Source organism: Streptomyces sp. NPDC006372, assembly GCF_040612515.1.
Lineage (GTDB): Bacteria > Actinomycetota > Actinomycetes > Streptomycetales > Streptomycetaceae > Streptomyces.
Genome location: NZ_JBEXQJ010000002.1, coordinates 227576 through 339947 on the forward strand (window position 1 = coordinate 227576; position 112372 = coordinate 339947).

Below are 112372 nucleotides of genomic sequence, written 5' to 3' on the forward strand. Positions count from 1 at the left end.
CAGCTCGGCGTCGTACGGGGCGTCCCACCAGGTGATGACGAGGACCCGGTCCTGGGGAGCGCGCAGGGTCTCGCGGCGCAGGGGCTCACGGGGGAGCTCCTGGGCGCGGGCCCAGTCCAGCAGGTCCTCGCCGCGGCCGGCCACGGCCCGGGCCTCCCACATCAGGGCGACCGTCATGAGTAGAGGTTCTCCTTGCTGACCTCGTGCACATGGTCGTGGCCGTGGTGGTGGCCCGGGACATGAGGTTCCGTCACCGGCAGCGAGGAGTCCGCCGGCAGGTCCCAGCTCGACGCGGCCCGGTTGCGGGCCACCATCTCGGCGCCGAGCGCGGCGACCATCGCGCCGTTGTCGGTGCACAGCTTGGGCCGCGGCACGCGCAGCCGGATCCCGGCCGCCTCGCAGCGTTCCTGGGCCAGGGCCCGCAGCCGGGAGTTGGCGGCCACCCCGCCGCCGATCATCAGGTGGTCGACGCCCTCGTCCTTGCACGCCCGGACGGCCTTGCGGGTCAGCACGTCCACGACCGCCTCCTGGAAGGAGGCCGAGACATCGCGCACCGGCACCTCCTCGCCGGCCGCCCGCTTCGCCTCGATCCAGCGCGCCACGGCCGTCTTCAGCCCCGAGAAGGAGAAGTCGTACGCCGGGTCGCGCGGGCCGGTCAGGCCGCGCGGGAAGGCGATGGCGTTCGGGTCGCCCTCGCGCGCGTACCGGTCGATGACCGGGCCGCCCGGGAAGCCCAGGTTCAGCACCCGGGCGATCTTGTCGAAGGCCTCACCGGCCGCGTCGTCGATGGTCGCGCCCATCGGGCGGACGTCGGAGGTGATGTCGCTCGACAGCAGCAGCGAGGAGTGGCCGCCGGACACCAGCAGCGCCATGGTCGGCTCGGGCAGCGGGCCGTGCTCCAACTGGTCGACGCAGATGTGCGAGGCGAGGTGGTTGACGCCGTAGAGGGGCTTGCCGAGAGCGTAGGCGTACGCCTTCGCCGCGGAGACGCCGACCAGCAGGGCGCCCGCGAGCCCGGGACCGGCGGTGACGGCGATGCCGTCCAGATCCCGTGCGCTCACCCCCGCTTCCTTCAGCGCGCGGTCGATGGTGGGCACCATCGCCTCCAAGTGCGCCCGGGAGGCGACCTCGGGCACGACACCGCCGAAGCGGGCGTGCTCGTCGACGCTGGAGGCCACGGCGTCGGCGAGCAGGGTGGTGCCGCGGACGATGCCGACGCCGGTCTCGTCGCAGGAGGTCTCGATGCCGAGGACGAGTGGTTCGTCAGCCATTGATCTCGGTTCCTTGTACGGAAGTCGAACCCGGGGCGGAGCCGCTGCCGGGTTTCGTGGTCAGTCGCATCACCAGGGCGTCCACGTTCCCCGGCTGGTAGTAGCCCCGCCTGAAGCCGATGGCCTCGAAGCCGAACCGCTCGTACAGCTTCTGCGCGCGGATGTTGTCCACGCGGCACTCCAGCATCACCTCGGCGCACTCGAAGGCGGTCGCGGCCCGCAGCAGTTCGGTGAGCAGACGGCCGCCCAGCCCCGTCCCCCACTGCTCCCGGGTGACGGCGATGGTCTGGATGTCGGCCTGATCGCCGGAGGAGGCGAGACCGGCGTAGCCGACGATCCGCTCCCCCGCCTCGGCCACCACGTACTTGCGGGTCGCCTCCGGTCCGCGCGCGTGGGCCAGCTCGGACCAGAACATGCCCCGCGACCAGGCGTCGTCGGGGAACAGGTTCCGCTCGATCTTCAGCACGGGGTCGATGTCCCACCAGCGCATCTCGCGCAGCACACTCGTCATGGGCTCGGTCACTTGGGGGTGACCACCTTGTAGTTCTTGGGGACCTGGGCGTCGGGGCGGCGCAGGTACAGCGGCCGGGGCGCGGGGAGTTCGGCACCCGCGGCGAGCCGCTCGGCGGCCAGCCGGGCGAGGGCGGCGGCGGACACGTGCTCGGGCTCGTGCGCCTTGGGGAAGGTGTCCGGGTAGAGCAGCGCGCCCGCGCCCACCGCGGGCAGGCCCTCGACCTGCTCGGCGATGTCGGCGGGCCGGTCGACCGCCGGGTCGCCGACGCGGGTGCGGGAGTCGGCGTAGCGCGCCCAGTACACCTCCTTGCGGCGGGCGTCGGTCGCCACGACGAACGGGCCCTGAAGGTCGGCGGCGTAGGCGAGCGCGTCCAGCGTGCACACGCCGTGCACGGGGACGCCGAGCGCCAGCCCGAAGGTCTCGGCGGTCATCAGCCCGACGCGCAGCCCGGTGTACGGGCCGGGGCCGATGCCGACGGCGATCCCGGTGACGGCGTCGAGCTTCAGGCCGGCCTCGGCGAGCACCCGGTCGATCGCCGGCAGCAGCAGTTCCCCGTGCCGCCGCGCGTCCACCTGGCTCGACGAGGCGATGACGTCGCGTCCGTCGTGCAGGGCGACGGTGACGGCGGGGGTGGCGGTATCCAGAGCGAGCAAGAGCACGCAAACAGCCTACGGCTCCGCGGGGCCCGTGTCGGACGGACCGTCGTCCGCCCGCCGGGGCGGGGCAGGCGGTACGTCCGACACGGGCCCCGAGCCCGGCACGGTCGCACCTGCCGGGTCGTCACCTGCTGCTACCGTCACCTACCGTCACGGCGCGGCGGACACGGCGTGCACGGCAGGTGGTACGACGCGGAGGTGGGCGACGGTGGCAGCAAGAAGCTCGGGGATCGTGGCCGGGCTCACCGCCGCTGCCCTGGTCACGGTCGGCTACCTCGCCCACGAGGCGTCGCAGACCGTCCCGGCCGGTCTGGGCAGGCCCCGGGCGGGCGCCTCACCGTCGGCCGGCGCCTCGAAGGCGCCCCAGGTGAAGAAGGACCCGGCCGCGCTGCCGGACGCTTCCGGCGCGGGCGCACGGGTCGTGTACTCCCTGAGCGGCGACCGGGTGTGGCTGGTCGGCTCCGACGAGGTGGTCACCCGTACGTTCGAGGTCGACCCGAGTCAGGTGGACCCGGTCCCGGGCAGCTACACGGTCACGTCCCGCTCGAACACGATCACCGGCTCCGACGGCGTCCCCGTCGAGCACGTCGTGCGCTTCACCAGCGTGCAGGGCGTGGTCATCGGCTTCAGCGCGGCCGTCGGCGACCCGACCGCCTCACCCGCACCCGTACCCGCACCCGCCGGGCAGGCGCGCACGGGCGGTATCCGCGAGTCACGCCTGGACGGCGCGGCGATGTGGACGTTCGCGACGATCGGCCGCAAGGTCGTGGTCGTCCGCTAGCAGGCCGTCCGCCGGCAGGCCGTCTCCCCGGCGGGCCCGCCCGCGGATGCTCTACGCGGCCTCGCGGTGGTCCTCGGCCGGCTCGGAGGAGAGCTCCGGCTCGGGAGCGCGCGGGGGTGTGGAGACCAGCACCGCCGCCTCGCCCGCCGCCAGCAGATCACGCATGGACACCCCTGCGACCGCGAAGGGCAGCGGCTGCCCCTTGCTCTGTGTAGCCGACATGGACGCCTCCTGAAGGGCGGGGGCGGACGTAGTTAGGTAGACCTAACTACGGACTGGATACCATGTGACCACGTCCGGGACGCCGGACGCAACATCTTGCCGACGCCTTGTCGGAACGTTCATCAAAACACCACGCGGCCGGGTCTACGCCGCGAGCACGCTCAGGTCGGCCGACACCCAGCGTTCTCCCAGACCGGTGATCGTCATCTGCCGGACCTCGTCGGTCGTGTCGCCCACCGCCCGGTGGATGACGACCTGGAGCCGGTCCTCGGTCAGCTCCTCGACCTTGCCCTCGCCCCACTCCACGACGACCACGGACTCGGGCAGCGAGACGTCGAGGTCGAGGTCCTCCATCTCGTCCAGCCCGCCGGAGAGCCGGTAGGCGTCGACATGGACCAGCGGCGGCCCGTCGCCCAGCGACGGGTGCACCCGGGCGATCACGAAGGTCGGCGAGGTGACGGCCCCGCGCACGCCGAGCCCCTCGCCCAGCCCACGGGTCAGCGTCGTCTTGCCCGCTCCGAGCTCACCGCTCAGCATCACCAGGTCACCCGCGCGCAGCAGTTTCGCGAGCCGGCGGCCCAGCTCCCGCATCTGCTCGGGGGAGGTGACGACGATCTGGACGGATCCGGGCTCAGCCGGGCTGTGCGGTGCTGGTGTTCCCATAGCCCTTCACGGTAGCCCCTGCGGGCACGGCACCCGTGCGGGTGAGCAGGTCGGCGAGGCGGTCGGTGACCACTTCCGGGTGTTCCAGCATCACCAGGTGCCCCGCGTCCGGCACCAGCACGAGCTCGGCGTCCGGCAGCAGATCGGCGATGGCCTCGCTGTGCTCACTGGGCGTGACCAGATCCTGCACCCCGGCCAGCACGAGGACCGGGAGGTCGGCGAAGTGGACGAGGGCCTCGGTCTTGTCGTGGTCGTTGAACGCCGGGTAGTACTCGGCCACCACGTCGATGGGCGTGCTCTCGATCATCCGCTCGGCGAACCGGGCGATGGCCGGGTCCACGTCCCGGGACGCGAACGAGTACCGCTTGATGATCCCGGCGAACAGGTCGGCGGTGGCCCGCCGCCCCTTCTCCACCAGCTCGGCCTGCTGCCCCAGCGCTTTCAGCACCCCGGGCAGCACCCGCCGCACCGCGTTGACGCCCGCGACCGGAAGCCCGTAGTTCACCTCGCCGAGCCGCCCCGACGACGTCCCCACGAAGGCGACCCCGACGACCCGCTCCCGGATCAGCTCGGGGTACTGGTCGGCCAGCGCCATCACCGTCATGCCGCCCATCGAGTGCCCGACCAGCACGATCGGCCCCTCGGGCGCGGCCGCGTCGATGACGGCCTTCAGGTCCCGGCCCAGCTGCTCGATGGTGACCGCCTCGTCCCGCGCCTGGGCCACGCCACGGCCGGAGCGGCCATGGCTGCGCTGGTCCCAGTGCACGGTCCGTACGACGCCCCTGAGCGCCGCCCGCTGGAAGTGCCAGGAGTCCTGGCTGAGGCAGTAACCGTGGCTGAAGACGACCGTGACGGGGGCCGGGGACTTGCGGCCGAAGAGCCTCCGGCGGCGCGGGCCGATGGCCGAGGCGGCCTCCGGGTCGACGTCGTCGACCTCGTAGTACAGCTCTGTGCCGTCGTCGGCGAACGCCTTGCCGGGCATGCCGCGCAGCGAGCCGTAGGGGCCCGCCGAGTCCAGCGCGAGCCGCGCCTTCTGGCGCATGCCGCGGCCGACGGTCATCCGTTCCAGGGCCACACCGGCGGCCGCGCCCGCGGCCACCACGCCTATCGCGACGCCCGCGATGCCGGTCGCCCGGCGCCAGCCTCCCGCCGCCCCCGCGGCGGAGGCCGCGACGGCCGCGGAGGCGGCGTGCGCGACGACCTCCGCACTGCTCTCGCTCACGTACCGCTCCTCTTCGCCGGGCTGCTCATCGCGATGCCGCTTCTGGTGTTGGTCTCGGTGCTGGTCTTGCTGCTGGTCTTGCTGCTGGTCTTGGTGCTGGTCTTGGTGCTGTTCGGTGCTGCTGTTGTGCGCGTGACTGTCGTGCTTCGGGTGACGAGTTCCCCGTCCGGGCTAGCTGTCCCGTCCCTCGTTCACATAGACGCGCGGAACGCGCGTTCCGATCCGGGTCACGATCTCGTAGGCGATGGTTCCGGCCGCCTGGGCCCAGTCCTCGGCGGTGGGCTCGCCACGGTCCCCGGGCCCGAAGAGCACCGCCTCGTCGCCCGCCGCGGGCTCGTCCCCGCCCAGGTCGACCACGAACTGGTCCATCGCGACCCGCCCGGCGATCGTGCGCCACTTGCCCTCGACCAGGACCGGGCCGGCGGACGAGGCGTGCCTCGGGATGCCGTCCGCGTAACCCAGCGGCACGAGGCCGAGGGTGGTCTCGCCGGACGTCACGTAATGGTGGCCGTAGCTCACGCCGTGTCCGCCCGGTACGTGCTTGACCAGGGCGAGCGAGGCGGACAGCGTCATCACCGGGCGCAGCCCGAAGTCGGCCGGGGTGCCGAGCTCGGGACTGGGCGAGATGCCGTAGAGGGAGATGCCGGTCCGGACGAGGTCGAAGTGGCTCTCGGGGACGGTGAGGGTGGCGGGCGAGTTGGCGATGTGCCGGACCTCGGGGCGGGCTCCCCGCTCCTCGGCGTAGCCGACCATCTCCCGGAAGAGGCCGATCTGGGCCGCGATGGAGGGGTGGCCGGGCTCGTCGGCACAGGCGAAGTGCGACCACAGCCCCGTGACGCGCAGCAGCCCCTCGGCCTCGGCGCGCAGCGCCTCCCGGACCAGCTCGGCCCAGTCGTCCCCGGGCTGGCAGCCGCCCCGCCCGAGCCCCGTGTCGGCCTTGAGCTGCACGCGGGCGGGCCGGCCCGCGAGCCGGGCGGCAGCGATGACCTCGTCGAGGGCCCACATCGCGCTGACGGACACGTCGAGATCCGCCTCGATCGCCTCGCGCCAGGGTCCGCCGGGCGTCCACAGCCAGCACATGATGCGGCCCGGCAGCCCGGCGGCCCGCAGGGCGAGGGCCTCCTCGGGCGTGGCCGTGCCCAGCCAGTCCGCCCCCGCGGCGACGGCCGCCCGGGCACACGGCACAGCCCCGTGGCCGTACGCCTCGGACTTCACGACGGCCATCAGGGCCGCACCCCGCGCATGGGCACGCAGGGCGCGCACATTGCCCCGCAGGGCGGCCAAGTCGATCTCCGCACGGGCCCGCAGGGGCGCCGTGGCCGGGACTGTTCTCTCGCTCATCGCGCCCAGTGTCTCAGAGCGCCCTGCCCCGGGCGGGAGGACCCGGCTCAGCCTTCTCAGCCCGTCCGGCGCTTGAGGACGAGGCCGTCCAGGCCGAAGCGGGGGCACGGGGGCGGCAGCCCCCGGACTCGGGACGGGAAGGGGCGGAGGGGGCGACCCACCTCCACAACAACCCCCACCCACCCGAGCACCCCCGACTCACTCAGCCGAGAACATTCCGCCAGGCCTCCGGAACCCCCTCGGCCACATCATGCGCCCCCACCGGCGCCCCGTCCGCCGCCAGCCGCCCGGCCAGCCCATGCACGTACGCCCCCACACTCGCCGCGTCCACCGCCGAAAGCCCCGCCGCCAGCAACGACCCCGTCAGCCCCGACAACACGTCCCCACTGCCCGCCGTCGCCAGCCATGACGTCCCCGTCGGATTGACCCGCACCGCCCCGCCCCCGGAGTCCGCCACCAACGTCGTGGACCCCTTCAGCAGCACGGTCGCCCCGTACCGCCCCGCCAGCTCCCGGGCCGCCGCCAGCCGGGCCCCCTCGACCTCCCCCCGGTCGACCCCGAGCAGCGCCGCCGCCTCCCCGGCGTGCGGCGTCATCACCGTCGGCGCCCGCCGCGCCCGTACGGCCGACGCGTCGGCCAGCCGCAACCCGTCCGCGTCGACCAGCACCGGCACGTCCGCCGCCAGCACCTCCGCCACCGTCGCCGCGTCGTCCCCGGCCCCGGGCCCGACGACCCAGGCCTGCACCCGCCCGGCGCGCTTCGGCCCCTGGTCCGACACGAGGGTCTCGGGAAACCGTGCGATGACGGCGTCCCCGGCCGGCCCGACGTACCGCACGGCCCCGGCCCCGCCCCGCAGCGCGCCCGCCACGGCGAGCACGGCGGCGCCCGGGTAGCGTGCCGACCCGGCGGCGATCCCGACGACACCCCGGCGGTACTTGTCGCTCTCGGCCCGGGGCACCGGCAGCAGCCGCGCCACGTCCGCGTGCTGCAACGCCTCCAGCTCCGGCTCGGCCGGCAGCTCCAGCCCGATGTCGACCAGCCGCACGGTTCCCGCGTACTCCCGCGCCGGGTCGATCAGCAGCCCCGGCTTGTGCGTCCCGAACGTCACCGTCAGATCCGCCCGTACGGCCGTCCCGCGGACCTCGCCCGTGTCGGCGTCGACCCCGCTCGGCAGATCGACGGCGACGACCGCGCCCCGCGACCGTTCGGCGGCGGCGGCCAGCGGCACCGCGTCCGGGCGCAGCCCGCCCTTCCCCCCGATCCCCACGATGCCGTCGACGACGAGATCCGCCCGCTCGACCAGTTCCTCGACGCCACCGCCCCCCACGGCCTCACCGGCCTCCACGGCACGCCCCCCGGCCCGCCGCAGCGCCGCGAGCCCACCGGCGTGAGCCCGCTCCGGCGCGAGCAGCACCGCCGTGACCCCGGCCCCGCGCCGGGCCAGCCGGGCACCGGCGTACAGCGCGTCACCGCCGTTGTCGCCGCTGCCGACCAGCAGCACGACCCGGCCGCCGTACACCCGCCCCAGCAGGTCGGCGCAGGCGGCGGCGAGTCCGGCGGCGGCGCGCTGCATCAGCGCCCCTTCCGGCAGCCGCGCCATCAGCTCCCGTTCGGCGGTCCTGACCGTTTCCACGCTGTACGCACTCCGCATGCGGTCGAGTTTCCCGTACGACCGCCGGGCCATTCCCCCCCGCATCTCGCGCGACTCCACCCCGTGTCGCAACTCCCGGCCGTGCCGCGTCCATTGACGCTTTGCCGTCCCTTTGCCAGAATCCCGCCCGCGCAGAAAGCGCTTGCACACCGGCGCACACCCCCCACGTCCGACGAAACCGAGGCCCCCATGGGACGCAGAGCCGCATTACTCGCCGCCGCCGGCGCCACCGCCCTCCTGACGGCCGCCGGGAACCTGACCGCTCCCGCCACCGCGGCCCCCGCACGAGCGGCGGCCTGCGGAGACGGCTCCTACCAGGCCGAGGCCGTGCAGAGCGGCGGCACCTGGACCGCCCGGCGCGGCGGCAGCACCGTCTACACCGGCACCGACATGCGCGCGGCCGTCCAGGCCGCCGTCAACAGCCTCACCCCGGGGCGCACGTCGAAGGAACGGGTCGTGGTCCGCGGCTCCGGCTCGATCTCGGCGGGCTCCCGCATCTCCCTGCCGAGCTACACCGTCCTCGACGTCTGCGGCACCATCGACGTCACGGGCAGCGGCTCGGGCGACCAGGCGCCCGTCTACTCCCGCGGCACCCGCGACATCGAGGTCCAGAACCTCAAGCTCACCGGCGCCCCGCTGTACGGCATCTTCCTGCGCAACGTCCAGAACGTGGTGCTCGGCCAAATAGACATGCGCCTCTCCCGCGGCCTCGGCGTCCGCATCGACAACCGCGGCGACACCAGCCAGTGGACGCGCAACGTCCGTATCGGCACCGTCTACGTCTCCGGCGCCTCCAGCCACGCGGTCGAGACCTACGGCGTCGACGGCCTCACCATCGGCACCGTCACCGCCCGCAACGTGGGCGAGTCCGGCCTGCTGCTCAACCAGACCATCAACGCGAGCGTCACCAAGGTGGACGCGGAGAACGCGGGCACGGGCACCGGCTACGCGGCCTTCCGCATGGCCAACCGCAACGGCCGGGTCGGCAGCGGCTACCCCACCAACATCCGGGTCGGCGAGGTCGTCGCCCGGGGCGGCGGACGCGGGGTGTTCTGCGTCTCGGAGAGCGGCGGAGCGACGATCGACAAGGTCACCCTCTCCAACACCGGCAACAACTCGGTCCTGATCGAGAACTGTTACAACGTCAATCTGGCGGCCCAGAGCGGCACGATCTCGGGCGGCGGCGAGCTGCGGCTGGCCGCCCGCTCGGAGTTCCCCAACAACAAGGACATCACGGTCCAGAACCTGACGGTCACCAACTCGGCCATCAGGGAGAGCCCGTGCGGCGAGAACACGACATTCCGCAACATCACGCGGGTGAACAGCAGCCAGTCCATCTGCTGACGCCCGCCGGCCGAGCCCTCGCCCTCACCCGGCGGGGGCTCAGTCGCGCAGGCGGATCAGCGCCCGCATGGCCTCGCGTTCGACGCGTGCGATGCCGGAGAGGACGGCACCGGCCCGGACGAGGCACTGCTTCTCGCCCGACTCACCGGCTTCGGTGATCAGTGCCGCGACGTCCGTCCACAGACCGGCCGCCTCGGCGTACAGCCGGTGCCCGGTACGCAGCGGACCGCTGTCGAGCAACTCGGCGCTCTCGGCGAGGAAGTCGCGGTAGAGGTTGCGGAACAGGGCCCCGCCGGTGCCGGCCTTCTCCATCAGGAGGGCGGCCTGCGGCAGGTCCCGCCGCGGGTCGTCGGTGCGCCCGAGCCAGGTGGGCACGAGCTTCCCGGCCTTCTCGATGCCCCGGTGGCCGAGATTGGCGATGGGCGGGTGCAGGAAGGCGTCCGCGCAGGCGGTGACGGCGGAGAGGATCCGGTCCCGCGGGGCGGGTGACGTCGCCGGAACGGTGAGGGTGAAGGACCGGTGCCGGGCGGTCATCGGCCCGCGTGCGGCCCTTGCGCGGGCGAGGCTGTCCAGACCGGTGGACACGGCGCCGCCCTGCTGCTCGGTGTCGACCAGGTAGGCGTGCCGCTCGTCGTAGCCGTACAGGGCGACGACATGACCGCCGAAGTGCACCTTCGAGGTGAAGTAGTCCAGGTGGTAGCTGTCGAGTTGCAGTCCGACGGGACGGCCGGCGTCGATGGCCGCCGCCACGTTCTCCCATCCCTTGCGGGCGGACCCGGTCTCCCGCACCACCAGATCCAGCCCGAGTCGGCCGGCGAGGTTCCTGGTGAGCTCGAAGGGCTTGACCCGCCCGCCGAGGAACGGGAACGGCATGTTCTTGCTGTCCCAGTAGACGAAGGACAGGCCGGCGCCGAGGCCGAAGAGCATGGGCTCGGACAGCTCGATTCCCTGGTGCCGGAGCAGCACTCCCAGTGCTGTCGTCTCGCAGTGCTGCGCGCCGCGGGTGTCGACGCCTTTCACCGTGGTCATGCCGTGCCCTCCCGGAAGTCGCTATGATCGACGTACGATTTGAACTCGTTCAAAAGTCGCTCGAACAAAATTCGCTCGAACAGGGGAGGCCAGACATGGCCGGATCCACCACCTCCACGGCAACCGACTCACCCGCCACCGCCCTCGGCCCCACGGCATTCGTCCTCGGCGCCTTCTCCGCGGTGGGCACGTGGGCGTTCCTGATCCCCTGGACGGTGCTGGCCGGGGCGCTGGCCGTCACGTTCGGCGCGATGGGCGTGCACTACGCCCGCAAGGGCATGGGCCGCATGTGGACGGCGGCGGCGGGCGCGGTGCTGGGCGCGGCGGGCTTCGTCGGCACGGTCACGCTCCTGTGGGCCATGTACTGACCCGTTCCGCCCCCTCGGGTCACCCCTCCGCGATCACGACGGCCGACGCCACGCCCGCGTCATGACTCAGCGACACGTGCCAGGACTTCACGCCGAGTTCGGAGGCCCGGGCGGCCACGGTCCCGGTCACCCGTAGCCGGGGCTGCCCACTGTCCTCGACGTACACCTCCGCGTCGGTCCAGAGCAGTCCGGCCGGGGCGCCGAGCGCCTTGGCCAGGGCTTCCTTGGCGGCGAACCGGGCAGCCAGCGAGGCGACACCCCGGCGCTCCCCGCTGGACAACAACAACTCCCGCTCCACGAACAGCCGCTCGGCCAGCGCGGGCGTACGCTCCAAAGACGCCGCGAAGCGCTCGATCTCGGCGACATCGATCCCGACCCCGATGATGCTCATGCGCAGCACCCTACGGTGACGCCACGGCGTTTCCACGCGATGACTAGCATGATCGGCATGGAATGGGACGGCCTCACCGACCGCGACCGCTACGGGGACTGGTACCTGAAGGGCCGGGACCGTTTCTCGGACTCGGCCCGGGACGCCGACTGGGACGGCGTTCTCGGGGAGCTGGAGGAGAACCCCGGGTGGGTCAACCTGCCCCGCCCCGGCAACCGCAGCGGATTCGCCCCGCTGCACCAGGCGGCCTGGCACGGCGCCGGTATCGCCGTCGTCTCCCGGCTGATCGCGCACGGCGCCTGGCGCACGCAGCGCACGAGGGACGGACGGCTCCCCGTGGACGTCGCGCGGGAGCGAGGACACACACATCTGCTGGAACTCCTGGAACCCGTCGCGGTACGGCGGCTCCCCTCCCCCGCCGACGCGCTGGAGCACCACTTCCACGCGATGCTGCGGGAGCGGACAGGGCGCTGCTTCGACGAGATCGAGCACCTGCTGCCGCCCCTGTCGCCCCTGACGGAGGGTCTGGACGTGCGGATCTTCTTCCGGGTGGTCGGCATGATGGGCGGCTTCCACTACCGCCTCCACGCGGACACCGTGCACGTGAACGGCAGCTCGCGGATGGACGGCGACAACGGCGACTTCTACCAGGTGACCCCCGAGGGCTGGACCAAGCTCCCCTACAGCCCCACACCGCCGCCGCCCTGGACCTTCCCGTACTGACGCCCCCCTCACGACGGCAAGGCCTACAAGGGCGGCTCGTACACGGCCTGCGGCAAGACCAGCAAGTGAGGGCGAACGGCGGTCGGCCGTTCGCCCCTTGCGCTCACTCCACCGTCACCGACTTCGCCAGATTCCGGGGCTGGTCCACCTCGTTCCCCCGGGCCGTGGCCAACTCGCAGGCGAACACCTGGAGCGGCACGGTCGCCACCAGCGGCTGCAACAGCGTCGGCGTGACCGGGATCCGGATCAGATGGTCGGCGTACGGCACCACCGCCTCGTCGCCCTCCTCCGCGATGACGATCGTCCGCGCCCCTCGCGCCCGGATCTCCTGGATGTTGGACACGATCTTGTCGTACAGCACGGACCGCCCGCGCGGCGACGGCACCACGACGACGACCGGCAGGTCCTCCTCGATCAGGGCGATCGGCCCGTGCTTCAGCTCCCCGGCCGCGAACCCCTCGGCGTGCATGTAGGCCAGCTCCTTGAGCTTCAGCGCGCCTTCGAGCGCCACGGGATACCCCACGTGCCGCCCGAGGAACAGCACCGTGTTCTTCGAAGCCAGCGTGCGCGCGAGCTCCCGCACCGGCTCCATCGTCCCGAGGACCTGCTCCACCGCACCGGCGATCGAGGACAGGTCGCGGATCACCGCCCGGATCTCGTCGCCCCACTTGGTGCCCCGCACCTGCCCCAGATACAGCGCGACCAGGTAGCACGCCACGAGCTGCGTCAGGAACGCCTTGGTGGACGCGACGGCCACTTCCGGCCCGGCGTGCGTGTACAGCACCGCGTCCGACTCGCGCGGGATCGTCGAGCCGTTGGTGTTGCAGATGGCCAGGACTTTCGAGCCCTGCTCCCGGGCGTGACGGAGCGCCATGAGGGTGTCCATGGTCTCGCCGGACTGTGAGATCGCGATGACCAGGGTCTGTGCGTCCAGGATCGGGTCCCGGTAGCGGAACTCACTGGCCAGTTCCACCTCGCACGGCAGGCGCGTCCAGTGCTCGATGGCGTACTTGGCGATCATCCCGGCGTGGAAGGCCGTACCGCACGCGACGATGACGACCTTGTCGATCTCGCGGAGCACCCGCGGCGGGATCCGCACCTCGTCCAGCGTCAGCGAACCGGAGCCGTCGATCCGGCCCAGCAGCGTGTCGGCGACCGCTTTGGGCTGCTCGGCGATCTCCTTGAGCATGAAGTAGTCGTAGCCGCCCTTCTCCGCGGCCGACGCGTCCCAGTCGACGTGGTACGAACGGACGTCGGCCGGGCGGCCGTCGAAGCCCGTCACCACCACGCCGTCCCGGCGCAGCTCCACCACCTGGTCCTGTCCCAGCTCGATGGCCGAGCGCGTGTGCGCGATGAACGCGGCGACGTCCGAGGCGAGAAAGGCCTCACCCTCTCCGACGCCCACCACCAGCGGCGAGTTGCGCCGCGCGCCCACCACCACGTCCGGCTCGTCGGCGTGCACCGCCACCAGCGTGAACGCGCCCTCCAGCCGCCGGCACACCAGCCGCATCGCCTCGGCGAGATCCGCGCACGACGAGAACTCCTCGGCGAGCAGATGCGCCACGACCTCGGTGTCCGTCTCGGACGCCAGCTCGTGGCCCCGCTCCTCCAACTCGGCGCGCAGAGAGGCGAAGTTCTCGATGATGCCGTTGTGCACGACGGCGACCCGGCCCGCGTTGTCGAGGTGCGGGTGGGCGTTGAGGTCCGTCGGTCCGCCGTGCGTGGCCCACCGGGTGTGCCCGATGCCGGTCGTGCCGGTCGGCAGCGGCCGGCCGTCCAGTTCCTTCTCCAGGTTGAGGAGCTTCCCGGCCTTCTTCGCCGCCGCCAGACCGCCGTCGGCCAGCACGGCGACACCCGCCGAGTCGTACCCCCGGTACTCCAGCCGCTTCAGCCCGGCCATCACGACCTCGAGCGCAGACTGCGGCCCCACGTATCCCACGATTCCGCACATGGGGCGCAGCCTACGACCCGACACCGCCCCGAAAGCCCTTCCGCGTGCCCGAAATCGGAAATTCCCACCAGGGAACGAAACGGTCGCCGGCCCGGAAGGGCGGGGCGGGATTCGTGTCAAGGGAGCCGGGTTCGAGGTCGACCTGACTCTCCTCGTACGTGCCCGTGGCGACGCCTCACCGCTGTACGCCACGGACGCCGGGGCCTTCGCCCGCGCCGAGGACTTCACCCGCGCCCTCCCGGTCGACGACCACGCACTCGGACTGCCACGCTGATGAACGACGGCAGCGACGACGGATGGCAGCAGCTGTTCGAGGACGGGGTCTGTCGGAGCGCCTCGCCCGGGAGATCGGCCCGGCCCGCACGGTGACGTACCAGGGCGTCGCCAACGGCGGTCTCGCCGCGATGACGTCGGTCACCTGGCAGGGCGACCGGCGACTGTAGCCGCAGACCGGTTCAGGTCGGTGGAGTGGAGGGAGAACCCCTCCACTCCACCCCACAGCTCACTCCCTCACACCTTCGCCCGATAAGCCCGCATGGCGAGGGGATAGAACACCACGGCGATCCCCGCCGCCCACACCAACGACCACATCACCGGCTCCGCCACAGGCCCGCCGAGCAGCAACCCCCGGAACGCGTCGGACAGATGCGTGACCGGGTTCACGTCGCTCCACGCCTGGAGCCAGCCCGGCATGGTGTCGACCACCACGAACGCGCTGCTCGTGAAAGTGATCGGGAAGATGATGGTGAAGGCGAAGGCCTGCACCTTCTCCGCGTCGCCGGCCAGCATCCCGATCAGTACGGCGCTCCACGACACCGCCGCGGCGAATACCACCACCAGCAGCGCGCCGAGCAGGAACCCCCCGAATCCGCCGGTGATGCGGAATCCGAGCGCCAGTCCGAGGCCGATCATCAGCAGCATGGCCCAGATGTGCTTCGCGAGGTCGGCGGTGATGCGTCCGATGAGCGGGGCGGAGCGCGCGATGGGCAGGCTGCGCAGCCGGTCGAAGACGCCCTTGGTGAGGTCGGTGTTGAGCGCCATCGCCGTGTACATCGTCATGAACAGCGTGTTCTGCACGATGATCCCGGGCAGCGCGTACTTCAGATACGCCTCGGGCGATCCGGCCATCTGCCCGCCCAGCACGTAGGTGAACAGGAACACGAACATGATCGGCGTGATGCTGTAGTCGACCAGCTCGAGCGGGTTGTGCTTGACGGCGACCAGGCTCCGCCAGGCCATCGTGAACGTCTGCCGCAGCCCGGCGAGGGGCGGCACGCGCCCCGACGCGCTGACCGGCGCGGTGATGGTGGTGGCGGTGGCGGTCATGACCGGCTCACCACCCGCTCCAGCTCGTCGTCCTCCCGAACGGCCCCGTCACCGTCCTCCCCCGCCTCGCCCGCCCCGTCCGGCTCGGCACGGTGGCCGGTCAGGGCGAGGAAGACCTCGTCGAGCGAGGAGCGGCGCAGGGCCAGCTCGCCCACCGCGATCCCCTCCCGGTCCAGCGCGCGCACGACGGCCGGCATCAGCTCGGGATCCTTCACGGGCGCCGTGATCGTCTCACCCTCGATCCGGGCCTCCGCCCCGGCGGCCCCGGCCACCAGCGCGTGCGCCCGCGCGAGGTCCTGCCCCAGGATCGGCCGGAGCTCCAGCACCTGACCGCCGACCTGGGCCTTCAGCCGGTCCGGCGTGCCCTCGGCGATCACCCGGCCTTTGTCGACCACCACGATGTCGTCGGCGAGCACATCGGCCTCGTTCAGGTACTGCGTGGTCAGCAGGGCGGTCGCACCGTCCGCGACCAGGCCGCGCAGCAGGTCCCACAGCTCACCGCGGCTGTGCGGATCAAGGCCGGTGGTCGGTTCGTCGAGGAAGAGGATGCTGGGCCGGCCGACCAGGCTCGCCGCGAGGTCCAGGCGCCGGCGCATGCCCCCCGAGAAGGTCTTGGCGGCCCGCCCGGCCGCGTCCGTCAGCTGGAACCGCTCCAGCAGCTCACCCGCCCGCGCCTTCGCCTCCCGCCTCGGCAGCCCCAGCAGCCGGCCGATGAGCAGCAGGTTCTCCGTGCCGGTCAGGTTCTCGTCGACCGCCGCGTACTGGCCGGTCAGCCCGACCATGGCCCGCACCACCCCGGCCTCCCGGAGCACGTCGTGGCCGGCGACCCGGGCCGTGCCCCCGTCGGGCCGGAGCAGCGTCGCGAAGATCCGCACCGCGGTCGTCTTCCCCGCGCCGTTGGGACCGAGCAGCCCGAGCACCGTGCCTTTGCGGGCCGCCAGATCGACACCGGCCAGGGCCTCGGTCTCCTTGAACCGTTTGACCAGGCCTTCCGCCTCTATCGCATACGTCGTGGACGTCATGGGTCACCCCTCGGCATTCGTGAACCCCCGCCTGGGCCCACCTCTCCCACAACTGTGACCCACACCACTGACATTCCTCTCCTTGGCCACTTTTCTCCCGAATGGGACGGCCTGGAGACCCTGCGTGACGGACCCCACCTCACGGTCCGTTCGTACGCCCGTAACAATGGACTGTGATCTCTCCGGTCTCCTCGATGCCCCGGAGCGCCCACCGGCAGCGGCCGGAGGCGACTCCCTACGTCGACCTCACCCGAGCCGAGTGGAGCGCGCTGCGTGACAAGACGCCGCTGCCGCTGACGGCCGAGGAGGTCGAGAAGCTGCGCGGCCTCGGTGACGTCATCGACCTCGACGAGGTGCGCGACATCTACCTGCCGCTGTCCCGGCTTCTCAACCTGTACGTCGGTGCCACCGACGGCCTCAGAGGTGCGCTCAACACCTTCCTGGGCGAACAGGGCTCCCAGTCCGGCACCCCGTTCGTCATAGGAGTCGCCGGCTCGGTCGCCGTGGGCAAGTCGACGGTCGCCCGCCTCCTCCAGGCCCTGCTCTCACGCTGGCCGGAGCACCCGCGGGTCGAGCTGGTCACCACCGACGGCTTCCTGCTGCCCACCAAGGAGCTCCAGGCCCGCGGACTGATGTCCCGCAAGGGCTTCCCCGAGTCCTACGACCGCCGGGCGCTGACCCGCTTCGTCGCCGACATCAAGGCCGGCAAGGACGAGGTCACGGCGCCCGTCTACTCCCACCTGATCTACGACATCGTCCCCGACAAGAGGCTGACGGTCCGCCGCCCCGACATCCTGATCGTCGAGGGCCTCAACGTCCTCCAGCCCGCCCTGCCCGGCAAGGACGGCCGCACCAGGGTCGGCCTCGCCGACTACTTCGACTTCAGCGTGTACGTCGACGCCCGTGTCGAGGACGTCGAGCGCTGGTACCTCAACCGCTTCCGCAAGCTGCGCGCGACCGCCTTCCAGAATCCCTCCTCGTACTTCCGCAAGTACACCCAGGTCTCGGAGGAGGAGGCCCTCGACTACGCCCGGACCATGTGGCGCACGATCAACCGCCCCAACCTGGTCGAGAACATCGCCCCGACCCGCGGCCGCGCCACCCTCGTCCTGCGCAAGGGCCCGGACCACAAGGTGCAGCGGCTCAGCCTGCGCAAGCTGTGACGCCTCGCGAGCTGTGATGCCGGGGAAAAGGCCGGTTAGATGGTCACCATGCTCCATCTGCGTCTGATCACACCGTCCGACAAGACGGACGAAGTGGTGCTGCTGATCGAGAAGACGGTCGGCACCACCCACCTCGTCGTACTGCCGGACGCCGCCCGCAACCCCGCCGGGGACGTCGTGATGTGTGACGTGGCACGGGAGGCGGGCGACGAACTGCTCACCGGCCTGCGGGAGCTGGGCATCGACACCAGCGGCTCGATCGCCGTCGAGACCATCGACCTGTCGCTGTCCGAACGGGCCGACAAGGCGGAGGCCGACGCGCCAGGCGAGGGCGCGGACGCGGTGCTGTGGGAGCACCTGAGCGACGCGACGCACGAGGAGTCGACCCTCTCGGTCACCTACCTCGCGTTCCTCACGCTCGCCACGATGATCGCGGCCTGTGGTGTGGTCCTGGACAACGCGATCCTGATCGTGGGGGCCATGGCGGTGGGCCCGGAGTTCGGCCCTCTCGCCGGCATCTGCACCGCGACCGTCCAGCGCCGCCCCCGGCTGGCCCTGCGCTCGATGATCGCCCTGCTGGTCGGCTTCGCGGTGGCCATGACGCTGACCGTCGGCTTCAGCCTCTTCATGGACGCGGTCGACCTGTTCAGCGAGCATCAGCTCAAGGCCGACCGCCCCAACACGGGCTTCATCTACGCCCCCGACTGGTTCTCCTTCGTGGTGGCGGTCCTGGCCGGAATCGCCGGCACGCTCTCCCTGACCTCGGCCAAGTCCGGCGCCCTGGTCGGCGTGGCCATCTCGGTCACCACGGTCCCGGCCGCCGCGAACGCCGCCGTGGCCCTCAGCTACGGCGACACCGAACAGACCTGGGGCTCCACGGAGCAACTCCTGCTGAACCTGCTGGGCATCATCATCGCCGGCACAGCAACACTGGTGACACAGAAGTACCTCTGGTCAAAACAACGCCGGCAGACGAACGTGCCTTAAGGGGCGCGGGGCTCTGCTGATGTGCGGCTCCGCCGCGTGGGCGCGACAAGCCACAACGAACGGAAAGTCCGCGGACCACAGCAGCCCCCACCCCGCCCCCGCAAACGCCAACTACCCCAACGCAGACTTCACAACATCAGCCAGCCGCCCCGCCACAGACCGAGCCTGCTCGATATCAGCAGCCTCCACCATCACCCGCACCAACGGCTCGGTCCCGGAGGGCCGAAGCAGCACCCGCCCGGTCGCTCCCAGCTCCCGCTCCGCATCCGCCACCGCCGACGCCAGCTCCGAGGACGTCCCCACCCGGGACCTGTCCACGTCCGGCACATTGATCAGCACCTGCGGCAACCGCTCCATGACAGCGGCCAGCTCCCGCAGCGAACGCCCCGTCTCGGCGACCCGGGCCGCCAGCATCAGCCCCGTCAGCGTCCCGTCCCCGGTCGTCGCATGGTCGAGAATGATCACGTGCCCGGACTGCTCGCCCCCGAGAGCGAAACCGTGCTCCTTCATCTCCTCCAGCACGTACCGGTCCCCCACCGCCGTCTGCACGAGCCGGATGCCCTCGCGCTCCATGGCGAGCTTGAACCCGAGGTTGGACATCACGGTGGCCACGACCGTCTCGGCCCGCAGCGCGGAGCGCTCCCGCATCGCCAGCGCGAGCACGGCGAGGATCTGGTCGCCGTCCACCTCGGCGCCGGTGTGGTCGACGGCGAGGCACCGGTCGGCGTCACCGTCGTGCGCGATGCCCAGGTCGGCCCCGTGCTCGATGACGGCGGCCTTGATCTTGCCCAGGTGGGTCGAGCCGCAGCCGTCGTTGATGTTGAGCCCGTCCGGCTCGGCGCCGATCGTGACGACCTCGGCACCGGCCCGCTGGAACGCCTCCGGCGAGACCCGGGCGGCCGCGCCGTGCGCCTCGTCCAGGACGATCTTCAGCCCGTCGAGCCGGTTCGGCAGGACACTCAGCAGATGCTCGACGTAGCGGTCGAAGCCCTCGTCGTACTCCCGCACGCGGCCCACACCGGATCCGGTCGGCCGGTCCCACGGGGCACCCGTGCGGTGCTCCTCGTAGACGGACTCGATCCGGTCCTCCAGCTCGTCGGCGAGCTTGTGACCACCGCGGGCGAAGAACTTGACGCCGTTGTCGGGCATGGCGTTGTGGCTCGCGGAGAGCATCACCCCGAGGTCGGCTCCGAGCGAGCCGGTCAGGTACGCCACCGCGGGCGTCGGCAGCACGCCGACCCGCAGGACGTCCACACCGGCGCTGGCGAGGCCCGCGACGACGGCGGCCTCCAGGAACTCTCCGGACGCGCGCGGGTCACGTCCGACGACCGCGGTCGGCCGGTGCCCCTCGAAGGTGCCCGCCTCGGCCAGTACGTGCGCCGCGGCGACGGAGAGGCCCAGCGCCATCTCCGCCGTCAGGTCCGCGTTGGCCACACCGCGCACACCGTCCGTGCCGAAGAGTCGTCCCACTGTGGTCCTCCGAATTGCTGAAGAGAGTGCGGCTCACTCCCCAAGTACATCCCCGAGACTGTCCGGGAACGATAGGGGTTGTGTAAACGAACCGCCCCGGCGGCACGGTCCGTGCCGCCGGGGCGATCGTTGCGAAGCCAGTCGCAAGGACGGGCGACGCGTTTAGCGCTTGCTGTACTGCGGGGCCTTGCGGGCCTTCTTCAGACCGGCCTTCTTGCGCTCGACCGCACGGTCGTCGCGCTTGAGGAAGCCGGCCTTCTTCAGCGGGCCGCGGTTGTTGTCGACGTCCGCCTCGTTCAGCGCACGGGCGACACCGAGACGGAGCGCACCGGCCTGACCGGAGACACCGCCACCGGCGATGCGGGCGACGACGTCGTAGCGGCCCTCGAGCTCGAGCACCTTGAAGGGCTCGTTGACTTCCTGCTGGTGCACCTTGTTCGGGAAGTAGTCCTCGAGGGTGCGACCGTTGATCTTCCACTTGCCGGTGCCCGGGACGATCCGGACGCGGGCGATGGCGTTCTTGCGACGGCCCAGGCCGGCGGCCGGCTGGGGCTCGCCGAAGCGGGACGCCATGGACTCCGAGGTGTACTCGCCCTCGACGGGGACCTCGGACTCGGTGGTGTAGCTGTCGATGTCGATCTCTTCGAGCGGCTGCTCGGCAGTGGTCTCGGCCACGATGCTCCTCAGATTCTCTTCAGTCTTAGGGGGTGGCCGGACTTACTGCGCGACCTGGGTGATCTCGAACGGCTGCGGCTGCTGCGCGCCGTGCGGGTGCTGGTCACCCTTGTAGACCTTCAGCTTCGAGAGCATCTGACGGCCCAGGGAGTTCTTGGGGAGCATGCCCTTGACGGCCTTCTCGATGGCCTTCTCGGGGTTCTTGTCCAGCAGCTCGTCGTAACGGACGGAGCGCAGACCACCCGGGTAGCCGGAGTGGCGGTACGCCATCTTCTGGGTCCGCTTGTTGCCGGAGAGGTGCACCTTGTCGGCGTTGATGATGATGACGAAGTCACCAGCGTCGACGTGCGGCGCGTAGATCGGCTTGTGCTTGCCCCGGAGGAGCGTCGCGGCAGTGGTGGCGAGACGGCCCAGGACGACGTCCTGAGCGTCAATGACGTGCCACTGGCGCGTCACATCGCCGGGCTTGGGGCTGTACGTACGCACGGTTCGTAGCCTTCGCTTCGAGTGAATGGTCCATAACTGGTCACCGAAACGATCACGACAGCCTGGACCGCACTGCGGCGACGCATACCGCGTACGTGGGGTCGCTGGTCATCGGCCCGGTGGACCGGTGTAAGGGCCCGTCCCGTGAGAATGAGCAAGCCAATACACAACGAACAAGCAGAATACCGGGGCTCACCACAAGGGTCAAAACACGGGTCACCGCCGACGCCCGGCCACGGACACGCACAGGGCGGCACACAGCGTGACGGCCCGCCGCAGCGTCCGCAGCCGGACGGGCCGTACATACGGGAACACCGACGAGAGCAGCACGTCGAGGACCACCCCGGCGCACAGCCGCAGCACGGACCGGCCGCCGAGCGGACGACGGCGGGGCGGACGACGGTACGCCCGCAGCGCCCCCGCGGCGACAGCGACCCCGACCGACGGCCATGACCACAGGCACACCGCCAGCCCCACGACCACCAGGGCCCGGGCCGCCCCGCACGCCACCGGCAGACCCCGGATCACGAGTCGCCCCAACCACCCGGAGATGTCGCCTTTGCCCGTCCGCATGGGAGGAACGCTAGGGGCTCCGGGGCCGATCCAGGCGGACCAGCACACCCCATGTCCCGTCTAAGATGCGCCCCATGAGCTTTGGGCAGGGGGGACCTGAGTCCCAGTGGGATCCCTGGAAACCGCAGTCGCAGCAGCCCTGGAACAGCGGGGGCGGCCAGTCCCCCGACTGGGCGGCGCTCGCCGAGGCCTCCGAGAGCCGCAACAAGAGACGGCGGCTGCTGCTGGTCGGCGGCGGCGCCCTCGCCACCGTCGCGATCGGCGCTGCCGTCGCGGTGGCCGTGGTCTCGGCGGGCGGCGACAACCAGGCGAACAAGCCGACGTCCCAGGTGCCCTCGGCCGACATCCCGAGCGAGTCCGCCTCGGCCCCCTCGTTCGCCCCGACCAGCGCCCCTCCCCCACTGGACCCGAAGGACTTCATCGCCAGCGCGAAGAAGGACACGGCTCCGCTCAGCCCGGACACCCTCTTCCCCGGCACCCAGCTGACCATGGGCGAAACGGTGTACAAGAAGGGCCCGACCGCTGACACGAGGAACTGCGCCTCGGCGTCGGGAGGCACCCTCCCCAAGATCCTCACCGCGAACGACTGCACCCGTCTGATACGCGTCACCTACTCCAGGGACGGCATCGCGGTGACGGTCGGTGTGGCGGTCTTCGACACCGAGGCACAGGCCGCCAAGGCCAAGGGCGAGACCACCAAGAAGAGCTTCGTCAAGTCGCTCTCCGGCGGCGGCGTGAAGGGCTTCTGCGAGTCCGGGTTCTGCCGTACGACCAGCAACTCCTACGGCCGCTACGCCTACTTCACCAACGCCGGCTTCACCAACGGCAAGGACGTGACGGAGAAGGACACCGCCGTGTTCACCACCGGCGACAACCTGAACCTGTTCACGTTCCGTCAGATCCACCGGCGCGGCCAGGCCCAGGCATCGGCCGCCGCCGACGGGTGACCGACCGCCGCCGGGCGCCGGTCACAGCCTCTTGGCGCTACGCAGCGTCTTGGCGTAGTAGCCGTTGCCGTCCAGCCGGGACACTCCGCCGACGTCACCGATGGTCGGCCCGTTGACCTCCTCGCGGCTGGAGACGAAGAGCAGGTGGCCCTCGGTGTCGTAGCCGAGCACCATGCCGACGTGGTCCAGGCGCTGCGCGGTCCGGGTGTCGAGCTTGAAGAAGACGAGGTCACCGGGCTGGAGCTGGTCGATGCCGGTGGGCCGGTCCTTGGCCGAGACGCCGGTCAGCGGGAGGATGTCGGCACCCTGATCGGAGCGGGCCATGCCGTTGGCGGTGCGTGGCAGTCCGTCGCCCGAGTTGTCCGAGGACATGAGCGGGTAACGGGCACGGTAGCCGAACACCATCCGCATGTATCCGGAGCAGTCGACCGACCGGGCGCGCATCGTCTCGGGCTGCCCGGTCACGCCGTCCCGGAAGGGGTAGGGGACGCCGAGATAGTCGTAGAAGTCGGACTGCTCCAGGCGCAGGTCCCCGCCTTCCGCCCCGCTCGTGTTGAGGGGACCGAAGTTGGCGTCACCGGCGTAGACGGTCCCCTGCTGGTCCTTCTTCTGCTTGGCGCCCGCGACGTACTGGAAGGCGATGGCCAGCAGGTCGTCCTCCTTGCTGGCCTCGTACTGGGCGAACCAGTCCTTGAACCACTTCTGCTTGTCGGCGCCCTTCTTCCAGGGCTCGGGCATGAGACGCACCCAGTCGGTCGTGGAGACCTTGGAGCTCGTCGACGAGGGTTCGGCGAAGGTACGGGCCGGCCCGGCCAGGGTCGCGGTGCGTGCCCCGTCCGTGAACACCGCTCTGACCTGGCCGTCGGACCCGCGCAGCACGGAGCGGGCGGGGTTCTCCAGCCGGGACCAGCTCCCCGCGCCCTTGTCCCGGCCCTTGCCCCCGGCCTTGGCCGCGCCGTCGGCCCGGTCCGAGCCGTCCAGCACGCCGACGTTCGCGATTTCCGGGACGCCCGCGGCCTCCTCCTGCTTGCGCAGCTCCACGGTGAGGTAGCCGGAGGTCGCGACGAGCCCCAGCACCACCAGGCCTGAGAGGACCGGCCGCGTTTTCTTCTTCCCTGCCATGTGTTCCCTCCTGGGTTCTCGGTCTCGGGGGATGCCGGTCCTCAGACGGTGGGCATGATGCCGAGCAGCAGTCCGGCGGCGACGACGATGTAGGCCATGAGCGAGACGGTGCCGGTCGCCAGCAGCGTCGCCCCCTTGGGCTGGCGGACCATCTGGTACGCGATCAGGCCGGGCACGATGAAGCCGAGGGTCTGGTTGCCGTAGAGCAGCGGGAACTCGAGGGAGAGCACGATCATCACGGTGGCCTGGAGCAGCACGCCCAGCAGGACCACCGCGGCGAACAGCCGCTTGCCGTAGAGGATCACCAGCCGCTGCATGACCCTGGTGCCCGCGTAGGTGAGGGCCGTGACACCGACCACCATGGCGGCCCGCTGGAGGTCCTCGATGAGGGTCAGGGCCAGCCAGCCGGGCGTGATCATGCCGCCGGGCGACAGGTTGGTGGTCAGGTAGCACAGCAACGAGAAGAACAGGCCGATGGCGATGCCGAGGGCGGCCATCTCGGGGGTCAGGGCGGCGGTGGTCAACGGGGTCTCCGGGCACGGATGGGAGGCGTGGGGCGGGGCGGTCGGCTCAGGTGCGGGGGCGCGGGGTGTCGTCCCCGGCCGCGGGGATCAGGGGTGCGGATGCTGCCCACCACCGTCGGCCGCCGGGTACGGATGACCGCCGTCGAGGTCGTCGCCGTACGGCCATGTCTCCTGGGCCGGCGCGGTGTACCGCCCCTGCTCCCGGCCGTACTGCCCCTGGTGCTCAGCGGTGTGCCGGTCCCACGACGGGTCGCGCTGCTGAGCGGGGATGCGGACCACCGGGATCTCCTGGGTCTGCGCGGCCTGGTAGCGCTCCTCGTAGGCCACGGGGTACGAGGCGTAGGGGTCCAGGCGCGCCGGCTGGGGCGGCGGCACCGGGCCCTCGGCGGACCGGTGCGCGTCCGCGGGCGCGGAGTCGTCCGCCGGGAGTTCGGCCAGGTATTCGAGGAGCTCCTCGCCCTGACCGTGGATGTTGCCGATGGCGACGAGGGAGGAGTCGGCCGCCATGCGCTCCAGCAGGGCCGGCATGAACTCGTCGGCCGACCGTCGCTCACCACCGAGGTCGACCGCGCGGTCGCGCCACTCGGCCGGGATGGCGTCGATGGCGCTCTTCGCGGGGTGACCGATGACGAACACGTTGTCCGGCCGGAGGTCGGGGATGATCTCGCCCATCTGCCCGTTGCGCTCGACGCGGTCGGGCCGGCAGTTGATCACCACGTTCAGCGGCCGGTGGATCGCTCCGAGGTCGAGCAGCTGGTTGATGTTCATCAGCGTCGACTCGGGGTCGTTGGCCGCGAAGACGTTGGCGAAGGCGAGCTTCTCGCCCTCGGGCGTGACGTAGCGCTCCACGGAGAGGACACCCGGGTCCGGCGGGGCGTCGTACATGCCCTGCAGGGCGACCTGCCGCTCCACACCGAGCAGTTCGGCGACGACCAGCGCGATCGCGACGTTCTCCTTGAAGGTGAACCAGCTGAAGCCGCGCAGCTCCTCGTCGGTCACCGTCTCCGGGTCGGCGTAGACGAGCTCGCAGTTACGGGCGTCGGCCTCCTCCTGGAGGATGTGGAAGCGTTCCTTCTCGGCGGTGACGCAGATGCCGTTCTCCGGCATGGAGCGGCACAGCGACCGCGCCACGTCGTCGAGGGTGGGTCCCATCTCGGCGAGGTGGTCCTCGCGGACGTTGCACAGCACGCCGATCGTGGAGCGGATCAGCTTGCTCTGGTTCACCTCCTGCAGGGCCGGCATGACGGCCATGCACTCGATGACGAGGGCGTCCGGCCGGTAGGTGGCGGCCCGGCGCACGATGCCGATCTGCTCCACCACGTTGGCGATGCCGAACTTGCGGTAGACCGGCTCCTCGGTGGCGTCGGGGTGGATGAACCGGGCCGCCGTGCCCGTGGTCTTCGCCACGGTGACCAGGTCGCCGCCGCGCAGCGCCCCGGCGCACAGCCGGGTGATGGAGGACTTTCCGCGGATGCCGTTCACGAGCACCCGCGACGGAATGCTGTGCAGGCTGGCGTAGTGCCGGCGCTGTTCCACGATGCCCGCGACGAGCAGCAGCACACTGCCGGTGAGCAGGACGAAGTACAGATAGAGCACGGCTGGGTCACCTTCCCCGAACGCCGGCCTCCGGCTCCGCGAGCCGGCGCGCCTGGGTCTGCTTACGGGCCTGGAGTTGCTGACGCAGCAGTTCGAGGCTGCGCACGACGGCACCCACCTCGTCCTGGTAGCGGGGGTACAGCACGGACTTGAGGTCGCCGTCGGCCAGCTTCTCCGCCCCGGCCGCCAAGGCCCGCATCGGCCGGGCCACGACCAGGTACACCCAGCCGAGGCAGACGACGATCAGTGCCAGACCGAGCAGTCCGGCCAGGACGCTGCGGTCCTCCCTTTCATACGGCGTGATCTGGAACTCCTTGGCGTTCTGCCAGCTGACCACGGTCCAGCCGATGTCGGCCGCCACACCGCCGCCCGAGAAGGGGGCGGCCGCGGCGACGGTGGTTCCGCGTCCTTCGCGGATCAGCAGGCCGTTCTCGACGGGACCGGCGCCGACGTGGACCTTGCCGGCCCGGGCGAGGTCGGCGAGCGCGTCGCGCGGCAGTTCCTCGAAGGCCAGGAAGCCGTCGCTGGCGGCGATGGTCTCCGCCTCGGAGTCGACCACGCGGACCTCGCCGAGTCCGGGCCGCTTCAGCAGCGAGTTGAGGAACTCGATCCGCACCTCGCCGACCAGGGTCATCCCCTTGTGATCCGGCAGGAGCGCGGCGACCTGGACGACCGGTTTCTTGCCGCCCTTGCCGGCGACCCGGACCAGCGGCGGTTCGTCCGCGTCCGCGAAGTCGGCGCGCGGCTCCTTCCCCGCCCGGGCGACGACATCGCCGTCCTCGCCGAGGAGGTACAGCGCCTGGTAGCGGGTGTGCTCGCGCAGGGTCTCCTCGAGCAGTGCCCTTCCGGCGCCGGCATCGTCCGGGTCGATCAGCCGGGACGTGGAGACCAGGTCCGCCTGCGCCTCGTTGAGCGCCCGGCGCACCCGGTCGGCGACCAGGTCGGTACGGTCACGCTGGTCCGCGACCATGCTGGCCGGGATGCTGACCGAGTCGTCGGTGCGGTTGAGCAGGAGGCCGACGGGCAGGCACCAGAGCAGCAGCAGTACGGCGGTCAGCGCCAGCGGCCCACGCACCCCGAACCGCCCCTTGACGCGCTGTCGCCCGCCGGACTCGCCGGCCGGGCCGCCCAGCTGTACGCGGAGCCGCTCCAGGGCGGAGCCGACGCGCGCGGCCTCGCCCCAGCGGGGCACGTCCATCGGCCGGGCGAGGTCGCCCCGGGCAAGTCGGCGGGACTCCAGGAACAGCCGTAGCAACGGCCGCTGCACGGTCGCCCACAGCACGGCCGCCGCGAGCAGTCCGAGTACCACCAGGGCTCCGGCCGCCAACAGTCCGTACAGCTCCCGGCCCGGACCGGCGGCCTGCTGCTGGACCACGGGCAGCAGGGCAACGACGGTGAGCCCGAGTCCCGCGCCGACGCTCTGCTTCTCCTCCGGGTCGGAGGAGGAGAGGGACGCGTAACCGGCCGTGGCGATTCGGCCGTTGTAATTCCCGCCGACCAGGGTCCCGCTGACACCGGGGTAGCCGCGGGAGCCCGGTTCCCTGGCACTGATCGGATCCCGCTCGGTCTCCCGTGCCGCCCGGCCGGACAGCTCGCTCATCTGCTTCTGGAGGAAGCCCAGCTCCTTGCGCTCCTGGTCGGAGTTGAGCGCCTCGGACTGTTCGAAGCCGGCCGTGGCGAGGATTTCCCCGCCGGTGGCGACGACCGCCATGGAGCGGAACTGGCCCAGGTTGATGGCGGGCACGGACAGGCTGTTGGAGGCGAGCAGCAACTGCTGGGGACGGTCGTCGAACGCGAGGACCGCCATGGTCATCAGGCGTACGTCACCGGTCTCCAACCGCACCATGCGGGGCTTGAGTGCCTTGTCCCCGGTGAGGACGTCCTTGTCCAGCCAAGCGAGGGGAATCGTTTCACCCCGTGCGGCCAGCACCTTGCCGGTCTCCAGGTCCAAGACCGTGGTGCCCGTCCACTTCTGGTAGGTCCTGCCCAGGTCGGACAGGACCCGCTCGGGCTTCACCGGCGGCCCCGCGTTCAGGGCGGCGGCGGTGCGGTTCAGGTCGGTGACCCGCTCGTCGATCGAGGCACGCAGGGCGATGGCGCCGTCCTGAGCGAAGTGCTGCTGCGAAGAGAGCACCGCCTGCGGTACGGCCGGTTCACCGGCGGGGCCGAGCACCTGGGCGGTGAGGGCCGCGAGGGCGAGCACCAGCACGCACAGCAGCGCGATCGGGGGGCGGATGCCGCCCAGCAGCGGCATGTCCGCGCGGCGTCGGCTGCGCCGCCGTCCTCCCTTCACGGGGCGCACGGCGCGGGTGGGTGTCACCGGTGGTCTCCTCCGGCCTCGGTGTACGAAGGGCGGCCGAACAGAACACCACTCCCCAGGGAGGGTAGGAGGCCGCCCATTACAAGACTGTCGGGAGGGGCAGGGGTTGCACCGCCCGCTCCTCTGTGCGCTGTGGCTCTAGTCACGCGCCGACGTGAGCTCCTTCAGGCCGTCGCCACCCGGAGTCCCGCGGTTGAACAGGAAGCCACGCGTCCGCTCGGCCGCCAGCCGATAGCGGGCCAGTCGCTCCTCGGGGAGGTCGCCCGGCGTCTCGAGCGCCCGCCGCACGTCCACCAGTCGGTGGTCCTCGACAGCGCCGGCGGGCGGCTTCTCACCGGCCTCCACCTCGGGCGGGATGTCCACCAGCGTCGTGGCGTAGCGGGCCGAGACGTCCCAGCCGTCGGTCGCCTCGCGGAACTCGAACCAGCCGATCGCGCCCTCCTCGGTGAGCCCGGTGGGCGAGGAGTGACGGGCGACCTGGTTGCCCAGGCTGTAGGCGACCCAGGTGCCGTTCACCTTCTGGATCGGCTGCACCACGTGGGCGTGATGCCCGATCACCAGGTCGATCCCGGTCTCCGTCGTGATCCGCTCCGCCAGCTCCAGCTGGGGGGCGCTCGGTTCGTTGTAGTGCTCGAGCCCCCAGTGGAGCGAGAGGATCACCACCTCGGCGCCCTTGGCGCGGGCCCGGGCCTCGGCCTTCTTGATGGCGTCCGTGTCGATCCGGTTGAACGCCCACTTCTCCTTCTCCGGCGTCGGGTTGAGGAACGACATCCAGGAGAACGCGAGGTGGGCGACCTTGACGCCGTTGACGTCACGGATGGTGACCTGTTCGGCTTCCTTGGGCGTGCGGGCGGAGCCCGTGTGCCCGAGACCGGCCTTGTCCATGGCGTTCAGGGTGCGTCGTACGGCCCCCAGGCCGTGGTCGTAGGTGTGGTTGGAGGCCGTCGAGCAGGTGTCGTAGCCCGTGTCCTTGAGCGCCGTCAGGATCTGCGGCGGGACGAGAAACTCCGGGTACCCCTCGAAGGGTCCCCGCGGCTTTCCGACGGGCGTCTCCATGTGACAGATGGCCAGATCGGCCTTGCTGATGACCGGCTTCACCCCGGCGAGCAGGGGCCTGAAGTCCAGCCCGGCCTCCCCCTCACCGGTCTCCTCGGCGTCCTTGGCTGCTTGGTCCACCAGCTCGGGATGGATCAGCACGTCACCGGCGGCGGCGACGGTGAAGGAACGCCCGCCCGGCTTCACCTTCGGCGCCGAAACAGCGGAGGTGCACGCGGTCGTCACGGCAACGGTGGCCGCGAAAGCGGTTACAAGCCGAGCGATCCGGAGAGGGTCACGAAGTGTCACTGCATCATATTCACATGAACCCCACATGCACCACGACCGTAACCATCACAAGACAGTCACATTTGACTCGCATTCTGACCCTTGTCGGATTGATCCTGGCCTTGTCCGGCTGCCAGTCGGCAACAGATCGATCGACGGACGATGCCACTCCGCCCGCACGGGAGTTGGTGGACCTGCGCAGCAGGATCCTCACGTACACGGCGGAGTTGGCGCCCGACGACGCGTACGTCCCACCGGACGGCCCCCAGCGCGAGCGCGTCGCCGACAGCGTCGGCCACCTCCTGGACGGCGACACCGCGACGGCCGGGCGACTGCTCGCCCCCCTCGGCCTCAAGCTCACCCGCCTCACCGACACCGCGTCCGGCCGCAGGTACGACGAGATCGCCGCCGCGCGCCCGGGCAGGGCCCAGCGCTGGGGCCGCCTCTACCTGACCGCCGACTCCGAGGTCCGCTGGAACGCGCAGGTGCCGCACCCGGTCTCCGACCGGGACACGGAACGCCTCGGCGTACGGCTCCTGGAGGAGAACCCGGGCGGCTCGCTGGTCCTGGCCGGCGCGCACCGCGAGGCGGGCAGAGGGGGCGCCGCGGACGTGGCCCACCGGAGGGACAGCATGTTCCACACGATCGTCGTGGAACTCCAGAAGCGTGACGTGCCCGGGATCCAACTGCACGGCTTCGCCAAGGAGTCACACCGCCCCTACGAGGCCGTGCTGTCCACCGGAGCGGCGCGGAGCACCCTCACCGAGGCCGTCGCACTCGCCGACGGCATGCAAGCCGACGGACTGCGGGTCTGCCGGGGCTGGTCGGCCCGCTGTCCCCTGGAAGGCACCACCAACGTGCAGGGCAGGGCCGCCGAGCGCCACCACGCCACATTCCTGCACATCGAGCTCTCCCCCGACGCGCGTGGCGACGGTACAGACGCCGGCGACGCCGCCGAGGCCCTCTCCGAACTGGTCACGACCTGGAGAACAGCAGCCCGGTGAGGAATGACGGAAGCCGGTCAGCAGCACCCCGCCGGCGGCAGCGTCCGCTTGTTCCGCGCCTCCTTGTTGCGGGCGGCGAGCAGTTCGTCGGCCGGGTAGCCGACCTCCTCCAGCGTCAGCCCGTGCGGACGTACGACGTGCACGGCCGAGTCCCTCACGCCGGCGGCCAGCACCTTCCCCGGCCAGTCCGGCGGCCGGTGCCCGTCACCCACGAACAGCAGCGCCCCGATCAGGGAGCGCACCATGTTGTGGCAGAAGGCGTCGGCCCGCACGGTCGCGGTGATGATCCCGTCGCCGCCCTTGACGAGACTCAGCTCCTGCAGCGTACGGATCGTGGTCGCGCCCTCCCGCTTCTTGCAGTAGGCGGCGAAGTCGTGCTCGCCGAGCAGCCGCCGCGCGGCCTCGTTCATGGCGTCGACGTCGAGCGGCCAGTCGTGCCACAGCACGTGGTTCCGCAGCAACGGGTCGACGCCCCCGGGGTTGTCGGTGACCCGGTAGGCGTACCGCCGCCACACCGCCGAGAACCGCGCGTTGAAGCCGCTGGGCGCCTCCCTGAGGGCCCAGACGCGTACGTCGCGGGGCAGACGCCCGGCGAGCCGCTTGAGCAGCTTCTGGTGGTGCTCGGCCCAGACCTCGCGCGGCAGATCGACGTGGGCGACCTGGCCCCGCGCGTGCACACCGGCGTCGGTCCGCCCGGCCACGGTCAGCTCGTAGGTCTCCTTCGACCGCGTCACGGTCCGCAGGGCGTCCTCGATCTCCCCCTGCACGGTCCGCCGTCCCCCGGCCTGCTTGGCCCACCCGGAGAACTCGCTCCCGTCGTACGACAGATCGAGCCGGACCCGGACGGAGCCAGGCGCTACTTCATCACTCACGTACCGATCCTCTCAGAACACAAAAGCGGGCCCGTCCCTGGAAAGGAACGGGCCCGCAAACGCCCTTCTTGGGGGCGCGGGGAACTGCGCGAACAACCACGACGAGGCCGCAGCCGCCGACGCACAGCCCCCGGCAGAACGCTTAGGCGTCCTTGGACTCCTCGGCGTCCTCGGCCTTGGTCGTGTCGACCTGGGCCTCGGCAGCCTCGGCGTCCTTCGCGGCGCGCTTGGTCGCGGCCTCGGCCTCGCCGGTCGCCTCCTGCGCCACCGTCAGCGCCTCGACCAGCTCGATGACAGCCATGGGCGCGTTGTCGCCACGGCGGTTACCGATCTTGGTGATGCGGGTGTAGCCACCCGGACGGTTCTCGTAACGCGGGCCGATCTCGGTGAAGAGCGTGTGGACGACGCTCTTGTCCGTGATGACCTGGAGCACCTGACGGCGGTTGTGAAGGTCGCCCTTCTTCGCCTTGGTGACCAGACGCTCGGCGTAGGGACGCAGGCGGCGGGCCTTCGCCTCGGTGGTGGTGATGCGGCCGTGCTCGAACAGCGCCTTCGCCAGGTTCGCGAGGAGGAGCTTCTCGTGCGCGGCGCTGCCGCCCATACGGGCACCCTTGGTGGGCTTCGGCATGGTGTTTCTCCTAGGTGTCTGCCCCGGCCGTATCAGGTACCGGGGTCAGTATCTGAGCAGACGGTTGTCTGTCAGAGATCCGGACGACAAGCCCCGAAGGGGCTGTCGTCCGGAAGGGGCGCGAAAACCGATCAGTACTGCTCGGTCTCCACGAACCCGGCGTCCGCGTCGTCGTCCGCACCGAAGGCGTCCGCGGCGGCGGTCGGGTCGAATCCGGGCGGGCTGTCCTTGAGCGCCAGGCCCATGCCGGCCAGCTTCGCCTTGACCTCGTCGATGGACTTCGCACCGAAGTTGCGAATGTCGAGGAGGTCGGCCTCGGAACGCGCCACGAGCTCACCCACGGAGTGGATGCCCTCACGCTTGAGGCAGTTGTACGACCGAACGGTGAGCTCGAGCTCCTCGATCGGCAGCGCCAGGTCGGCGGCGAGGGCGGCGTCCGTCGGGGACGGGCCCATGTCGATGCCCTCGGCGTCGATGTTCAGCTCGCGGGCGAGACCGAACAGCTCGACCAGGGTCTTACCGGCGGAGGCCATGGCGTCACGCGGACGCATCGCCTGCTTGGTCTCGACGTCGACGATCAGCTTGTCGAAGTCGGTGCGCTGCTCGACACGGGTCGCCTCGACCTTGTAGGTGACCTTGAGCACCGGCGAGTAGATCGAGTCGACCGGGATCCGGCCGATCTCCTGGCCGACCTGCTTGTTCTGCACGGCGGAGACGTAGCCACGGCCACGCTCGACCGTCAGCTCCATCTCCAGCTTGCCCTTGCCGTTGAGCGTGGCGAGGACGAGGTCGGGGTTGTGCACCTCGACACCGGCCGGGGGCGCGATGTCGGCGGCGGTGACCAGACCCGGGCCCTGCTTGCGCAGGTACATCACGACCGGCTCGTCGTGCTCCGAGGAGACGACCAGCTGCTTGATGTTGAGGATCAGGTCGGTGACGTCCTCCTTGACGCCCGGCACGGTGGTGAACTCGTGCAGGACACCGTCGATACGGATGGACGTGACCGCCGCACCCGGGATCGAGGACAGCAGGGTCCGGCGGAGGGAGTTGCCGAGGGTGTAACCGAAGCCCGGCTCCAGCGGCTCGATCACGAACCGGGAGCGGAACTCGTCGACGACCTCTTCGGTCAACGAGGGACGCTGAGCGATCAGCATGTGTGGATCAGATCCTTCAGTCGGGGGCGCCCGCTATTTGACGCCCGACTTGAACCGTCCCCGACAGAAAGGGACGGGTACTGCAAGGGTACGGGCGATACGGCCCGAAGGGACCGTACCGCCCGAAAACCATGAGCCCGAAGGCGTCGCGTCAGACGCGGCGGCGCTTCGGCGGGCGGCAGCCGTTGTGCGGGGTCGGGGTGACGTCCTGGATGGAGCCGACCTCGAGGCCCGTGGCCTGCAGGGAACGGATCGCGGTCTCACGACCGGAGCCCGGGCCCTTGACGAACACGTCGACCTTGCGCATGCCGTGCTCCTGGGCGCGGCGGGCAGCCGACTCGGCGGCCATCTGCGCGGCGAACGGCGTGGACTTCCGGGAGCCCTTGAAGCCGACGTGGCCGGCGGAGGCCCAGGAGATCACGTTGCCGGACGGGTCCGTGATCGAGACGATCGTGTTGTTGAACGTGCTCTTGATGTGCGCGTGGCCGTGAGCGACGTTCTTCTTTTCCTTGCGGCGCACCTTCTTGGCAGCGCCCTGACGACCCTTGGGGGGCATCTATAACTCCTACGGGAGGTGGTCGGTCCTGCAGCGAAGACCGCTGACGAGCGTCCGCTGAGGACTACTTCTTGCCCGGCTTCTTCTTGCCGGCGATGGCGCGACGCGGGCCCTTGCGGGTGCGGGCGTTGGTGCTGGTGCGCTGACCGCGGACGGGCAGACCGCGGCGGTGACGCAGACCCTGGTAGGTACCGATCTCGACCTTGCGGCGGATGTCGGCCTGGATCTCGCGACGGAGGTCACCCTCGGTCTTGATGTTGTTGTCGACGAACTCGCGGATCGCGACCAGCTGCTCCTCGGAGAGGTCACGAACACGGGTGTTCGGGTCCACGCCGGTGGCGGCCAGCGTCTGCTGGGACAGAGTCCGGCCGATGCCGAACACGTAGGTGAGGGCGATCTCCACGCGCTTGTCGCGCGGGATGTCAACACCGGAAACGCGTGCCATTCAATGGCTCCAGTTACTTGTCGGAGGTCTTCCGCAGAACCGACCCCCAGCCGCCGTACGAGGTACGAACTGGGTCCCCGGCCTCCGAACCGGGGGTGTCAAGCCGTGCCGGCCTGGGTCCTGCGTATGAACATATTCAGCTCGCGTCGCGCGAATCTCTGCGAGAGGTGCAGAGGGATCGGTCGTGCGTCAGCCCTGGCGCTGCTTGTGGCGCGGGTTGTCGCAGATGACCATGACCCGGCCGTGACGGCGGATCACCCTGCACTTGTCGCAGATCTTCTTGACGCTCGGCTTGACCTTCATTAGGTGAGGTTCTCCGGGTCAGTGCCACCACCCCGCCCGGAAGCGGGATGCGGGCAAGATCTACTTGTAGCGGTAGACGATCCGGCCACGCGTCAGGTCGTACGGAGACAGCTCCACCACGACCCGGTCGTCAGGGAGGATGCGGATGTAGTGCATACGCATCTTGCCGCTGATGTGAGCCAGGACCTGGTGGCCGTTCTGGAGCTCGACCTTGAACATGGCGTTCGGCAGAGACTCGACGACAGTGCCCTCGATCTCGATGGCACCTTGCTTCTTGGCCACGCTTCGCCCTTCGAATCGACTACCTTGATCGACCCTCTGTGAGCGCATGCAGACATGCGGATACACAAGAGCCGACGAGTCAGTCTACGTCAGGGCCCTCAGAAACACGAATCGGGGGAGTCTGCCCCACCGGAGACAGCTTTAAGCGCCCCGATAGGGGCGCGGGGCTGTGTCGATATGCGGCTCCGCCGCGTGGGCGCGACAAGCCCCCACGCACCCGCAGCCGCCGTCGGGCAGGACCACCCACCCCGGCAGGCGCTCAGCCCAGCGGATCCGGCGCGGCCACGATCCCCAGCTCGGCGAGCTTCGCCTTCCCCCCGTCGGGAGAGGTGAGCACCAGCGGCCCTTCCTCCGTCAGAGCGACAGAGTGCTCCCAGTGCGACGACCAGGTCCCGTCCGTGGTGATGACCGTCCAGTCGTCCTGGAGCACCTCGGTCTTCGGCGTACCGAGAGACACCATCGGCTCGATCGCGAGGCAGAACCCGGGCACCAGCTTCGGCCCCTTCCCCCGCCGCCGGTCGACGTAGTTCAGCAGGTGCGGGTCCATGTGCATCTCGGTGCCGATGCCGTGCCCGCCGTAGTCCTCGATGATCCCGTACTTGCCGCCGCCGGGCTTGGGCTGGCGGCGGATGTACGTCTCGATGGCCCGGGAGACGTCGACGAGCCGGTTGCCCTGCTTCATGGCCGCGATACCGGCCCACATCGACTCCTCGGTCACCCGGGAGAGCTCGACCAGCTCCGGGGCGTGACCGGAGCCCACGAAGGCCGTGAAGGCGGCGTCGCCGTGCCAGCCGTCGATGATCGCGCCGCAGTCGATGGAGATGACGTCCCCGTCCTTGAGGACCACCTCGTCGGACGGGATGCCGTGGACGACGACCTCGTTCACCGACGTGCAGATCGTCGCCGGGAAGCCGCCGTATCCGAGGAAGTTCGGCTTGGCGTCGTGCTCGGCCAGCACCTTGCGGGCGACCTGGTCCAGATCCTTCGTCGTGGCCCCGGGTACGGCGGCCTCACGGGTCGCCGCGTGGATGGCGGCGACGACCAGTCCCGCCTCACGCATCTTGGCGATCTGCTCGGGGGTCTTGATCTGCACCATGGGGGCTACGGCCTTTCTGGACCTTCAGCGGACACGAACGCCTTCAACGATACGGGGCCGCACGACCGGCCCCGCCCACGCAGCAGCCGCGGCCCCCGAGCGGGAACCGCGGCCGTAGCTGCGTACGAACGACTACTTGTCGTCCTCGCCACGCTTGAGCGCCTCCATGGCGCGCGTCGTGACGTCCTCCACCTTGCCGAGCGCCGAGATCGTGACCACCAGGCCCTGCGCCTTGTAGTAGTCGATGATCGGCTCGGTCTGGGTGTGGTAGACCTCCAGCCGCGTGCGGACCGTCTCCTCGGAGTCGTCGTCCCGCTGGTACAGCTCGCCGCCGCAGACGTCGCAGACGCCTTCCTTGGCCGGCTGCTTGTACGTCACGTGGAAGACGTGCGCGGAGTCGTTGCGGCAGATGCGCCGGCCGGCGATCCGCTTGACGACCTCGTCCTCGGGGACCTCCAGGTCCAGCACCGCGTCGAGCTGCATGCTCTCGGTCTCGAGCAGCTCGTCGAGCGCCTCGGCCTGCGAGACGTTGCGGGGGAAGCCGTCCAGCAGGAAACCGTTCTCGGCGTCCGGCTGCTCCATGCGGTCCTTCGCCATCGCGATGGTGACCTCGTCGGGCACGAGATTGCCCGCGTCCATGTAGGACTTCGCGAGTTTCCCGAGCTCCGTCTGCTGGCTGATGTTGGCCCGGAACAGGTCGCCCGTGGAGATGTGCGGGATCGACAGGTTCTTGGCCAGGAACGCGGCCTGCGTTCCCTTACCGGCACCCGGCGGCCCGACGAGGACGATTCGCATCAGCGGAGGAACCCTTCGTAATTGCGCTGCTGGAGCTGGCTCTCGATCTGCTTCACGGTCTCGAGACCGACACCCACGATGATCAGGATGCTGGTCCCGCCGAACGGGAAGTTCTGGTTCGCTTGGAACCCGACCAACGCCATTGTCGGTACGAGAGCGATCAGACCCAGGTACAGCGAACCCGGCCAGGTGATCCGGTTGAGCACGTACGAGAGGTACTCAGCGGTCGGTCGGCCAGCCCGGATGCCCGGGATGAAGCCACCATACTTCTTCATGTTGTCGGCGACTTCCTCGGGGTTGAAGGAGATCGCCACGTAGAAGAACGCGAAGAAAACGATCAGCAGGAAGTACGAAGCGATGTAATACGGGTGGTCGCCCTTGACGAAGTGTTGCTCGATCCAGGTCTTCCAGCCCGAGTTGCCTCCGGCGAACTGCGCGATCAGCGCCGGGATGTAGAGCAGCGACGAGGCGAAGATGACGGGGATCACGCCCGCCTGGTTCACCTTGAGCGGGATGTACGTGGACGTACCGCCGTAGGAGCGGCGGCCGATCATCCGCTTGGCGTACTGCACCGGGATGCGGCGCTGGGCCTGCTCGACGAAGACGACCAGGCCGACCATGACGAGGCCGACCAGGATGACGGTGCCGAACTCGATCCAGCCGCCGGCCAGCGAGCCCTCCTGCTTGATGGCCCACAGGGCGGACGGGAAGGTGGCGGCGATCGAGATGAACATCAGGATCGACATGCCGTTGCCGATGCCGCGGTCGGTGATGAGCTCACCGAGCCACATGACGGCCGCCGTACCGGCGGTCATGGTGATGACCATGGTGATGGTGACGAAGATCGACTGGTCGGGGACGATCTGGCTGGCCACCGGGCAGCCCTGGAACAGCGCACCGCTGCGGGCGGTGGCGACGAGGCCGGTGCCCTGGAGGATGGCGAGGGCGATCGTCAGGTAACGCGTGTACTGCGTGATCTTCGCCGTACCGGCCTGGCCCTCCTTCTTCAGGGCTTCCAGGCGCGGGATCACCACGGTCAGCAGCTGCAGAATGATGCTCGCCGTGATGTACGGCATGATGCCCAGCGCGAAGATCGTGATCTGCAGCAGCGCGCCGCCGCTGAACATGTTGACCAGACCGAACAGGCCCGTGTTGGCCTGGGCCGCGTCGATGCAGGTCTGGACGTTCCGGTAGTCGACGCCGGGGATCGGGATGTGCGTACCGACCCGGTAGACCACGATGATGCCGAGCGTGAAGAGCAGCTTCTTGCGCAGGTCGGGCGTCTTGAACGCCCGGGCGAACGCGGTGAGCACGGTGCCTCCTGCGACCCCCGCGCAACTGCGTCAAGGGTGACGGTCTTGAGGTTCGACGAATAGGTAACGGTCTACTGCCGCTCAGAGTGCCCGATGTGCAGCACCCTGTGAAAAGAGGGCAGTCCAAGCCACCTTACCGGCGAGACTGCCGCCCTAGGAACGACCAACCGGGGATACCCCAAATGTGGGGTATCCCCGGTCGGGATCGCTCAGGTCATCGAGACGCCTGTGATGTTCAGACGAGCTCGGTGACGGAACCGCCGGCGGCGGTGATCTTCTCCTTGGCCGAGCCGGAGACGGCGTCGACCGTCACCTGCAGCGCCACGGAGACCTCGCCCTGGCCGAGGACCTTGACGAGCGCGTTCTTGCGAACGGCACCCTTGGCCACCAGACCCTCGACGGTGACCTCGCCACCCTCGGGGTAGAGCGCGGCCAGCTTGTCGAGGTTCACGACCTGGTACTCGGTCTTGAACGGGTTCTTGAAGCCCTTCAGCTTCGGGAGGCGCATGTGGAGGGGCATCTGGCCACCCTCGAAGCGCTCCGGAACCTGGTAGCGGGCCTTGGTGCCCTTGGTACCACGACCGGCCGTCTTACCCTTCGACGCCTCACCACGACCGACACGGGTCTTGGCGGTCTTGGCGCCCGGGGCGGGACGGAGGTTGTGGATCTTGAGCGGGTTCTGCTCCGCCATGATCAGTCGACCTCCTCGACCGTCACGAGGTGGCGGACGGTGTGCACCATGCCGCGGAACTCGGGGCGGTCCTCCTTGACGACCTGCGTGTTGATGCCCTTGAGACCAAGGGAACGCAGGGTGTCACGGTGGTTCTGCTTGCTGCCGATGTAGGACTTGACCTGCGTAATCTTGAGCTGCGCCATGATTACGCACCCGCCCCGGCACGCGCACGGAGAAGAGCCGCGGGGGCGACGTCCTCGAGGGGCAGACCACGGCGGGCCGCGATCTCCTCGGGACGCTGCAGACCCTTCAGGGCCTCCACGGTCGCGTGCACGATGTTGATCGCGTTGTCGGAGCCGAGCGACTTCGACAGCACGTCGTGAATACCGGCGCACTCGAGCACGGCACGCACCGGACCACCGGCGATAACACCGGTACCGGGCGACGCGGGCTTGAGCAGCACGACGCCGGCAGCCTTCTCACCCTGGATGGGGTGCGGGATGGTGCCCTGGATACGGGGGACCTTGAAGAAGTGCTTCTTGGCCTCCTCAACACCCTTGGCGATGGCGGCCGGCACCTCCTTGGCCTTGCCGTAACCGACACCCACGGTGCCGTCACCGTCGCCCACCACGACCAGCGCGGTGAAGCTGAAGCGACGACCACCCTTCACAACCTTGGCGACGCGGTTGATCGCGACGACGCGCTCAACGTACGCGGTCTTCTCGGCGGCAGCAGCGCCGCCGTCACGGCCCTTCCGGTCCCGCCGCTCGCCGCCACCGGCACCGCCACCGCGGCGCTGGGGTCCAGCCATTGGAATTACCTCTCTCTGTTTCCGCTAGCTACGGAACCGGCTCAGAACTTGAGCCCGGCCTCGCGGGCGGCGTCCGCCAGAGCGGCGATGCGCCCGGCGTACTGGTTACCACCACGGTCGAACACGACGGCCTCGACACCGGCGGCCTTGGCACGCTCGGCGACCAGGGCGCCGACCTGCTTGGCCTGCGCGGACTTGTCGCCCTCGCCACCGCGGATCGAGCTGTCCAGCGTGGACGCCGAAGCCAGGGTGTGGCCCTTCAGGTCGTCGATCACCTGCGCCACGATGTGGCGGTTGGAGCGGGTCACGACCAGACGGGGACGCTCCGCCGTACCGTTGATGTGCTTACGGATACGGATGTGGCGGCGCTTGATCGCGGCGCGCTTGTAGGCGTCGCCCTTCAGGATCTTCTGCCCGTATGCCATGGCTTACTTACCCGCCTTTCCGACCTTGCGGCGGATGACTTCGCCCTCGTACTTGACGCCCTTGGCCTTGTACGGGTCGGGCCTGCGCAGCTTGCGGATGTTGGCCGCAACCTCGCCGACCTTCTGCTTGTCGATGCCCTCGACCGAGAAACGGGTCGGGGACTCCACCTTGAAGGTGATGCCCTCGGGGGCCTCGACCAGGATCGGGTGGCTGTAGCCCAGGGAGAACTCCAGGTTGGAGCCCTTGGCCAGGACACGGTAGCCGACACCGCTGATTTCGAGCTTCTTGACGTATCCCGTGGTCACACCGGTGATCATGTTCGCCACCAGCGTGCGGGACAGGCCGTGCAGGGCCTTGCTCTGCCGCTCGTCGTTCGGCCGCAGCACCTGAAGGGTGCCGTCCTCGGCCTTCGCGATGTCGATCGGCGCGATGACGGTGTGGGTCAGTTCGCCCTTGGGGCCCTTGACCGAGACCGTACGGCCGTCGATGGTGACGTCCACGCCGGCGGGAACCGGGATGGGGAGCTTGCCGATACGCGACATTGCTGTCTCTCCTCCGTTCCCGAATTACCAGACGTAGGCGAGGACTTCCCCACCCACGCCCTTCTTCTGCGCCTGCTTGTCGGTCAGGAGACCGTGGGACGTGGAGATGATGGCCACGCCCAGGCCGCCCAGAACCTTCGGCAGGTTGGTGGACTTCGCGTACACCCGGAGACCGGGCTTGGAGATCCGCTTGATGCCCGCGATGGAGCGCTCACGGTTGGGGCCGAACTTCAGCTCCAGGACGAGGTTCTTGCCGACCTCGGCGTCCTCGACCTTCCAGCCCGTGATGAAGCCCTCCTGCTGGAGGATCTCCGCGATGTGCGACTTGATCTTCGATGCCGGCATCGTCACGGAGTCGTGGTATGCCGAGTTCGCGTTCCGCAGACGCGTAAGCATGTCTGCGATCGGATCAGTCATGGTCATGAATTGGCCTTCGGCCTCTCTCGCCGGGGTTTCCTGGTGCGCCATCCCTCTCCCCGATCCGAGACGGGACGGGTGCGGCGCGGTGGACCTACGGCGTAGTAAGTCGTAAGGGCGGCGGCAGACGCCCAACCACACAAGCCTAAAGCATGTGAGCTGGACGTCAGGCCGCCCCAGATGCTTACCGAGAGCCCTGCGAATCCCTGTTTAGGGGGATTACCAGGAGCTCTTGGTCACGCCCGGCAGCTCGCCACGGTGAGCCATCTCACGAAGGCACACGCGGCAGAGGCCGAACTTGCGGTACACGGAGTGCGGGCGGCCGCAGCGCTGGCAGCGGGTGTAGCCACGCACACCGAACTTGGGCTTGCGAGCAGCCTTAGCGATCAGAGCCTTCTTCGCCATCTCGCTCACGCCTCCTTGAAGGGGAAGCCGAGGTGACGAAGGAGCGCGCGGCCCTCAGCGTCGTTGGTCGCCGTGGTCACCACGGTGATGTCCATACCCCGGGTGCGGTCGATCTTGTCCTGGTCGATCTCGTGGAACATGACCTGCTCCGTGAGACCGAAGGTGTAGTTGCCACGGCCGTCGAACTGCTTGGGGGACAGGCCGCGGAAGTCGCGGATGCGCGGCAGCGCGAGCGACAGGGTGCGGTCCAGGAACTCCCACATGCGGTCGCCACGAAGCGTGACGTGGGCACCGATCGGCTGGCCCTCACGCAGCTTGAACTGCGCGATGGACTTGCGGGCCTTGGTGACGGCCGGCTTCTGACCGGTGATCGTGGTGAGGTCCTTGATGGCACCCTCGATCAGCTTGGAGTCGCGGGCGGCGTCGCCCACACCCATGTTGACCACGATCTTGACGAGACCGGGGATCTGCATGACGTTCTCGTACTTGAACTCGTCACGCAGCTTGCCCGTGATCTCCTCACGGTACTTCTGCTTCAGACGCGGGCTGGTGGTGGTCGTCATCAGATGTCCTCACCCGTCCGCTTGGCAACGCGGATCTTGTTGCCTTCGTCGTCGAAGCGGTAACCGACGCGGGTCACGACCTTGTTGCCGTCCTTCTCCACGACCAGCTGGACGTTGGAGACGTGGATCGGCGCCTCGGTGGTGACGATGCCGCCGGCCTGCGAACCGCGAGCCGTCGGACCGGCCTTGGTGTGCTTCTTGACCCGGTTGACACCCTCGACCAGGACACGGTCCTCACGGGGGAAGGCCGCGATGACCTTGCCCTGCTTGCCCTTGTCCTTGCCGGTGATGACCTGGACCAGGTCGCCCTTCTTGATCTTCATGCTCACAGCACCTCCGGCGCGAGGGAGATGATCTTCATGAACTTCTTCTCGCGCAGCTCACGGCCGACCGGGCCGAAGATACGGGTGCCACGAGGGTCGCCGTCGTTCTTCAGAATGACGGCGGCGTTCTCGTCGAAGCGGATGTACGAGCCGTCCGGACGGCGGCGCTCCTTGACGGTGCGAACGATGACCGCCTTGACGACGTCACCCTTCTTCACGTTGCCACCGGGGATCGCGTCCTTGACGGTGGCGACGATGACGTCACCGATACCCGCGTAGCGGCGACCGGAGCCACCGAGCACACGGATGCAGAGGATCTCCTTCGCACCCGTGTTGTCGGCGACACGCAGTCGCGACTCCTGCTGGATCACGTCTATCTCCTGGTTGTCTGCCGGTTCCCGGCAGGGGCTTTCCTCATATGAGGTCGGCCCCTGCCGAGCCTGGCGGAACGATTCCTAGGGGGTCCCCCTAGGTGGGATTACTTGGCCTTCTCGAGGATCTCGACGACGCGCCAGCGCTTCGTGGCGGACAGCGGCCGGGTCTCCATGAGGAGGACACGGTCGCCGACGCCCGCGGCGTTCTGCTCGTCGTGCGCCTTGAGCTTGTTGGTACGGCGGATGACCTTGCCGTACAGCGCGTGCTTGACGCGGTCCTCGACGGCGACGACGACGGTCTTGTCCATCTTGTCGCTGACGACGAGACCCTCACGGGTCTTGCGGAAGCCGCGGGCCTCTGCAGTCTGCTCAGTCACGTTGCTCTCACTCATCAGGCGCTCTCCACCGTCTCGATGCCCAGCTCGCGCTCACGCATCAGGGTGTAGATCCGCGCGATGTCCTTACGGACGGCCTTGAGCCGGCCGTGGTTCTCGAGCTGGCCCGTCGCCGCCTGGAAGCGGAGGTTGAACAGCTCTTCCTTGGCCTCGCGGAGCTTCGCGAGAAGCTCCTCGTTGCCCAGCTCGCGCAGCTCGGACGCCTTGGTACCGGCCGACATCACGCTTCACCTGCCTCGCGCTTGACGATCTTGCACTTCATCGGCAGCTTGTGAGCCGCACGGGTCAGGGCCTCGCGCGCGATCTTCTCGTTGGGGTACGACAGCTCGAACATCACGCGTCCGGGCTTGACGTTGGCGATCCACCACTCCGGAGAACCCTTACCGGAACCCATGCGGGTCTCGGCGGGCTTCTTCGTGAGGGGGCGGTCCGGGTAGATGTTGATCCAGACCTTGCCGCCACGCTTGATGTGACGGGTCATGGCGATACGAGCTGCCTCGATCTGCCGGTTCGTCACGTACGCCGGGGTCAGGGCCTGAATGCCGTACTCGCCGAACGCAACCTGCGTGCCACCCTTGGACATGCCGTTGCGCTTGGGGTGGTGCTGCTTGCGGTGCTTGACCCTACGGGGGATCAGCATGTCGGTCAGGCCTCCGTTCCGGTGCTCTCAGCCGGAGCGGCGGACGCGGGAACCTCGGCCTTGGGGGCCTCGGAACCAGCGGCCTGCTGCGGCTTGCGACCGCGCCGCTCGCCACCGCGGCCACCACGGGCCGGGCGGTCGGCACCGCCGCGGGCCGGGCGGTTACCCGCACGGGCAGCGGCGTTCTCGGCGCGGACCTCGGCGATGTTCTTGACGTCGCCCTTGTAGATCCAGACCTTCACACCGATGCGGCCGAAGGTCGTCTTGGCCTCGAAGAAGCCGTAGTCCACGTTCGCGCGGAGCGTGTGCAGGGGCACGCGGCCCTCGCGGTAGAACTCCGAGCGGGACATCTCGGCGCCACCGAGGCGGCCACCGCACTGGATCTTGATGCCCTTGGCGCCGGCCTTCATCGCCGACTGCATGCTCTTACGCATGGCGCGGCGGAAGGAGACGCGGGAGGAGAGCTGCTCGGCGACGGCCTGGGCGACCAGCTGAGCGTCGGTCTCGGGGTTCTTGACCTCGAGGATGTTCAGCTGGACCTGCTTGCCCGTCAGCTTCTCGAGGTCACCGCGGATGCGGTCGGCCTCGGCGCCACGGCGGCCGATGACGATGCCCGGACGAGCGGTGTGGATGTCCACACGCACGCGGTCACGGGTGCGCTCGATCTCGACCTTGGAGATGCCGGCGCGCTCCATGCCGGACGTCATCATCCGACGGATGGCGACGTCTTCCTTGACGTAGTCCTTGTACAGCTTGTCGGCGTACCAACGCGACTTGAAGTCGGTCGTGACACCGAGCCGGAACCCGTGCGGGTTTACCTTCTGGCCCATTACCGGGTTCCTTCCTTGCTGCTGACGACCACGGTGATGTGGCTGGTCCGCTTGCGGATCCGGTAGGCACGGCCCTGGGCGCGCGGACGGAACCGCTTCAGGGTCGGGCCCTCGTCGACGTAGGCCTCGGAGATGTAGAGGCTGTCGACATCGGTGTGGTCGTAGTTGTGCGCGGCGTTGGCGATGGCGCTGTCCAGCACCTTGCCGACCGGCTGGCTCGCGGCCTGCGGGGCGAAACGCAGGACCGCCTGAGCCTCCGTGGCGTTCAGGCCACGGATGAGGTCCACCACGCGGCGGGCCTTCATGGGCGTGACGCGGATGTACCGCGCCTGGGCCCTGGCTTCCATGGTTGTCCTTCCAGTGTCTGTCATGGTCATTCCACCCCGCTGACTAGCGGCGCTTCGACTTCCGGTCGTCCTTGACGTGGCCCCGGAAGGTGCGGGTCGGCGAGAACTCGCCGAGCTTGTGGCCGACCATCGACTCGGTGACAAACACCGGAATGTGGGTCTTGCCGTTGTGCACCGCGAGCGTGTGGCCGAGCATGGCCGGCACGATCATGGAGCGACGGGACCAGGTCTTGATGACGTTCTTGGTGCCGGCTTCGTTCTGGGCGTCCACCTTCTTGATCAGGTGGTCGTCGACGAAGGGCCCCTTCTTCAAGCTACGAGGCATCTCAACCCGTCCTTAGCGCTTCTTGTTCGTCTTGCGGCGGCGGACGATGTACTTGTTCGACGCCTTCTTGGGCGAACGAGTACGGCCTTCCTTCTTGCCCCAGGGGGACACCGGGTGGCGACCACCCGAGGTACGGCCTTCGCCACCACCGTGCGGGTGGTCCACGGGGTTCATGACCACACCACGCACGGTCGGGCGAACGCCCAGCCAGCGCTTACGGCCCGCCTTACCCCAGTTGATGTTGCTCTGCTCGGCGTTGCCCACCTCGCCGACCGTGGCGCGGCAGCGCTGGTCGACCAGGCGGATCTCACCGGACGGCATGCGGAGGTGGGCCATCGAGCCCTCCTTCGCGAGCAGCTGCACCGAGGCGCCGGCGGAGCGGGCGAACTTCGCGCCGCCGCCCGGACGCAGCTCGATGGCGTGCAGCGTGGTACCGACCGGGATGTTGCGCAGGGCAAGGTTGTTGCCCGGCTTGATGTCGGCCCCGGGACCGTTCTCGACGCGGTCGCCCTGGCTCAGGCCACGCGGCGCGAGGATGTAGCGCTTCTCGCCGTCCGCGTAGTGCAGGAGCGCGATGCGCGCGGTGCGGTTGGGGTCGTACTCGATGTGCGCGACCTTCGCCGGCACGCCGTCCTTGTCGTGACGACGGAAGTCGATCACGCGGTAGGCGCGCTTGTGGCCACCACCCTGGTGGCGGACGGTCACACGACCGGAGTTGTTACGGCCACCCTTGCTGTGCAGGGGGCGGACCAACGACTTCTCCGGCGTGGACCGCGTGACCTCGACGAAGTCGGCGACGCTGGAGCCACGACGGCCCGGCGTAGTCGGCTTGTACTTGCGGATTCCCATTTCTCAGTCCTCGTCCGATATCGGACGATCCGGACCGCCCTTAGGCGGTCGGACCGCCGAAGATGTCGATACGGTCGCCCTCGGCGAGGGTCACGATCGCGCGCTTGGTGGCCGCGCGCTGGCCGAAGCCGGTGCGGGTCCGCTTGCGCTTGCCCTGACGGTTGATCGTGTTGACCCCGGTGACCTTGACCGAGAAGACCGCCTGGACGGCCTGCTTGATCTGGGTCTTGTTGGCGCTCGGGTCGACGATGAACGTGTACTTGCCCTCGTCGAGAAGCGCGTAGCTCTTCTCGGAGACGACCGGCTTGAGCAGCACGTCACGGGGGTCCGTGAAGGACTTGCTCAGCGGCGTCTCGACGGTGTTCTTGCCCTCCGTCGCGTGGCGACGCGCCTTGGCGACGCGAGCGGCCTTGGCCTTCTTCGCGGCCTTGGAGGCGATTGCGGGGTGACGGATAGCCATCAGGCCTCGCTCCCTTCGGTGTCATTGACCTTCGGGCCGGACACGAAGGACTCGAAGGCGGCCTGGGTGAAGACCACGTCGTCCGAGACGAGAACGTCGTACGTGTTCAGCTGGCCCGGCTCCAGGATGTGGACCTGGGGCAGGTTGCGGGCGGACAGCCACGCGGCCTCGTCGGCGCGGTCGACGACCAGGAGCAGATTCTTGCGCTCCGAGATCTTGCCGAACAGCGTCTTGGCGGACTTCGTCGACGGGTTGTCACCCTCGACGACGCCGGAGACGACGTGGATGCGGTTGTGGCGGGCCCGGTCGGTGAGGGCGTGACGCAGAGCGGCAGCCTTCATCTTCTTCGGGGTCCGCTGCGAGTAGTCACGCGGCACGGGACCGTGCACGACGCCACCACCGGCGAACTGCGGCGCGCGGGTCGAACCCTGACGGGCGCGACCGGTGCCCTTCTGGCGGTACGGCTTCTTGCCACCGCCGCGGACCTCGCCACGGGTCTTGGTCTTGTGCGTGCCCTGACGGGCCGCGGCCAGCTGCGCGACGACGACCTGGTGGATCAGCGGGATGCTGACCTTCTCAACGTCGAAGATCTCCGCGGGGAGCTCGACGGAACCGGCCTTGTCGCCCGCCGGCGAAAGGATGTCAACAGTGCTCATCGGTTACCTCAGGCCCCCTTGGCCGCGGTGCGGACCAGGACGAGGCCGCCGTTCGGACCGGGAACCGCGCCCTTGATGAGCAGCAGACCCTTCTCCGCGTCAACGGCGTGGACGGTCAGGTTCTGGGTGGTGACCCGCTCGTTGCCCATGCGACCCGCCATGCGGAGGCCCTTGAACACACGGCCCGGGGTGGCGCAGCCACCGATGGAACCGGGAGAGCGGTGCTTGCGCTGGGTGCCGTGTCCGGCGCCGAGACCACGGAAGTTGTGGCGCTTCATGACACCGGCGAAGCCCTTGCCCTTGCTCTTGCCGGTCACGTCGACCTTCACGCCGGCCTCGAACACCTCAGCGGTGATCTCCTGGCCCAGCGTGTACTCGGAGGCGTCCGCGGTGCGGATCTCGACGAGGTGACGACGGGGAGTGACGTCGGCCTTGGTGAAGTGGCCCTTGAGGGGCTTGTTCACCTTGCGCGGGTCGATCTCGCCGAAGGCGATCTGGACGGACTCGTAGCCGTCGACATCGTTCGTGCGGACCTGGGTGACGACGTTGGGTCCGGCCTTGACGACGGTGACCGGGACGACGCGGTTGTTCGCGTCCCACACCTGCGTCATGCCGAGCTTCTCGCCCAGGATGCCCTTGATCTGCTTAGCCATCTCTCAGATCACCGGCCTCAGAGCTTGATCTCGATGTCGACACCGGCCGGGAGGTCGAGTCGCATCAGAGAGTCAACGGTCTTGGGGGTCGGGTCGAGGATGTCGATCAGGCGCTTGTGCGTGCGCATCTCGAAGTGCTCGCGCGAGTCCTTGTACTTGTGCGGCGACTTGATGACGCAGTACACGTTCTTCTCAGTGGGCAGCGGCACCGGGCCCGCGACCGACGCACCAGTGCGGGTCACCGTCTCGACGATCTTCTTCGCCGAGGAGTCGATGACCTCGTGGTCGTAGGCCTTGAGCCGGATGCGGATCTTCTGTCCCGCCATGGCTACTCAGTAGTCCTGTCTCTCTTACGCTCTGGAACCCGGCGGATTCCTTCTGCTGCTTCCTGTTCCTCCGACCCACGCGGTCGGGCGTGTCGCACTCTCGCTGACACGGATGTCCCTTGTTCGAACATCCCTGCGGGATTGCACACGGCCCTGCCGGAACCGCGAGCCGGGGGCGAAAGCCCACCGGGTGCCTGGCCGGTGCCGCGCCGACACTTCCCGGAAGATTCCCGTACGTCCGCCCCAGTGCTGCCGTGTGGCAGTTAGGGCGACGAGTACTGTGGGACTCGCTTCCGGTCCCCCCGGCGGGAGGCGCGCAGCATCAACACTCGACCGAGCAACTCGGACAGTCTGCCATATGGGGCGGCGGCTACGCCAATCGAGCCGGAGAGAATACCCCGGGGGTGACGTAGGTCAAACCGGGACGGCCGTAGGACCGCCGAAGGACGCCAGGAAGTCGTGGACGACACTCCTGGAGAACGGGTCCGTGCCCGGGTCCTCCGGGGTGACGATGCTGACGACGTAGTACTGGGACAGCAGGAGCCCCGTCCCCTCGACGGCTGCCGCGTCCTCCGGGGAGGAAGCATGAACCCCGGAAACCGTCGTCGCGTGCAGAGGCTGCGCGTGATGACGGTAGAAGACGGCGTACGGCCCTTGCCCCTCGGCATCCAGGGCGTAGCCCTGCTCCTCCCAGAAATCCTCCATCTCCCGGCCGGAGCTGAACGTGACGATGCCCGAGAGGCCGTCGTCCTCCGGTTCGGGCAACCGCCACTCGGCCGGGGCGCCGGGCGGGAGCGGGTGCCCGTACAGGAAAAGCCCTGGCCACCGCTGCCGGCCGAGTCGAACGAAACGGCGCATGCTCTCGGGGAACGACGCGTCGACCACGTAGTCAGTCGAGTGACCGGTGAGATCCATGGGAGTCCTCCTACTGGTGTGGATTGCGCGGCGCATGCGCACGACCGGCATCGTCGACCCGACGTCGGTCCGTGAGGTCGCGCCCCACGCCCTGCCGCCTCTCCTACCAGCCGTCGATGAATAGGTAGCCGTCGGCTGGATTCTGCTCGTGAGCTTCTGCAGGGCCTCGTCGGGTGTGGGAGCCAGCAGCCAGACGCTGTCCATGCCGGCGTAGACCGAGCCGTCCTCCGCCATGGCCAGGTGCTGGTTCCCGCGGTCGCGCATACCGATGGGGTAGAGATCGACACCCGCCTGCTCGGCGAGGTCGTCGATGATCTCCGCGTCCCAGAACGCAAGCAGCGGGTCCAGCGAGAACTGCATCCACGGCATCGAGTCCCACGGCTCGCGGTAGGGCACGCCCACGGCGCCGAACTCAGCCAGGAAGCGCCGTGCCGCGTCGTGCATCTCGAACCCGCCGGTCTGGAGAAGGATGCTTTCCCAGGTATCCGTCGGGACCGCCCGGCCCGGGAACCAGCCGCCCGCCCGCAGCACCCGGTCCGTCTCCTCGGACCAGCGCGGCCCGGCGTCCGGGCCGGTTTCCACGGTGTGCAGTCGCCTCCAGAAGGGGTGCTCGGGCGCTGGGCCGCCCGGCACCCAGAGGGCGGACTGGGTGCTCTGCGCCTCGATCAGGCGGGCCAGCGCCTGGTCAGTGGTCGGGGCGAGCAGCTCAGCTCGGTCCCTCAGGAGGTGAAGAGCTCCGTCCTCGGTGATCCCCAGGAAACTGGCGCCCTCGTCCGCCGTGCCTACGGGGTAGAGGAGGGCCCCGCCTGCTCGACTCGCCTCCGTGAACCGCTCGTCCTGCCACTGGGCACGGAGGGGATCGAACCGGATGGCGGAAGACGTGGTGATCGAATCGGCAGGCCAGCCGTAGGTCACCAGCCCGCCGAACTCGGAGAGGAACCGGCGTGCGGCATCGTGGGCCACGAAAGAGCCCCGCTCACCGAGGATGGTCTCCCAGGTGTCCGTCGACACCGAACGACCTGGCCGCCAACCAGCGCGCCGCAGCACTTCTTCGGTCAGTGAAGACCAGTCACGCGCACCGGTGTTGTTCACTCTGGCCGCCCCGCACAACTACCGGTACCAGTCCTCGCCATCACTCTCGAGCGCGCGGCGCACATAGCTTTCGAGAGTCGGAGCCACGAGGGTCCTGCTATCCGTCTCATGGTCCCAGACAAAGACCTCGTTACGCTCCGGCAACCGCACGAAAGCGAACTGATCGCCACCGCCATTATCGCCAAAGAAGATTAGGGAATCGAAGGGCATGTACAGCGAACGGTACTGTTCATCGCCGCGAAACGAGAGATTGTCACCCAGAATCCGCTCTGCGGACCATACGACGTCGGAACCGTACTCGTCGGACAGCCCGTCACTCTCAAGCAAAAACGACCTGAGATCGCCAGGAAGCGACTGACCGAGAGCTCCTTCGATTCGATCGAGGGCGCTGGGATCAACAGGGTCCCGAAGTTCCGCCGACGGGAATGCTTCCAGAATCTCACGCCACATATATTCGGACCAATCTTTCCGTGCACGACTACCGGATGCGCGGGCTAAACCAGTTCCCGAGCATATCATCGACCCGAGTCACCTGATCCAGCACTTCCTGCCTAGTCGGGTTCGGGTTCGTCTCATAAAATCTGTTCCACTCGACACGGATCTGACTCAGATGAACCCTGCTATTGATGTCACCCTTCGGTATTCCCCGCAAATTCTCCAAGGAGTGCATTTCGTCCGCCGAAAACAGGCCAGGGTATCGCTTGAGCACCTGCTGCTCGATGGCGTGATGGACTACAACCTTCCCCTTGAGCCCGGGATGCGCCTCGAAGAATGTCTTTTTGTAGTTGTGACTTGCGGCACTTCCGACTGACGCTTCGGTTCGCGCGGGCACGTTCGGCCCCAGCACTGTCTCGTTTCGGGCTGCGGCCTGTCGGGCAGCGTCCTCGCAAGGAGTGAGCCCCAGCGGATCCGACCACGTCAACGGATTGTGGACATAGATGGTGGGGTTTGGGCTCGCAGCCAGGCCCAGAGGATCACTACTGAGATAACGAGCGGTTTCGGGGTCGTAGTAGCGGAAGACGTTGTAGTGAAGACCAGTTTCTAGGTCGAAGTACTGACCAGGGAAACGCACCGGGGTGTAAGCGCGCGCAGTGCGACTCCAGGTGGTGGCACCCCATAGCGTTGCCCGCGCGAGCCAAGCTATCTCGCCTTCCTCGTCCACGAGTTCGGTGGGGGTGCCGATGAGATCGGTCACGATGCCGAAGAATCGCTGATCGATTTCATGTTGGCCGGCATCCGCATCCAGTATGCGTTCGGTCTGCGCTATGGGGTGTCGCCCTTGGTGGTCCCACGTCAAGACGACTGCCTGCGGCTGGTCGACGGACCACGTCTTCTGCTCGCACAGCGTGGTGCCGTCCCACACGAAGTCGGTGCGCTCCGCGACGCCTGCACCGTCCGCGGTGTGCCGTTGCTTGGCGATACGACGCCCGAGCGGATCGTAGAGATATGTCCAGCGGGTGCCATCGGGAGTTGTGACTGCCGTCAGACGGTCCTCAGCATCCCACTCGTAACGCCAGGTGTCCGGCCTGCGCGACAGCCTTGTCTTCTGCCGGAGCGTGATGCGTCCTTGTGCGTCGTACTCGTAACGCACACCGCCGGCCTTTTCCAGACGCAACCCCCGATACCTGCGATCGCCTACCGCTTCCTGCCCGGGGAACACGGCCGGCCAAGACGCGTGCGTCTGGTTTCCCTGTACGTCGTAGCCATAGCGTTCCATGCCCTGCGGGCCATCTACCGCAGTCACGCGCCCCGTCGGGTCCATCTCGTAGACGCTGTGCGCCCCGGCCAGATCCTCGACGCCGTTGAGGTGTCCATCGGACCGGTAGCTGTAGTGACGCCGACCTCTCGTGTGCCCGTCGTGAACCAGGGATTGGGTGGTCCTGCGTCCCAGCGGGTCGTACGTGTTGGCCAAAACAGTGCGGTCGCCGAATCGGCGTGCCAGTTCCTGTCCCAGGCCGTCTCGGTCGAAGCTCATGGTGTTTCCTGAGCTGACGAGCTCGACGGCGCTGCCCGCCGAGTCGTAGCTCCAGTTACTGACGGCACCGCTGGGGGTGATGCGGCTTCGCCGACGCCCGGCCAGGTCGTAGGTGTGAGTCAAACGACGACCATTGGTCGTTTCGGTGAGAATCCGCCCCGTCTCGTCCCGGGTCATGGTGACCGTGACCTCCGGGCTCATCGCCTCAGTGAGGCGGCCGCCCAGGTCGTATCGGAAGCTCGTGGTCTTTCCGTTCAGGGATTTGCTGAGCATGCGGCCCAGAACGTCGTGTTCCATGTGAATGGTCTGGCCCATGAAGTTTGTGCGCGCGATGAGCTGCCCAGCAAGGTCATAGGCATACCGGGTGGCCACACCGTCGAAGTCCGTCTCCGACACCATTCGACCAGCGGCGTCATAGACGTACTGCCACGTATCGCCTGTGGGAGCGGTCACCTGCCTGAGGCGCAGGTCCGCATCGTATGAGTAGGTGAACCGCGCCCCTGCTGAATCCGTCCGGGCGGCCAGCAGGTCGAAGTGTGTGTATTCGTAGGTGGTCACATGGCCGGCGGTGTCCTCGTGGCGGAGGCAATTTCCCTCACCGTCGTACTCCCATGTTTCTGTGCCATCGGCGTCCGTCTGCCGGGTCAGCCATCCCTCAACGGACCATTCGAGACTGGTGACATGACCCATCTGGTCCGTCAACCGGACAGTGCGTCCGAACGCGTCGCGTTCGTGACGGACCACACCGCCGAGCGGATCGGTGATTTCGACGGGTAGTCCCGCCTTGTCCGTGCGGATCCTGGTCGTGTGCCCAAGGGCGTCCGTAAACCCACGCAGGTGCCCGGCCGCCGAATACGCATACCGAATCGTGGCACCATCGGGGTCTATGACCGCTGTGCGGTTCCCCTTCTCATCGTAGGAACTCCGGACAGACGTGTGGTCGGGCAAAGTGACCATAACGGCTAGGCCGAGTGCGTTGTACGTGTACTCGGTGCGAGCGCCGTCAGGGCGCACGACCGCCGCGCAACGGCCTTTACTGTCGTACTCGACCCGCGTGGTCCTGCCCAGTGCATCGGTGTGCGACAGGAGGTGGTGGTTGCTGTCGTACGTCCTTGTCCGCTGGCCGCCGAGAGGGTCGAAGTCGGTTACCACTTGTGAGTCGACGTTGATGACGTAGCGGCTCGAAGCGCCGGCGGCACTCGTTACCGTCGTGACCCGATGACCTGGTCGGTCGCCGTCGATGCCGTCGTAGTCGAAGGTGAAGGAGACATGGCCGGCTTCACCGCCCTGCGCCGTACAACGACCTCGCTCGTCGTATGTGTAGCGGTACGAACTGCCGTTGGTATCGGTCCACTCCGTGATCCGGTGTTGATCGTCATAGGTCAGCCTCAGCGGGACACCGGCGGATCCGACGACTTCAGTGAGCCGACCGTCCGTGTAGAGGAAGCGCTTGACGGTGACGTCGGCTCCGCCCTCGCCGGCCCCACGCAGGTACAGCGCACGAACCCTGTCGTCGGCCACCGTGAACGTCAGGTGATACCCACCGGAGTGCCGCATGGCGAGCGGTGTGCCGTCCGGATCGTAGTCGAACGTGATGGAGGCGCCGTTCCGGTCGGATATCTCGCGTACCAGTGCCAGACCTCGTACCGCGGGTGCAAAGGTCCGTGTGTGTCCCGTGTCGTGATCCTGGATCTGGAAGCCGCCGTCGTCGAGGAGGGTGAGCGGCCAGCGAGGTCCCTGCTCCGGATAGGAAGGAGCGCCGGTGGTGGAAGGGGTTTCATAGGTGAGCAGCATGCCGTCCTCGGTGACGAAGACGGCGCTGTCGTCGGACACCTCCAGTCGCTGGTCCAGCGTGGAGGCCCAGGTCGGACCGAACCACCATCCGCAGCGGTAGTTGGAGGAGCCACGGCGTGTGAACACGAGAGGCAGCAGGCCGGGCAGCTCGACATCCGTCTGCTGCAGATACATCGCGCCCGTTGCTATGTCGACAGGGTCACCACATCCGAAGATCTTGGTCTTCAGACGGTTGTAAGCCCCCTTGGCGCCATCCCCGACCAGGCCCCTGGCACTCCTCCCCAGTCCCTTGACGCCCAGGGCCATGCCTTTGAGGCCGCCCCTGCCGAGCGCTTTGAGACCCTTGGCGAGGCCACCGAGGGTGGTCAGGCCCTTCATACCTGGGATGCAGTCCAGCGCGGCCAGTCCCACATCCCATAGGGACGCCTGCCCCTTGCTGTATTTGTAGAGCGTGTCGGCAAGCACCACCGCCGCCGCGATCAGCACGATCGCGCCCAGGATCGGACCGCCGATGATCATCGCGACGATGCCGACGACCGCCACGACGACCTTGCACACGGCGACGATGGTGTCCCAGTTGTCGGTGAACCAGTCGCCGACCTCTTCCCACCACGACCGGTTCTGGATGCCGGCGTCGGACGCCTCGTCGATCTTCGACTTCGCCTCACGCGCCGCGTCGTCACGCATCTTGCGCGCGTCCGCGGCCATCTTCTTGGCGGCGGCCAGGGCGTCCTGGGCGTCGGAGACGTCCGACTGAGCCTTGGACTGAGCCGACTTGGCGTGCTGGACGTCACGGGTCGCCGCGCGCACCTTCGCCTCATCCGGCTTGTCCCCGTCCGACTTGCTGCCGGTCGGGTCGTCCTTGTACTTGTCCGCCTCCTTACCGGCCCGCGTGACCCACGAGTCGGCCGAGGTAAGGCGAGACTGGGCGGAGGAGAGGCTGTCGCGGGCCTCACGGCCCTTGCGCAGGGCCTTGTCCGCCAGCGACTGCGCCCGCTCCAGCTTCGGCCAGAAGTCCGCCAGCGCGTCCCCGCACATCTCGTAGGACTTCTTCAGCTTCTTGAGGTTCTTCGGGACATCCGCGAAGTCCTCCTTGAAGACGTCAGCCGACTTGCCCGCCCACTCCAGGAGCGTGCCCTCACCTGCCATGCCCTTGACCAGACGCAGCGCGTCGGACACGTCGTCGGCGAAATCGTGCAGAGTCTTCGCGAGCGTGCGCACCCGCTGAGGATCACCAGGCGTCGGATCCTTGTCCAAGTCCAGGACATGCCAGTCCGCAGGCCTGTGCCCCGCCATACCGCAACCCCCGTCACGCCCACATATACAGCAACAACCGTACGCACACGCGAACTTACAAGGCACAGCCGTTCGGCGGAAAGCCCGGGCTCAGAGCATGAGCTGCGGAGATCGGCGTCAGGAGCCGCGTCCGCGCACGGCCCGCCAGGCATCCTCGACGGCATACATGGACCGCAGCCACCAGGCTTCCAGCTTGTTCCGCACCGCCTCATACGCCCACCGCCACTTGAACCATGGCGGAAGCTTCCGGAACGGCACGAAAGTGAGCGTGTCCCCCGATGGCGTTCTCGGCGAAACCGCCGGGGCCTTCGGCGCGCAGGGCCGCGTACAGCTCCGGGGTCAACTCCCCGTTGAGGCGGGCCGCGTGCCCCGCCGCTGTGAAGGCGAACCCGCGCTGACCGGCGTCCGGCAACCGCATCGCCCTCACGATCCGCGGAGACACCTCCGCCAGCGTGCAGTGGAATGTCAGTCCGATCACTGCTGTCCCGAGACCCGCCTCACCACGCCCGAGGGCGGCGTCCCATTCTTCGGGGTCATCGAGCCCCAGCAGACTCTGCCCGTTCTCCCAGTCCCATGTCCGGGACATCGATCAGCCCGTGAACCGGAACGTAGACGTGATCGCGTCGAAGATGTCGAAGAAGGAGTCCGCGAGGTCGAGGACCTGGCTGCTGCCGGCGACCAAGGCGACCTTGCCCTCCTGGTCCGGGACCGGGATGTACGTCTGCATCAGGACGGCTCGGACGGTGCGGTTGAGGGTGTCGCCGGGGACCTCGATGTCCTCGATGCCGTGGGTGCGGGCGGCCGGGCCGACGCCGGGGATGTCGACCGTCGTGACCTTGCGCCACGAGTCGCCCTCACGCTTCGCTTCCTTCACGGCGAGCTGGCTCGCGATGACGGAAGGGGCGTTCGACAGGGGCTCGCCGCGCTCGTTGCGGCCGCCGACCAGGGAGACGGTGACCGAGCCGGTGATCGGGGTGTCGCCGCCGAAGTTCTCCGCCATGCAGCCGCAGTACATCGCTCCCGACTTCCAGGCATCCGCTGCGGCCTTCTGGAGGAAGTCGACGTAGGTGTCCCGATGCGGCTCCAACTCGGGGCGCTGTCGCACCCGTTCGTTCACCATCCGGCGGATCGAGTCGTCCCGCGACTCCGGCCGTACGTCGAACTCCCACCAGGTCTCCGGCACCTTGATCCGGAAACCGCCTCGCTCGACGGTCAGGGTCTCCATGTAGCGGGCCATGACGCCGGCCTCCCTGTTCTCTCGATCACACGATCACTCGTGCGCTCATCGTGTCACCACTCCTCCAGCGTCCAGAACGGTGAGTCCTTCGGCGGTGCGGGGCATACGGGCTGTGTGCTGAAGTCGATGTCCGCGTCCGCGGCCGGGTCCCCGACCGGAACGCGGCCCCGGGGATCCGGGCCGTAGTAAGTGCCGTACGCCCAGTAGGACGGCAGCTCGTGTCCCATGATGTCCACACCCCAAGCGGCCCATTCCCCAGCCCCGTACGTCGCGTTGATCCTCGCGACCGCCTCCGCACGGGAGATGGCACAGTGCTCCACCAGTACATCGGCCATCTCGCGGAAGTACGCGAGCATCTCCTCGTTCAACGGCAACACGAACTCCGTGCCTGTCGTGCCGGCCGTAGGGCAAGCCCCGTACTCCAGGAGCCAGCGCAGGCGCCTGACCTCCGCCACAAGCTGCGGTACCGCCTGTCTGGCCATCGTCGTGAACTCGGCGTCCGGTGTGGTCGGTTCACAGTGTGCCTCGATTGCGTCGAGGTCAAGGTCGAATGCGGCGGGGGTGGGCTCTGAAGGCATGGTCCAGTGTGACCGGGCACGGGGCCGGACAAGCCCCTCGGGGGTGCCCACACCTCAACACACCTGCGGACTGGATGGTCAGAGGGGCCTCCTCCCGGACAGCGTGGGGGCACCACACTCACCCACCTGCCCCCGGAGGATCCCTCGTGCGTACCGTCACCGCTGTAGCCGTCGTGCGCGCCGGGTGGGCTCGGCAGCGAGAGCGGGCGGTGGGCGACGGAGAGGGGTAGCGGACGGAGTGGAGCGGATGGGCCAGGGGCGGCCAGGGCTGAGCCCTGGTCAGTGGCCGGGATGCTCCGGTTTCGAGACTGCGGATACGAATGCGGTCCAGAAGGTGGGCAAGAGAGCCAGCCGGGCCCTGCGTGTGCTTGAAGTCCCGGACGTGTCAGTGCAGCCCCGTACCCTGCGCCCATGACCCGCACCACCCCACCCCGCCCCCTCGACGTCACGACCCTCTACCCCGAGCTCGCCCCACTCGCCCGCACCGCCGTGCGGCTGCATCCCCGGGCCGGTGCGCCGACCGCGACTGACAGTTCGATCGGCGGGCCCCTGCTGTGGCCGGCCGGTGAACCATGGCCCGGCTGCCCCGAGCACTCCGGTCCCTGGCACCGCGGGCTCGACCCGGTCGGCGTCCGGCTGCGGCGGCGGATCCTCGCGGAAGCCTGGGCTCGGCCACGCGCGGAGGGAGAGGAACTGCTGACCGACGAGGAGCGGGTGGTCGTGGGCCGGGCGACCGAGAAGACCCGCATAGCGCAGGACGGGCCCGTCCCGCTGGTGCCCGTCGCCCAGCTGTACGCCTCCGACGTCCCGGGCCTGCCCTGCCCCGACGGTGCCGATCTGCTGCAGGTGCTGTGGTGTCCGTTCGACCACGACCCGGACTACCTGCCGTACACCGAGCTGCGCTGGCGTACCGCGGCCGATGTGGGGACCCCACTCGCCACCGCCCCGCAACCGTCCGTCATCGGCAACGCCGGCTACCTGCCCGAACCCTGCGTCCTGCACCCCGAGCCGGTCACCGAGTACCCGGCACCGCACGAGCTGCCCGAGGAGCTCGCCGAGCGGATCAGCGCGTGGGAGGAGCGGAACGAGGAGGAGGCCGAGGAGGGAGAGGCGGGAGTCTGCTACCAGTACGATCTCGCGGTCGCCCCGGGCAGCAAGGCCGGCGGTCACGCCCCCTGGAGCTTCTCCGATCCGTTCCCCATGTCCTGCCCCGAGTGCGGTGCGGGGGTCCGCCCTCTGCTCACCCTCGACGGCACGGAGTGGGACGGCGGGAGCGGCAGCTGGCGGCCGATCGAGGACGCGGGCTACGACGGCTATCACTTCCTCGGCCCGGCTCGCGACACACAGCTGGAGATCGGCCGGAGCTACAGCATGCAGCTCTATGTCTGCCGAGCGTCACCCGACCACCCGCACGTGCAGAACATGCAGTGATCCAACTCTCCGACACACCGTCGACGTCACGCCCCCGCGGCGAACGGATTGCCGTGCCCAGGCAGCTGCCCGCCCGGCGGCACATAGCGCATCCGCCCGGTGGAGTCGGTCACCGGTGTGAACCCGGCGGCCCGCAGAAGGGCCTCGTACTTGGCTCTGTAGCGCCGGTTGACGGTGAGCCCGACAGGTATGAGCGCCATCACCGCGGCCCAGACGCCGGCAGCGATGGCGACGGCCGTGACCCCCGTGTCACCGATCCCGAACCCGATGGTCAGGGCCAGCGGAACGGCGCCGACGGCTGTGAGCAGGATCCGTTGCCTGTCGGTGTGCCTGGCGGTGATGTCGAAGCTGATGCGGGCCTTGAGGATCTCGACCGCTTCGGGGTCGAGGGGCGGCAGCGCGCCCCCGTCGCTCGCGTTCGGGTATGCCGCCCGGTTCCGCTCGGCCCGTGCGCGGGCCTCGGGGCTCGGGTCGGGCACGATCAGCATCACGTACCCGTTGCCCTGCGGCCCGCCGCCCTGGCGTATGTCGGCGTACTCATAACCGAGCTGCTGGGCGATGAAGGCGAGTCGGCTGAGCTTCGTCAGGGTCGCGATGGCGGGCGCGACCTCGACGGGTTCCCCGCTCGCCATCCGCCTCAGCATCTTCCGCACGTGCTTCTTACTCATGATCCCCCCACATGGTTTCCCTTGGTTCGAACGGCCTCGGCACCCCCCGGCACCGCCGTCCTCACCCACGAGTAAGGGCATTCTGACCCACGGCAAAGGGGCCCGCACGACCGAAGTCGTACGGGCCCCTTCGAGCCACTCAGGTCAGTGGACCCTCAAGCTTGTCCGAAGACTCACTTGTTGATCTTGGTGACCTGGCCGGCGCCCACGGTCCGGCCACCCTCACGGATGGCGAACTTCAGGCCCTCCTCCATGGCGACGGGCTGGATGAGCTCCACCTTCATCTCGGTGTTGTCACCCGGCATGACCATCTCGGTGCCCTCGGGGAGGGTCACCACGCCGGTCACGTCCGTCGTACGGAAGTAGAACTGCGGGCGGTAGTTGTTGAAGAACGGCGTGTGGCGGCCACCCTCGTCCTTGGACAGGATGTAGGCCTGCGCCTCGAACTCGGTGTGCGGGGTGACCGAGCCCGGCTTGATGATGACCTGGCCGCGCTCGACGTCCTCGCGCTTGATGCCGCGGAGCAGCAGACCGACGTTCTCACCGGCCTGGCCCTCGTCGAGCAGCTTGCGGAACATCTCGATGCCGGTGACCGTGGTGGTGGTCTTCTCCTGCTTGATACCGATGATGTCCACGGTCTCGTTGACCTTGAGGACACCGCGCTCGATACGGCCGGTGACGACCGTACCGCGACCGGTGATCGTGAAGACGTCCTCGATCGGCATCAGGAACGGCTTGTCGACGTCGCGCTCCGGCTCCGGGATCGCGGTGTCGACGGCGCTCATGAGCTCGAGAACCGAGTTGCCCCACTCCTTGTCGCCCTCAAGGGCCTTCAGAGCGGAGACCTTGACGACCGGAACGTCGTCGCCCGGGAACTCGTACTCGGAGAGGAGCTCACGGACCTCGAGCTCGACGAGCTCCAGGATCTCCTCGTCGTCCACCATGTCGGCCTTGTTCAGGGCGACGACGATGTACGGAACGCCGACCTGGCGGGCCAGGAGCACGTGCTCCTTGGTCTGCGGCATCGGGCCGTCGGTGGCGGCGACCACGAGGATGGCGCCGTCCATCTGCGCCGCACCCGTGATCATGTTCTTGATGTAGTCCGCGTGACCGGGGCAGTCGACGTGGGCGTAGTGACGCGTCTCCGTCTGGTACTCGACGTGCGCGATGGAGATGGTGATACCGCGCTGGCGCTCTTCGGGAGCCTTGTCGATCTGGTCGAAGGCCGAGGCCTCGTTCAGCTCGGGGTACGCGTCGTGCAGCACCTTGGTAATGGCGGCCGTGAGGGTCGTCTTACCGTGGTCGATGTGACCGATGGTGCCGATGTTGACGTGCGGCTTAGTCCGCTCGAACTTCGCCTTCGCCACTGGGGTCCTCCTGTGGAGTGGTTCTGGTACGCCTTACTCATCGGCGCCAGGTGATCTTTGCTGGAAAGCCCGGGCCCCGGGGCACTCTCACCATGATTGCGGTGGAATGCCCCTCAAGGCTCCGGAGTCAAGCCTACGGCGTGTAGACGCGGTGCGTTACTCGCCCTTGGCCTTCGCGATGATCTCCTCGGCGACGTTCCGGGGAACCTCGGCGTAGGAGTCGAACTGCATCGAGTAGCTTGCGCGACCCGACGTCTTGCTGCGGAGGTCTCCGACGTAGCCGAACATCTCCGACAGGGGCACGAGGCCCTTCACGACGCGGGCACCGGCCCGCTCCTCCATGGCCTGGATCTGACCACGGCGGGAGTTGATGTCGCCGATGACCTCACCCATGTAGTCCTCGGGCGTGGTGACCTCAACGGCCATCATCGGCTCGAGCAGCACGGGGCTGGCCTTGCGCGCGGCCTCCTTGAAGGCCTGCGAACCGGCGATCTTGAACGCGAGCTCGGAGGAGTCCACCTCGTGGTAAGCACCGTCGAGCAGCGTCACGCGCACACCGGTCATCTCGTAACCGGCGAGGATGCCGAACTGCATGGCCTCCTGCGCACCGGCGTCCACCGAAGGGATGTACTCCTTCGGCACACGGCCACCGGTCACCTTGTTGATGAACTCGTAGGAGGCGTCGCCACCCTCGATCGGCTCGACCGCGATGATGACGCGGGCGAACTGGCCCGTACCACCGGTCTGCTTCTTGTGGGTGAACTCGACCTTCTCGACCGCCTTGCGGATGGTCTCGCGGTACGCGACCTGCGGCTTGCCGACGTTGGCCTCGACCTTGAACTCGCGCTTCATGCGGTCCACGAGCACCTCGAGGTGAAGCTCGCCCATACCGCCGATGACGGTCTGGCCGGTCTCCTCGTTGGTGTGCACCTGGAAGGAGGGGTCCTCCTCGGCCAGGCGCTGGATCGCGACGCCGAGCTTCTCCTGGTCGCCCTTCGACTTGGGCTCGATGGCGACCTCGATGACCGGCGCCGGGAAGTCCATGGACTCCAGGATGACCGGGTTCTTCTCGTCGGAGAGCGTCTCACCGGTGGTGGTCTGCTTCAGGCCCATCACGGCGACGATGTCGCCGGCGCCCACCGACTCGATCTCCTCACGCTTGTTGGCGTGCATGCGGTAGATCTTGCCGATGCGCTCCTTGCGGCCCTTCACCGAGTTCAGCACGGCGGTGCCGGAGTGCAGGCGGCCGGAGTACACGCGGACGAAGGTGAGCTTGCCGAGGTGCGGGTCGCTCATGATCTTGAACGCGAGGGCGGCGAGGGGCTCCTCGTCCGACGGCTTGCGCACGATGACCTGCTCCGCGTCCTTGACGTCGTGGCCCTCGATGGCCTCGACGTCGAGCGGGGTGGGCAGGTAGCGCACGACCGCGTCGAGCAGGGGCTGAACGCCCTTGTTCTTGAACGCGGTGCCGCAGAACACGGGGGTGACGGTGGTGCCGCCGCCCTTGCCGGACGCGATGGTGATGCGACGGATCGCGGCGTAGAGCTGCTCCACGGTGGGCTCGGTGCCCTCCAGGTACAGCTCCATCAGTTCTTCGTCGTTCTCGGCGACGGCCTCGAGCAGCTTGCCGCGGTACTCCTCGGCAGCCTCGGCGTGGGTGTCCGGGATGTCGACGGTGTCGTACATCTCGCCCTTGGTCGCCTCGGCCGACCAGACCAGGGCCTTCATCGTCACGAGGTCGATGACGCCCTTGAAGTCGGCCTCCGCGCCGATCGGCAGCTGCATGACCAGCGGCTGCGCGCCCAGGCGGTCGGAGATCATGTCGACGCAGCGGTGGAACTCGGCACCGGTGCGGTCGAGCTTGTTGACGAAGCAGATCCGCGGAACGCCGTAGCGGTCCGCCTGACGCCACACGGTCTCGGACTGCGGCTCAACGCCGGCGACACCGTCGAACACCGTCACGGCACCGTCGAGCACGCGCAGGGAGCGCTCCACCTCGACGGTGAAGTCGACGTGACCCGGGGTGTCGATGATGTTGATGGTGTAGTCGTTGTCCTCGAGCGGCCAGTGACAGGTGGTCGCAGCAGACGTGATCGTGATGCCACGCTCCTGCTCCTGCTCCATCCAGTCCATGGTGGCGGCGCCGTCGTGGACCTCACCGATCTTGTACGACACGCCGGTGTAGAACAGGATCCGCTCGGTGGTGGTCGTCTTGCCCGCGTCGATGTGGGCCATGATCCCGATGTTGCGGACCTTGGCCAGGTCAAGTGAAGTGGTAGCCATAAGGCTTCAGTCTTCTCTCGGTCTCGATGTGGGTAGCGACTACCAGCGGTAGTGCGCGAAGGCCTTGTTGGACTCGGCCATCTTGTGGGTGTCCTCGCGCTTCTTCACGGCCGCACCGAGGCCGTTCGAGGCATCGAGAAGCTCGTTGAGGAGACGCTCGGTCATGGTCTTCTCGCGACGGGCGCGGGAGTAACCGACCAGCCAGCGCAGCGCCAGGGTGTTGGCACGGCCGGGCTTGACCTCGACCGGGACCTGGTAGGTGGCGCCACCGACACGGCGGGACTTGACCTCGAGGGTCGGCTTGATGTTCTCGAGAGCGCGCTTCAGCGTGATGACCGGGTCGTTGCCGGTCTTCTCGCGCAGGCCCTCCATGGCGCCGTAGACGATGCGCTCGGCGGTGGAGCGCTTGCCGTTCAGCAGCACCTTGTTGATCAGGGAGGTCACCAGAGGAGAACCGTAGACCGGGTCGATGATGACCGGGCGCTTCGGGGCGGGGCCCTTACGAGGCATTCTTACTTCTCCTTCTTGGCGCCGTAGCGGCTGCGGGCCTGCTTGCGGTTCTTCACACCCTGGGTGTCAAGCGAACCGCGGATGATCTTGTAGCGAACACCAGGCAGGTCCTTCACACGGCCGCCGCGCACGAGCACGATGGAGTGCTCCTGCAGGTTGTGCCCCTCACCCGGAATGTAAGCGGTGACCTCGATCCCGCTGGTCAGACGCACACGCGCGACCTTACGCAGGGCCGAGTTCGGCTTCTTCGGGGTGGTCGTGAACACACGCGTGCAGACGCCCCGGCGCTGAGGGGAACCCTCGAGTGCGGGCGTCTTGTTCTTCTCGACCTTGTCCTGCCGGCCCTTACGGACCAGCTGCTGGATCGTAGGCACTACTTCTCCGGTTTCTGTGTGCCGATAGGTGAAGCTAACCTGGAACGTCGCCGACCCACGCGGTCGGGTGTGTCGAATCCCGCGGACTCCCGCCGCCAGGCAGAATTAAGCGCAGATTGCGGTGGCCGGTATCAGCTCGCCTTGCGGTTGATGGCACGCACGGGAGCCAGGGCACACCCCAGGCACAAGGTCTGAGCGTACCTATCGCATTCGCTGCGGTCAAAACAAATGGGCACCGCCCACCTCGCCATGCGGGACATGTCAAGCCCCCCGGCCGTTGTCGATCTTCAATTCGACGGCGCGTGTCCCCTTTGCGTACCTTCAGGATGCTACGACGGACACCACCGTGAGCAACACCAGTACGAGTGCCCAGGCGGCCGTGGACAACCACCCGAGCACGAGCCCGGTCAGCGCGAGCCCGTCCCCCAGCTCCCCACGGCTGCGGATCTCGCCGCGCGCCACGTGCCCCAGCACGACGGCCGGAATCCCGGTCGCCCCCATCGTCGGCACGCACAGCAGCCCGCACACCGCCGCCGCGACCGCCTTCCCGTTCGTCTGCGGCCGCGGCACGGGCAGGAACGTGCGCGGCACGGGCGGCGGGTATGAGGCCGACTGCGGTACGGGCCCCTGCGGCAGATCGGCGACGATCAGCCCCAGCTCCCCGACGGTCCGCGCCGCGTACGCCCGCGCCACCCGCCTCTCGAACTCGTCCTGCTCCATCCGGCCCTCGCCGTACCCGGCTCTGAGCACGTCCACGGCCCGCTCCCGGTCGGCATGCGAGGCGAGCATCGACGGGGCGCTGTGGCCCTGCCAGGGTTGCCAGGACGGATAGGGCGGCTGCGACACGGAGCACCTCCCCGGGAGCCGGAGTCCTTCCATGATGCGCCGAAGCGGGCTTTCCGGCACGGGTACGCCCTCGGCGAGGGACCGCACCTCAGCCAGGCGGCCGATTCTCGCCCAGGCATCGGCACAGGTGAACGCGGGTGTTCGGGCGAACGACGGGGGGGGGGCAGGCACGACTGTGGGGCGACGACGGCGTCCCGTTCCTCGCCCGGCTGGAGCGGGAGGATCGCGCCGCCGTGCTCGCATCGGGAAAGCGCGGCACTCAGCGGCCGCCACCGCTCGGCGACCGTGACGGCCCTGGACCCGGTCGACGCGGTCGTCATCGACCAGGGCCGCTTCACCACGTCCGTGGCGGACAACCCCCGCGTGGCGCTGCACCTGCTGAGCCTGTCCACCGACCGGCAGCGCCGCACCGACCGCTGGTCCGCACCCACGGCAGAATCAGCCATCTCTTGGCGCGAACCTGCCATCGCAGCCGGCGGGTGTCCCAGCGCACCTACGCTCGGTTCCATCCGCGTGATTCACGCAGATCTCCGCAGGTGTGCCACCGACCCGGGCCGATCGTGGCTCGACCAAGACGGGGCCGGGACGGAGCTGACAATGTCGGGTCCCCGTCCGGACCGAGCCGGCGGCCGGGACCCGGGAGTCATCGCGGTACTCGGTGCCTTCGTTCTCAACGGTGCGCTGCTTGGCTCATGGGCCACTCGGGTGCCGGCGCTGGCCGCGCAGATCGGTGCGGCCGAGGGTGCGCTGGGGCTGTCCCTGCTCGGTGCCAGCGTAGGTATGATCGCCGCTTCGATTCTCGCCGGTCGGCTGTGCGCGGCGTTCGGTGCTCGCGTCGTGATGACGGTGTCCGGCGTTGCCGGGTCCGCGATGCTGCCGGCTCTAGGGCTGACGAGGTCGCCCGCGATGCTCGGCCTGCTGCTGTTCGTACTCGGCGCCATGGTCGGCGTGATGGACGTGGCGATGAACGTGTCCGGTGTGACAGCGATCAGGCGGACCGGCCGGGCGATCATGCCGCTGTTTCACGCGGCCTTCAGTTTCGGCACGCTGGCCGGTTCGATCGGCGCTGCGGTCGCGGCCGGGCAAGGGCTGGCACCGAGCCGTCATTTTGTCATCGTCGCGGTGATCTGCGGCGGCGTCACCTTCGGGATAGCCCGCCGGATTCCCGTCGAGGAACTACTGAGGGTGCCCGCAGGGAGCGAGCACGCGGAGCGAGCACCGTTCAGACGACCGGTGCTGTGGCTGCTCGGCGGCGTGGCACTGTGTGCCTCAATAGCCGAAGGAGCGACCGCGGACTGGTCGGCGCTGTTCGGTGTCCAGGAGCGCGGTCTCAGCGAGGCCACCGGCGCTCTGATCTACTCGTGCTTCTCGATCACCATGGCGTGCACCCGCTTGTGCGGTGAGGCGATCCAGCGTCGTTGGGGCGCGCCACGGATGCTCATCGGGGGTGCGGCGATCGGTGGGCTGGGGCTGGCCACCGCAGTCATGACGCCTTCACCGGAGCTCACCTTCGCCGGCTTCGCTGTCGCCGGTGTCGGTTTGGCGTACGCGTCTCCCGTCGTCATGGAGTTGAGTGGCGCGGCCGGGCGACGGGCCGATGGGGGCGGTGGCGAGCGCGAGGTCGCGTTTGCGACAACCATTGCCTACAGCGGGTTCTTGCTCGGCCCTCCGATGGTGGGCGGGGTCTCCGAGCTGACCAGCCTGCCGGCCGCGCTCGGCGCTGTCGCGGTGCTCGTGTTGTTGATCGTCCCGCTGACTCTGGCCGCGGGTACCTTCCGGCGCCGGGAGTTGTCGTCGGCCAAGGAGTCAGCGGCGAACCCAGCCGGGGCAGAGTGATCCGGCGCAACATGGGCTGACGTCCACACCCGGCTCCACCATCTGCAAGCCCACCTGCAGAGCCGGCGCTGACACGCCGAAGGGCGGTCACCCCGGAGGATGACCGCCCTCTCACTCAGGCGACTCGCTTACTGGTTGTACGGACCGTAGTCGTAGTCCTCCAGCGGAACGGCCTGGCCGGAGCCCGTGCCGAACGGCGAGTAGTCGATGTCGTCGTAGCCGACGGCCGAGTACATCGCGGCCTTGGCCTCCTCGGTCGGCTCGACCCGGATGTTGCGGTAGCGGGACAGACCCGTACCGGCCGGGATGAGCTTACCGATGATGACGTTCTCCTTGAGGCCGATGAGCGAGTCGGACTTGGCGTTGATCGCCGCGTCCGTGAGGACTCGCGTCGTCTCCTGGAAGGACGCCGCAGACAGCCAGGACTCCGTGGCCAGCGAGGCCTTGGTGATACCCATGAGCTGCGGACGACCGGAGGCCGGGTGACCGCCCTCCTGGACCACACGACGGTTCTCGTGCTCGAACTTCGAGCGCTCGACCAGCTCGCCGGGCAGCAGCTCGGCGTCGCCGGACTCGATGATCGTCACGCGGCGGAGCATCTGCCGGATGATGATCTCGATGTGCTTGTCGTGGATCGACACACCCTGCGAGTTGTAGACCTTCTGGACCTCGCCGACCAGGTGGACCTGGACGGCACGCTGACCCAGGATCCGCAGCACGTCGTGCGGGTTGGTGGCACCCACGGTGAGCTTCTGGCCCACGTCGACGTGCTCGCCCTCGCTGACCAGGAGCCGGGCACGCTTCGAGATCGGGAACGCCGTCTCGTCGCTGCCGTCGTCCGGGGTGACGACGATCTTCTTGGTCTTCTCGGTCTCCTCGATCCGCACGCGGCCCTGGGCCTCGGAGATCGGGGCGACACCCTTCGGGGTACGGGCCTCGAAGAGCTCGACGACACGCGGCAGACCCTGGGTGATGTCGTCACCGGCCACACCACCGGTGTGGAAGGTACGCATCGTCAGCTGGGTACCGGGCTCACCGATGGACTGGGCGGCGATGATGCCGACCGCCTCACCGATGTCGACCAGCTTGCCGGTGGCGAGCGAACGGCCGTAGCACATGGCGCAGGTGCCGACGGCGGACTCGCAGGTCAGGACCGAGCGGGTCTTGACCTCCTCGACGCCGCGCTGCACGAGCTCCTCGATGAGGACGTCGCCGAGGTCGGTGCCGGCCGGGGCCAGCACCTGCCCGTCGACCACGATGTCCTCGGCGAGGCAGCGCGCGTACACGGACGTCTCGACGTCCTCGGTCTTGACCAGACCGCCCTCGGCGTTCCGATCGGCGATCTTCAGACGCAGACCGCGCTCGGTGCCGCAGTCCTCCTCGCGAATGATGACGTCCTGGGAGACGTCGACCAGACGACGCGTGAGGTAACCCGAGTCGGCGGTACGCAGAGCGGTGTCCGCCAGACCCTTACGGGCACCGTGCGTGGAGATGAAGTACTCCAGCACGGACAGGCCCTCACGGAAGGACGCCTTGATCGGACGCGGGATCGTCTCGTTCTTCGCGTTCGACACCAGACCACGCATACCGGCGATCTGACGCATCTGCATCATGTTGCCTCGTGCACCCGAGTTCACCATCATGAAGATCGGGTTGGTCTTCGGGAAGTTGTCGTTCATCGCCTCGGCGACCTCGTTGGTCGCCTTGGTCCAGATCGCGATGAGCTCCTGCGTGCGCTCGTCCTTGGTGATCAGACCGCGCTCGTACTGCTTCTGGACCTTCTCGTCCTGCGCCTCGTAGCCCTTGACGATCTCCTTCTTCGCCTCGGGAACGACGACGTCGGAGATGGCCACGGTGACGCCGGAACGGGTCGCCCAGAAGAAGCCGGCCGCCTTCAGGTTGTCGAGCGTCGCCGCCACGATGACCTTCGGGTAGCGCTCGGCGAGGTCGTTGACGATCTCGGAGAGCTGCTTCTTGCCGACCTCGTAGTCGACGAACGGGTAGTCCTCGGGCAGCAGCTCGTTGAAGAGCGCGCGGCCCAGGGTGGTGTTCAGCCGGAACGGGTCACCCTGCTGCCACTCGCCGCTGTCGCCCTCGGCGCCCTGCTCGGGCGCCGGCGGGGTCCAGCCGCGCGGCGGGATGGTGCCGACCGGGAAGCGGACGTCGATCTTCGACTGGAGCGACAGCTCGCCCGCGTCGAAGGCCATGATCGCCTCGGCGACCGAGGCGAAGGAACGGCCCTCGCCCTTGAGGTCGCGCATCTCGCCGTCGGTGGTGAGGAAGAACAGACCGAGGACCATGTCCTGGGTCGGCATCGTCACCGGGCGGCCGTCGGCCGGCTTGAGGATGTTGTTCGAGGACAGCATCAGGATGCGGGCCTCGGCCTGCGCCTCCGCGGACAGCGGCAGGTGCACGGCCATCTGGTCACCGTCGAAGTCCGCGTTGAACGCGGTGCAGACGAGCGGGTGGATCTGGATGGCCTTGCCCTCGACCAGCTGCGGCTCGAAGGCCTGGATGCCGAGGCGGTGCAGCGTGGGCGCACGGTTCAGCAGAACCGGGTGCTCCGCGATGACCTCTTCCAGCACGTCGTACACGACCGTGCGGCCGCGCTCGACCATGCGCTTGGCGCTCTTGATGTTCTGCGCGTGGTTCAGGTCGACCAGGCGCTTCATCACGAACGGCTTGAAGAGCTCCAGCGCCATCGCCTTCGGCAGACCGCACTGGTGCAGCTTCAGCTGCGGACCGACGACGATCACGGAACGCGCGGAGTAGTCCACACGCTTACCGAGCAGGTTCTGACGGAAGCGGCCCTGCTTACCCTTCAGCATGTCGCTGAGGGACTTCAGCGGGCGGTTACCGGGACCGGTGACCGGGCGACCACGACGACCGTTGTCGAAGAGGGCGTCGACGGCCTCCTGGAGCATGCGCTTCTCGTTGTTCACGATGATCTCGGGCGCACCGAGGTCGAGAAGGCGCTTCAGACGGTTGTTCCGGTTGATCACACGGCGGTACAGGTCGTTCAGGTCGGAGGTCGCGAAGCGGCCACCGTCCAGCTGCACCATCGGGCGGAGGTCCGGCGGGATGACCGGCACGCAGTCGAGCACCATGCCCTTGGGGCTGTTGCTGGTCTGCAGGAACGCGGAGACGACCTTCAGGCGCTTGAGCGCACGGGTCTTCTTCTGGCCCTTGCCGGTACGGATGATCTCGCGGAGCTTCTCGGCCTCCTCGTCGAGGTCGAAGGACTCCAGGCGCTTCTGCAGCGCCGCGGCACCCATCGAACCGTCGAAGTACGTGCCGAAGCGGTCACGCAGCTCGCGGTAGAGCAGCTCGTCGCCCTCCAGGTCCTGGACCTTGAGGTTCTTGAAGCGGTTCCACACCTCGTCGAGACGGTCGATCTCGCGCTGCGCACGGTCACGCAGCTGCTTCATCTCGCGCTCGGCGCCCTCGCGCACCTTGCGGCGCACGTCGGCCTTGGCGCCCTCGGCCTCCAGCTCGGCCAGGTCGGTCTCGAGCTTCTTGGCGCGGGCCTCCAGGTCGGCGTCGCGGCGCTGCTCGATCTGCTGGCGCTCGACGGAGACGTGGGCCTCCAGCGAGGGCAGGTCGCGCGTACGGCGCTCCTCGTCGACGTACGTGATCATGTACGCCGCGAAGTAGATGACCTTCTCGAGGTCCTTGGGAGCCAGGTCGAGCAGGTAGCCCAGACGGCTCGGGACACCCTTGAAGTACCAGATGTGCGTGACGGGCGCGGCCAGCTCGATGTGGCCCATCCGCTCACGGCGCACCTTGGCGCGGGTCACCTCGACGCCGCAGCGCTCACAGATGATGCCCTTGAAGCGAACGCGCTTGTACTTGCCGCAGTAGCACTCCCAGTCCCGGGTCGGACCGAAGATCTTCTCGCAGAAGAGTCCGTCCTTTTCGGGCTTGAGCGTGCGGTAGTTGATCGTCTCGGGCTTCTTGACCTCGCCGTGGCTCCACTGACGGATGTCGTCAGCGGTGGCCAGACCGATCCGGAGCTCGTCGAAGAAGTTGACGTCGAGCACTATGCGTCAATCCCTCTCAGGGTTGTAAGTCATGGGGTCTGATACGGGGGTCCTGGGGCCGGCGGCCTTCATGACGAAGGCCGCCGAACTCCCGTCAGACCTCTTCGACGCTGCTCGGCTCACGCCGCGACAGGTCGATGCCAAGCTCCTCCGCAGCGCGGAAGACGTCCTCGTCGGTGTCGCGCATCTCGATGGACATGCCGTCCGAGGACAGCACCTCCACGTTGAGGCACAGGGACTGCATCTCCTTGATGAGCACCTTGAAGGACTCGGGGATGCCGGGCTCAGGGATGTTCTCGCCCTTGACGATGGCCTCGTAGACCTTCACGCGGCCGGTCACGTCGTCGGACTTGATGGTCAGCAGCTCCTGGAGGGCGTAGGCGGCGCCGTACGCCTCGAGTGCCCACACCTCCATCTCGCCGAACCGCTGGCCACCGAACTGGGCCTTACCACCCAGCGGCTGCTGGGTGATCATCGAGTACGGACCGGTCGAACGGGCGTGCAGCTTGTCGTCGACCAGGTGGTGCAGCTTGAGGATGTACATGTACCCGACCGAGATCGGGTCCGGGAACGGCTCGCCGGAGCGGCCGTCGAACAGCCGGGCCTTGCCGGACGGGAGCACCATGCGCTCGCCGTCGCGGTTCGGGATGGTGTGGTTGAGCAGGCCGGCCAGCTCGTCCTCGCGGGCACCGTCGAAGACCGGCGTCGCGACGTTGGTCCGCGGCGGGACCTGGTCGGCGTCGATGGCCTGCAGGCGCTGCGCCCACTCGTCGGCGAGACCGGAGACGTCCCAGCCCTGGCTGGCGAGCCAGCCGAGGTGGATCTCCAGAACCTGACCCGGGTTCATTCGGGACGGCACACCGAGCGGGTTGAGGATGATGTCGACCGGGGTGCCGTCCTCCAGGAACGGCATGTCCTCGATCGGCAGGATCTTCGAGATGACGCCCTTGTTGCCGTGACGGCCGGCGAGCTTGTCACCGTCGGTGATCTTGCGCTTCTGCGCGACGTAGACGCGGACCAGCTGGTTCACGCCCGGGGGAAGCTCGTCGCCCTCCTCGCGGTCGAAGACGCGCACGCCGATGACCTTGCCGGTCTCGCCGTGCGGCACCTTCAGCGAGGTGTCACGGACCTCACGGGCCTTCTCACCGAAGATCGCGCGGAGCAGGCGCTCCTCGGGCGTCAGCTCGGTCTCGCCCTTGGGCGTGACCTTGCCGACGAGGATGTCACCGGCGATGACCTCGGCACCGATACGGATGATGCCGCGCTCGTCGAGGTCGGCGAGGACCTCCTCGGAGACGTTCGGGATGTCCCGGGTGATCTCCTCGGGGCCGAGCTTGGTGTCACGGGCGTCGACCTCGTGCTCCTCGATGTGGATCGAGGAGAGGACGTCGTCCTGCACGAGGCGCTGCGACAGGATGATCGCGTCCTCGTAGTTGTGACCCTCCCACGGCATGAACGCCACGAGCAGGTTCTTGCCGAGCGCCATCTCACCCTGCTGGGTGGCCGGACCGTCGGCGAGGACCTGGCCCTCGATGATCCGGTCGCCCTCGCTGACGATGACCTTCTGGTTGACCGAGGTGCCCTGGTTGGAGCGGGCGAACTTGGCCAGCCGGTACGTGATGTACGTGCCGTCGTCGTTGGCGGTGGTGATGTAGTCCGCGGAGACCTCCTGGACCACACCGGGCTTCTCGGCCTTGACCACGTCGCCGGCGTCGACCGCGGAGCGGTACTCCATGCCGGTGCCGACGAGCGGGGCCTCGGACTTAATCAGCGGCACGGCCTGACGCATCATGTTCGCGCCCATGAGGGCACGGTTGGCGTCGTCGTGCTCGAGGAAGGGGATCATGGCGGTCGCGACCGACACCATCTGGCGCGGCGAGACGTCCATGTAGTCCACGTCCTCGCCACCGACGTAGTCGACCTCGCCGCCCTTGCGGCGGACCAGCACGCGGGCCTCGGCGAAGCGGAGGTCGTCGGTGAGCGGCGCGTTGGCCTGCGCGATGACGAAGCGGTCTTCCTCGTCGGCGGTCAGGTAGTCGACCTCGTCGGTGACCTGGCCCTCGAACACCTTGCGGTACGGGGTCTCGACGAAACCGAACGCGTTGACCCGGCCGTAGGAGGCGAGCGAGCCGATCAGACCGATGTTCGGGCCTTCGGGCGTCTCGATCGGGCACATGCGGCCGTAGTGCGAGGGGTGCACGTCACGGACCTCGAAGCCGGCCCGCTCACGGGACAGACCACCCGGGCCGAGCGCGGAGAGACGCCGCTTGTGCGTCAGCCCGGACAGCGGGTTGTTCTGGTCCATGAACTGGGACAGCTGGCTGGTGCCGAAGAACTCCTTGATGGAGGCGACGACCGGCCGGATGTTGATCAGGGTCTGCGGCGTGATCGCCTCGACGTCCTGGGTCGTCATGCGCTCACGGACGACGCGCTCCATACGAGCCAGACCCGTGCGGACCTGGTTCTGGATGAGCTCGCCGACGCTGCGCAGACGACGGTTGCCGAAGTGGTCGATGTCGTCGGTCTCGACGACGATCGAGGTACCGCTGTCACCGACCGTCTCGGTCTCGCCGGCGTGCAGCTTCACCAGGTACTTGATCGTCGAGATGACGTCCTCGACGGTCAGGATGCCCGCGTCCAGCGGAGCGTCCGCACCCAGCTTCTTGTTGACCTTGTAGCGGCCGACCTTGGCCAGGTCGTAGCGCTTGGGGTTGAAGTAGAGGTTCTCGAGCAGCGTCTGCGCGGCCTCACGCGTGGGGGGCTCGCCCGGACGCAGCTTGCGGTAGATGTCGAGCAGCGCGTCGTCCTGGCCCTGGGTGTGGTCCTTCTCCAGGGTGGCGCGCATGGACTCGTACTCGCCGAACTCCTCGAGGATCTGCTCGGTGGTCCAGCCGAGCGCCTTGAGCAGGACGGTGACGGACTGCTTGCGCTTGCGGTCGATGCGGACACCGACCATGTCGCGCTTGTCGATCTCCATCTCCAGCCAGGCACCCCGGGACGGGATGATCTTGGCGGAGAAGATGTCCTTGTCGGACGTCTTGTCGATGGAGGAGTCGAAGTAGACACCGGGGGAACGGACCAGCTGCGACACCACGACACGCTCGGTGCCGTTGATGACGAAGGTGCCCTTGTTCGTCATGAGCGGGAAGTCGCCCATGAAGACGGTCTGGGACTTGATCTCGCCGGTCTCGTTGTTGGTGAACTCGGCGGTGACGAAGAGCGGGGCCGCGTACGTGAAGTCGCGCTCCTTGCACTCGTCGATCGAGTTCTTCGGCGGCTCGAAGCGGTGGTCACGGAAGGTCAGCGACATCGACCCGCTGAAGTCCTCGATCGGGGAGATCTCCTCGAAGATCTCCTCGAGCCCGGACTTGGTGGGGACGTCCTGACCGTTGTCCAGAGCCTCCTCGACCCGACTCTGCCAGGCGGTGTTACCGAGCAGCCAGTCGAAGCTCTCGGTCTGCAGCGCGAGCAGGTTCGGAACCTCGAGAGGCTCCTTGATCTTTGCAAAAGAGATGCGCAGCGGGGCAGTGCTGGCGGCGTTGTTCGTATTCGCGGTCGAGGCGTTGCGCGAGGCGGCCAAGAGGGGGTCCTTCCGAGGGCTCGGACTCACTACGCGCGTACCGGCCCCTCTCCCGTACACGGAGACAAGCTGTGTCCGTCCGGCAATAAAGCCAGGTCGGGCGGGTCTTGTCGTCGATGCTCGGGCGAGGGCAGACCCCTGGTGACGGGCAGGGGACAGCTAACAGGCAGCGCAAAGGGTCAGTGTAGCCACTTGGCACACTGATGTCCAGTGCGGGTTCTGGAACCCGTGTTCACCCTCGTTGTTCCACTCCTGCGACAAGGCGCTGCCCTCAACGCACGTTGATACTGCCCTCTTCGTCGTCGATCCATGCCTCGGATTCGGATCCTTGTGACGACGCGTCCTGAGAATTGCGCGCTGCGTGCGGTTCGTCAAGGCCCCCCTGCCCGAACCGGGGCCTGCCCAGAGACACGACGAAGATCACCATACCCCCCGCCACTGAGGGTGCAAGGCAACCGTGGCCACACCCCCGGAACGCCGAAGAGCGACCACCCGGATGGATGATCGCTCTTCCGCGCTTACGCGTTACACGCCCAGGAGGACGTGTCGTGGATCCTGACGGATCCGGGAGGTCTTACTTGACCTCGACAGCGGCACCGGCGCCCTCGAGGGACTCCTTCGCCTTGTCGGCGGCCTCCTTGTTGACCTTCTCCAGAACCGGCTTCGGCGCACCGTCGACCAGGTCCTTGGCCTCCTTCAGGCCGAGGGAGGTGAGCTCACGCACGACCTTGATGACCTGGATCTTCTTGTCGCCGGCACCGGTGAGGATGACGTCGAACTCGTCCTTCTCCTCAGCGGCCTCGGCAGCGGCGCCACCAGCGGCACCACCGGCGACGACGACCGGCGCGGCAGCGGCGGCGGTGACGTCGAACTTCTCCTCGAACGCCTTCACGAACTCGGAGAGCTCGATGAGGGTCATCTCCTCGAACTGCGCGAGCAGGTCTTCCTGGCTGAGCTTCGCCATGATGGCGGTCCTTCCACTAAATCGGCAGGTGCCGGATGTACATGTGAGGCGGGCGTACTACTGGCCCGCGACGGCCTCCGCGTTCAGGCAGCGGGGGCCGGGATGCGAGCCGAGTTACTCGGCACCGCCCTGCTCGTCCTGCTTGGCACGGAGCGCGTCCACGGTGCGGACGAGCTTCGACGGCAGCGCCTGGAAGACAGAGGCAGCCTGGGACTGCTTGCCCTTCATGGCACCGGCCAGCTTGGAGAGCAGAACCTCGCGGGACTCGAGGTCCGCAAGCTTCTTGATCTCATCGGCGGACAACGCCTTGCCGTCAAGGACGCCGCCCTTGATGACGAGGTTGGGGTTGTCCTTGGCGAAGTCACGGAGACCCTTCGCCGCCTCGACCGGGTCACCGGTCACGAAGGCGACGGCCGACGAACCCGTGAAGAGGTCGTCGATCGTGTTGATCCCGGCCTCGTTGGCCGCAATCTTGGTCAGCGTGTTCTTCGCCACACGGTAGTGGGCGTTCTCACCGAGTGAACGACGCAGCTGCTGGAGCTGCGAGACGGTGAGACCGGTGTACGCGGTGACGACGGCGCCGTTCGAGTTGCGGAACTTGTCCCGCATCTCCTCGACGGCATCGACCTTGTCAGGCCTCGCCATGAGCCTCGGCCTCCTTCCGGGTGATTCGGACCGCGCGGACCCGAAGGAGGACTGGGGAAAACGAAACGCCCCGGCGCAGGCGCACGGGGCGTAGCTCGACCGGTTGTCCACACACACGGGGCGGCGGTCTCCGGGAGCTCTTCCAGTTCACCTGCGCGGGTCGTCCGCCGTTCAGCGGATCCTTCGGCCACCGCATCCTCATCCGAGCACGCGGTAACGACCAGCGGTCTTTGGCTTCTGTAGGAGAGTACGGGAACGGATCGCCGTCAAGCAAATCCGCCCGTACGACGGTCGGCGCGGGGCGGATCAGCCCTGGTCCAGCTCCTTGAACATCTCGGCGAGGTCCGCGACGTCCTTGGCCGGCGGGGCCGTGACGGTCACCGGCTTGTTGTAGTCGAGGAAGGTGATGGTCATGTCGAGCGGGCCCTTGTCGGCGTCGCCCTTCATGCGGAACTGCTTGGTGTGGTCGTCGCCGTCGACCCACATGTCCATCGTGAGCTCGTCGACGCCGAGCTTCTCGTACTGCTTGATGCTCTTCTCGCGCCGCTCGCGGGTCTCCGCCTTCTCGTCCTTGAGGGAGGCGCGGAGGTCCTTGAGGGTGACCGTGCCCGTGTAGTGGGTGGTCTCGACGCCGTCGACCTTCTCGGTGCCGACCTCCTTCACGTCCTTGGCCCCGGTGAGGAAGCCGGACTCGGTGGCCGGGTTCTTCTCGGCCTGGCTCGTGGATCCCATCCGGTCCAGGTCCTTGCCGGCCTCGGACCCGGACAGATCGAACTTGATCCAGGACTTGCCGTCCATCTCCTTGGCCGCGTCGGCTCCCCCACCGATGTACATGGCCTTGTCGACGAGGCGGATCTCCGCGGCCTCGGTGCCCTTGTCGGGCGCGCTCATCTTCATGCTCATGGCGATCGTCGGCTTCAGACGCATCGACGCCTCGCCCGCGACCCGGCCCTCGCCCGGCGCGGTGCCCTTCAGGCGGTAGCGGAGCGAGGTGATGTCCTCCGTGTTCTTCGCCGCCTTGGCGACGGCGGCCGCGGGTGTCATCTCCGGCGACTGCTCGGATCCGCAGCCGACCGCCCCCGCGGCGAGCAGCAGAGCGCCGAGACCTGCGGCAGGTATGACTGTCCTCATTGATTCCCCCCAAGGAATACATGATTGCTTCACAGCAAGGCCGTGAGCCTATCCCAGGGGGCACAAACGATCTATCCGATTTGGCGCCGACTTCGGTGAGCTGCTTCTCAGGGCCGCGTCGGGGACATCGGCGGGGTTTGGTCCCAGGCCAGGGTGCCGTCGGCCGTCATGGACGTCAGCGAGCCACACAGGGCCGTGAGGGGTCCGTCGCGGGCGGCTGCCCGCACGTCGACCCGGGCCACCGGCGTACGTACCGGAAAAAGGGAACGGACCCCGCACCTGTGAGAGGTGCGGGGCCCGTGACCGGTTGGGTGAGCCTCAGGCTCAGACCGCCGCCGGGTCCTCCTCGACGAGGAGGTTGCGGGTGCGGTTGGAGTCGACCGGAATGCCGGGGCCCATCGTGGTGCTGATGGCGGCCTTCTTGATGTAGCGACCCTTGGCGGCGGACGGCTTCAGACGGAGGATCTCCTCCAGGGCCGCGCCGTAGTTCTCCACCAGCTTGGTGTCGTCGAACGACGTCTTGCCGATGATGAAGTGCAGGTTCGAGTGCTTGTCGACGCGGAACTCGATCTTGCCGCCCTTGATGTCGTTGACAGCCTTGGTGACATCGGGGGTGACGGTGCCGGTCTTCGGGTTCGGCATCAGACCACGCGGACCGAGCACGCGGCCGAGGCGGCCGACCTTGCCCATGAGGTCCGGGGTGGCGACGACGGCGTCGAAGTCCAGACGGCCCTTCGACACCTCGTCGATCAGCTCGTCGGCGCCGACGATGTCGGCGCCCGCGGCACGCGCGGCCTCGGCACGGTCGCCGGTCGCGAAGACCAGGACCCGGGCGGTCTTACCGGTGCCGTGCGGGAGGTTCACGGTGCCACGGACCATCTGGTCGGCCTTGCGCGGGTCGACACCCAGGCGGAAGGCGACCTCGACGGTGCCGTCGAACTTGGTCGTGGAGGTCTCCTTGGCGAGACGGACGGCCTCGAGCGGGGCGTAGAGCTTCTCCCGGTCGATCTTGGCGTCCGCAGCGCGAAGGGACTTGCTGCGCTTGCTCACTACTGCTCCTGTGGATTCTTAGGAGTCGTGGTCCGGGCCGAGCAGGCCCCGCCACTTCTGCTGATGGGTTTGGGGCTCAGCCCTCGACCGTGACGCCCATGGAACGGGCGGTGCCGGCGATGATCTTCTCGGCGGCGTCCAGGTCGTTGGCGTTGAGGTCGGGCATCTTGGTCGTGGCGATCTCACGGACCTGGTCACGCGTGATCTTCGCGACCTTGGTCTTGTGCGGCTCGCCGGAGCCCTTCTCGATGCCCGCGGCCTTCAGGATCATCTTGGCGGCCGGCGGGGTCTTGGTGATGAAGGTGAAGGAACGGTCCTCGTAGACCGTGATCTCCACCGGGATGACCCAGCCACGCTGCGACTCGGTCGCGGCGTTGTAGGCCTTGCAGAACTCCATGATGTTGACGCCGTGCTGACCCAGCGCGGGGCCGACCGGCGGGGCCGGGTTGGCGGCACCGGCCTGGATCTGGAGCTTGATGAGCCCCGTGACCTTCTTCTTCTTGGGAGGCATAGCTCTCCGGGTCCTTTCGATTCGGGTCCTGCCCACATTCGGGGACCACCCGGACGCAGGCATACCGCACAACGATAACGGGTATAGATGCGCGGCCAAAAACCGAGCAGGTCAGGCGGACGCTCGAGCGATCGCCTGACCTGCGCGGAAGCGGTGAGTCCAGAAGCGGCTAGTTCTTCTGGATCTGGTCGAAGGAGAGCTCGACCGGCGTCTCGCGGCCGAAGATCTCGACGAGACCCTTGACCTTCTTCGAGTCGGGGTTGATCTCGTTGATGGTCGCCTGCAGCGTGGCGAACGGGCCGTCGGTGACGGTGACCGAGTCGCCGACCTCGAAGTCCAGCACCTGGACCTCGACCTTGCGCTGCGGAGCGGGCTTGCCCTCGGCCTCGGCGGCCTCGCGGGCGGCCTTCTCCTCGGCCTCGGGGGCGAGCATCTTGACGATCTCGTCCAGCGTCAGCGGGTACGGGTCGTAGGCGTTGCCCACGAAGCCGGTGACACCCGGGGTGTTGCGGACGACGCCCCAGGACTCGTTCGTCAGGTCCATGCGGACCAGGACGTAGCCCGGGAGCTTGTTCTGCTTGATGTTCTTCCGCTCGCCGTTCTTGATCTGGACGATCTCTTCCTCGGGCACCTCGGCCTGGTAGATGAAGTCCTCGACGTTCAGCGAGACGGCGCGCTGCTCCAGGTTGGCCTTCACGCGCTTCTCGTAGCCCGCGTAGGTGTGGATGACGTACCACTCACCGGGCAGGCCCCGCAGCTCCTCGCGGAGCTTCTCGATCGGGTCGCGGTCGTCCTCGACCTCTTCCTCGGGCTCTTCCGCGGCCTCTTCGCCGGCCTCGGTCTCCGCCTCGGCGGTGTCGTCCGCGGCGGCGTCGGCAGCCTCGGCCTCGGTGGAGGCGTCGGTGTCCTCGCTGTCCGCGCCCTCGACGGTGTCGAGCTCGTCCTCGACGGACTCGACAGGCTCGATGGCGTCGTTCACGTTCGGGTCAGACACGGTGGCTGCTTCTTCCTGGATACATAGGGGTGGAACATGCGAAAGGAGCGCCGGGTACCTCGGCGCTCTTCGCGGGCTGCTCAGCCGAACACGTACTTGGCGGCGTGGCTGAGACCATAGTCGATCACGGTGACCAGGCCGATCATGATGACGACGAAGACGATCACCACGGTCGTGTACGTCGTCAGCTGGTTGCGCGTCGGCCAGACGACCTTGCGGAGTTCCGCGATGATCTGGCGGTAGAAGAGGGCAAGGCGCTTCAGCGGGCCCTTCTTGCCGCGCTTGCCGCCCTTGCGGGTCTTCTTGGACTCCGGCGCCTCGTCCTGGGCATCAGGCATGTCGATGGAGCCCACGGCGTCCGTCACTCGTCCTCACCTGATTCCGGGTCGTGGCCGTGCCGCGCCCGGTCTGAGCCGCACGGCGGTGCATTGCTGTACGTACATGCGCACACATCCTGGCGAAGGTGTGTGTAGCAGGGCCGGAGGGACTTGAACCCCCAACCGCTGGTTTTGGAGACCAGTGCTCTACCAATTGAGCTACGACCCTTTGTGTGTCCCCCAACGTACCGCATTCGTCCGGATGCCTGGTGTGCACCCCATGAGCGCGGCCGCTGAAGGCCAACGAGGTGAGAGTGTACGTGGTCCGCGGCCGGTCGTCGAACAGAAAGGGGCCGCAGGAGGCCTCGTTGACGGAAGATCGCCTGGGAAACGGGCCGCGGACGGCCGGGATTCGACGGAAGATCGCCCTGGCGGTGTGGGCGATCCGCACTGTTGTTCAAGGGTTTGCCCGACGTTGTTCAGTCTGTGAAACCCCAGTGCCGCGCGCGTTTCCAGTCTGAAACGATGGGGCCCATGAGCCCTGCAACCCCTCCCACCGAGCGCCGGGTCTCCGCCCGAGTCGGCGCGATCTCCGAGTCCGCCACCCTCGCCGTGGACGCCAAGGCCAAGGCCCTCAAGGCCGCCGGGCGTCCGGTGATCGGCTTCGGCGCCGGCGAGCCCGACTTCCCGACCCCGGACTACGTCGTCGAGGCAGCGATCGAGGCCTGCAAGAACCCGAAGTTCCACCGCTACACGCCGGCCGGCGGTCTGCCCGAGCTGAAGGCCGCCATCGCCGCGAAGACCCTGCGTGACTCCGGCTACGAGCCGGACGTCTCGGAGATCCTGGTCACCAACGGCGGCAAGCAGGCCATCTACGAGGCCTTCGCCGCGATCCTCGACCCGGGCGACGAGGTCATCGTGCCCGCGCCGTACTGGACGACGTACCCCGAGTCGATCCGGCTGGCCGGCGGTGTCCCGGTGGAGGTCGTCGCCGACGAGACGACCGGCTACCGGGTGACCGTCGAGCAGCTGGAGGCGGCCCGTACGGAGAAGACGAAGGTCGTCCTCTTCGTCTCGCCGTCGAACCCGACCGGCGCGGTCTACGGCGAGACGGAGACCGAGGCGATCGGCCGCTGGGCCGTCGAGCACGGTCTGTGGGTGATGACCGACGAGATCTACGAGCACCTGGTCTACGGCGACGCCTCCGCCGTGTCGCTGCCTGCGGTGCTGCCCGAGCTGCGCGACAAGTGCGTCGTGGTGAACGGGGTCGCGAAGACGTACGCGATGACCGGCTGGCGCGTCGGGTGGATCATCGGCCCGAAGGACGTCGTCAAGGCCGCGACGAACCTCCAGTCGCACGCCACGTCCAACGTGTCCAACGTCGCCCAGGCGGCGGCGCTGGCCGCCGTCTCCGGTGACCTGGACGCCGTCGCGACGATGCGTGAGGCGTTCGACCGGCGCCGCAAGACCATCGTGCGGATGCTGAACGAGATCGACGGCGTGGTGTGCCCGGAGCCGGAGGGCGCGTTCTACGCCTACCCGTCGGTGAAGGCGCTGGTCGGCAAGGAGATCCGGGGCCGGCGGCCCAAGGACACGGTCGAGCTCGCCGCGCTGATCCTGGAGGAGTCCGAGGTCGCGGTGGTGCCGGGTGAGGCGTTCGGTACGCCCGGGTACCTGCGGCTGTCGTACGCGCTGGGTGACGAGGACCTCGTCGAGGGCGTGAGCCGGATCCAGAAGCTGCTGGCGGAGGCCAGGGACTGAGGCTTCCGTTCCGGTCCGGGGCACATACCGAATTCGGTATGTGCCCCATTTGTTTGTGCGAGCAAGACCACTAATGGGGAAACAGCTACCGGGACGGCTGAGGCGTACGGCAGGATCCTGGGATGGAGCGTGTACGTGATGTCTCTGAGCTGCCGAAAGCCCACCTGCATCTGCACTTCACCGGGTCGATGCGGCCCTCGACCGTGCTGGAACTGGCCGACAAGTACGGGGTGCGACTGCCCGAGTCGCTGACCGAGGCGCTTCTCGGCGGGGAACCGCCGAGACTGCGGGCGACGGACGAGCGGGGCTGGTTCCGCTTCCAGCGGCTGTACGACGCGGCCCGCTCGTGCCTGCGGGAGCCGGAGGACATCCAGCGGCTGGTGCGGGAGGCGGCGGAGGAGGACGTCCGGGACGGCTCGGGGTGGCTGGAGATCCAGGTCGACCCGACGTCGTACGCGCCGCGGCTGGGCGGTCTGATCCCGGCGCTGGAGATCATCCTCGACGCGGTGGAGACGACGTCGCGTGAGACCGGGCTCGGTATGCGGGTGCTGGTCGCGGCGAACCGGATGAAGCATCCGCTGGACGCGCGGACGCTGGCCCGGCTGGCGGTGCGGTTCGGTGACCGGGGGGTCGTCGGCTTCGGTCTGTCGAACGACGAGCGGCGGGGCATGGCGCGGGACTTCGACCGGGCGTTCGCGATCGCGCGGGAGGGCGGGCTGCTGTCGGCGCCGCACGGGGGTGAGCTGAACGGGCCGTCGTCGGTGCGGGACTGCCTGGACGACCTGGGGGCGAACCGGGTGGGGCACGGGGTGCGGGCGGCGGAGGATCCGCGGCTGCTCCGGCGGCTGGCCGAGCGGGGTGTGACGTGCGAGGTGTGCCCGGCGTCGAACGTGGCGCTGGGGGTGTACGAGAAGCCGGAGGACGTGCCGCTGCGGACACTGTTCGAGGCGGGTGTCCCGATGGCGCTGGGCGCGGACGACCCGCTGCTGTTCGGCTCCCGGCTCGCCGCGCAGTACGAGATCGCGCGGCGGCATCACGGGTTCACGGACGAGGAACTGGCGGAGCTGGCCCGGCAGTCGGTACGGGGCTCGGCGGCGCCGGAGGACGTGAAGGCGAAGCTGCTGTCGGGGGTGGACGACTGGTTGCTGTCTTAGCGCCGGGCTCCCCTGGCCGCCCTGGCTGCGGGCATGTGTGCCGCTGGGACGATGGGTGGAGAGCCTCGGTCGGCCCGGCCACCACCACTGGCGTGGCTCGGCAGGCGGTGCCGGACGGTCGTCTCAGAGACTGACCCCGACCGTCACCGGTTCATTGACCAGGGTGATCCCGAAGGCCTCGCGGACGCCGGCCACGACCTCGCGGGCCAGGGTGAGCAGGTCCTCGGTGGTGGCGCTACCCCGGTTGGTGAGGGCCAGGGTGTGCTTGGTGGAGATGCGGGCGGGGCCGTCGCCGTAGCCCTTGGTGAAGCCCGCCTTGTCGATCAGCCAGGCCGCGGAGGTCTTGGTCAGGCCCTCGCCCGCCGGGTACGCGGGGGGCTCGGTCTCGGCGCCGAGGCGCTGCTTCGCGCGCGTGCGGAAGATCTCGAAGTCCGCGTCCGTGAGGATCGGGTTGGTGAAGAAGGAGCCGGCGGACCAGGTGTCGTGGTCCTCGGGGTCCAGGACCATGCCCTTGCCGGCGCGCAGCTTCAGGACGGTGTCGCGGGCCTGCGCGAGCGGGACGCGGTCGCCCGCTTCGACACCGAGGGCACGGGCCGTCTCGGCGTACCGGAGAGGGGCGGAGAGACCGTCGGCCTCCTCCAGGCGGAAGCGGACGCGCAGGACCACGTACCGCTCCGGGGCGGACTTGAAGCGGCTGTGGCGGTAGGAGAACGCGCAGTCCTCGTTGGCCAGGGTGACCGTCCGGCCCGTGCGGCGGTCGTAGGCCACGACCTCGGTGATCGTGGAGGAGACCTCCTGGCCGTACGCCCCGACGTTCTGAATGGGGGTCGCGCCGGCCGAGCCGGGGATTCCGGCCAGGCACTCGATGCCGGCCAGGCCCGCCTCCACCGTGCGGGCGACGGCGTCGGTCCACACCTCACCGGCCGCCAGTTCCAGGCTCGTGCCGTCGAGGGAGAAGCCCTTGGTGGCGATGACGAGGGCGGTGCCCTCGAAGCCCTTGTCCCCGATGACCAGGTTCGAGCCGCCGCCGATGAGCAGCAGCGGGGTACCCGCCTCGTCGGCTTCGCGTACGGCGGCGATCACCTCGTCGTCGGTCGTCGCGGTGATCAGCCGGGTCGCGGGGCCGCCCAGCCGGAAGGTGGTCAGCGGGGCGAGGGGGGCGTCGTGGAGTTCCTGCACGGGCTCAAGAGTACGAGACGGCTTCGAGGGGCTCGCGCACGTGTGGGTCCTTCAGGGCAGCCGCCGGAACGCCTCGGACCAGGAGAGCGGGAGGTCGTCGCTCCTCACCTGCCAGGTCGTGGAGGCCTTGTCCCGCATCTGCGAGGCGACGCCCCGGGCGGCGGATTTGTGGGCCCCGGCGCGGACGAAGTCGTCCAGCGCGGCCTTCGACTCCCAGGCGGACAGTGTCCAGAACATCCGCCGCAGCGGTTTCGCCTTCAGGGTCACTCCGTAGGCGCCAGGGCTGTTGCGCACCTGCCGCCAGACGGCGGGCGTTCCCACGAGGAACTTCAGCGCTCCCCACAGGGTGCGGGTCTCGAAGCGGGTGGCGAAGACGTGCACCTCGGTGTCGCGGGGCGGGTTGTCGGGGACGGTCCAGGGAAGGGTGGGCATGACAGTTCCTCCTTCGGGTCGGCAGGGTCGGCAGGTCCTTGAGGATCAGTGGGAGGCCGTCTCCAGTACCGGCGCCGGGGCGGCCGGGGCCGTCTGCCGCTCCGTACGGCGGCGCGTCGGGATCAGCAGGGCCGCGACGCCCGCGAGGGCGACCACCGCGGAGCCCACGACCAGCGCGGGCCGCATGCCGTCGACGAAGGTCTGCCCGGTCTCGTATCCGCCCTGGGCCGCGAAGATCGACGCCATGACGGCGATGCCGAGCGCTCCGCCCACCTCGCGCAGGGCGTTGTTGGCACCGGAGGCGATGCCCTGCTCCTGGGGCCGGACACTGGACATCACCAGGTGCGAGGCGGGGGCGAAGAACAGGGCCATCCCGATGCCGCTGATGATCAGGGCGGGCAGCTGGGAGACGTAGGAGGCGTCTGCCGTGGCGACGACCGACATGTAGCCGAGGCCCAGGGCCTGGAGGAACAGTCCGGTGGCGACGACCGGGCGGCCTCCGACCCGGTCGGCGAGGATCCCGGCGATCGGGGCGACCAGCATCGGCATGCCGGTCCAGGGCAGCATCCGCAGGCCGGCCTCGGTGGGCGAGTAGCCGAGGACGCCCTGCATGTACTGGCTGAGCAGGAAGATCGAGCCGAACATGCCGAGGAACATCAGCAGGCTCGCCGCGTTGATGCCGGAGAAGGCCCGGGAGCGGAAGAGCCGCATCGGGAGCATGGGGTGGGCAGCACGGGTGCTGTAGAGGACGAAGCCGGCGAGCAGCGCGGAGCCCGCGAACAGGCCGGTCAGGACCAGTGAGCCGGTCCAGCCGTCGGCGGGGCCGCGGACCAGGCCGTAGACGATGCCGAAGAGGCCGCCGCTGGCGAGCAGGGTGCCGGGCACGTCGAGCGGGGCTCCGGTGCCGTGCGACTCGGCGAGGCGGAAGCGGGCGAGCGGCAGCAGGACCAGGCCCAGCGGGACGTTCAGCCAGAAGATCCACTGCCAGGAGATGTGTTCGGTGAGGGTGCCGCCGATGAGTGGCCCGGAGGCGACGGCGAGTCCGTTGACGGCTCCCCAGATGCCGTACGCCATGCCCCGCTTGGCGGCGGGCACGGCCGCGGTCAGCAGGGTGAGGGTCAGCGGCATCATCACCGCCGCGCCGGCGCCCTGGACCGCGCGGGCCGCGATCAGGGAGTCGATGCCGGGCGCCATGGCCGCCGCGGCGGAGGCTCCGGTGAAGACGGTGATCCCGGCGGCGAAGAGCCGGCGGCGGCCGAAGCGGTCGCCGAGGGCGGCGCCGAACATCAGCAGGACGGCGAAGGTGAGCGTGTAGGCGCTCACGGTCCATTCCAGATCGTGCAGGGCTCCGCCGAGGTCCTCGCGGATGGAGGGCAGGGCGGTGGTGACGACGAGGTTGTCGAGGGCCGCCATGAATCCGGCGACGCTGGTGATGACGAGGGCCCAGGCGGCTCCTCCGCGACGTGCGGTCTGCTGTGACATCGCTCCCCCAGGAGTGATTCGCTTGATCAATTAGTTATTGATTACTAACTTTCGCGGACATGAAAAAGGCGCGGCGTCCTCGCCGTTCCGTGTCAGCTGTCGAGCTCCGGCGGGTTCAGGCCCGCCCAGACCCGGTGATCGGCCGGGAAACCCATGACAACCAGGCAGTTGATGAGCATGCCCTGAGCCACGAAGGTCGTCGTCCGGTCGACGTCGGCACCCAGCGGCAGATGAACCGTGTCCCACAGCCGCATCCAGCCCGTGCGCACGGCCTCGCCGAACTCGCGGTCGCCCTCCTCCTCGGCAGCCGCCACGGCGAGGTACATCTGCATCTGCATCATCAGCCGCTCGGGCTGTTCGGAGACCGTCGCGATGTACGCACCGCCCATGGCATGGAGTGCCTCTTCGCCCTCCAGCCCCTCGGCGGCCTCCGCGAACATCCGGATGGTGTCCTCGACGCACCGCTCGGCCGCCGCCAGGAAGATCGCCTTCTTGCCCGGGAAGAGCCGGAAGAGATACGGCTGCGAGACGCCGACCCGCCGGGCGATCGCCTCGGTGGACGTGCCGTGGTAGCCGCCGCGCGCGAACTCGGTCATCGCCGCGCGGATGACGCTCTCGCGCCTCTCCTCTGCACTCATCCTGGCCATGCATGCGAAGTTAGTGCTCAATCACTAACCAAGTCAAGTGCTCATTCGCCCGTCCGACCGGCAAAGGGGCGCCCCCTGACTGGAGAGCGCCCCTGACCTGGTAATTCCCCGGCTCAGGCCAGCCGTACGACCGCCCGCGACATGCCCAGCACCTTCTGCCCGGCGCTGGTCGCCGTCAGGTCGACGCGGACCGTGTTGTCGTCGAGCTTCGCCGCGACCTTGCCGGCGACCTCGATCACGGCCCCCTGGTCGTCGTTCGGCACGACGACGGGCTTGGTGAAGCGGACGCCGTACTCGACGACCGCGCCCGGGTCGCCGGCCCAGTCGGTGACCACGCGGATCGCCTCGGCCATGGTGAACATGCCGTGCGCGATGACGTCCGGCAGGCCGACCTCCTTGGCGAACTTCTCGTTCCAGTGGATCGGGTTGAAGTCGCCGGAGGCACCCGCGTACTGCACGAGGGTCGCGCGGGTCACGGGGAACGTCTGCGCGGGCAGTTCGGTGCCGACCTCGACGTCCGAGTAGGAGATCTTCGCCGTCATGGGATCGCTCACGCCTCCTCGGCCGCGCGGGCCACGAGCTTGGTCCAGGCGGTCACGACGTGCTCGCCGGCTTCGTCGTGGACCTCGCCGCGGATGTCCAGGATGTCGTTGCCCGCGAGGGACTTGACGGACTCGATGGTCGAGGTGACCGTGAGCCGGTCGCCGGCGCGGACGGGGCGGCGGTAGGCGAACTTCTGGTCGCCGTGCACCACCCGGCTGTAGTCAAGGCCGAGCTGCGGGTCCTGGACGACCTGCGCGGCCGCCTTGAAGGTGATCGAGAAGACGAAGGTCGGCGGGGCGATGACGTCGGGGTGGCCGAGCTCCTTGGCGGCCTCCGCGTCCGTGTACGCCGGGTTGGCGTCCCCGACCGCCTCGGCGAACTCCCGGATCTTCTCCCGGCCCACCTCGTAGGGCGCGGTGGGCGGGTACGTCCGCCCCACGAAGGACTGGTCGAGCGCCATGGCCCGGCACCTCCTGTTGCTCTACTGAACGGTACAGGTGACTCAACGACGCGAGGCCGCCCCCGATTACTCGGGAGCGGCCTCGCGTACGAGCCTGTTTTATCGCGTCTCGCGGTGCGCGGTGTGCGCGTTGCAACGCGGGCAGTGCTTCTTCATCTCAAGACGGTCCGGGTTGTTACGCCGGTTCTTCTTGGTGATGTAGTTCCGCTCCTTGCACTCCACGCAGGCCAGCGTGATCTTCGGGCGGACGTCGGTGGCAGCCACGTGAGTGCTCCTTGACGAACGGATGGGAATGGTTTAACGCAAGAAAGAGTAGCCGATCGAAGGACCGACCCCGCAATCGGCTACTGTCAGTAGCGGTGACCGGACTTGAACCGGTGACACAGCGATTATGAGCCGCTTGCTCTACCGACTGAGCTACACCGCTGCGATGCGATCGGACCCCGTCTCGCGACGGGAACCGTTCACACCAGAGCCCCAAAACGGAATCGAACCGTTGACCTTCTCCTTACCATGGAGACGCTCTGCCGACTGAGCTATTGGGGCGAGCGATGAAGACATTACACGCTCGGCAGCCGTTCACCCAAATCCGTTTCGGCGGCCCCGGCCGGGACGTTCGCATCGTCCTCCCGGCCGCCTCGTGCGTGCCTCCCGTTCCGCACAGCGGGCCACACCGGTACGACTATTGCGCTCCTCCCCGCGACGGGCGGGGGGCCGTCCTAGGCTCGACTCACTCTGAGTGATCATGCGTCCTCGCGTGCGCAGCCCGAGCCCCTGGAGCGCGATGCCCGACAGCCAGCCGCAGCCACCGCAGCCCTCGCCGTCCTCACCGGGTCCGGCCGACCCGTCGTCGCTGCTGCTGTGCGGGGCGCGGCTCACCGACGGCCGGACGGTGGACGTCCGGTTGGGCGGCGGACGCATCGAGGCGGTCGGTACGGCCGGCAGCCTGGCGGCGGGCGGCACGCGCGCGTGCGGGGCGCGGGTGGATCTCGGCGGCTATCTGCTGCTGCCGGCCCCGGCCGAGCCGCACGCCCACGCCGACACCGCCCTGTCGGCCGACACCGGGGGACCGGTCTCGTACGAGCCCCGGGACGTCCAGCGCCGGGCCACCGAGGCCGCGCTGCTCCAGCTCGGGCACGGGGCGACGGCGGTGCGGGCCCACGTGCGCGTGGGGGACGTCCAGGGGCTGGCCGCGCTGGCGGCCGTGCTGCAGGCTCGGCGGGCGCTGCGGGGGCTGGCCGAGCTGACCACGGTGGCGACGCCCCGGGTGCTGACCGGCGTGGCCGGGGCGGACGGGCTGGCCATGCTCCGGGACGCGGTGAAGATGGGCGCCTCGGTGGTGGGCGGCCGGCCGGACCTCGACCCGGACCCGGCGGGATACGTGGAGGCGGTCCTGGAGGTGGCCTCCGAGCACGGCTGCCCCGTCGACCTGCACACGGACGCCGGGGACCCCGCGCGGCTGGCCCGGCTCGCGGCGATGGCGGGCGGGCTGCGCCCCGGCGTCTCCCTCAGCCCGTGCGGCGATCTCGGCCGGCTGCCCTCCGACGTGGCCTCACGGACCGCGGACCAGCTCGCGGCCGCCGGGGTGTCGGTGGTGTGCCTGCCGCAGGGCGGGTGTGGCGGTGTGGACCGGCGGGGCGCGGCTCCCGTACGGCTGCTGCGCGCGGCGGGGGTCCGGGTGGCCGCCGGGAGCGGGGCGCTGCGGGACGTGTCGAACCCCGTGGGGCGCGGCGACCCGCTGGAGGCGGCGTACCTGCTGGCCTCACGCTACGGCCTGGCGCCCGAGGAGGCGTACGACGCGGTGAGCGGTTCGGCGCGTGCGGTGCTGGGGCTGCCGGAGGTGCGGGTGGAGGCGGGCTTCCCGGCCGAGCTCCTCGCGGTGCGCGGGGAGCGGCTGGCCGGGGCGTTGTCGCTGGGGTACAGCCGGGTGGTGGTGCATCAGGGGCGCGTGGTGGCGCGGACCAGCGCGGTGCGGGAGTACTGCAGTTCGGCGGCCTCGGTGGAGCTGGGCCTGCCGCGGCAGGGGCGGGGGGAAGTGTCGTAGCGCCCTCGGGCGGGTGAGGCGGCGCGGGCGTGGCCGGAGCCGTGCGGCGGACGGGGCCGTGCGGGCGTACGGTCGAAGGCATGCGCATTGTCATCGCTGGTGGTCATGGTCAGATCGCGTTGCGGCTGGAGCGGCTGCTCGCCGCGCGCGGAGACGAGGTAGCGGGGATCATCCGCAAGGCCGAACAGGCCGACGATCTGCGGGAGGCCGGTGCCGAACCGGTCGTGCTCGACCTGGAGTCGGCGACCGTGGACGAGGTCGCGGAGCGGCTGCGGGGCGCCGACGCGGCGGTGTTCGCGGCGGGCGCGGGCCCGGGCAGCGGAGTGGCCCGCAAGGACACGGTGGACAAGGCCGCGGCGATCCTCTTCGCGGACGCGGCGGTGAAGGCGGGCGTACGGCGTTTCGTGGTCGTGTCGTCCATGGGCGCCGACCCGAACCGCAAGGGCGACGAGGTCTTCGATGTGTACCAGCGCGCCAAGGGCGAGGCGGACGCGTACGTACGCGGCCTGGACGCCCTGGACTGGACGATCCTGCGCCCCGGTCAGCTCACCGACGACGCCGGCACCGGTCTCGTACGCCTGGAGGCGCACACGGGCCGTGGGCCGATCCCGCGCGACGACGTGGCCGCCGTACTGGCGGAGCTGGTGGACACCTCCGCGACGGCCGGGCTCACCCTGGAGCTGATCAGCGGGCCGGCGCCGGTGTCGGTGGCCGTGAAGTCGGTGGCGGGCAACTGAGCCCCGCAGGTGTAACGGGGATTTAGAGGGCCGTTTCAGAGGGCCGCTCGCTTGTGCGGCGCTGCTGTGCGGAGGGCGAGGGCGGTCGGGGCCGCCCTCGGGCAGCGCTCAGAACAAGGGGAGTTGGCCGGGGAAGTCCGGTACCGCGTAGCCGTCCAGGGACGGTTGCTCCGGGCCGGGGTGGGCCTGGCGGCGGGAGCCCGGGCACGAGGTGAGTTCGCCGTGTTCCCGGGCGCCGGGCGGGTCGTGGCGCGCGTACCGCCCGGCGACGACGGCGATCTCGCGACGACACTCGGGGCAGTTTCTGCGACGGGAGGACATGGGGTCAGTGTGCCGCGTGCGCGGTTCGCCCATGCCTCTCCCCTGCCCGCCTGTCTCGGCGTTCGGGTCCGCCTCTCCTCCACCACCCTCCGTCCGATCCCTTGTGGCCTCCGTCCGATCCCCCGTGGCCTCCGTCCAACACCGGGACCCTCACCCCATCCGGTTGCTTAAGTCAATCAATCGGCCTAGCTTTGACGCGTCGCGTTGTCCCTGACGGCCCATACGGAGGCCCGGCCATGCCCCAAGCCCTTCCCCGACCAGTCGGCGACGGGAGGTCCGTGGCGCCGCGGGCCAACGCCGTCGTGGCGGTCCTGGCCTTCGGCGGGATCGTGGTCTCGCTGATGCAGACCCTGGTGATCCCGATCGTCCCGGAGCTCCCCCGGCTGCTGGACGCCCCGGCCTCGGACACCGCCTGGGCCGTCACCGCCACGCTGCTCGCCGCCGCCGTCGCCACCCCGATGACGGGCCGGCTCGGCGACATGTACGGCAAGCGGCGGATGCTCCTGGTCAGCCTCGTCATGCTGGTGGCCGGCTCGGTGACCGCCGCGCTCAGCGACACGCTCGCCCCGATGATCGTCGGACGGGCGCTCCAGGGCCTCGCGTCCGGTGTGATCCCGCTCGGCATCAGCATCATGCGGGACGAACTGCCCGCCGAACGGCTCGGGTCGGCGACCGCGCTGATGAGCGCCTCCCTCGGTGTCGGCGGCGCCCTGGGGCTGCCCGCCGCCGCACTGATCGCGGACAACTTCGACTGGCACGTGCTGTTCTGGGCCTCGGCCGGACTGGGGGCCGTCGCCCTCGTGCTGGTGCCGGCCATGGTGCCGGAGTCGGAGGTGCGGACCGGCGGGCGCTTCGACCTGGTCGGCGGCATCGGTATGGCGGCGGGGCTGGTCTGCCTGCTGCTGGCGATCTCCAAGGGCGCCGACTGGGGGTGGAACAGCGGCACCACGCTCGGTCTGTTCGCGGCGGCCGTCGTAGTCCTGCTGGTGTGGGGCTGGTGGGAGCTCCGCGTGAAGGAGCCGCTGGTCGACCTGCGCACCACGGCCCGCCGTCAGGTGCTGGTCACCAACCTCGCCTCGATCGCCGTCGGGTTCGCGATGTTCGCGATGTCCCTCGTCATTCCGCAGCTCTTGCAGTTGCCCGAGGCGACCGGCTACGGCCTCGGCGAGTCACTGCTCGTCGCCGGTCTGACGATGGCCCCCTCCGGCCTGGTCATGATGGCCACGGCACCGATATCCGCCGCCCTGTCCAAGGCCAAGGGTCCGAAGATCACCTTGATGGTCGGCGCCCTCATCGTGGCCGCCGGATACGGGCTGAACATCGCGCTGATGTCCGAGCTCTGGCACTTCGTGCTCGTCACCTGCGTCATCGGCGCCGGCATCGGCTTCACCTACGGTGCGATGCCCGCACTCATCATGAGCGCCGTGCCCGCCTCGGAGACGGGTGCGGCGAACAGCCTCAACACGCTGATGCGGTCCATCGGTACGTCGACGGCCAGCGCGGTGGCCGGCGTGATCCTGGCGCAGATGACGACGTCCTTCGGGCAGACCGCCCTGCCGTCCAAGGACGGGTTCAAGGTCGTCCTGGCCATCGGCGCCGGGGCCGCGCTGCTCGCCTTCGTGGTCGCCTCCTTCATTCCGAAGCAGCGGGTCGCGGAGGCCGCTGAGGCGGCGGGGGTGCCGGTGGGCGAGGAACCGGGGGCTGACGGGTCGGCGGTCGATGATGCGCAGGCAGGTGACGCGGAGCGGGCCGTGGTTGAGGGATCGGCCCTCGTCGCGGAGGCCGAGGCGGACGGTCCCGCCCCGGGCGGGACGCCCGTACGGGGCCGTGTCCTGGGGGCCGAGCGGGCGCCGGTCGCCGGGGCGGCGGTGACGTTGATCTCGCTCGGCGGGAGGCAGCTCGGGCGGACGGTCTCGCGGGACGACGGGTCGTACGACGTGGACACGCCCGGAGCCGGTTCGTACGTCCTGATCGCCTCGTCGGAGGGCTACCAGCCGCAGGCCGCCACGATCGTCGTGGCCGGTGAGCCGCTGGCGTACGACGTGCTGCTCAGCGGTACCAGCGGTATCGCCGGTGTGGTGCGCTCCGCGGACAGCGGGACGCCGGTCGCCGAGGCCGTGGTCATCGTGACGGACGTACGCGGGGACGTACTGGCCTCCGCGCGCACCGACGTACTGGGCGAGTTCACCGTCACCGACCTGGTGCCGGGCCCGGTGACCCTCGCGGTCAACTCCCCCAAGCACCGGCCGCTGGCCCAGGTCGTCGAGGTCGGCGGGGCCGGGACCACACGGGTCGAGCTGGAGTTGCGACCCGGCGCGCAGGTGCGGGGCACGGTGCGCGGAGGGGGCGCGCCGCTGAGCGACGCGCTGGTGACCTTGGTGGACGCGGCGGGCAATGTCGTCGCCACGACCCGTACCGGCCACGACGGGGCGTACGCCTTCTCCGACCTGGACACGGGTGCGTACATGGTCATCGCGACCGGGTACCCGCCGCAGGCGGCGTCGGTGGCTGTCTCGGGCGCCGGCGCGGACGACCACGACATCGAACTCGCCCACGCCGGGGAGTAGTCCGCTGACACCTCCCCCACCGGGGCCATGCCCTGAGTCCTCGCCGGGCTCCACCGCGTTCTTCCACGACCCCGGCGAGGAAGGCGCTCAGCCGGTCGCCGAGCCGAACCACCTGGGCAGCCGGCTGAGCAGCTCCTCCTGGTCCTCGCCGACCCACGCGACGTGGCCGTCCGGCCGCAGGAGCACGGCGGGCACGTCGAGTTCCTCGCTGACGTCCACGACGTGGTCGACCCGGTCGCCCCACCCGGCCACCGACAGCCGCCCGGTCTGGTCGAGCAGCAACCCGCGGCCGCCGCGCATCAGCTCGTAGAGGCGCCCCCGCTTCAGGGGTACGTCCCGCAGCCGCCGGCCGAGCAGTTCGTGCCCCTCGCCGAAGTCGTAGCGGACCGCGATCGCGGTGATCTTCTCGATCAGGTACCGGTTCACGTCCTCGAACTCCATCAGCTCCCCGAGCAGTCGGCGCACGGCCTGCGGCCCCGGCTCGGAGCTCAGCAGCTCGGTCTGCGCACGGGTGTTGTCCAGCACGGCGGCGGCCACCGGGTGCCGCTCGCTGTGGTAGCTGTCCAGCAGGCCCTCCGGTGCCCAGCCGCGCACCTCGGCGGCGAGTTTCCAGCCGAGGTTGAACGCGTCCTGGATGCCGAGGTTGAGGCCCTGTCCGCCGGTCGGCGGGTGGATGTGCGCCGCGTCACCGGCCAGCAGGACCCGGCCGACGCGGTAGCGCTCGGCCAGCCGGGTGGCGTCACCGAAGCGGGACAGCCAACGCGGCGAGTGCACACCGAAGTCGGTGCCGCCGAAGTGCCGCAGCCGCTCCTTGAACTCGTCGAGGGTCGGCGGGACCGAGCGGTCCTCGGCCACCCCCTCGGCAGGCACCAACACGCGGTACAGCCCCTCCCCGAGAGGCATGGCGCCGAACCGCCACACGGTCTTGCGCACCTCGGCCATGACAGCCGCCAGCTCCTCCGGCGACACGGTCAGCTCCATCTCGCCCAGCAGCGTCTCGATCCTGGCGGGCTCACCGGGGAAGTCCACGCCGAGCAGCTTGCGCACGGCACTGCGGCCACCGTCGCAGCCGACGAGGTAGCGCGAGCGCAGCCGCGTGCCGTCCGCCAGTTCGGCGGTCACACCGTCCTCGTCCTGGCTCAGCCCGACCAGCTCGCAGTCGCGCCGGATCTCGGTGCCGAGCTCAATGGCGTGCTCGGTCAGCAGGCGTTCGGTCTCGCTCTGCGGGATGCCGAGGACGTACGAATGCGCGGTGTCCATCCGGGCGGGCCACGACGTGCCCAGGCCACCGAAGAACCCGCCGGTCGCGTGCTTCTGACCGAGCGAGAGGAACCGCTCCAGCAGACCGCGCTGGTCCATCAGCTCGATACTGCGCACATGGATGCCGAGGGCGCGGGACTGCCCGGTCGGCTCCGCCAGCTTCTCCAGCACGGCCACGCGCACGTCGCGCAGCCGAAGCTCGCCGGCCAGCATCATGCCCGTGGGTCCCCCGCCGACCACGATCACGTCCAACATCCCAGCCCCCAATTCCCGTCTTTTCACCTTCGGCCGGTGATTGTGCGGGACAAAGGGGGCCTTGCCGCAAGACCCCCCTCGTGCTATAAGTTGAGAGTGGCAAGGAGAGCTCTCCTTGCCTTTCTCTTTTCCCGGGCAGGCCAGGAACGCGTTCCGCCATCGGTCGCGCTACCGACCGGCTCCGACCGGCAACGACGATCGCCTCGACCGCGATGGCCAGGCGGGAGGGCTCATCGGCGGGGTGCGTCGGCCTCCCTTCGGGCATCCTGGCAGGGCCCGGATGCCGGCATGCAGTGGCCCTTCCCGCTTCTTTTTCCACGACCCGCGCATTGCGCACGCACCACTCCGGCATTCCGGCGAATTGCGCTGTAGCTCGATATCGACAGCTCGATATCGACAGCTCGATATCGACAGCTCGATATCGGCCGCACCAGAAGGACATTTCCCGCCACTGCCCGCAATCCGAGAAGAGGTACCGGGGCCGGCGATCACGAGCCCGTCGGGCCCGCACCGTCACCGGAGTCTGCGATCCTGGACGGTGATACACATCACCCGACCCGCACACTTCGGACGCGCACGACGAAGACCCCCTCTCGTCTGCGTCTCCGCAGAAGAGAGGGGGTCTTCCCCAATGTGGCGGCGCCAGGATTCGAACCTGGGAAGGCTGAGCCGGCAGATTTACAGTCTGCTCCCTTTGGCCGCTCGGGCACACCGCCTGGTGGCCGCCCGTCGAACCGCCTTTCGGCGGCGCTCCGTGGCAACGACGTAAACAATACCTGATGTGGAGGGGTGCTCCGCCACCCGATTGATCGGCGCCCGGAGGGCAGGGGGTGGCTAGGCTTGTCCGGATGCGGCCAGGGACCTGAACGGGCCCGGCGGCCGCCACGTACGCCGGTACGCACGATACGCACCCCGATACAAGGAGCCACAGGACATGGCCGACTCCAGTTTCGACATCGTCTCGAAGGTCGAGCGGCAGGAGGTCGACAACGCACTCAACCAGGCCGCCAAGGAGATCTCGCAGCGCTACGACTTCAAGGGCGTGGGCGCCTCGATCGCGTGGTCCGGTGAGAAGATCCTCATGGAGGCCAACTCCGAGGACCGGGTGAAGGCGATCCTCGACGTCTTCCAGTCCAAGCTGATCAAGCGCGGCATCTCGCTGAAGGCTCTGGACGCGGGCGAGCCCCAGCTCTCCGGCAAGGAGTACAAGATCTTCGCGTCCATCCAGGAGGGCATCTCCCAGGAGAACGCGAAGAAGGTCGCCAAGACCATCCGCGACGAGGGCCCCAAGGGCGTGAAGGCCCAGGTGCAGGGCGAGGAGCTGCGGGTCAGCTCGAAGAGCCGTGACGATCTGCAGGCCGTCATCACCCTGCTGAAGGGCAAGGACTACGACTTCGCGATGCAGTTCGTGAACTACCGCTAGGGGCTGTCGTTTGGATCAGGTCGACTGAGAGGGACTGCACCTATCAGCCGACCCGAGCGGGGCGTGGTGCGTGCAGCTGCAAGGCGGAGGAGGGCGGCGACGCGATGGGGGCACCGCCCGCGCGAGCGAAGCCGAGCGTGGGGGAGTCGACAACCGACGACAACGCGGCAGATGTGCGTGCCACGCCCCGCGGCGCCGGCATGATCCAAACGACAGGCCCTAGGTCCGTCGGCCTCCGGGCCGCCGGTCGGCACCGGTACGAGGAAGGGCGGGCGCCCGTCGGGTGCCCGCCCTTCTCGTCGTCTTCCGGCCGCGGTCGGTGAGTGCCTGCCGGGCGTGGTCACCGGCGCGGTCAGTCGCGCGAGTTGCCGAACAGGAGGCGGTAGGCGATCAGCAGGACGAGCGATCCGCCGATCGCCGCGGCCCAGGTCGCGCCGTCGTAGAAGTCCTTGGTGATCGGGTGGTCCATCCAGCGGGACGAGATCCAGCCGCCGATGAACGCGCCCGCGATGCCGATCAGGGTCGTGCCGATGAGGCCGCCCGGGTCACGTCCTGGCAGCAGGAACTTCGCGATGGCTCCGGCCAACAGTCCCAGGATGATCCAGCTGATGATGGTCATGCCGCGAACCTGCCCTTTCATGCTGTGCCCGCACTGTCCCGGCCATGTGATCTTGCTCCCGGCGGGCCGAGATGGTGCGTCGTACGTCACGCGGCGCGCGCGTCGTCCTTGCCGCGCCTGTTCACGCCGTCTTGGTGGGGAGGACGTCCCGGCCGCACCCGCCGGTTGCACTGATCAGTAGGGTGCGAGGCATGACTGCCTCCGGTTCCGGACTGCGCCGCACCCTCGGTCTGGGGGACGCCGTCGTCGTCGGACTCGGCTCGATGGTGGGAGCCGGAATCTTCGCCGCCCTCGCACCGGCGGCGCACGCGGCCGGGTCCGGGCTGCTGCTCGGGCTGGCCGTCGCCGCCGTGGTCGCGTACTGCAACGCCATGTCGTCGGCTCGCCTCGCCGCTCTGTATCCGGCCTCGGGCGGTACGTACGTGTACGGGCGGGAGCGGCTCGGCGAGTTTTGGGGATATATCGCGGGCTGGTCGTTCGTGGTCGGGAAGACGGCCTCCTGTGCGGCGATGGCGCTCACCGTGGGCACGTACGTCTGGCCGGGGCAGGCGCACGCTGTGGCGGTCGCGGCCGTGGTGGCGCTGACCGCGGTGAACTACGGCGGTATCCAGAAGTCCGCGTGGCTGACGCGGGTGATCGTGGCGGTGGTCCTGGCCGTCCTCGCTTCCGTGGTCGTCGGGTGTCTGGTGTCGAGTGAGGCCGGTGCCGGCCGGCTCGCCATCGGGGCCCCGGACGGTGCGGGCGGGGTGCTTCAGGCGGCCGGGCTGCTGTTCTTCGCGTTCGCGGGGTACGCCCGGATCGCGACGCTCGGTGAGGAGGTACGGGATCCGGCGCGCACGATTCCGCGCGCCATCCCGATGGCGTTGGGCCTCACGCTGGTCGTGTACGCCTGTGTGGCGGTGGCTGTCCTCTCGGTGCTGGGGCCGGACGCTCTCGGGGACGCCTCGGCACCCCTGGCCGACGCGGTGCGCGAGGCCGGGTCGCCCTGGCTCGTGCCGGTGGTGCGGGTCGGTGCGGCCGTGGCCGCGCTGGGATCGCTGCTCGCCCTGATCCTGGGTGTCTCGCGAACCACACTGGCCATGGCCCGGGACCGGCATCTGCCGGGCGCGCTGGCGGCCGTGCATCCGCGTTTCCGGGTGCCGCACCGGGCGGAGCTGGCCGTGGGTGCGGTGGTCGCGGTCCTGGCCGCCACGGTGGACGTCCGGGGCGCGATCGGGTTCTCCTCCTTCGGGGTCCTGGCCTACTACGCCGTGGCCAACGCGTCGGCCTGGACGCTGGATCCGGCACCGGCGGCGCGGGTGGTGCCGGTGGTGGGGCTGGCCGGGTGTGCGGTGCTGGCGTTCTCGCTGCCCGGGGCTTCGGTGGTCGTGGGCGCGGGTGTGCTGGTGGTGGGGGCGGTGGCGTACGGGGTGCGGCGGTGGGCGCGGGCGAGGACCGGACGGGCCTAGGGCGCAGGACCGCGTCCGGTCCTGGCCGTCACTCGTGTCGGCAACTGCTCGAGCGAGGCCATGGGTTCATCATGCGGGCGGCCACCGACATCCGGGCCGGCCTGTGGACAACCCGCGGCCTGTGGAGACTCGGGTCTGTCGCCCCTGTGGACAACGAGGGGCGTCTCGCGCCGCCGTACGTCGCCGATGCGCCGCCGTGCGCCGCCGTCAGCGCACCGCGAAGGGCTCGTCCGTCCGCACGATGTCGCGGCCCAGCGGCAACAGAGAGACCGGGATGAGCTTGAAGTTGGCGACGCCGAGCGGGATGCCGATGATCGTGATGCACAGGGCGAGGCCGGTGGCGATGTGGCCGAGGGCCAGCCACCACCCCGCGAGCACCAGCCACAGCACGTTGCCGACGCAGGACGGCGCTCCCGCGTCACGGCGCTCGACGGTGGTGTACCCGAAGGGCCACAGCGCGTAGACGCCGATGCGGAAGGCCGCGATGCCGAACGGGATACCGATGATGGTGATACAGAGGAGCAGGCCCGCGGCCATGTAGGCGAGGAAGAGCCAAAAGCCGCTCAGGACGAGCCATATGACGTTCAGTATGGTCCTCACTGGTTCCCACCTGCCATCTTCTCGAGCCGGGCGATGCGATCCGCCATCGGCGGGTGTGTGGAGAACATCTTCGAGAGGCCCTGGCCGGGCCGGAACGGGTTCGCGATCATCATGTGGCTGGCCGTCTCGATGCGCGGCTCGGGCGGCAGCGGGAGCTGCTTGGTGCCGAGTTCGAGCTTGCGCAGAGCGCCGGCCAGGGCGAGTGGGTCGCCGGTGAGCTGGGCGCCGGAGGCGTCCGCCTGGTACTCCCGGGAGCGGCTGATGGCCAGTTGGATGAGCGAGGCGGCGAGCGGGCCCAGGATCATGATCAGCAGCATGCCGAGCAGGCCGGGGCCGTCATCGTCGTCCGAGCGCCCGATCGGGATCAGCCAGGCGAAGTTGACCAGGAACATGATCACGGAGGCGAGGGCACCGGCGACCGACGAGATGAGGATGTCGCGGTTGTAGACGTGGCTGAGCTCGTGGCCGATGACGCCGCGCAGCTCGCGCTCGTCCAGGAGGCGCAGGATGCCTTCGGTGCAGCACACGGCGGCGTTGCGCGGGTTGCGGCCCGTGGCGAAGGCGTTGGGGGCCTCCGTCGGGGAGATGTACAGGCGCGGCATGGGCTGGCGGGCCTGGGTGGAGAGCTCCCGGACCATGCGGTAGAGCCCCGGTGCCTCGAACTCGCTCACCGGGCGGGCGCGCATCGCGCGGAGTGCCAGCTTGTCGCTGTTCCAGTACGCGTACGCGTTGGTGGCCAGCGCTACCAGGACGGCGATGACGAGCCCGATACGGCCGAAGAAGCTGCCGATGAGGATGATGATGGCGGACAGTCCCCCGAGGAGGACTGCGGTCCTGAGCCCGTTGTGCCGGCGGTGCACGGTACGCCCTCCAAGTGGTGCGGCAGGGGGACCCTTGCTTGCTGTTTCTGCGGTGCCACTGGTGCCGCTGTGCTACGTCCAGTGGACCCTCCCGTACTGGTCAACGCCAGGCGGGAGGCACTAGTTCCCTTGTGCGTGCGACGCCGGGTGTGAACCGTACGGGTGACGATGTCGGGAAACGGCACGCGCGCGTGGGGGCGAGTGCCCCACGCGCGCGTGCTCAAAGCGGCCGGTGCGGCGGCTCAGGCGTGCCACATCTTCAGAACAGCCCGGTGTCCGTGAAGCGCAGGACCAGCTGGGGCGCCCCGGACAGGACGACGCCCAGTACACCGGTCAGGGCGATCGCGGCGGTGAGGGGGGCCGGGATCCGGTGTTTCCGTGTCTCGCCCGCGGGGGCGCGGAAGAGCAGGCCCGTCCACTGGAGGTAGTAGAACAGCGCGATGACGACGTTCACGGCCATGATCACGGCCAGCCAGCCCAGGCCGGCGTCGACGGCCGCCGAGAAGACGGTGACCTTGGCGAAGAGGCCGATGACACCCGGCGGCAGTCCCGCGAGGCAGAGCAGGAAGAACGCCAGGAGCAGCGCGGACACGGGGCTCGACGCGTACAGGCCGCGGTAGTCGGCGACCCGGTTGAGGGGCTTCGTCCGGCTGACGAGGGCGGCCACGGCGAAGGCGCCGAGGTTCACGGCGCCGTACATCAGGGCGTAGGCGACGGTGGAGCCGATCGACTTCTCGGGGTCCCCGGAGTACGCGGCGGCGGCGATCGGTACCAGGAGGTAGCCGGCCTGGCCGACGGACGACCAGGCGAGCAGGCGTACCGCGCTGTACGCGCGCGTGGCCTGCTGGCGGAGCGCTCCGGCATTGCCGATGGTCATGGTGAGCGCGGCCAGGGCCGCCAGGGCCGGGCCCCAGACATCGGCGTACGACGGCAGGGCGACGACGGTGACGAGGATCAGGCCGCTGAAGCCGACCGCCTTGCCGACGACCGACAGGTAGGCCGCGACGGGCAGGGGTGCCCCCACGTAGGTGTCGGGCACCCAGAAGTGGAAGGGCACGGCGGCCGTCTTGAAGGCGAAGCCGACGAGGGTGAGGACGACACCGGTCTGGGCGAGCGTGTCGAGCTGCCCGTCGACGTTCTGGATGCGGTCGGCGACCTGGGTCAGGTAGAGGGTGCCAGTTGAGGCGTACACGAAGCTGATGCCCATGAGGCTGACCGCGGTCGCGGTGACCGAGGACAGGAAGAACTTCAGGGCCGCTTCGGAGGACTTCCGGTCGCCGTGCCGGAGGCCGACCAGGGCGAAGGCGGGCAGGGAGGCGACCTCCAGCGCGACGATCAGGGTCGCGAGGTCGCGGGAGGCGGGCAGGAGGGCGGCGCCGGCCGCTGAGGACAGCAGCAGGAACCAGTACTCCCCTTCCGGGAGCTCCTTGCGGGCGTCCTTCAGCGCGGTGACCGACAGGAGGGCGGCGAGGAGGGCGCCGCCGAGGACCAGGAACTGGATGACCAGGGTGAAGCGGTCGGCGGTGTAGCTGCAGACGGTGCCGTCGCCGGTCAGGCAGAAGGTGCTGCGGTCGCCGTCCAGGAGGGGCAGCAGCAGCAGCGTGGCGGCGGCCAGGCCCGCGACCGACGTCCAGCCGAGGAGGGCTTTGCGGTGCTCGGCGACGAAGAGGTCGGCGACCAGGACGGCGAGTGCGACGACCGCCGCGAGGGTGGGCGGCGCGATCGCGAGCCAGTCGACGGACTGGACCAGCGAGGCGGCCAGGGGCTGGGCCGGGGAGCTCATCGGGTGCCTCCTGCGAGGAGCTGCTGGACGGCCGGGTCGCTCAGGCCGAGGAGGACCTTGGGCCACAGTCCGGCGACGACGGTGAGGGCGACGAGCGGGGTCCAGGCCGCGAACTCGTAGGAGCGGACGTCGGGCAGCTTCGGGGCGTCCTGGGGCAGGGCGCCCATGCAGACGCGGCGGACGACGATCAGCAGGTACGCGGCCGTCAGCAGCGTCCCGAACGCGCCGATCGCCATGAAGGTGAGGAAGGCGGGGCGGCTGAGGCCGGCGGCGGGCTGGAAGGCGCCGAACAGGGCCAGCATCTCCCCCCAGAACCCGGCCAGGCCCGGCAGGCCGAGCGACGCGACCGCGCCGAAGGCGAGCAGGCCGCCGAGGCGCGGGGCCTTGCCGTAGAGCGCGGCGCCGGTCTGGAATTGATTCGGCGCGGCGGAGCCGCTCGTTGAGGGGCGGTGGTCGGGCGACGGGAGGGCCAGGGTGTCGAGGTCGGTGCTGCCGGTGCGGTCCTTCAGCGCGCCGACCAGGAAGAAGAGCAGGCCGGTGATGAGGCCGTGGGCGATGTTGGCGAACAGGGCGCCGTTCACTCCGGTCGGGGTCATCGTGGCGATGCCGAGCAGGACGAAGCCCATGTGGCCGACGGAGGAGTAGGCGATGAGGCGCTTGAGGTCGCCCTTCGCGCCCTGTTTGGCGAGGGCCAGGCACGCCAGGGATCCGTAGATGATGCCGACGACGGCCAGGGCGGCGAGGTACGGCGCGAAGGTGCGGAAGCCGTCCGGCGCGCTGGGGAGCAGGATACGGACGAATCCGTACGTACCCATCTTCAGCAGGACGCCGGCCAGCAGGACCGAGCCGACGGTCGGCGCGGCGGTGTGGGCGTCGGGCAGCCAGCTGTGCAGGGGCCACATCGGCGTCTTGACCGCGAGGCCGATCCCGATCGACAAAACCGCGATGACCTGCACGGATGTGCTCAGCGACCGGCCGTTGTCAGTGGCGAGTGCCATCATGTCGAACGTGCCCGCCTTGATCCCGATCAGGAGCAGGCCGAGCAGCATGACCACGGAGCCGAGCAGCGTGTAGAGGATGAACCGCCAGGCGGCCCGGCTCCGGCCCTCACCGCCCCACCGGGCGATGAGGAAGTACATCGGGATGAGGACCGTCTCGAAGGCGAGGAAGAAGAGCAGCAGGTCGAGGACGGCGAAGGTCGCGAGCGTGCCGGACTCGAGGACGAGCAGCAGGGCGACGAAGGCCTTCGGGGTCGGGCCTTCCGGCATTTTGAAGTACGAGTAGAGCGCGCAGAGGAAGGTCAGCAGCGCGGTCAGGACCACAAGGGGGAGGGAGATGCCGTCGATGCCGAGGTGGATGCGTACGTCGAGTGCGGGGATCCAGCTGATGTCGGTGCTGGCCTGCATCTTCGACGGCTGGTCGTGGTCGAAGCCGAGCGCGAGGACGATCGCGGCGATGAGGACCGCGCCGGTGACGGTGACGCCGTGCCGGAGCACGGCCTGCTCGGGTGACTTCCCCTTCAGCCCGGGCGGGGCGGGCAGGAGAGCCGCGGCGGCCCCGAGGAGCGGGCCGACGACGACGAACGCCAGAAGGAACTGCATCACGGACTCGTTGATATCGATCACGCCTGCTCACGCTCCGGTGGCGACGAGGACGGCGGCGACCGCGAGGACGACGGTGCCGGCGAGCAGCGCGCTCACATAGGTCTGGACGTTGCCGGTCTGGGCGCGCCGTACGGCGGCGCCGAGCCAGCGGGGCAGCGCACCCGCACCGCGCACGTAGGTCTCGACGACCTCGCGGTCGAGGAACCGGACGAGGCTCGCCCCGGCCTGGACCGGGCGGACGAACAGGGCCGCGTAGACGGCGTCCAGGTGGAAGCCGGCGGCCGCAGGGCGGTGCAGCGGGCCGAGCAGGAGCCGTCCGGGGTCGGCGGGATCGGGCGCGTAGGCGATGTCGCCGTAGGCCGGCTCGTGGGTGGCGATGGCTTCCGCCTCGACCTGGGCGGCGTCGCCCTCGGGGTGGGCGGCGACCGCGCCCAGCGGGACGCGGGCGGCGAGCGCGGTGGTGTGGCGCCAGGCGCCGTAGGTGACGATGCCGCCGGCCAGGGCCAGGCCCGTGCCGAGCACGGAGGTGGTCAGGGTCGGGGCGAGGTCGCGGCCGTCGAACCAGTCGGGCAGCAGGCGGAACACGAACCCGCCGAGGGCCAGGGACGGCACGGCCAGCACCCACAGCACGACGGTCATCGTCAGCGGCTGCCTGCCGTGGTCGGGGGCTTCGGCGCCCCGGCCCCGGAAGGCCAGCAGCCACAGGCGCATCGCGTAGGCGGCGGTGAGCACGGCCGTGACCAGGCCGGCGACGAGAACGATCCAGCCCGCGGCGGCGGGGACGTGCTCGGTGTGCCCGGTGACGGCGTGCTCGGCGACACCGAGGACGGCCTCCTTGGAGAAGAAGCCGCTGAAGGGCGGGATCGCGGCGAGCGCGAGGAGCGCCACGGTCATCGTCCAGTAGGCGTCGGGGACGCGGTCGCGCAGGTTGCGCATGCGGGACATGGCGGCGACCGAGTTGGTGCCGGCCGCGTGGATGATCACACCGGCCGCGAGGAACAGCAGCGCCTTGAAGGCGCCGTGGGACAGGAGGTGGAAGACGGCGGCTCCGCGGTCGCCGACGGCGAGGCCGCCGGCCATGTAGCCGAGCTGGCCGATCGTCGAGTAGGCGAGGACGCGCTTGATGTCGTCCTGGGCGAGCGCGGCGAGGCCCGAGCCGGCCATCGTGACGGCGGCCATGACGGCGAGCACGACCATCGCGGCCTGCGAGGCCTCGAAGACCGGGAGGAGCCGGGCGATGAAGTAGACACCGGCGGCGACCATCGTCGCGGCGTGGATCAGCGCGGAGACGGGGGTCGGGCCCGCCATCGCGTCGGGGAGCCAGGTGTGCAGCGGGAACAGCGCCGACTTGCCCGCCACGCCCGCGAGGAGGAGAAGGGCGATCAGCGTGGGGTGGTCGAGTCCGCCGCTCGCGACGGCGCCGAGGACCTTGGTGATGCGGAAGGAACCGGCGTCGGTGGCGAGGGCGAACAGACCGATGAGGAAGGGGACGTCGCCGAGCTTGGTGACCAGGAAGGCCTTGAGGGAGGCGGCGCGGGCCTCCGGGGTCTCCCAGTAGTGGCCGACCAGGAAGTAGGAGCAGATGCCCATGACTTCCCAGCCGACCAGCAGGACGATCAGGTCGCCGGAGTAGACGACCAGGAACATCGCGGAGGTGAACAGGGAGACGAGGGCGGCGTAGGACGGGTAGCGCGGGTCGTCGCGCAGATAGCCCGTCGAGTAGATCTGCACGCAGGAGGCGACGAGGCCGACGAGGACGGCGACGAGCGCGGCGAAGCCGTCGATGTGCAGGGCGAGTTCGATCGGGACCGAACCCGTGGGCGTGAGCTCCGTGGCCGAGTTGATGGCCTGGTCACCGCCCTGGCGTGTGGCGACCAGCGCGGTGAGTACCAGGGAGGTGAGCGTCGGGAGGATGGCGAGGGGGCGGGCGAAGCCGGGTGCCGTGCGGCCCAGGAGGAGGCCGGATGCGGCGCCGAGGAACGGCAGGAGGGGGACGAGGAGGGCGAGGGTGGTCGTGGTCACGCGGTGGCCTCAGCCTTCTGGGCCTCGTCGGACTGCTCGGCCGTGAGGGCGTCGTGGTCGGTGCCGTCGTGGCCGTCGCCGTCGGGGCCGTGCCGTTCGGCGGTGTCGCGGAGCTTGTCGATGTCCGCGGTGCCTCGGTTGCGGTGGACGGCGAGGACGATCGCCAGGCCGATGCCGATCTCGGCGGCGGCGATGGCGATGGTGAACAGGGTGAGGGCCTGGCCGGAGTGCAGGGTCTCCTCGGCGGTCCTGCTGAGCCAGACGTCGAAGGCGACCAGGTTGAGGTTGACGGCGTTGAGCATCAGCTCGACCGACATCAGGACCAGGATCGCGTTGCGGCGGGCGAGGACGCCGTAGAGGCCCGTGCAGAAGAGGAGGGCGGAGAGGACGGCGGGATAGGCGAGGTGCATCAGCGGGTCCCTTCCTTCTCGCTCCGGGTGGCCGGGGTGCTCTGGGCGGGAGTGCTCTCGGCCGGTGTGCTCCCGGGCGCGGTCGCCGTCTCGGCCTTCGCCTTGCGGGACAGGACGATCGCGCCGACCAGGGCGGCGAGGAGGAGGACGGAGAGGGCTTCGAAGGGGAGGACCCAGTTCTGGAAGAGGCTGGCGCCGGTGGCCTCGGTGGAGCCGGCGGCGGGGCCGTCCAGGTCGATCCAGGTCGCACGGAAGGCGTCGACGACCACCCAGACGAGGGCGGCGGCCGCGGCGACGGCCACGGTGAGGGCGGCCCAGCGGTTGCCGGAGTCCGCGTCCGGGGAGCGGCCGATGGGGGCCCTGGTGAGCATCAGACCGAACAGGAGGAGGACGACGACGGAGCCGACGTAGATGAGGACCTGCACCCAGGCGATGAACTCCGCGGTGAGCAGGAGGTACTCGACGGCCAGGCCGCCGAGGGTCACCACCAGCCAGAGGGCGGCGTGCACCAGCTGCCGGGTGGTGACGGTGACGATCGCGGCGCCGAAGGTGACCAGGCCGACGAGGAGGAAGGCGATCTCGACGCCCGTCGGGGAGAGGAAGCCGTGGGTCTGTACGGCGAGGCTCACGACTCTCCCTCCCGCGGTTCCGACTGCGCGGCCGCGAGCTTCTCGGCGGCCTTGCGGGCGGTGGCGAGTTCCTTCGGTTCCTCCGCGCCGGGATCGAGGGCCGGCGGGGCCGGGACGGTCCACATCCACTCGCGGAGCTTGTCGCGCTCGTGGGTGAGGTCGCGGATGTCGGTCTCGGCGTACTCGAACTCCGGGGACCAGAACAGGGCGTCGAAAGGACAGACCTCGATGCAGATACCGCAGTACATGCACAGCGAGAAGTCGATGGCGAAGCGGTCGAGGACGTTGCGGCTGCGCTCGCGGCCGCCGGGGGTCGCCGCCGGGACCGTCTCCTTGTGGGAGTCGATGTAGATGCACCAGTCCGGGCACTCACGGGCGCACAGCATGCAGACCGTGCAGTTCTCCTCGAACAGGCCGATCACACCGCGGGTGCGGGGCGGGAGGTCGGGCTGGGCGTCCGGGTACTGCGCGGTGACGGACTTCTTCGTCATCGTGCGGAGGGTGACGGCCAGGCCCTTGGCGAGGCCGGAGCCGGGGATGGGGGCCATGGTTACGAGATCACCACCTTGACGATGCCGGTGAGGGCGATCTGGGCGAGGGAGAGGGGGACGAGAAGGGTCCAGGACAGTTTCTGGAGCTGGTCCTCGCGCAGCCGGGGGTAGGTGACGCGCAGCCAGATGACGAGGAAGGCGAGGACGGCGGTCTTCAGCAGGGTCCAGACCCAGCCGAGGCCGTCGGCGCCCCAGGGGCCGTGCCAGCCGCCCAGGAAGAGGACAGTGGTCAGGCCGCACAGGACGACGATTCCGGCGTACTCGGCGAGGAGGAAGAGAGCGAAGCGCAGGCCCGTGTACTCGGTGTACGCGCCGAAGATGATCTCCGAGTCGGCGACGGGCATGTCGAAGGGCGGGCGCTGCAGTTCGGCGAGGCCGGCCACGAAGAAGACGATCGCGCCGACGATCTGCCAGGGCAGCCACCACCACTCGAAGGCGTCGAGGATGCCGGGGAGGGAGACGGTGCCGGCCGCCATCGCCACCGAGGCGGCGGTGAGGAGCATCGGCAGTTCGTAGGCGAGGAGCTGAGCGGCGGTGCGCAGGCCGCCGAGGAGGGAGAACTTGTTCGCGGACGCCCAGCCGGCCATGAGCGAACCGAGGACGCCGACGCCCATGACGGCCAGGACGAAGAAGACGCCCGCGTCGATGACCTGGCCGACGGCTCCTTCGCCGGGGCCGATGGGGATGGCGAGCAGGACGAGGAGATAGGGCAGGAGGGCGACGGCGGGAGCGAGTTGGAAGATGCGGCGGTCCGCGCCCGCGGGGACGACGTCCTCCTTCTGCGCGAACTTCACGCCGTCGGCGATCAGCTGGGCCCAGCCGTGGAAGCCGCCGGCGTACATGGGGCCGAGGCGGCCCTGCATGTGAGCCATCACCTTGTGTTCGGTCTGGCCGATGATCAGGGGGAAGGTGAGGAAGACGACGAAGACGATCAGGAGTCGCAGGGTGACGTCGAGCGCGTCGTTCACCGCGGGCCTCCTGTGGGGTCGTCGCTGCCGCTGGGGTCTTCGGGGTTACCGGGGTTGCCGGGGTTAGCGGGGTTACCGGGATGGTCCGTGTGTTTCGGTCCAGTCGAGGACTTGGGAGCGTTCGCCGACTCCGGGGTGGCCGGGTCCTTCGGGGCGGCCGGGGCCTCCGGGGTGTCCGTGGCCTCCGGGGTGTCCGGGTCCGTCGGAGTGTCCGAGACCTTCGGGGTTTCCGAGGGTTCACGGGCCTCCGTGGCCCCCGGGACCTCAGGGCTTCCCGAGTCGGGCGCGGGCTCGGGGGTCGGCGGCTGGCCGGCCTCGGGGGACGGTTCGGGCTGCGGTTCGGCGAAGGCCGGGCGGGCGTGGTGCCAGGGGGCGTCCGAGCTGCGCGGGGTGCGCGAAGGGGTGCCCGACGGGCTGTCGCTGCCGCTCCCCTTCCCGCCCCCGCTCTCGCTCTCGCTCTCGCTCTCGCCGGGACCGGGTGTGGCCCGTTGGCTCGCACTGCCCCCCGAGGCGCTGCGTGACCGGCGGGGGCCGGCAGGGGTGTCCGACGGCGTCCGTTGCGACGCCGAGCCCTCGTTGGCGCTCCGCGCGCGGCGCGGCCCCGCCGACGGGGCCGGGGCTCCTGCCTCGGCGGCCGGGGATCCGGCGTCAGTGGCCGTCGACTCCGGCTCGGTTGTCCCGGCGGGGGCCTGGCTCGCCGAGCCTTCCGCCGCCGTGCGGGCACGCCGCGGAGCAGTCGGGGGCGGAGTTTCCGCGTCGCCCGCGGCGGCCTGGCTCGCCGAGCCCTCCGCTGCCGAACGGGCGCGCCGCACCGGCCGTTCCCCCGCGGGGCGGGCTGCCGCGCGGGCCGGGCGTTCGCCTGCCGCGCGGCCCGCGCCACGGGCCGGACGGGCGGGCGCCGGGGGGAGTTGACCCTTCAGAGGCCCCCACTCGTTGGGGTCGGGAACCCCGGGCGGGAGCATCTGGCGGCGCTTGGGGCCGCCGTGTTCGGACTCGCCGGGTTCCTTCGCGCCGGGCCAGGCCTTGGCGACGCGCGCGGCCAGGACGAAGTCCTTGCGCAGGGGGTGGCCTTCGAAGGTGTCGGGCAGGAGGAGGTGGTCCAGCCCCGGGTGGCCTTCGAAGGTGATGCCGAACATCTCGTGCGTCTCGCGTTCGTGCCAGGCGGCGCCCGCGTAGACACCGACGGCCGAGGGCAGGGCGGAGGCCTCGTGCGGGATCGTCGTACGGAGCAGGAGACGTCGGACCGGGGACAGGGCCGCGACGTGGGCCGTGACGCGGAAGCCCGTGCCCGGTTCGTCGACCGCGCTCAGCCAGTCGAAGTAGGTGCAGCCCAGGCGGTCGCGTGCGGTCTCCAGGGCGGAGATCCAGGTGGCCGGGGGGACGTCGACGGTCAGGACCTCGTACGACTCCTCGGCCGTGGTGTCCGGGCCGAAGAGTTCCTCGACGCCGTCGGGCAGCCAGCCGACCCCGGTCATCGTCCCTCCCCCGACGCCGAGTCCGGGCCCGGGGACTCGGGCTGGGAATGCTCCCCGGACGGGCTCGGCGGCTGCACCAAGCCGCTCTGCAAGGCCGCCGCCGAAGGACGCGTCGTGCCCGTGCCGTACCGCTCCCCCAGCGACTCGCGGGCGATCTTCTCCTGGAGCTTGAGGATGCCCTGGAGCAGCGCCTCGGGCCGGGGCGGGCAGCCGGGGACGTAGACGTCGACGGGGATGATCTGGTCGACGCCCTTGGTGACGGAGTACGAGTCCCAGTACGGTCCGCCGCAGTTGCTGCAGGCGCCGAAGGAGATGACGTACTTCGGTTCCGGCATCTGCTCGTAGAGACGCTTCACCGCGGGTGCCATCTTGTCGGTGACCGTGCCGGACACCACCATCAGGTCAGCCTGGCGCGGGCCCGGCGCGAAGGGGATGACGCCGAGCCGGATGAAGTCGTGGCGGGCCATCGACGCGGCGATGAACTCGATCGCGCAGCACGCGAGGCCGAAGTTGAAGACCCAGAGCGAGTAGCGGCGCCCCCAGTTGAGGATCACCTTCATCGGCTCGGGCGCGAGGCGCGCGAGGGCGCCGAGCCGCTTGGGCTCGGGCAGCAGAACAGGCTCGGACACCGAGGGGGTCACGTCCATGCCAGGACGCCCTTCTTGTATGCGTAGAGCAGGCCCACGGCCAGGAAGCCGAGGAAGATGAACATCTCCACCAGGGTCGCCGCGCCGTAGCCGGGTGCGGCGAAGACGGTCGCCCAGGGGAACAGGAAGATCGAGTCGACGGCGAAGATCACGTACAGGAAGGCGTAGACGTAGTAGCGGACCTGGGTGTGGGCCCAGCCCTCGCCGACGGGGTCGACGCCGCACTCGTACGTCAGGAGCTTCTCGGGTGTGGGGACCACGGGCCGCAGCAGGCGGCCGGCCCCGAAGGCGACGGCCACGAACAGCACACCGACGACGGTGAGCAGGCCGACGACCGAATAGGACTGGAAGTAGTCCGCCGCGACGACGGTCGTGGTGACGACGGTCGGTTCCGGCACGTCCGTCCCTCGCTCCCTGGAAACTCGGCCTGGATCCTGCGATGCGACGATCCCGCGGCTCCCCGGCCCGGCCGGAGATCACGGACGCCGCTGTTCGACGATCTGTACGCACGGGAGTCTAGGCCCTGATAAAGGCAGGGTAAGCAGCCCGTCATGCCCCGGCACGAGGGGGGGTGAACTGCTGGCGGTCAACTACGCACAGGCGTGTCCAGTCGTACATGAGTGAGTGTCCGTGCTGCGGCACTTGCGGCCCCATAGATGGGGACGAGAACGAAAGTTCAGCTGTCGAATGTGTGACCTTTACCCGTGATGGTCGTTGAGCATGCTGAGGGGATGGTCGGCCGAGCGCGGGGGACGAGGGGAGAGTGTGTTGGGTGTGCTGCGGGAGATTGGCACGCCGTCCGTGGTGCCCGGCCCATGTGGGGTTGCGCTCCGCGACCGGCTTAAGCACCTGACCACCGAGGACGAGAAGGTACTGCGCCTGGTCGGGGACCATTTGGGCATGCTGGCTTCACTGGATCTGAAGGCGCGGTGCGCAGCGGGGCTAGAGCACGACGCTGAGCGGTGGGCCGAGCGCAAGCGTGCCCTGACGGTGGAGTCGTCCTCCCGCTGGGCCGGGTCGATCACCAAGACCACCCACGATCAGTGGGCGCTGGCCCGGCGCGGGCAGCTCGCACACATCCATAGCCTGGAAGCGGGTGTGCGCACGATTGGGCACCGACTGTCGCTGCCGGTGGGAGAAGAAGGCTCCAGACGGGCTGCGGGCGGCTACCGCAGCAAGCGGGAATGGTTCACCAAGACGCGCCGCCTGCACGTCCTCGAAGACCGCCTCCAGGCCGCACGCGCCGACTGGGAGGCCGGGGTCGTGCGCGTGGTGCGTGGCGGGAAGCGGTTGTTGAGCACCCGCCACCACCTGCAGACCGCAGGGCTCACCGAACAGCAGTGGCGTGCGCGGTGGCGGGCCGGGCGCCGGTTCCTCAAGGCGGACGGTGAGAGCGGAAAGCGGTTCGGCAACGAGACGATCCGCGTGACCCCTGACGGCGAGGTCTCGATCAAGCTCCCGGCCCCCTTGGCCCATCTGGCCAACGCACCCCACGGCCGGTACGTGCTGGCCTGTCGGGTGGCGTTCGCGCACCGGGGCGAACAGTGGCGCGACCGCATCCAGACCCACCGGGCGGTCGCCTACCGCATCCACGAGGACACGAGCCGTGGGCGCTGGTATCTGAGCGCGTCGTGGACGATCCCTGCGGTGAAAACCGTGCCCCTGGCTGCGGCCCGCACACGCGGCGTGGTGGGCGTCGACACCAACGCCGATCACCTGGCCGCCTGGCGCCTGGACCCCCACGGCAACCCCGTCGGCGAACCTGTTTGCTTCGAATACGACCTGTCCGGCACCTCCGCCCACCGCGACGCCCAGATCCGCCACGCCCTGATCCACCTGCTGCACTTCGCCAGACGACACGACCTTGCGGTCGCGATTGAGGATCTCGATTTCTCTGCGGAGAAGACCCGCGAGAAGCACGGCCGCCGCAAGAAGTTCCGCAAGCTGATCTCCGGCATGCCCGTGGCCAGACTGCGGGCCCGCCTGGTGTCGATGGCGGCCGAACTCGGCATCCCCATCGTCGCCGTCGACCCCGCCTACACCAGCCGCTGGGGTGCCCAGCACTGGCGGAAACCCCTCACCAGCACACACCGCAAACCCACCCGCCACCAAACAGCAGCGGTGGCGATAGGCAGGCGCGCCCTGGGACACCCGATCCGGCGACGGACGGCACCGCCCCCTGCTCACCGGAGTGATAAGCAGGGGCATCGGACCGTCCAGGCCGGGCCGACGGTCCCGGGGCGTGAGGAACCCCGCCCCCATATCCCCGGACCACGGACACGATCCGTGCGCGCCGGACGCGGAGCGAACGCGGGCAACCAGGACACCCAACACCGTTCGGGGCGTCCGGCTGAGCATGAGCCCTGGCGACAGGACTCACTCCTGCTCAGTCTTTAGGAACGGTTTACCTCAGTCGATCCGGGGGGTTTGCCTCATGGCGAAGCCGCCCTCCGCCGGGCACGCTGACGCCCATGACCGAACGCATCCCGTCCCCCGGCGCGAGCCGGGCCGCGACGGCGGCCGGGCAGGACGACCGTCCGCCGCCGCCCCGTCTCGCCTACGACCGGCACACCTGGAAGGAGATCGCGCATCTGCTGGCCAACCTTCCGGCCTCGCTGCTCGGTTTCACTTATGTCGTGACCATGTTGTCCACCGGCTTTGGACTGACCGTCACGGTGGTCGGGTTCCCGCTTCTCGCGGTGGGACTCATGGGCGCGCGGCAGCTGGGCAGGCTGGAGCGGGCGCGGGCCAGGGCGCTGCTCGGTGTGCGGGTGGACGAGCCGAGCCGGCTGCGGCTGCGCGGCGGGGGCGGCTTCCAGCGGTTGTGGATGCAGCTGAAGGACCCGGTGGGCTGGCGCACGGTGCTGTACGAGTTCATCCGGCTGCCGTGGGGTGTCCTCACCTTCTCCGTGACGATGGCCTCGCTGTTCGTG

The 112372-nt window shown here is 69.2% G+C and carries 116 protein-coding genes, 4 tRNA genes and 1 pseudogene (2 of these 121 cut by a window edge); 20 read left to right on the forward strand and 101 right to left on the reverse strand.

The genetic code is table 11. The features are described 5' to 3' along the window. The 4 genes in view from ABZ016_RS05420 to tsaB are tightly spaced (each overlapping or abutting the next) and all read right to left on the reverse strand, a layout consistent with a single transcriptional unit that may run on beyond the window. Positions 1-177: the 5' portion of a hypothetical protein gene (locus ABZ016_RS05420; RefSeq protein ID WP_356915226.1), read on the reverse strand. It extends 81 nt beyond the left edge of the window; only the first 177 of its 258 coding nucleotides appear in the window; the start codon lies at positions 175-177; its stop codon lies off the left edge, out of view. Continuing rightward, on the reverse strand, positions 174-1271 hold the full coding sequence (tsaD, locus tag ABZ016_RS05425) for a tRNA (adenosine(37)-N6)-threonylcarbamoyltransferase complex transferase subunit TsaD (protein ID WP_356915227.1): 1098 nt from the start codon (positions 1269-1271) through the stop codon (positions 174-176). The genes ABZ016_RS05420 and tsaD overlap by 4 nt, the downstream gene beginning before the upstream one ends. Then, on the reverse strand, positions 1264-1794 hold the full coding sequence (gene rimI / locus ABZ016_RS05430) for a ribosomal protein S18-alanine N-acetyltransferase (protein ID WP_356915228.1): 531 nt from the start codon (positions 1792-1794) through the stop codon (positions 1264-1266). The genes tsaD and rimI overlap by 8 nt, the downstream gene beginning before the upstream one ends. Next, positions 1791-2444 carry a tRNA (adenosine(37)-N6)-threonylcarbamoyltransferase complex dimerization subunit type 1 TsaB gene (gene tsaB, locus ABZ016_RS05435; RefSeq protein ID WP_356915229.1) on the reverse strand — a complete coding sequence of 218 codons (654 nt, stop codon included), beginning with the start codon at positions 2442-2444 and terminating at the stop codon, positions 1791-1793. The genes rimI and tsaB overlap by 4 nt, the downstream gene beginning before the upstream one ends. Positions 2445-2649: 205 nt before the next feature. Between tsaB and ABZ016_RS05440 the strand changes: the two genes are divergently transcribed. Next, positions 2650-3222: a hypothetical protein gene (locus ABZ016_RS05440; protein ID WP_356915230.1), complete on the forward strand. Its 573-nt coding sequence runs from the start codon at positions 2650-2652 to the stop codon at positions 3220-3222. A gap of 51 nt (positions 3223-3273) precedes the next feature. On the opposite strand, the gene ABZ016_RS05445 is transcribed toward ABZ016_RS05440, so the two are convergent. The 5 genes from ABZ016_RS05445 to ABZ016_RS05465 all read right to left on the reverse strand — a co-directional run bounded on the left by ABZ016_RS05445 (position 3274) and on the right by ABZ016_RS05465 (position 8321). Further along, positions 3274-3444, reverse strand: a complete 171-nt coding sequence (locus tag ABZ016_RS05445) for a hypothetical protein (RefSeq protein WP_356915231.1) — start codon at positions 3442-3444, stop codon at positions 3274-3276. A gap of 144 nt (positions 3445-3588) precedes the next feature. Continuing rightward, positions 3589-4107, reverse strand: a complete 519-nt coding sequence (gene tsaE / locus ABZ016_RS05450) for a tRNA (adenosine(37)-N6)-threonylcarbamoyltransferase complex ATPase subunit type 1 TsaE (RefSeq protein WP_356915232.1) — start codon at positions 4105-4107, stop codon at positions 3589-3591. Further along, positions 4076-5329, reverse strand: a complete 1254-nt coding sequence (locus ABZ016_RS05455) for an alpha/beta hydrolase (protein WP_356915233.1) — start codon at positions 5327-5329, stop codon at positions 4076-4078. Before ABZ016_RS05455 ends, tsaE begins: the two co-directional genes overlap by 32 nt. Positions 5330-5500: 171 nt before the next feature. Next, positions 5501-6670, reverse strand: a complete 1170-nt coding sequence (alr, locus tag ABZ016_RS05460; RefSeq protein ID WP_356915234.1) for an alanine racemase — start codon at positions 6668-6670, stop codon at positions 5501-5503. A 202-nt stretch (positions 6671-6872) separates the two neighbouring features. Then, the gene (locus ABZ016_RS05465) at positions 6873-8321 is read right to left on the reverse strand and encodes an NAD(P)H-hydrate dehydratase (protein WP_356915235.1); all 1449 of its coding nucleotides are present in this window, start codon (positions 8319-8321) and stop codon (positions 6873-6875) included. A gap of 189 nt (positions 8322-8510) precedes the next feature. Between ABZ016_RS05465 and ABZ016_RS05470 the strand changes: the two genes are divergently transcribed. Continuing rightward, positions 8511-9665, forward strand: a complete 1155-nt coding sequence (locus ABZ016_RS05470; RefSeq protein WP_356915236.1) for a hypothetical protein — start codon at positions 8511-8513, stop codon at positions 9663-9665. 39 nt (positions 9666-9704) lie between these two features. Here ABZ016_RS05470 and ABZ016_RS05475 read toward each other — a convergent pair whose 3' ends face one another. Then, positions 9705-10694: a BtrH N-terminal domain-containing protein gene (locus tag ABZ016_RS05475; RefSeq protein WP_356915237.1), complete on the reverse strand. Its 990-nt coding sequence runs from the start codon at positions 10692-10694 to the stop codon at positions 9705-9707. Between the two features lie 95 nt (positions 10695-10789). Here ABZ016_RS05475 and ABZ016_RS05480 point away from each other — a divergent pair, with 95 nt between their 5' ends. Then, a complete protein-coding gene (locus tag ABZ016_RS05480) occupies positions 10790-11062 on the forward strand; it encodes a hypothetical protein (protein ID WP_356915238.1) in 273 nt (90 codons plus the stop codon). Positions 11063-11081: 19 nt separating this feature from the next. Here the strand turns inward: ABZ016_RS05480 and ABZ016_RS05485 are convergent, their stop codons facing one another. Continuing rightward, the gene (locus ABZ016_RS05485) at positions 11082-11453 is read right to left on the reverse strand and encodes a holo-ACP synthase (protein ID WP_356915239.1); all 372 of its coding nucleotides are present in this window, start codon (positions 11451-11453) and stop codon (positions 11082-11084) included. A 57-nt stretch (positions 11454-11510) separates the two neighbouring features. Between ABZ016_RS05485 and ABZ016_RS05490 the strand changes: the two genes are divergently transcribed. Next, positions 11511-12176: an ankyrin repeat domain-containing protein gene (locus tag ABZ016_RS05490; protein ID WP_356915240.1), complete on the forward strand. Its 666-nt coding sequence runs from the start codon at positions 11511-11513 to the stop codon at positions 12174-12176. Positions 12177-12279: 103 nt separating this feature from the next. On the opposite strand, the gene glmS is transcribed toward ABZ016_RS05490, so the two are convergent. Continuing rightward, entirely contained in the window at positions 12280-14127 is a 1848-nt protein-coding gene (gene glmS / locus ABZ016_RS05495) for a glutamine--fructose-6-phosphate transaminase (isomerizing) (protein ID WP_356915241.1), read from the reverse strand. Between the two features lie 296 nt (positions 14128-14423). On the opposite strand from glmS, the gene ABZ016_RS05500 reads away from it, so the two are divergent. Further along, positions 14424-14570, forward strand: a complete 147-nt coding sequence (locus tag ABZ016_RS05500) for a hypothetical protein (RefSeq protein ID WP_356915242.1) — start codon at positions 14424-14426, stop codon at positions 14568-14570. Between the two features lie 67 nt (positions 14571-14637). On the opposite strand, the gene ABZ016_RS05505 is transcribed toward ABZ016_RS05500, so the two are convergent. Beyond that, entirely contained in the window at positions 14638-15453 is an 816-nt protein-coding gene (locus ABZ016_RS05505) for an ABC transporter permease (RefSeq protein WP_356915243.1), read from the reverse strand. Continuing rightward, the gene (locus tag ABZ016_RS05510; protein ID WP_356915244.1) at positions 15450-16475 is read right to left on the reverse strand and encodes an ATP-binding cassette domain-containing protein; all 1026 of its coding nucleotides are present in this window, start codon (positions 16473-16475) and stop codon (positions 15450-15452) included. Before ABZ016_RS05510 ends, ABZ016_RS05505 begins: the two co-directional genes overlap by 4 nt. A 194-nt stretch (positions 16476-16669) precedes the next feature. On the opposite strand from ABZ016_RS05510, the gene coaA reads away from it, so the two are divergent. Then, positions 16670-17638, forward strand: a complete 969-nt coding sequence (gene coaA, locus ABZ016_RS05515; protein ID WP_345660730.1) for a type I pantothenate kinase — start codon at positions 16670-16672, stop codon at positions 17636-17638. 48 nt (positions 17639-17686) lie between these two features. Further along, the gene (locus ABZ016_RS05520; protein WP_356915245.1) at positions 17687-18625 is read left to right on the forward strand and encodes a DUF389 domain-containing protein; all 939 of its coding nucleotides are present in this window, start codon (positions 17687-17689) and stop codon (positions 18623-18625) included. Positions 18626-18736: 111 nt separating this feature from the next. Here the strand turns inward: ABZ016_RS05520 and glmM are convergent, their stop codons facing one another. From glmM to ABZ016_RS05540, 4 genes are all read right to left on the reverse strand, one after another. Then, positions 18737-20095 carry a phosphoglucosamine mutase gene (gene glmM / locus ABZ016_RS05525; protein WP_356915246.1) on the reverse strand — a complete coding sequence of 453 codons (1359 nt, stop codon included), beginning with the start codon at positions 20093-20095 and terminating at the stop codon, positions 18737-18739. Positions 20096-20257: 162 nt separating this feature from the next. Then, positions 20258-20770 (reverse strand): 30S ribosomal protein S9, encoded by a 513-nt coding sequence (rpsI, locus tag ABZ016_RS05530; protein ID WP_053674532.1) that lies wholly within the window; start codon positions 20768-20770, stop codon positions 20258-20260. A gap of 42 nt (positions 20771-20812) precedes the next feature. After that, positions 20813-21256: a 50S ribosomal protein L13 gene (gene rplM / locus ABZ016_RS05535; protein WP_019329618.1), complete on the reverse strand. Its 444-nt coding sequence runs from the start codon at positions 21254-21256 to the stop codon at positions 20813-20815. A gap of 216 nt (positions 21257-21472) precedes the next feature. Continuing rightward, positions 21473-21829 (reverse strand): hypothetical protein, encoded by a 357-nt coding sequence (locus tag ABZ016_RS05540; RefSeq protein WP_356915247.1) that lies wholly within the window; start codon positions 21827-21829, stop codon positions 21473-21475. A gap of 74 nt (positions 21830-21903) precedes the next feature. On the opposite strand from ABZ016_RS05540, the gene ABZ016_RS05545 reads away from it, so the two are divergent. After that, positions 21904-22776, forward strand: coding sequence for a hypothetical protein (locus ABZ016_RS05545; RefSeq protein ID WP_356915248.1), 873 nt, complete (start codon positions 21904-21906; stop codon positions 22774-22776). Positions 22777-22797: 21 nt separating this feature from the next. On the opposite strand, the gene ABZ016_RS05550 is transcribed toward ABZ016_RS05545, so the two are convergent. The 5 genes from ABZ016_RS05550 to ABZ016_RS05570 all read right to left on the reverse strand — a co-directional run bounded on the left by ABZ016_RS05550 (position 22798) and on the right by ABZ016_RS05570 (position 29619). Next, complete coding sequence (locus ABZ016_RS05550) at positions 22798-23898, reverse strand: NlpC/P60 family protein (protein WP_356915249.1); 1101 nt, start codon at positions 23896-23898, stop codon at positions 22798-22800. Between the two features lie 41 nt (positions 23899-23939). Continuing rightward, a complete protein-coding gene (locus tag ABZ016_RS05555; RefSeq protein ID WP_356915250.1) occupies positions 23940-24422 on the reverse strand; it encodes a poly-gamma-glutamate biosynthesis protein PgsC/CapC in 483 nt (160 codons plus the stop codon). 87 nt (positions 24423-24509) lie between these two features. Beyond that, complete coding sequence (gene pgsB / locus ABZ016_RS05560) at positions 24510-26018, reverse strand: poly-gamma-glutamate synthase PgsB (RefSeq protein WP_356915251.1); 1509 nt, start codon at positions 26016-26018, stop codon at positions 24510-24512. A gap of 7 nt (positions 26019-26025) precedes the next feature. Next, positions 26026-28272, reverse strand: coding sequence for a HAMP domain-containing protein (locus ABZ016_RS05565; protein WP_356915502.1), 2247 nt, complete (start codon positions 28270-28272; stop codon positions 26026-26028). 204 nt (positions 28273-28476) lie between these two features. Beyond that, on the reverse strand, positions 28477-29619 hold the full coding sequence (locus tag ABZ016_RS05570; RefSeq protein WP_356915252.1) for a CapA family protein: 1143 nt from the start codon (positions 29617-29619) through the stop codon (positions 28477-28479). Between the two features lie 227 nt (positions 29620-29846). On the opposite strand from ABZ016_RS05570, the gene ABZ016_RS05575 reads away from it, so the two are divergent. After that, positions 29847-30665 (forward strand): hypothetical protein, encoded by an 819-nt coding sequence (locus tag ABZ016_RS05575; RefSeq protein ID WP_356915503.1) that lies wholly within the window; start codon positions 29847-29849, stop codon positions 30663-30665. A gap of 17 nt (positions 30666-30682) precedes the next feature. Here the strand turns inward: ABZ016_RS05575 and truA are convergent, their stop codons facing one another. The 37 genes from truA to ABZ016_RS05760 all read right to left on the reverse strand — a co-directional run bounded on the left by truA (position 30683) and on the right by ABZ016_RS05760 (position 56810). Continuing rightward, entirely contained in the window at positions 30683-31537 is an 855-nt protein-coding gene (gene truA, locus ABZ016_RS05580; RefSeq protein WP_356915253.1) for a tRNA pseudouridine(38-40) synthase TruA, read from the reverse strand. A 142-nt stretch (positions 31538-31679) separates the two neighbouring features. Then, entirely contained in the window at positions 31680-32165 is a 486-nt protein-coding gene (rplQ, locus tag ABZ016_RS05585; protein WP_356915254.1) for a 50S ribosomal protein L17, read from the reverse strand. Between the two features lie 131 nt (positions 32166-32296). Next, a complete protein-coding gene (locus ABZ016_RS05590; RefSeq protein WP_003966937.1) occupies positions 32297-33319 on the reverse strand; it encodes a DNA-directed RNA polymerase subunit alpha in 1023 nt (340 codons plus the stop codon). Between the two features lie 151 nt (positions 33320-33470). Continuing rightward, positions 33471-33875: a 30S ribosomal protein S11 gene (gene rpsK, locus ABZ016_RS05595; RefSeq protein WP_003956432.1), complete on the reverse strand. Its 405-nt coding sequence runs from the start codon at positions 33873-33875 to the stop codon at positions 33471-33473. Between the two features lie 64 nt (positions 33876-33939). Further along, the gene (gene rpsM / locus ABZ016_RS05600) at positions 33940-34320 is read right to left on the reverse strand and encodes a 30S ribosomal protein S13 (protein WP_003992375.1); all 381 of its coding nucleotides are present in this window, start codon (positions 34318-34320) and stop codon (positions 33940-33942) included. Positions 34321-34509: 189 nt separating this feature from the next. Further along, complete coding sequence (gene rpmJ / locus ABZ016_RS05605) at positions 34510-34623, reverse strand: 50S ribosomal protein L36 (protein WP_003974245.1); 114 nt, start codon at positions 34621-34623, stop codon at positions 34510-34512. A gap of 60 nt (positions 34624-34683) precedes the next feature. After that, on the reverse strand, positions 34684-34905 hold the full coding sequence (gene infA, locus ABZ016_RS05610; RefSeq protein ID WP_003948620.1) for a translation initiation factor IF-1: 222 nt from the start codon (positions 34903-34905) through the stop codon (positions 34684-34686). A 259-nt stretch (positions 34906-35164) separates the two neighbouring features. After that, complete coding sequence (gene map, locus ABZ016_RS05615; protein ID WP_356915255.1) at positions 35165-36001, reverse strand: type I methionyl aminopeptidase; 837 nt, start codon at positions 35999-36001, stop codon at positions 35165-35167. 132 nt (positions 36002-36133) lie between these two features. Next, on the reverse strand, positions 36134-36796 hold the full coding sequence (locus ABZ016_RS05620; protein ID WP_356915256.1) for an adenylate kinase: 663 nt from the start codon (positions 36794-36796) through the stop codon (positions 36134-36136). Next, positions 36796-38109, reverse strand: coding sequence for a preprotein translocase subunit SecY (gene secY / locus ABZ016_RS05625; RefSeq protein ID WP_356915257.1), 1314 nt, complete (start codon positions 38107-38109; stop codon positions 36796-36798). The genes ABZ016_RS05620 and secY overlap by 1 nt, the downstream gene beginning before the upstream one ends. Positions 38110-38344: 235 nt before the next feature. Next, complete coding sequence (rplO, locus tag ABZ016_RS05630) at positions 38345-38800, reverse strand: 50S ribosomal protein L15 (protein WP_003992371.1); 456 nt, start codon at positions 38798-38800, stop codon at positions 38345-38347. A 2-nt stretch (positions 38801-38802) separates the two neighbouring features. After that, positions 38803-38985, reverse strand: a complete 183-nt coding sequence (rpmD, locus tag ABZ016_RS05635) for a 50S ribosomal protein L30 (protein WP_003974250.1) — start codon at positions 38983-38985, stop codon at positions 38803-38805. A 2-nt stretch (positions 38986-38987) separates the two neighbouring features. Continuing rightward, a complete protein-coding gene (gene rpsE / locus ABZ016_RS05640) occupies positions 38988-39593 on the reverse strand; it encodes a 30S ribosomal protein S5 (RefSeq protein WP_009190144.1) in 606 nt (201 codons plus the stop codon). A 41-nt stretch (positions 39594-39634) separates the two neighbouring features. Further along, positions 39635-40018 (reverse strand): 50S ribosomal protein L18, encoded by a 384-nt coding sequence (gene rplR, locus ABZ016_RS05645; protein ID WP_356915258.1) that lies wholly within the window; start codon positions 40016-40018, stop codon positions 39635-39637. 3 nt (positions 40019-40021) lie between these two features. Next, entirely contained in the window at positions 40022-40561 is a 540-nt protein-coding gene (gene rplF / locus ABZ016_RS05650; protein WP_356915259.1) for a 50S ribosomal protein L6, read from the reverse strand. A 24-nt stretch (positions 40562-40585) separates the two neighbouring features. Then, complete coding sequence (gene rpsH / locus ABZ016_RS05655) at positions 40586-40984, reverse strand: 30S ribosomal protein S8 (protein WP_030839654.1); 399 nt, start codon at positions 40982-40984, stop codon at positions 40586-40588. A gap of 213 nt (positions 40985-41197) precedes the next feature. Further along, the gene (locus ABZ016_RS05660; RefSeq protein WP_003948630.1) at positions 41198-41383 is read right to left on the reverse strand and encodes a type Z 30S ribosomal protein S14; all 186 of its coding nucleotides are present in this window, start codon (positions 41381-41383) and stop codon (positions 41198-41200) included. 5 nt (positions 41384-41388) lie between these two features. Continuing rightward, entirely contained in the window at positions 41389-41946 is a 558-nt protein-coding gene (gene rplE / locus ABZ016_RS05665; protein ID WP_003992366.1) for a 50S ribosomal protein L5, read from the reverse strand. Further along, a complete protein-coding gene (rplX, locus tag ABZ016_RS05670; protein ID WP_003992365.1) occupies positions 41946-42269 on the reverse strand; it encodes a 50S ribosomal protein L24 in 324 nt (107 codons plus the stop codon). Before rplX ends, rplE begins: the two co-directional genes overlap by 1 nt. A gap of 2 nt (positions 42270-42271) precedes the next feature. Next, positions 42272-42640, reverse strand: a complete 369-nt coding sequence (gene rplN, locus ABZ016_RS05675) for a 50S ribosomal protein L14 (RefSeq protein ID WP_003998823.1) — start codon at positions 42638-42640, stop codon at positions 42272-42274. Positions 42641-42747: 107 nt separating this feature from the next. Continuing rightward, positions 42748-43035: a 30S ribosomal protein S17 gene (gene rpsQ / locus ABZ016_RS05680; RefSeq protein ID WP_003992363.1), complete on the reverse strand. Its 288-nt coding sequence runs from the start codon at positions 43033-43035 to the stop codon at positions 42748-42750. Further along, positions 43035-43259, reverse strand: coding sequence for a 50S ribosomal protein L29 (rpmC, locus tag ABZ016_RS05685; protein WP_003974259.1), 225 nt, complete (start codon positions 43257-43259; stop codon positions 43035-43037). Before rpmC ends, rpsQ begins: the two co-directional genes overlap by 1 nt. Beyond that, the gene (gene rplP, locus ABZ016_RS05690; RefSeq protein WP_003992362.1) at positions 43259-43678 is read right to left on the reverse strand and encodes a 50S ribosomal protein L16; all 420 of its coding nucleotides are present in this window, start codon (positions 43676-43678) and stop codon (positions 43259-43261) included. The genes rpmC and rplP overlap by 1 nt, the downstream gene beginning before the upstream one ends. 5 nt (positions 43679-43683) lie before the next feature. Continuing rightward, positions 43684-44508: a 30S ribosomal protein S3 gene (rpsC, locus tag ABZ016_RS05695; protein ID WP_356915260.1), complete on the reverse strand. Its 825-nt coding sequence runs from the start codon at positions 44506-44508 to the stop codon at positions 43684-43686. Next, positions 44508-44855, reverse strand: a complete 348-nt coding sequence (gene rplV, locus ABZ016_RS05700) for a 50S ribosomal protein L22 (RefSeq protein WP_003992360.1) — start codon at positions 44853-44855, stop codon at positions 44508-44510. Before rplV ends, rpsC begins: the two co-directional genes overlap by 1 nt. A gap of 43 nt (positions 44856-44898) precedes the next feature. After that, the gene (gene rpsS, locus ABZ016_RS05705; protein ID WP_003992359.1) at positions 44899-45180 is read right to left on the reverse strand and encodes a 30S ribosomal protein S19; all 282 of its coding nucleotides are present in this window, start codon (positions 45178-45180) and stop codon (positions 44899-44901) included. A gap of 12 nt (positions 45181-45192) precedes the next feature. After that, the gene (gene rplB, locus ABZ016_RS05710) at positions 45193-46029 is read right to left on the reverse strand and encodes a 50S ribosomal protein L2 (RefSeq protein ID WP_031141294.1); all 837 of its coding nucleotides are present in this window, start codon (positions 46027-46029) and stop codon (positions 45193-45195) included. Between the two features lie 40 nt (positions 46030-46069). Continuing rightward, positions 46070-46489, reverse strand: coding sequence for a 50S ribosomal protein L23 (gene rplW / locus ABZ016_RS05715; RefSeq protein ID WP_356915261.1), 420 nt, complete (start codon positions 46487-46489; stop codon positions 46070-46072). Then, on the reverse strand, positions 46489-47145 hold the full coding sequence (gene rplD, locus ABZ016_RS05720) for a 50S ribosomal protein L4 (RefSeq protein ID WP_356915262.1): 657 nt from the start codon (positions 47143-47145) through the stop codon (positions 46489-46491). Before rplD ends, rplW begins: the two co-directional genes overlap by 1 nt. Positions 47146-47153: 8 nt before the next feature. After that, positions 47154-47798, reverse strand: coding sequence for a 50S ribosomal protein L3 (gene rplC / locus ABZ016_RS05725; protein WP_356915263.1), 645 nt, complete (start codon positions 47796-47798; stop codon positions 47154-47156). 17 nt (positions 47799-47815) lie between these two features. Beyond that, complete coding sequence (gene rpsJ / locus ABZ016_RS05730; RefSeq protein WP_003948644.1) at positions 47816-48124, reverse strand: 30S ribosomal protein S10; 309 nt, start codon at positions 48122-48124, stop codon at positions 47816-47818. Between the two features lie 414 nt (positions 48125-48538). Beyond that, a complete protein-coding gene (locus ABZ016_RS05735) occupies positions 48539-50131 on the reverse strand; it encodes an SUKH-3 domain-containing protein (protein WP_356915264.1) in 1593 nt (530 codons plus the stop codon). 18 nt (positions 50132-50149) lie between these two features. After that, the gene (locus ABZ016_RS05740) at positions 50150-50581 is read right to left on the reverse strand and encodes an SMI1/KNR4 family protein (protein ID WP_356915265.1); all 432 of its coding nucleotides are present in this window, start codon (positions 50579-50581) and stop codon (positions 50150-50152) included. A gap of 28 nt (positions 50582-50609) precedes the next feature. Beyond that, positions 50610-55196 (reverse strand): RHS repeat-associated core domain-containing protein, encoded by a 4587-nt coding sequence (locus tag ABZ016_RS05745; protein ID WP_356915266.1) that lies wholly within the window; start codon positions 55194-55196, stop codon positions 50610-50612. 208 nt (positions 55197-55404) lie between these two features. Then, the gene (locus tag ABZ016_RS05750; protein ID WP_356915267.1) at positions 55405-55782 is read right to left on the reverse strand and encodes a hypothetical protein; all 378 of its coding nucleotides are present in this window, start codon (positions 55780-55782) and stop codon (positions 55405-55407) included. A gap of 3 nt (positions 55783-55785) precedes the next feature. Next, positions 55786-56433 (reverse strand): hypothetical protein, encoded by a 648-nt coding sequence (locus ABZ016_RS05755; protein ID WP_356915268.1) that lies wholly within the window; start codon positions 56431-56433, stop codon positions 55786-55788. A gap of 53 nt (positions 56434-56486) precedes the next feature. Continuing rightward, positions 56487-56810, reverse strand: a complete 324-nt coding sequence (locus tag ABZ016_RS05760) for a hypothetical protein (RefSeq protein ID WP_356915269.1) — start codon at positions 56808-56810, stop codon at positions 56487-56489. Positions 56811-57422: 612 nt separating this feature from the next. Here ABZ016_RS05760 and ABZ016_RS05765 point away from each other — a divergent pair. Continuing rightward, positions 57423-58442: a hypothetical protein gene (locus ABZ016_RS05765; RefSeq protein ID WP_356915270.1), complete on the forward strand. Its 1020-nt coding sequence runs from the start codon at positions 57423-57425 to the stop codon at positions 58440-58442. Between the two features lie 26 nt (positions 58443-58468). On the opposite strand, the gene ABZ016_RS05770 is transcribed toward ABZ016_RS05765, so the two are convergent. The 6 genes from ABZ016_RS05770 to ABZ016_RS05795 form a co-directional block, all read right to left on the reverse strand. Then, positions 58469-59110: a hypothetical protein gene (locus ABZ016_RS05770; protein WP_356915271.1), complete on the reverse strand. Its 642-nt coding sequence runs from the start codon at positions 59108-59110 to the stop codon at positions 58469-58471. 173 nt (positions 59111-59283) lie between these two features. Beyond that, positions 59284-60477 (reverse strand): elongation factor Tu, encoded by a 1194-nt coding sequence (gene tuf, locus ABZ016_RS05775; RefSeq protein WP_356915272.1) that lies wholly within the window; start codon positions 60475-60477, stop codon positions 59284-59286. A gap of 156 nt (positions 60478-60633) precedes the next feature. Next, positions 60634-62760 carry an elongation factor G gene (gene fusA, locus ABZ016_RS05780; protein WP_356915273.1) on the reverse strand — a complete coding sequence of 709 codons (2127 nt, stop codon included), beginning with the start codon at positions 62758-62760 and terminating at the stop codon, positions 60634-60636. Positions 62761-62799: 39 nt separating this feature from the next. Continuing rightward, positions 62800-63270 (reverse strand): 30S ribosomal protein S7, encoded by a 471-nt coding sequence (gene rpsG, locus ABZ016_RS05785; protein ID WP_003998848.1) that lies wholly within the window; start codon positions 63268-63270, stop codon positions 62800-62802. 2 nt (positions 63271-63272) lie between these two features. Next, positions 63273-63644 (reverse strand): 30S ribosomal protein S12, encoded by a 372-nt coding sequence (gene rpsL, locus ABZ016_RS05790; RefSeq protein ID WP_003948652.1) that lies wholly within the window; start codon positions 63642-63644, stop codon positions 63273-63275. A 321-nt stretch (positions 63645-63965) separates the two neighbouring features. Next, a complete protein-coding gene (locus tag ABZ016_RS05795; RefSeq protein WP_356915274.1) occupies positions 63966-64490 on the reverse strand; it encodes a DUF1707 and DUF4190 domain-containing protein in 525 nt (174 codons plus the stop codon). 285 nt (positions 64491-64775) lie between these two features. Between ABZ016_RS05795 and ABZ016_RS05800 the strand changes: the two genes are divergently transcribed. Beyond that, the gene (locus ABZ016_RS05800) at positions 64776-66326 is read left to right on the forward strand and encodes an MFS transporter (protein WP_356915275.1); all 1551 of its coding nucleotides are present in this window, start codon (positions 64776-64778) and stop codon (positions 66324-66326) included. Between the two features lie 128 nt (positions 66327-66454). Here the strand turns inward: ABZ016_RS05800 and ABZ016_RS05805 are convergent, their stop codons facing one another. From ABZ016_RS05805 to ABZ016_RS05850, 10 genes are all read right to left on the reverse strand, one after another. After that, positions 66455-70366: a DNA-directed RNA polymerase subunit beta' gene (locus tag ABZ016_RS05805; protein WP_356915276.1), complete on the reverse strand. Its 3912-nt coding sequence runs from the start codon at positions 70364-70366 to the stop codon at positions 66455-66457. Between the two features lie 94 nt (positions 70367-70460). Beyond that, on the reverse strand, positions 70461-73946 hold the full coding sequence (rpoB, locus tag ABZ016_RS05810) for a DNA-directed RNA polymerase subunit beta (protein ID WP_356915277.1): 3486 nt from the start codon (positions 73944-73946) through the stop codon (positions 70461-70463). Between the two features lie 574 nt (positions 73947-74520). After that, positions 74521-74910 carry a 50S ribosomal protein L7/L12 gene (gene rplL, locus ABZ016_RS05815; RefSeq protein ID WP_356915278.1) on the reverse strand — a complete coding sequence of 130 codons (390 nt, stop codon included), beginning with the start codon at positions 74908-74910 and terminating at the stop codon, positions 74521-74523. Positions 74911-75024: 114 nt separating this feature from the next. Then, positions 75025-75555, reverse strand: coding sequence for a 50S ribosomal protein L10 (gene rplJ, locus ABZ016_RS05820; protein ID WP_003992328.1), 531 nt, complete (start codon positions 75553-75555; stop codon positions 75025-75027). Between the two features lie 306 nt (positions 75556-75861). Continuing rightward, on the reverse strand, positions 75862-76686 hold the full coding sequence (locus tag ABZ016_RS05825) for a DUF1396 domain-containing protein (RefSeq protein ID WP_356915279.1): 825 nt from the start codon (positions 76684-76686) through the stop codon (positions 75862-75864). A 324-nt stretch (positions 76687-77010) separates the two neighbouring features. Then, the gene (rplA, locus tag ABZ016_RS05830; protein WP_215119478.1) at positions 77011-77736 is read right to left on the reverse strand and encodes a 50S ribosomal protein L1; all 726 of its coding nucleotides are present in this window, start codon (positions 77734-77736) and stop codon (positions 77011-77013) included. Between the two features lie 76 nt (positions 77737-77812). Further along, on the reverse strand, positions 77813-78247 hold the full coding sequence (gene rplK, locus ABZ016_RS05835) for a 50S ribosomal protein L11 (RefSeq protein ID WP_003992325.1): 435 nt from the start codon (positions 78245-78247) through the stop codon (positions 77813-77815). A 169-nt stretch (positions 78248-78416) separates the two neighbouring features. Continuing rightward, entirely contained in the window at positions 78417-79241 is an 825-nt protein-coding gene (gene nusG / locus ABZ016_RS05840; RefSeq protein WP_356915280.1) for a transcription termination/antitermination protein NusG, read from the reverse strand. Between the two features lie 80 nt (positions 79242-79321). After that, entirely contained in the window at positions 79322-79606 is a 285-nt protein-coding gene (gene secE, locus ABZ016_RS05845; protein ID WP_356915281.1) for a preprotein translocase subunit SecE, read from the reverse strand. A 108-nt stretch (positions 79607-79714) separates the two neighbouring features. Continuing rightward, a tRNA-Trp gene (locus ABZ016_RS05850) sits at positions 79715-79787 on the reverse strand. 305 nt (positions 79788-80092) lie between these two features. On the opposite strand from ABZ016_RS05850, the gene ABZ016_RS05855 reads away from it, so the two are divergent. Together ABZ016_RS05855 and ABZ016_RS05860 are read left to right on the forward strand one after the other, a co-directional pair. After that, entirely contained in the window at positions 80093-81319 is a 1227-nt protein-coding gene (locus ABZ016_RS05855; protein WP_356915282.1) for a pyridoxal phosphate-dependent aminotransferase, read from the forward strand. A gap of 122 nt (positions 81320-81441) precedes the next feature. Beyond that, on the forward strand, positions 81442-82473 hold the full coding sequence (locus tag ABZ016_RS05860) for an adenosine deaminase (protein ID WP_356915283.1): 1032 nt from the start codon (positions 81442-81444) through the stop codon (positions 82471-82473). A gap of 123 nt (positions 82474-82596) precedes the next feature. Here ABZ016_RS05860 and ABZ016_RS05865 read toward each other — a convergent pair. The 9 genes and pseudogenes from ABZ016_RS05865 to ABZ016_RS05905 form a co-directional block, all read right to left on the reverse strand. Next, positions 82597-83670, reverse strand: a pseudogene (locus ABZ016_RS05865) (UDP-N-acetylmuramate dehydrogenase); the annotation flags it as partial. 33 nt (positions 83671-83703) lie between these two features. Continuing rightward, entirely contained in the window at positions 83704-84084 is a 381-nt protein-coding gene (locus tag ABZ016_RS05870; RefSeq protein ID WP_356915284.1) for a DUF3291 domain-containing protein, read from the reverse strand. 45 nt (positions 84085-84129) lie between these two features. Next, positions 84130-85566, reverse strand: a complete 1437-nt coding sequence (locus ABZ016_RS05875) for an MFS transporter (protein WP_356915285.1) — start codon at positions 85564-85566, stop codon at positions 84130-84132. A 92-nt stretch (positions 85567-85658) separates the two neighbouring features. Next, entirely contained in the window at positions 85659-86213 is a 555-nt protein-coding gene (locus ABZ016_RS05880; protein WP_356915286.1) for a helix-turn-helix domain-containing protein, read from the reverse strand. Positions 86214-86326: 113 nt separating this feature from the next. Then, positions 86327-86755: a MaoC family dehydratase gene (locus ABZ016_RS05885; protein WP_003992316.1), complete on the reverse strand. Its 429-nt coding sequence runs from the start codon at positions 86753-86755 to the stop codon at positions 86327-86329. Between the two features lie 8 nt (positions 86756-86763). Beyond that, positions 86764-87216: a MaoC family dehydratase N-terminal domain-containing protein gene (locus tag ABZ016_RS05890; RefSeq protein ID WP_356915287.1), complete on the reverse strand. Its 453-nt coding sequence runs from the start codon at positions 87214-87216 to the stop codon at positions 86764-86766. Positions 87217-87315: 99 nt separating this feature from the next. After that, positions 87316-87480 (reverse strand): 50S ribosomal protein L33, encoded by a 165-nt coding sequence (rpmG, locus tag ABZ016_RS05895; protein ID WP_003948671.1) that lies wholly within the window; start codon positions 87478-87480, stop codon positions 87316-87318. A gap of 90 nt (positions 87481-87570) precedes the next feature. Further along, positions 87571-87643: transfer RNA gene (locus tag ABZ016_RS05900), tRNA-Met, on the reverse strand. Between the two features lie 46 nt (positions 87644-87689). Beyond that, positions 87690-87762 (reverse strand) — tRNA-Thr (locus tag ABZ016_RS05905). 238 nt (positions 87763-88000) lie between these two features. Here ABZ016_RS05905 and ABZ016_RS05910 point away from each other — a divergent pair. Together ABZ016_RS05910 and ABZ016_RS05915 are read left to right on the forward strand one after the other, a co-directional pair. After that, positions 88001-89260, forward strand: a complete 1260-nt coding sequence (locus tag ABZ016_RS05910) for an amidohydrolase family protein (protein WP_356915288.1) — start codon at positions 88001-88003, stop codon at positions 89258-89260. An 80-nt stretch (positions 89261-89340) separates the two neighbouring features. Next, positions 89341-89997, forward strand: a complete 657-nt coding sequence (locus ABZ016_RS05915) for an NAD(P)H-binding protein (protein ID WP_356915289.1) — start codon at positions 89341-89343, stop codon at positions 89995-89997. Between the two features lie 108 nt (positions 89998-90105). On the opposite strand, the gene ABZ016_RS05920 is transcribed toward ABZ016_RS05915, so the two are convergent. Then, the gene (locus ABZ016_RS05920) at positions 90106-90318 is read right to left on the reverse strand and encodes a hypothetical protein (RefSeq protein WP_356915290.1); all 213 of its coding nucleotides are present in this window, start codon (positions 90316-90318) and stop codon (positions 90106-90108) included. Positions 90319-90554: 236 nt separating this feature from the next. On the opposite strand from ABZ016_RS05920, the gene ABZ016_RS05925 reads away from it, so the two are divergent. Next, positions 90555-92885, forward strand: coding sequence for an MFS transporter (locus ABZ016_RS05925; protein WP_356915291.1), 2331 nt, complete (start codon positions 90555-90557; stop codon positions 92883-92885). An 87-nt stretch (positions 92886-92972) separates the two neighbouring features. On the opposite strand, the gene rox is transcribed toward ABZ016_RS05925, so the two are convergent. Both rox and ABZ016_RS05935 read right to left on the reverse strand, forming a co-directional pair. Beyond that, a complete protein-coding gene (gene rox, locus ABZ016_RS05930) occupies positions 92973-94400 on the reverse strand; it encodes a rifampin monooxygenase (protein WP_356915292.1) in 1428 nt (475 codons plus the stop codon). 634 nt (positions 94401-95034) lie between these two features. Continuing rightward, positions 95035-95116: transfer RNA gene (locus ABZ016_RS05935), tRNA-Tyr, on the reverse strand. Positions 95117-95334: 218 nt separating this feature from the next. Here ABZ016_RS05935 and ABZ016_RS05940 point away from each other — a divergent pair. Beyond that, the gene (locus ABZ016_RS05940) at positions 95335-95823 is read left to right on the forward strand and encodes a YajQ family cyclic di-GMP-binding protein (RefSeq protein WP_003992309.1); all 489 of its coding nucleotides are present in this window, start codon (positions 95335-95337) and stop codon (positions 95821-95823) included. 352 nt (positions 95824-96175) lie between these two features. Here ABZ016_RS05940 and ABZ016_RS05945 read toward each other — a convergent pair whose 3' ends face one another. Continuing rightward, on the reverse strand, positions 96176-96442 hold the full coding sequence (locus tag ABZ016_RS05945; protein ID WP_003992308.1) for a GlsB/YeaQ/YmgE family stress response membrane protein: 267 nt from the start codon (positions 96440-96442) through the stop codon (positions 96176-96178). A 191-nt stretch (positions 96443-96633) separates the two neighbouring features. Here ABZ016_RS05945 and ABZ016_RS05950 point away from each other — a divergent pair, with 191 nt between their 5' ends. Then, positions 96634-97890 carry an APC family permease gene (locus ABZ016_RS05950; RefSeq protein WP_356915293.1) on the forward strand — a complete coding sequence of 419 codons (1257 nt, stop codon included), beginning with the start codon at positions 96634-96636 and terminating at the stop codon, positions 97888-97890. Between the two features lie 207 nt (positions 97891-98097). On the opposite strand, the gene ABZ016_RS05955 is transcribed toward ABZ016_RS05950, so the two are convergent. The 12 genes from ABZ016_RS05955 to ABZ016_RS06010 form a co-directional block, all read right to left on the reverse strand. Then, positions 98098-98490, reverse strand: a complete 393-nt coding sequence (locus tag ABZ016_RS05955) for a YccF domain-containing protein (RefSeq protein WP_356915294.1) — start codon at positions 98488-98490, stop codon at positions 98098-98100. After that, positions 98487-99350, reverse strand: a complete 864-nt coding sequence (gene htpX / locus ABZ016_RS05960) for a zinc metalloprotease HtpX (RefSeq protein ID WP_356915295.1) — start codon at positions 99348-99350, stop codon at positions 98487-98489. The genes ABZ016_RS05955 and htpX overlap by 4 nt, the downstream gene beginning before the upstream one ends. Before the next feature lie 259 nt (positions 99351-99609). After that, positions 99610-101133, reverse strand: coding sequence for an NADH-quinone oxidoreductase subunit N (locus tag ABZ016_RS05965; RefSeq protein WP_356915296.1), 1524 nt, complete (start codon positions 101131-101133; stop codon positions 99610-99612). After that, the gene (locus ABZ016_RS05970) at positions 101130-102758 is read right to left on the reverse strand and encodes an NADH-quinone oxidoreductase subunit M (RefSeq protein ID WP_356915297.1); all 1629 of its coding nucleotides are present in this window, start codon (positions 102756-102758) and stop codon (positions 101130-101132) included. The genes ABZ016_RS05965 and ABZ016_RS05970 overlap by 4 nt, the downstream gene beginning before the upstream one ends. Before the next feature lie 6 nt (positions 102759-102764). Continuing rightward, on the reverse strand, positions 102765-104759 hold the full coding sequence (locus ABZ016_RS05975; protein WP_356915298.1) for an NADH-quinone oxidoreductase subunit L: 1995 nt from the start codon (positions 104757-104759) through the stop codon (positions 102765-102767). Continuing rightward, positions 104756-105169 (reverse strand): NADH-quinone oxidoreductase subunit NuoK, encoded by a 414-nt coding sequence (nuoK, locus tag ABZ016_RS05980; protein WP_356915299.1) that lies wholly within the window; start codon positions 105167-105169, stop codon positions 104756-104758. Before nuoK ends, ABZ016_RS05975 begins: the two co-directional genes overlap by 4 nt. Beyond that, positions 105169-105798 (reverse strand): NADH-quinone oxidoreductase subunit J, encoded by a 630-nt coding sequence (locus tag ABZ016_RS05985; RefSeq protein ID WP_356915300.1) that lies wholly within the window; start codon positions 105796-105798, stop codon positions 105169-105171. The genes nuoK and ABZ016_RS05985 overlap by 1 nt, the downstream gene beginning before the upstream one ends. Then, positions 105795-106346 (reverse strand): NADH-quinone oxidoreductase subunit I, encoded by a 552-nt coding sequence (locus tag ABZ016_RS05990; protein ID WP_356915301.1) that lies wholly within the window; start codon positions 106344-106346, stop codon positions 105795-105797. Before ABZ016_RS05990 ends, ABZ016_RS05985 begins: the two co-directional genes overlap by 4 nt. A gap of 2 nt (positions 106347-106348) precedes the next feature. Further along, positions 106349-107317 (reverse strand): complex I subunit 1 family protein, encoded by a 969-nt coding sequence (locus tag ABZ016_RS05995; protein WP_356915302.1) that lies wholly within the window; start codon positions 107315-107317, stop codon positions 106349-106351. Next, the gene (locus ABZ016_RS06000) at positions 107314-108792 is read right to left on the reverse strand and encodes an NADH-quinone oxidoreductase subunit C (protein WP_356915303.1); all 1479 of its coding nucleotides are present in this window, start codon (positions 108790-108792) and stop codon (positions 107314-107316) included. The genes ABZ016_RS05995 and ABZ016_RS06000 overlap by 4 nt, the downstream gene beginning before the upstream one ends. Then, on the reverse strand, positions 108789-109439 hold the full coding sequence (locus ABZ016_RS06005) for an NADH-quinone oxidoreductase subunit B family protein (RefSeq protein ID WP_356915304.1): 651 nt from the start codon (positions 109437-109439) through the stop codon (positions 108789-108791). Before ABZ016_RS06005 ends, ABZ016_RS06000 begins: the two co-directional genes overlap by 4 nt. Beyond that, positions 109430-109837 carry an NADH-quinone oxidoreductase subunit A gene (locus tag ABZ016_RS06010; RefSeq protein ID WP_356915305.1) on the reverse strand — a complete coding sequence of 136 codons (408 nt, stop codon included), beginning with the start codon at positions 109835-109837 and terminating at the stop codon, positions 109430-109432. The genes ABZ016_RS06005 and ABZ016_RS06010 overlap by 10 nt, the downstream gene beginning before the upstream one ends. Before the next feature lie 370 nt (positions 109838-110207). Here ABZ016_RS06010 and ABZ016_RS06015 point away from each other — a divergent pair, with 370 nt between their 5' ends. Beyond that, complete coding sequence (locus ABZ016_RS06015; RefSeq protein ID WP_356915306.1) at positions 110208-111836, forward strand: IS200/IS605 family accessory protein TnpB-related protein; 1629 nt, start codon at positions 110208-110210, stop codon at positions 111834-111836. 74 nt (positions 111837-111910) lie between these two features. Further along, on the forward strand, positions 111911-112372 hold the start of the coding sequence (locus ABZ016_RS06020; protein WP_356915307.1) for a sensor domain-containing protein. It continues 744 nt past the right edge of the window; only the first 462 of its 1206 coding nucleotides appear in the window; it begins with the start codon at positions 111911-111913; its stop codon lies beyond the right edge, outside the window.

Coding starts and splice junctions, on each gene's coding strand:
- tsaD (WP_356915227.1), bottom strand. CDS start 1,271: ATGGCTGACGAACCACTCGTCCTCGGCATCGAGACCTCCTGCGACGAG.
- ABZ016_RS05445 (WP_356915231.1), bottom strand. CDS start 3,444: ATGTCGGCTACACAGAGCAAGGGGCAGCCGCTGCCCTTCGCGGTCGCA.
- tsaE (WP_356915232.1), bottom strand. CDS start 4,107: ATGGGAACACCAGCACCGCACAGCCCGGCTGAGCCCGGATCCGTCCAG.
- alr (WP_356915234.1), bottom strand. CDS start 6,670: ATGAGCGAGAGAACAGTCCCGGCCACGGCGCCCCTGCGGGCCCGTGCG.
- ABZ016_RS05465 (WP_356915235.1), bottom strand. CDS start 8,321: ATGCGGAGTGCGTACAGCGTGGAAACGGTCAGGACCGCCGAACGGGAG.
- ABZ016_RS05470 (WP_356915236.1), top strand. CDS start 8,511: ATGGGACGCAGAGCCGCATTACTCGCCGCCGCCGGCGCCACCGCCCTC.
- ABZ016_RS05475 (WP_356915237.1), bottom strand. CDS start 10,694: ATGACCACGGTGAAAGGCGTCGACACCCGCGGCGCGCAGCACTGCGAG.
- ABZ016_RS05480 (WP_356915238.1), top strand. CDS start 10,790: ATGGCCGGATCCACCACCTCCACGGCAACCGACTCACCCGCCACCGCC.
- ABZ016_RS05485 (WP_356915239.1), bottom strand. CDS start 11,453: ATGAGCATCATCGGGGTCGGGATCGATGTCGCCGAGATCGAGCGCTTC.
- ABZ016_RS05490 (WP_356915240.1), top strand. CDS start 11,511: ATGGAATGGGACGGCCTCACCGACCGCGACCGCTACGGGGACTGGTAC.
- glmS (WP_356915241.1), bottom strand. CDS start 14,127: ATGTGCGGAATCGTGGGATACGTGGGGCCGCAGTCTGCGCTCGAGGTC.
- ABZ016_RS05500 (WP_356915242.1), top strand. CDS start 14,424: ATGGCAGCAGCTGTTCGAGGACGGGGTCTGTCGGAGCGCCTCGCCCGG.
- ABZ016_RS05505 (WP_356915243.1), bottom strand. CDS start 15,453: ATGACCGCCACCGCCACCACCATCACCGCGCCGGTCAGCGCGTCGGGG.
- ABZ016_RS05510 (WP_356915244.1), bottom strand. CDS start 16,475: ATGACGTCCACGACGTATGCGATAGAGGCGGAAGGCCTGGTCAAACGG.
- coaA (WP_345660730.1), top strand. CDS start 16,670: ATGCCCCGGAGCGCCCACCGGCAGCGGCCGGAGGCGACTCCCTACGTC.
- ABZ016_RS05520 (WP_356915245.1), top strand. CDS start 17,687: ATGCTCCATCTGCGTCTGATCACACCGTCCGACAAGACGGACGAAGTG.
- ABZ016_RS05540 (WP_356915247.1), bottom strand. CDS start 21,829: ATGCGGACGGGCAAAGGCGACATCTCCGGGTGGTTGGGGCGACTCGTG.
- ABZ016_RS05545 (WP_356915248.1), top strand. CDS start 21,904: ATGAGCTTTGGGCAGGGGGGACCTGAGTCCCAGTGGGATCCCTGGAAA.
- ABZ016_RS05550 (WP_356915249.1), bottom strand. CDS start 23,898: ATGGCAGGGAAGAAGAAAACGCGGCCGGTCCTCTCAGGCCTGGTGGTG.
- ABZ016_RS05565 (WP_356915502.1), bottom strand. CDS start 28,272: ATGCCGCTGCTGGGCGGCATCCGCCCCCCGATCGCGCTGCTGTGCGTG.
- rplQ (WP_356915254.1), bottom strand. CDS start 32,165: ATGCCGAAGCCCACCAAGGGTGCCCGTATGGGCGGCAGCGCCGCGCAC.
- ABZ016_RS05590 (WP_003966937.1), bottom strand. CDS start 33,319: ATGCTGATCGCTCAGCGTCCCTCGTTGACCGAAGAGGTCGTCGACGAG.
- rpsK (WP_003956432.1), bottom strand. CDS start 33,875: ATGCCCCCCAAGGGTCGTCAGGGCGCTGCCAAGAAGGTGCGCCGCAAG.
- rpsM (WP_003992375.1), bottom strand. CDS start 34,320: ATGGCACGCGTTTCCGGTGTTGACATCCCGCGCGACAAGCGCGTGGAG.
- rpmJ (WP_003974245.1), bottom strand. CDS start 34,623: ATGAAGGTCAAGCCGAGCGTCAAGAAGATCTGCGACAAGTGCAGGGTG.
- map (WP_356915255.1), bottom strand. CDS start 36,001: ATGGTGCAGATCAAGACCCCCGAGCAGATCGCCAAGATGCGTGAGGCG.
- ABZ016_RS05620 (WP_356915256.1), bottom strand. CDS start 36,796: ATGCGAATCGTCCTCGTCGGGCCGCCGGGTGCCGGTAAGGGAACGCAG.
- rplO (WP_003992371.1), bottom strand. CDS start 38,800: ATGGCGGAGCAGAACCCGCTCAAGATCCACAACCTCCGTCCCGCCCCG.
- rpmD (WP_003974250.1), bottom strand. CDS start 38,985: ATGGCGCAGCTCAAGATTACGCAGGTCAAGTCCTACATCGGCAGCAAG.
- rpsE (WP_009190144.1), bottom strand. CDS start 39,593: ATGGCTGGACCCCAGCGCCGCGGTGGCGGTGCCGGTGGCGGCGAGCGG.
- rplR (WP_356915258.1), bottom strand. CDS start 40,018: ATGGCATACGGGCAGAAGATCCTGAAGGGCGACGCCTACAAGCGCGCC.
- rplF (WP_356915259.1), bottom strand. CDS start 40,561: ATGTCGCGTATCGGCAAGCTCCCCATCCCGGTTCCCGCCGGCGTGGAC.
- rpsH (WP_030839654.1), bottom strand. CDS start 40,984: ATGACCATGACTGATCCGATCGCAGACATGCTTACGCGTCTGCGGAAC.
- ABZ016_RS05660 (WP_003948630.1), bottom strand. CDS start 41,383: ATGGCGAAGAAGGCTCTGATCGCTAAGGCTGCTCGCAAGCCCAAGTTC.
- rplE (WP_003992366.1), bottom strand. CDS start 41,946: ATGACGACCACCACCAGCCCGCGTCTGAAGCAGAAGTACCGTGAGGAG.
- rplX (WP_003992365.1), bottom strand. CDS start 42,269: ATGAAGATCAAGAAGGGCGACCTGGTCCAGGTCATCACCGGCAAGGAC.
- rpsQ (WP_003992363.1), bottom strand. CDS start 43,035: ATGAGTGAGAGCAACGTGACTGAGCAGACTGCAGAGGCCCGCGGCTTC.
- rpmC (WP_003974259.1), bottom strand. CDS start 43,259: ATGTCGGCCGGTACCAAGGCGTCCGAGCTGCGCGAGCTGGGCAACGAG.
- rplP (WP_003992362.1), bottom strand. CDS start 43,678: ATGCTGATCCCCCGTAGGGTCAAGCACCGCAAGCAGCACCACCCCAAG.
- rpsC (WP_356915260.1), bottom strand. CDS start 44,508: ATGGGCCAGAAGGTAAACCCGCACGGGTTCCGGCTCGGTGTCACGACC.
- rplV (WP_003992360.1), bottom strand. CDS start 44,855: ATGGAAGCCAGGGCCCAGGCGCGGTACATCCGCGTCACGCCCATGAAG.
- rpsS (WP_003992359.1), bottom strand. CDS start 45,180: ATGCCTCGTAGCTTGAAGAAGGGGCCCTTCGTCGACGACCACCTGATC.
- rplB (WP_031141294.1), bottom strand. CDS start 46,029: ATGGGAATCCGCAAGTACAAGCCGACTACGCCGGGCCGTCGTGGCTCC.
- rplW (WP_356915261.1), bottom strand. CDS start 46,489: ATGGCTATCCGTCACCCCGCAATCGCCTCCAAGGCCGCGAAGAAGGCC.
- rplD (WP_356915262.1), bottom strand. CDS start 47,145: ATGAGCACTGTTGACATCCTTTCGCCGGCGGGCGACAAGGCCGGTTCC.
- rplC (WP_356915263.1), bottom strand. CDS start 47,798: ATGGCTAAGCAGATCAAGGGCATCCTGGGCGAGAAGCTCGGCATGACG.
- rpsJ (WP_003948644.1), bottom strand. CDS start 48,124: ATGGCGGGACAGAAGATCCGCATCCGGCTCAAGGCCTACGACCACGAG.
- ABZ016_RS05740 (WP_356915265.1), bottom strand. CDS start 50,581: ATGTGGCGTGAGATTCTGGAAGCATTCCCGTCGGCGGAACTTCGGGAC.
- ABZ016_RS05745 (WP_356915266.1), bottom strand. CDS start 55,196: ATGGCGGGGCACAGGCCTGCGGACTGGCATGTCCTGGACTTGGACAAG.
- ABZ016_RS05750 (WP_356915267.1), bottom strand. CDS start 55,782: ATGTCCCGGACATGGGACTGGGAGAACGGGCAGAGTCTGCTGGGGCTC.
- ABZ016_RS05755 (WP_356915268.1), bottom strand. CDS start 56,433: ATGGCCCGCTACATGGAGACCCTGACCGTCGAGCGAGGCGGTTTCCGG.
- ABZ016_RS05765 (WP_356915270.1), top strand. CDS start 57,423: ATGACCCGCACCACCCCACCCCGCCCCCTCGACGTCACGACCCTCTAC.
- ABZ016_RS05770 (WP_356915271.1), bottom strand. CDS start 59,110: ATGAGTAAGAAGCACGTGCGGAAGATGCTGAGGCGGATGGCGAGCGGG.
- fusA (WP_356915273.1), bottom strand. CDS start 62,760: ATGGCTACCACTTCACTTGACCTGGCCAAGGTCCGCAACATCGGGATC.
- rpsG (WP_003998848.1), bottom strand. CDS start 63,270: ATGCCTCGTAAGGGCCCCGCCCCGAAGCGCCCGGTCATCATCGACCCG.
- rplL (WP_356915278.1), bottom strand. CDS start 74,910: ATGGCGAAGCTCAGCCAGGAAGACCTGCTCGCGCAGTTCGAGGAGATG.
- rplJ (WP_003992328.1), bottom strand. CDS start 75,555: ATGGCGAGGCCTGACAAGGTCGATGCCGTCGAGGAGATGCGGGACAAG.
- ABZ016_RS05825 (WP_356915279.1), bottom strand. CDS start 76,686: ATGAGGACAGTCATACCTGCCGCAGGTCTCGGCGCTCTGCTGCTCGCC.
- rplK (WP_003992325.1), bottom strand. CDS start 78,247: ATGCCTCCCAAGAAGAAGAAGGTCACGGGGCTCATCAAGCTCCAGATC.
- ABZ016_RS05855 (WP_356915282.1), top strand. CDS start 80,093: ATGAGCCCTGCAACCCCTCCCACCGAGCGCCGGGTCTCCGCCCGAGTC.
- ABZ016_RS05860 (WP_356915283.1), top strand. CDS start 81,442: ATGGAGCGTGTACGTGATGTCTCTGAGCTGCCGAAAGCCCACCTGCAT.
- ABZ016_RS05870 (WP_356915284.1), bottom strand. CDS start 84,084: ATGCCCACCCTTCCCTGGACCGTCCCCGACAACCCGCCCCGCGACACC.
- ABZ016_RS05875 (WP_356915285.1), bottom strand. CDS start 85,566: ATGTCACAGCAGACCGCACGTCGCGGAGGAGCCGCCTGGGCCCTCGTC.
- ABZ016_RS05880 (WP_356915286.1), bottom strand. CDS start 86,213: ATGGCCAGGATGAGTGCAGAGGAGAGGCGCGAGAGCGTCATCCGCGCG.
- ABZ016_RS05885 (WP_003992316.1), bottom strand. CDS start 86,755: ATGACGGCGAAGATCTCCTACTCGGACGTCGAGGTCGGCACCGAACTG.
- ABZ016_RS05890 (WP_356915287.1), bottom strand. CDS start 87,216: ATGGCGCTCGACCAGTCCTTCGTGGGGCGGACGTACCCGCCCACCGCG.
- ABZ016_RS05910 (WP_356915288.1), top strand. CDS start 88,001: ATGCCCGACAGCCAGCCGCAGCCACCGCAGCCCTCGCCGTCCTCACCG.
- ABZ016_RS05915 (WP_356915289.1), top strand. CDS start 89,341: ATGCGCATTGTCATCGCTGGTGGTCATGGTCAGATCGCGTTGCGGCTG.
- ABZ016_RS05920 (WP_356915290.1), bottom strand. CDS start 90,318: ATGTCCTCCCGTCGCAGAAACTGCCCCGAGTGTCGTCGCGAGATCGCC.
- ABZ016_RS05925 (WP_356915291.1), top strand. CDS start 90,555: ATGCCCCAAGCCCTTCCCCGACCAGTCGGCGACGGGAGGTCCGTGGCG.
- rox (WP_356915292.1), bottom strand. CDS start 94,400: ATGTTGGACGTGATCGTGGTCGGCGGGGGACCCACGGGCATGATGCTG.
- ABZ016_RS05940 (WP_003992309.1), top strand. CDS start 95,335: ATGGCCGACTCCAGTTTCGACATCGTCTCGAAGGTCGAGCGGCAGGAG.
- ABZ016_RS05945 (WP_003992308.1), bottom strand. CDS start 96,442: ATGACCATCATCAGCTGGATCATCCTGGGACTGTTGGCCGGAGCCATC.
- ABZ016_RS05950 (WP_356915293.1), top strand. CDS start 96,634: ATGACTGCCTCCGGTTCCGGACTGCGCCGCACCCTCGGTCTGGGGGAC.
- ABZ016_RS05965 (WP_356915296.1), bottom strand. CDS start 101,133: ATGAGCTCCCCGGCCCAGCCCCTGGCCGCCTCGCTGGTCCAGTCCGTC.
- nuoK (WP_356915299.1), bottom strand. CDS start 105,169: ATGCACCTCGCCTATCCCGCCGTCCTCTCCGCCCTCCTCTTCTGCACG.
- ABZ016_RS05990 (WP_356915301.1), bottom strand. CDS start 106,346: ATGGCCCCCATCCCCGGCTCCGGCCTCGCCAAGGGCCTGGCCGTCACC.
- ABZ016_RS06000 (WP_356915303.1), bottom strand. CDS start 108,792: ATGACCGGGGTCGGCTGGCTGCCCGACGGCGTCGAGGAACTCTTCGGC.
- ABZ016_RS06005 (WP_356915304.1), bottom strand. CDS start 109,439: ATGGACGTGACCCCCTCGGTGTCCGAGCCTGTTCTGCTGCCCGAGCCC.